This window comes from Pseudomonas sp. CCC4.1, from assembly GCF_035019225.1.
Taxonomy (GTDB): Bacteria; Pseudomonadota; Gammaproteobacteria; order Pseudomonadales; family Pseudomonadaceae; genus Aquipseudomonas; species Aquipseudomonas bubulae.
Window position 1 is genome coordinate 1 of sequence record NZ_JASJWL010000013.1, and the last position, 97,052, is coordinate 97,052.

General features: G+C 56.9%; 88 protein-coding genes. 35 read left to right on the forward strand and 53 right to left on the reverse strand.

All coding sequences use genetic code 11. The features are described from left to right. The first annotated feature begins 58 nt into the window (after positions 1-58). The 3 genes from QN377_RS07755 to QN377_RS07765 all read left to right on the forward strand — a co-directional run bounded on the left by QN377_RS07755 (position 59) and on the right by QN377_RS07765 (position 3,408). Complete coding sequence (locus QN377_RS07755; protein WP_094999535.1) at positions 59-1,063, forward strand: asparaginase; 1,005 nt, start codon at positions 59-61, stop codon at positions 1,061-1,063. A 180-nt stretch (positions 1,064-1,243) separates the two neighbouring features. After that, the gene (locus QN377_RS07760) at positions 1,244-2,236 is read left to right on the forward strand and encodes an AraC family transcriptional regulator (RefSeq protein WP_094999536.1); all 993 of its coding nucleotides are present in this window, start codon (positions 1,244-1,246) and stop codon (positions 2,234-2,236) included. Between the two features lie 140 nt (positions 2,237-2,376). Continuing rightward, positions 2,377-3,408: a histone deacetylase family protein gene (locus tag QN377_RS07765; RefSeq protein ID WP_095020581.1), complete on the forward strand. Its 1,032-nt coding sequence runs from the start codon at positions 2,377-2,379 to the stop codon at positions 3,406-3,408. A gap of 102 nt (positions 3,409-3,510) precedes the next feature. Here QN377_RS07765 and QN377_RS07770 read toward each other — a convergent pair whose 3' ends face one another. Continuing rightward, positions 3,511-5,067: a PLP-dependent aminotransferase family protein gene (locus tag QN377_RS07770; RefSeq protein WP_322213908.1), complete on the reverse strand. Its 1,557-nt coding sequence runs from the start codon at positions 5,065-5,067 to the stop codon at positions 3,511-3,513. Positions 5,068-5,156: 89 nt separating this feature from the next. On the opposite strand from QN377_RS07770, the gene QN377_RS07775 reads away from it, so the two are divergent. The 3 genes from QN377_RS07775 to QN377_RS07785 are packed head-to-tail and all read left to right on the forward strand — an operon-like array spanning position 5,157 to position 6,937. After that, positions 5,157-5,786, forward strand: a complete 630-nt coding sequence (locus QN377_RS07775; protein WP_095023132.1) for an FMN-binding negative transcriptional regulator — start codon at positions 5,157-5,159, stop codon at positions 5,784-5,786. Positions 5,787-5,792: 6 nt separating this feature from the next. Continuing rightward, on the forward strand, positions 5,793-6,242 hold the full coding sequence (locus tag QN377_RS07780) for a GNAT family N-acetyltransferase (protein WP_095020583.1): 450 nt from the start codon (positions 5,793-5,795) through the stop codon (positions 6,240-6,242). 14 nt (positions 6,243-6,256) lie between these two features. Continuing rightward, a complete protein-coding gene (locus QN377_RS07785) occupies positions 6,257-6,937 on the forward strand; it encodes a GNAT family N-acetyltransferase (RefSeq protein ID WP_095020584.1) in 681 nt (226 codons plus the stop codon). 341 nt (positions 6,938-7,278) lie between these two features. Here the strand turns inward: QN377_RS07785 and oadA are convergent, their stop codons facing one another. Next, positions 7,279-9,087: a sodium-extruding oxaloacetate decarboxylase subunit alpha gene (gene oadA, locus QN377_RS07790; RefSeq protein ID WP_322213905.1), complete on the reverse strand. Its 1,809-nt coding sequence runs from the start codon at positions 9,085-9,087 to the stop codon at positions 7,279-7,281. An 11-nt stretch (positions 9,088-9,098) separates the two neighbouring features. Continuing rightward, positions 9,099-10,514 carry an acetyl-CoA carboxylase biotin carboxylase subunit gene (locus QN377_RS07795; protein ID WP_016782925.1) on the reverse strand — a complete coding sequence of 472 codons (1,416 nt, stop codon included), beginning with the start codon at positions 10,512-10,514 and terminating at the stop codon, positions 9,099-9,101. Positions 10,515-10,704: 190 nt separating this feature from the next. Between QN377_RS07795 and QN377_RS07800 the strand changes: the two genes are divergently transcribed. Beyond that, complete coding sequence (locus QN377_RS07800; RefSeq protein WP_094999543.1) at positions 10,705-11,667, forward strand: LysR family transcriptional regulator; 963 nt, start codon at positions 10,705-10,707, stop codon at positions 11,665-11,667. Here QN377_RS07800 and QN377_RS07805 read toward each other — a convergent pair. From QN377_RS07805 to QN377_RS07815, 3 genes are all read right to left on the reverse strand, one after another. Then, positions 11,609-11,821, reverse strand: coding sequence for a PA3496 family putative envelope integrity protein (locus tag QN377_RS07805; protein WP_094999544.1), 213 nt, complete (start codon positions 11,819-11,821; stop codon positions 11,609-11,611). The two genes, QN377_RS07800 and QN377_RS07805, sit on opposite strands and share 59 nt — an antisense overlap. A 209-nt stretch (positions 11,822-12,030) precedes the next feature. Next, a complete protein-coding gene (hexR, locus tag QN377_RS07810; RefSeq protein WP_094999545.1) occupies positions 12,031-12,897 on the reverse strand; it encodes a transcriptional regulator HexR in 867 nt (288 codons plus the stop codon). Between the two features lie 157 nt (positions 12,898-13,054). Then, complete coding sequence (locus tag QN377_RS07815; RefSeq protein WP_322213903.1) at positions 13,055-14,590, reverse strand: putative bifunctional diguanylate cyclase/phosphodiesterase; 1,536 nt, start codon at positions 14,588-14,590, stop codon at positions 13,055-13,057. 193 nt (positions 14,591-14,783) lie between these two features. Between QN377_RS07815 and uvrD the strand changes: the two genes are divergently transcribed. The 3 genes from uvrD to QN377_RS07830 all read left to right on the forward strand — a co-directional run bounded on the left by uvrD (position 14,784) and on the right by QN377_RS07830 (position 18,617). Further along, a complete protein-coding gene (uvrD, locus tag QN377_RS07820) occupies positions 14,784-16,967 on the forward strand; it encodes a DNA helicase II (RefSeq protein WP_322213902.1) in 2,184 nt (727 codons plus the stop codon). 263 nt (positions 16,968-17,230) lie between these two features. Then, positions 17,231-18,076 (forward strand): Tim44 domain-containing protein, encoded by an 846-nt coding sequence (locus QN377_RS07825; RefSeq protein ID WP_322213901.1) that lies wholly within the window; start codon positions 17,231-17,233, stop codon positions 18,074-18,076. A gap of 133 nt (positions 18,077-18,209) precedes the next feature. Further along, the gene (locus QN377_RS07830; RefSeq protein ID WP_016782918.1) at positions 18,210-18,617 is read left to right on the forward strand and encodes an SMI1/KNR4 family protein; all 408 of its coding nucleotides are present in this window, start codon (positions 18,210-18,212) and stop codon (positions 18,615-18,617) included. Positions 18,618-18,712: 95 nt separating this feature from the next. Here the strand turns inward: QN377_RS07830 and QN377_RS07835 are convergent, their stop codons facing one another. After that, a complete protein-coding gene (locus QN377_RS07835) occupies positions 18,713-20,473 on the reverse strand; it encodes a cation:proton antiporter (protein WP_094999549.1) in 1,761 nt (586 codons plus the stop codon). Between the two features lie 287 nt (positions 20,474-20,760). On the opposite strand from QN377_RS07835, the gene QN377_RS07840 reads away from it, so the two are divergent. Then, entirely contained in the window at positions 20,761-21,246 is a 486-nt protein-coding gene (locus QN377_RS07840) for an acyl-CoA thioesterase (protein ID WP_094999550.1), read from the forward strand. A gap of 30 nt (positions 21,247-21,276) precedes the next feature. Here QN377_RS07840 and pdxY read toward each other — a convergent pair whose 3' ends face one another. Next, on the reverse strand, positions 21,277-22,149 hold the full coding sequence (gene pdxY, locus QN377_RS07845; protein ID WP_095020586.1) for a pyridoxal kinase PdxY: 873 nt from the start codon (positions 22,147-22,149) through the stop codon (positions 21,277-21,279). A gap of 113 nt (positions 22,150-22,262) precedes the next feature. Between pdxY and QN377_RS07850 the strand changes: the two genes are divergently transcribed. After that, entirely contained in the window at positions 22,263-22,664 is a 402-nt protein-coding gene (locus tag QN377_RS07850; RefSeq protein ID WP_094999552.1) for a DUF3301 domain-containing protein, read from the forward strand. A 199-nt stretch (positions 22,665-22,863) separates the two neighbouring features. Here QN377_RS07850 and QN377_RS07855 read toward each other — a convergent pair whose 3' ends face one another. From QN377_RS07855 to QN377_RS07870, 4 genes are all read right to left on the reverse strand, one after another. Then, positions 22,864-23,838: a CobW family GTP-binding protein gene (locus tag QN377_RS07855; protein WP_322213900.1), complete on the reverse strand. Its 975-nt coding sequence runs from the start codon at positions 23,836-23,838 to the stop codon at positions 22,864-22,866. 39 nt (positions 23,839-23,877) lie between these two features. After that, entirely contained in the window at positions 23,878-24,531 is a 654-nt protein-coding gene (locus QN377_RS07860; RefSeq protein ID WP_322213899.1) for a DUF1826 domain-containing protein, read from the reverse strand. After that, positions 24,528-25,736 (reverse strand): zinc metallochaperone GTPase ZigA, encoded by a 1,209-nt coding sequence (gene zigA / locus QN377_RS07865; RefSeq protein ID WP_153326315.1) that lies wholly within the window; start codon positions 25,734-25,736, stop codon positions 24,528-24,530. The genes QN377_RS07860 and zigA overlap by 4 nt, the downstream gene beginning before the upstream one ends. Positions 25,737-25,829: 93 nt before the next feature. After that, complete coding sequence (locus QN377_RS07870; RefSeq protein WP_271350698.1) at positions 25,830-27,041, reverse strand: N-acetylmuramoyl-L-alanine amidase; 1,212 nt, start codon at positions 27,039-27,041, stop codon at positions 25,830-25,832. Positions 27,042-27,168: 127 nt separating this feature from the next. On the opposite strand from QN377_RS07870, the gene folE2 reads away from it, so the two are divergent. Genes folE2 through QN377_RS07895 form a run of 5 tightly spaced genes read left to right on the forward strand, consistent with a single transcriptional unit; the run spans position 27,169 to position 31,046 of the window. Further along, positions 27,169-28,062 (forward strand): GTP cyclohydrolase FolE2, encoded by an 894-nt coding sequence (gene folE2 / locus QN377_RS07875; RefSeq protein WP_322213898.1) that lies wholly within the window; start codon positions 27,169-27,171, stop codon positions 28,060-28,062. Then, positions 28,062-28,721 (forward strand): metal ABC transporter ATP-binding protein, encoded by a 660-nt coding sequence (locus QN377_RS07880; RefSeq protein ID WP_153379702.1) that lies wholly within the window; start codon positions 28,062-28,064, stop codon positions 28,719-28,721. Before folE2 ends, QN377_RS07880 begins: the two co-directional genes overlap by 1 nt. Then, complete coding sequence (locus tag QN377_RS07885) at positions 28,721-29,587, forward strand: metal ABC transporter permease (protein ID WP_095026785.1); 867 nt, start codon at positions 28,721-28,723, stop codon at positions 29,585-29,587. The genes QN377_RS07880 and QN377_RS07885 overlap by 1 nt, the downstream gene beginning before the upstream one ends. 11 nt (positions 29,588-29,598) lie before the next feature. Beyond that, entirely contained in the window at positions 29,599-30,489 is an 891-nt protein-coding gene (locus tag QN377_RS07890) for a metal ABC transporter substrate-binding protein (RefSeq protein WP_133144663.1), read from the forward strand. After that, positions 30,486-31,046 (forward strand): DapH/DapD/GlmU-related protein, encoded by a 561-nt coding sequence (locus tag QN377_RS07895; RefSeq protein ID WP_095020592.1) that lies wholly within the window; start codon positions 30,486-30,488, stop codon positions 31,044-31,046. The genes QN377_RS07890 and QN377_RS07895 overlap by 4 nt, the downstream gene beginning before the upstream one ends. On the opposite strand, the gene QN377_RS07900 is transcribed toward QN377_RS07895, so the two are convergent. Beyond that, positions 31,047-31,565 (reverse strand): DUF3617 family protein, encoded by a 519-nt coding sequence (locus QN377_RS07900; protein WP_153379700.1) that lies wholly within the window; start codon positions 31,563-31,565, stop codon positions 31,047-31,049. Positions 31,566-31,699: 134 nt separating this feature from the next. Here QN377_RS07900 and cls point away from each other — a divergent pair, with 134 nt between their 5' ends. After that, a complete protein-coding gene (gene cls / locus QN377_RS07905) occupies positions 31,700-33,139 on the forward strand; it encodes a cardiolipin synthase (RefSeq protein WP_094999562.1) in 1,440 nt (479 codons plus the stop codon). 110 nt (positions 33,140-33,249) lie between these two features. Then, entirely contained in the window at positions 33,250-33,735 is a 486-nt protein-coding gene (locus QN377_RS07910; protein WP_095024799.1) for a hypothetical protein, read from the forward strand. On the opposite strand, the gene cfaB is transcribed toward QN377_RS07910, so the two are convergent. The 7 genes from cfaB to QN377_RS07945 all read right to left on the reverse strand — a co-directional run bounded on the left by cfaB (position 33,726) and on the right by QN377_RS07945 (position 43,455). Continuing rightward, positions 33,726-34,910, reverse strand: coding sequence for a C17 cyclopropane fatty acid synthase CfaB (gene cfaB / locus QN377_RS07915; RefSeq protein WP_088378578.1), 1,185 nt, complete (start codon positions 34,908-34,910; stop codon positions 33,726-33,728). The two genes, QN377_RS07910 and cfaB, sit on opposite strands and share 10 nt — an antisense overlap. 119 nt (positions 34,911-35,029) lie before the next feature. Further along, positions 35,030-36,940 (reverse strand): cation-translocating P-type ATPase, encoded by a 1,911-nt coding sequence (locus tag QN377_RS07920; protein WP_095023140.1) that lies wholly within the window; start codon positions 36,938-36,940, stop codon positions 35,030-35,032. Next, positions 36,937-37,995 carry a protease modulator HflK gene (hflK, locus tag QN377_RS07925; RefSeq protein ID WP_095031569.1) on the reverse strand — a complete coding sequence of 353 codons (1,059 nt, stop codon included), beginning with the start codon at positions 37,993-37,995 and terminating at the stop codon, positions 36,937-36,939. Before hflK ends, QN377_RS07920 begins: the two co-directional genes overlap by 4 nt. Further along, complete coding sequence (gene hflC / locus QN377_RS07930; RefSeq protein WP_094999566.1) at positions 37,992-39,005, reverse strand: protease modulator HflC; 1,014 nt, start codon at positions 39,003-39,005, stop codon at positions 37,992-37,994. The genes hflK and hflC overlap by 4 nt, the downstream gene beginning before the upstream one ends. An 11-nt stretch (positions 39,006-39,016) precedes the next feature. Next, entirely contained in the window at positions 39,017-40,951 is a 1,935-nt protein-coding gene (locus QN377_RS07935) for a protease modulator HflK (protein ID WP_322213897.1), read from the reverse strand. A gap of 150 nt (positions 40,952-41,101) precedes the next feature. After that, entirely contained in the window at positions 41,102-42,436 is a 1,335-nt protein-coding gene (locus tag QN377_RS07940) for a serine hydrolase domain-containing protein (protein WP_095031567.1), read from the reverse strand. 104 nt (positions 42,437-42,540) lie between these two features. Continuing rightward, positions 42,541-43,455: a LysR substrate-binding domain-containing protein gene (locus tag QN377_RS07945; RefSeq protein ID WP_169916988.1), complete on the reverse strand. Its 915-nt coding sequence runs from the start codon at positions 43,453-43,455 to the stop codon at positions 42,541-42,543. Positions 43,456-43,642: 187 nt separating this feature from the next. Between QN377_RS07945 and QN377_RS07950 the strand changes: the two genes are divergently transcribed. Further along, a complete protein-coding gene (locus QN377_RS07950; RefSeq protein ID WP_094999570.1) occupies positions 43,643-44,605 on the forward strand; it encodes a bifunctional GNAT family N-acetyltransferase/nucleoside diphosphate kinase regulator in 963 nt (320 codons plus the stop codon). Between the two features lie 134 nt (positions 44,606-44,739). On the opposite strand, the gene glmS is transcribed toward QN377_RS07950, so the two are convergent. The 22 genes from glmS to rpmH all read right to left on the reverse strand — a co-directional run bounded on the left by glmS (position 44,740) and on the right by rpmH (position 66,902). Further along, positions 44,740-46,575: a glutamine--fructose-6-phosphate transaminase (isomerizing) gene (gene glmS, locus QN377_RS07955; protein ID WP_094999571.1), complete on the reverse strand. Its 1,836-nt coding sequence runs from the start codon at positions 46,573-46,575 to the stop codon at positions 44,740-44,742. A 9-nt stretch (positions 46,576-46,584) separates the two neighbouring features. Next, entirely contained in the window at positions 46,585-47,352 is a 768-nt protein-coding gene (locus QN377_RS07960; protein WP_088378585.1) for a DeoR/GlpR family DNA-binding transcription regulator, read from the reverse strand. 269 nt (positions 47,353-47,621) lie between these two features. After that, complete coding sequence (gene glmU, locus QN377_RS07965) at positions 47,622-48,989, reverse strand: bifunctional UDP-N-acetylglucosamine diphosphorylase/glucosamine-1-phosphate N-acetyltransferase GlmU (RefSeq protein ID WP_094999572.1); 1,368 nt, start codon at positions 48,987-48,989, stop codon at positions 47,622-47,624. Positions 48,990-49,104: 115 nt separating this feature from the next. Next, positions 49,105-49,524 (reverse strand): F0F1 ATP synthase subunit epsilon, encoded by a 420-nt coding sequence (locus QN377_RS07970; protein ID WP_029611653.1) that lies wholly within the window; start codon positions 49,522-49,524, stop codon positions 49,105-49,107. Between the two features lie 56 nt (positions 49,525-49,580). Further along, positions 49,581-50,960, reverse strand: a complete 1,380-nt coding sequence (gene atpD, locus QN377_RS07975; RefSeq protein ID WP_016782877.1) for a F0F1 ATP synthase subunit beta — start codon at positions 50,958-50,960, stop codon at positions 49,581-49,583. Positions 50,961-50,987: 27 nt separating this feature from the next. Then, positions 50,988-51,848, reverse strand: a complete 861-nt coding sequence (atpG, locus tag QN377_RS07980) for a F0F1 ATP synthase subunit gamma (RefSeq protein ID WP_003438003.1) — start codon at positions 51,846-51,848, stop codon at positions 50,988-50,990. 50 nt (positions 51,849-51,898) lie between these two features. Further along, positions 51,899-53,443, reverse strand: a complete 1,545-nt coding sequence (atpA, locus tag QN377_RS07985) for a F0F1 ATP synthase subunit alpha (protein WP_086799496.1) — start codon at positions 53,441-53,443, stop codon at positions 51,899-51,901. 21 nt (positions 53,444-53,464) lie between these two features. Beyond that, positions 53,465-54,001: a F0F1 ATP synthase subunit delta gene (locus QN377_RS07990; protein WP_016782875.1), complete on the reverse strand. Its 537-nt coding sequence runs from the start codon at positions 53,999-54,001 to the stop codon at positions 53,465-53,467. Positions 54,002-54,013: 12 nt separating this feature from the next. Beyond that, positions 54,014-54,484 carry a F0F1 ATP synthase subunit B gene (locus QN377_RS07995; RefSeq protein WP_094999573.1) on the reverse strand — a complete coding sequence of 157 codons (471 nt, stop codon included), beginning with the start codon at positions 54,482-54,484 and terminating at the stop codon, positions 54,014-54,016. A gap of 57 nt (positions 54,485-54,541) precedes the next feature. Then, on the reverse strand, positions 54,542-54,799 hold the full coding sequence (gene atpE / locus QN377_RS08000; protein ID WP_002555987.1) for a F0F1 ATP synthase subunit C: 258 nt from the start codon (positions 54,797-54,799) through the stop codon (positions 54,542-54,544). Between the two features lie 122 nt (positions 54,800-54,921). Then, the gene (gene atpB / locus QN377_RS08005) at positions 54,922-55,791 is read right to left on the reverse strand and encodes a F0F1 ATP synthase subunit A (RefSeq protein ID WP_086799500.1); all 870 of its coding nucleotides are present in this window, start codon (positions 55,789-55,791) and stop codon (positions 54,922-54,924) included. 16 nt (positions 55,792-55,807) lie between these two features. Then, positions 55,808-56,215 carry a F0F1 ATP synthase subunit I gene (locus tag QN377_RS08010; RefSeq protein ID WP_003437994.1) on the reverse strand — a complete coding sequence of 136 codons (408 nt, stop codon included), beginning with the start codon at positions 56,213-56,215 and terminating at the stop codon, positions 55,808-55,810. 148 nt (positions 56,216-56,363) lie between these two features. Further along, positions 56,364-57,236 carry a ParB/RepB/Spo0J family partition protein gene (locus tag QN377_RS08015; RefSeq protein ID WP_094999574.1) on the reverse strand — a complete coding sequence of 291 codons (873 nt, stop codon included), beginning with the start codon at positions 57,234-57,236 and terminating at the stop codon, positions 56,364-56,366. 9 nt (positions 57,237-57,245) lie between these two features. After that, entirely contained in the window at positions 57,246-58,037 is a 792-nt protein-coding gene (locus QN377_RS08020; RefSeq protein WP_094999575.1) for a ParA family protein, read from the reverse strand. An 18-nt stretch (positions 58,038-58,055) separates the two neighbouring features. Then, positions 58,056-58,700 (reverse strand): 16S rRNA (guanine(527)-N(7))-methyltransferase RsmG, encoded by a 645-nt coding sequence (rsmG, locus tag QN377_RS08025; protein WP_094999576.1) that lies wholly within the window; start codon positions 58,698-58,700, stop codon positions 58,056-58,058. Further along, positions 58,697-60,589, reverse strand: a complete 1,893-nt coding sequence (gene mnmG, locus QN377_RS08030) for a tRNA uridine-5-carboxymethylaminomethyl(34) synthesis enzyme MnmG (RefSeq protein WP_095017926.1) — start codon at positions 60,587-60,589, stop codon at positions 58,697-58,699. The genes rsmG and mnmG overlap by 4 nt, the downstream gene beginning before the upstream one ends. A gap of 504 nt (positions 60,590-61,093) precedes the next feature. After that, complete coding sequence (locus tag QN377_RS08035) at positions 61,094-62,710, reverse strand: ABC-F family ATP-binding cassette domain-containing protein (RefSeq protein WP_095017925.1); 1,617 nt, start codon at positions 62,708-62,710, stop codon at positions 61,094-61,096. A 269-nt stretch (positions 62,711-62,979) separates the two neighbouring features. Beyond that, positions 62,980-64,347: a tRNA uridine-5-carboxymethylaminomethyl(34) synthesis GTPase MnmE gene (gene mnmE, locus QN377_RS08040; RefSeq protein ID WP_094999578.1), complete on the reverse strand. Its 1,368-nt coding sequence runs from the start codon at positions 64,345-64,347 to the stop codon at positions 62,980-62,982. An 80-nt stretch (positions 64,348-64,427) separates the two neighbouring features. Continuing rightward, positions 64,428-66,110 carry a membrane protein insertase YidC gene (gene yidC / locus QN377_RS08045; protein WP_094999579.1) on the reverse strand — a complete coding sequence of 561 codons (1,683 nt, stop codon included), beginning with the start codon at positions 66,108-66,110 and terminating at the stop codon, positions 64,428-64,430. A gap of 13 nt (positions 66,111-66,123) precedes the next feature. Continuing rightward, positions 66,124-66,357 carry a membrane protein insertion efficiency factor YidD gene (gene yidD / locus QN377_RS08050; protein ID WP_019828647.1) on the reverse strand — a complete coding sequence of 78 codons (234 nt, stop codon included), beginning with the start codon at positions 66,355-66,357 and terminating at the stop codon, positions 66,124-66,126. After that, positions 66,350-66,751 (reverse strand): ribonuclease P protein component, encoded by a 402-nt coding sequence (gene rnpA, locus QN377_RS08055; RefSeq protein WP_019828646.1) that lies wholly within the window; start codon positions 66,749-66,751, stop codon positions 66,350-66,352. Before rnpA ends, yidD begins: the two co-directional genes overlap by 8 nt. 16 nt (positions 66,752-66,767) lie before the next feature. Beyond that, entirely contained in the window at positions 66,768-66,902 is a 135-nt protein-coding gene (rpmH, locus tag QN377_RS08060; RefSeq protein ID WP_003213577.1) for a 50S ribosomal protein L34, read from the reverse strand. Between the two features lie 563 nt (positions 66,903-67,465). Between rpmH and dnaA the strand changes: the two genes are divergently transcribed. Genes dnaA through gyrB form a run of 4 tightly spaced genes read left to right on the forward strand, consistent with a single transcriptional unit; the run spans position 67,466 to position 73,655 of the window. Beyond that, a complete protein-coding gene (gene dnaA, locus QN377_RS08065) occupies positions 67,466-68,965 on the forward strand; it encodes a chromosomal replication initiator protein DnaA (RefSeq protein ID WP_094999580.1) in 1,500 nt (499 codons plus the stop codon). A 38-nt stretch (positions 68,966-69,003) separates the two neighbouring features. Beyond that, on the forward strand, positions 69,004-70,107 hold the full coding sequence (gene dnaN, locus QN377_RS08070) for a DNA polymerase III subunit beta (RefSeq protein WP_016782864.1): 1,104 nt from the start codon (positions 69,004-69,006) through the stop codon (positions 70,105-70,107). Positions 70,108-70,128: 21 nt separating this feature from the next. Beyond that, a complete protein-coding gene (gene recF / locus QN377_RS08075) occupies positions 70,129-71,232 on the forward strand; it encodes a DNA replication/repair protein RecF (RefSeq protein ID WP_094999581.1) in 1,104 nt (367 codons plus the stop codon). 5 nt (positions 71,233-71,237) lie between these two features. After that, the gene (gene gyrB / locus QN377_RS08080; protein ID WP_016782862.1) at positions 71,238-73,655 is read left to right on the forward strand and encodes a DNA topoisomerase (ATP-hydrolyzing) subunit B; all 2,418 of its coding nucleotides are present in this window, start codon (positions 71,238-71,240) and stop codon (positions 73,653-73,655) included. 71 nt (positions 73,656-73,726) lie between these two features. On the opposite strand, the gene QN377_RS08085 is transcribed toward gyrB, so the two are convergent. Continuing rightward, the gene (locus QN377_RS08085) at positions 73,727-74,614 is read right to left on the reverse strand and encodes a LysR family transcriptional regulator (protein ID WP_094999582.1); all 888 of its coding nucleotides are present in this window, start codon (positions 74,612-74,614) and stop codon (positions 73,727-73,729) included. A 151-nt stretch (positions 74,615-74,765) separates the two neighbouring features. Between QN377_RS08085 and QN377_RS08090 the strand changes: the two genes are divergently transcribed. The 3 genes from QN377_RS08090 (at position 74,766) to QN377_RS08100 (ending at position 79,586) form a co-directional block, all read left to right on the forward strand. Then, positions 74,766-76,427, forward strand: coding sequence for a GMC family oxidoreductase (locus QN377_RS08090; RefSeq protein ID WP_095017924.1), 1,662 nt, complete (start codon positions 74,766-74,768; stop codon positions 76,425-76,427). Between the two features lie 90 nt (positions 76,428-76,517). After that, complete coding sequence (locus QN377_RS08095; RefSeq protein ID WP_094999584.1) at positions 76,518-78,140, forward strand: MFS transporter; 1,623 nt, start codon at positions 76,518-76,520, stop codon at positions 78,138-78,140. A 228-nt stretch (positions 78,141-78,368) separates the two neighbouring features. Further along, positions 78,369-79,586, forward strand: a complete 1,218-nt coding sequence (locus QN377_RS08100; protein WP_322213896.1) for a class I SAM-dependent methyltransferase — start codon at positions 78,369-78,371, stop codon at positions 79,584-79,586. 254 nt (positions 79,587-79,840) lie between these two features. Here QN377_RS08100 and QN377_RS08105 read toward each other — a convergent pair whose 3' ends face one another. The 4 genes from QN377_RS08105 to glyQ form a co-directional block, all read right to left on the reverse strand. Then, complete coding sequence (locus tag QN377_RS08105) at positions 79,841-80,611, reverse strand: lysophospholipid acyltransferase family protein (protein WP_094999585.1); 771 nt, start codon at positions 80,609-80,611, stop codon at positions 79,841-79,843. Positions 80,612-80,688: 77 nt separating this feature from the next. Then, entirely contained in the window at positions 80,689-81,228 is a 540-nt protein-coding gene (gene gmhB, locus QN377_RS08110) for a D-glycero-beta-D-manno-heptose 1,7-bisphosphate 7-phosphatase (protein ID WP_165446529.1), read from the reverse strand. 4 nt (positions 81,229-81,232) lie between these two features. Beyond that, positions 81,233-83,287 (reverse strand): glycine--tRNA ligase subunit beta, encoded by a 2,055-nt coding sequence (glyS, locus tag QN377_RS08115; RefSeq protein ID WP_094999587.1) that lies wholly within the window; start codon positions 83,285-83,287, stop codon positions 81,233-81,235. Continuing rightward, the gene (glyQ, locus tag QN377_RS08120; RefSeq protein WP_003437964.1) at positions 83,284-84,237 is read right to left on the reverse strand and encodes a glycine--tRNA ligase subunit alpha; all 954 of its coding nucleotides are present in this window, start codon (positions 84,235-84,237) and stop codon (positions 83,284-83,286) included. The genes glyS and glyQ overlap by 4 nt, the downstream gene beginning before the upstream one ends. A gap of 81 nt (positions 84,238-84,318) precedes the next feature. On the opposite strand from glyQ, the gene QN377_RS08125 reads away from it, so the two are divergent. Both QN377_RS08125 and QN377_RS08130 read left to right on the forward strand, forming a co-directional pair. Further along, positions 84,319-84,876, forward strand: coding sequence for a DNA-3-methyladenine glycosylase I (locus QN377_RS08125; protein WP_095020604.1), 558 nt, complete (start codon positions 84,319-84,321; stop codon positions 84,874-84,876). Between the two features lie 183 nt (positions 84,877-85,059). Beyond that, positions 85,060-85,947 (forward strand): lysophospholipid acyltransferase, encoded by an 888-nt coding sequence (locus QN377_RS08130; RefSeq protein ID WP_094999589.1) that lies wholly within the window; start codon positions 85,060-85,062, stop codon positions 85,945-85,947. A 122-nt stretch (positions 85,948-86,069) separates the two neighbouring features. On the opposite strand, the gene QN377_RS08135 is transcribed toward QN377_RS08130, so the two are convergent. The 5 genes from QN377_RS08135 to def form a co-directional block, all read right to left on the reverse strand. Next, a complete protein-coding gene (locus tag QN377_RS08135) occupies positions 86,070-86,381 on the reverse strand; it encodes a tetratricopeptide repeat protein (RefSeq protein WP_094999590.1) in 312 nt (103 codons plus the stop codon). A gap of 10 nt (positions 86,382-86,391) precedes the next feature. Next, complete coding sequence (gene trkA, locus QN377_RS08140; RefSeq protein ID WP_094999591.1) at positions 86,392-87,768, reverse strand: Trk system potassium transporter TrkA; 1,377 nt, start codon at positions 87,766-87,768, stop codon at positions 86,392-86,394. A gap of 20 nt (positions 87,769-87,788) precedes the next feature. Beyond that, positions 87,789-89,099: a 16S rRNA (cytosine(967)-C(5))-methyltransferase RsmB gene (rsmB, locus tag QN377_RS08145; RefSeq protein WP_095017920.1), complete on the reverse strand. Its 1,311-nt coding sequence runs from the start codon at positions 89,097-89,099 to the stop codon at positions 87,789-87,791. After that, complete coding sequence (fmt, locus tag QN377_RS08150; RefSeq protein ID WP_094999593.1) at positions 89,096-90,046, reverse strand: methionyl-tRNA formyltransferase; 951 nt, start codon at positions 90,044-90,046, stop codon at positions 89,096-89,098. The genes rsmB and fmt overlap by 4 nt, the downstream gene beginning before the upstream one ends. A 207-nt stretch (positions 90,047-90,253) precedes the next feature. Then, positions 90,254-90,760, reverse strand: a complete 507-nt coding sequence (def, locus tag QN377_RS08155) for a peptide deformylase (RefSeq protein WP_016782844.1) — start codon at positions 90,758-90,760, stop codon at positions 90,254-90,256. Positions 90,761-91,141: 381 nt separating this feature from the next. Between def and dprA the strand changes: the two genes are divergently transcribed. Together dprA and QN377_RS08165 are read left to right on the forward strand one after the other, a co-directional pair. Next, positions 91,142-92,239, forward strand: coding sequence for a DNA-processing protein DprA (dprA, locus tag QN377_RS08160; RefSeq protein WP_322213893.1), 1,098 nt, complete (start codon positions 91,142-91,144; stop codon positions 92,237-92,239). A 35-nt stretch (positions 92,240-92,274) separates the two neighbouring features. Continuing rightward, a complete protein-coding gene (locus tag QN377_RS08165; RefSeq protein ID WP_094999595.1) occupies positions 92,275-92,832 on the forward strand; it encodes an L-threonylcarbamoyladenylate synthase in 558 nt (185 codons plus the stop codon). A 177-nt stretch (positions 92,833-93,009) separates the two neighbouring features. On the opposite strand, the gene QN377_RS08170 is transcribed toward QN377_RS08165, so the two are convergent. Continuing rightward, positions 93,010-93,987: a quinone oxidoreductase family protein gene (locus QN377_RS08170; RefSeq protein WP_095017919.1), complete on the reverse strand. Its 978-nt coding sequence runs from the start codon at positions 93,985-93,987 to the stop codon at positions 93,010-93,012. A gap of 152 nt (positions 93,988-94,139) precedes the next feature. Between QN377_RS08170 and hemF the strand changes: the two genes are divergently transcribed. From hemF to QN377_RS08190, 4 genes are all read left to right on the forward strand, one after another. Next, on the forward strand, positions 94,140-95,054 hold the full coding sequence (hemF, locus tag QN377_RS08175) for an oxygen-dependent coproporphyrinogen oxidase (RefSeq protein ID WP_094999596.1): 915 nt from the start codon (positions 94,140-94,142) through the stop codon (positions 95,052-95,054). A 22-nt stretch (positions 95,055-95,076) separates the two neighbouring features. Continuing rightward, positions 95,077-95,898, forward strand: coding sequence for a shikimate dehydrogenase (gene aroE / locus QN377_RS08180; protein ID WP_095017918.1), 822 nt, complete (start codon positions 95,077-95,079; stop codon positions 95,896-95,898). A 49-nt stretch (positions 95,899-95,947) separates the two neighbouring features. Then, a complete protein-coding gene (locus QN377_RS08185; RefSeq protein WP_094999598.1) occupies positions 95,948-96,274 on the forward strand; it encodes a DOPA 4,5-dioxygenase family protein in 327 nt (108 codons plus the stop codon). A 193-nt stretch (positions 96,275-96,467) separates the two neighbouring features. After that, positions 96,468-97,052, forward strand: a 585-nt coding sequence (locus QN377_RS08190; protein WP_323567618.1) for a hypothetical protein, incomplete at its 3' end; no start/stop codon positions are given.

Below are 97,052 nucleotides of genomic sequence, written 5' to 3' on the forward strand. Positions count from 1 at the left end.
AGATGTGTATAAGAGACAGCTCCAGAACCGCCGCGTTTTTGCTTATGGAGACTCAATAATGACCGCAGCCACTCATCACACCTGCCAACACGTCATGGTGCTCTACACCGGCGGCACCATCGGCATGCAGGCCAGCGCCAGCGGTCTGGCACCAGCCTCGGGTTTTGAGGCACGCATGCGCGAGCACCTGGCCAGCCAACCGCAGCTGCAAGTACCGCAATGGGCCTTTCGCGAAATGAGCCCGCTGATCGACAGCGCCAACATGACGCCTGCCTACTGGCTACGCCTGCGCAGCGCGATCATCGAAGCGGTCGAGCAGGATGGCTGCGATGCTGTACTGGTCCTACATGGCACTGACACGCTGGCCTACAGCGCTGCGGCGATGTGCTTTCAACTGCTGGGCTTGCCTGCACCGGTACTCTTCACCGGCTCCATGCTGCCAGCGGGCGTACCTGACAGCGATGCCTGGGAAAACATCAGCGGTGCCTTGCAGGCGCTGGGCCAGGGCCAGCCTAACGGCGTGCAGTTGTACTTCCACGGCAAGCTGATGGCTCCAACTCGCTGCGCCAAAGTGCGCAGCTTTGGCCGTAACCCGTTTGTGACGCTGACACGCAACGGCGGCGGGACCAGGGCCAGCACCCTCCCGGCAGAACTGGCCTACAGCTACCCCAAACACCAGGCCAGCGTAGGCGTGCTGCCACTGGTGCCAGGGATTGGCGCCGCCCAGCTCGATGCCTTGCTCAACAGCGGGATCGAAGCCCTGGTACTGGAGTGTTTCGGCAGTGGCACCGGCCCTGGCGACAACCCGGACTTTCTCGCCAGTCTGCAACGGGCACAGGAAAATGGCATTGTGATCGTGGCCATTACCCAATGCCATGAAGGCGGTGTAGAACTGGACGTGTACGAAGCTGGCAGCCGCTTGCGTGAGGCGGGTGTGCTGTCAGGTGGCGGAATGACCCGCGAGGCCGTGTTCGGCAAACTGCATGCCTTGCTTGGCGCTGACCTGCCGCTGGCCGAGGTGCGCCGCCTGATCGAACTGGATGTGTGCGGGGAGCTGGCCTAAAAGCCCATAACCCGGCCTATGTAGCCGCTCTAGCAGGCTGTGATGGACTGTGCACCAGACCCGCCTTGATTGAAGGTCCTGCGGCCCTTATCGCAGCCTGCGGCAGCGGCTACAGGTTCGGTGTACATCCCCCGGCACACAACTTGCTCGCTTCCTGCACCTCCCAGGCAGGAAACGAGCATGCTCCACTCCCATCTCACAACGCTCAACGCCGTATCCCTGGTGCTCAGCACCTTCAACGCAGAAGGCTTGCCCAGCGAGATGCTGCTGGCCGGCAGCGGCATTCGGGCGGCGGACCTGAGCCGTGCAGACACTCGCATCACCACCAATCAGGAAATGCGCGTGTGCGCCAATGCCGTGGCTCTGCGCCGCGAAATCGGCCTTGAACTAGGGCGACGCATGCATGTGTCGTCCTACGGCATACTCGGTTACGCCCTACTCACCAGTGCCACCTTAGGTGACGCATTGCGTCTAGCTTTACGCTACCCGGCGCTGCTGGGAACACTTTTTGAGCTGAGCCTGGAGGTCGAGGGCGAACAGGTCCGGTTCTGTGCCAATGGCTATGCCGAGAGCCCGCAAATGGCGGTGTTCAATACCGAGCTATGCCTGGTTTCGCTCAAGGTTATATGCGAAGACTTGCTAGGCCAATCGCTGCCGCTATTGGGTGCACGCTTTATCCACAGCGCACCCGACTACCACGCCAGCTACGGGCAAAGCTTCGATTGCCCGCGTCAGTTCGATGCCGACAGCAATGCTTTCGCCTTCGCCAAGCGATGGCTCGACCAGCCTTTGCCACTGGCCGATGCGGTGACCCATCAAGCGATGGCCGAGCGTTGCCGCAAACAGAATCTGGAGTTCACCGGGAGACAAACCTGGCTGGAACGCATCCGCCAGTTGCTGGCCGCACAACTGCATGCAGCCCCCGGCCTCGAAGGGCTGGCCGAGCACATGAACTGCTCGCCGCGCACCCTGCGCCGCCACTTGCACGATATGGGTTGCAGCTACCAGACGCTGCTCGATGACCTGCGTTTTGAGCGCGCCAAGCTGCTGCTCAACGAAACCGAATGGCCCATTTACAAGATTGCCGAGACCCTGGGTTTCAGTGAAACCGCGAGCTTCCGCCATGCCTTCGTGCGCTGGAGCGGGGTTGCACCCAGCCAGTTCCGGGCCTGATTCAGAGGGGATGGGCAGGGGCCAATTACGGTCAACCATTTTGGCCACATACATCTCCTTTTGGCCGCTCCTGCCGTTCTCTCAAACCCCCGGCGCCGCAAGACTGTAGCCAACCGCTCATGCCCTGGGAGAACAAGACAATGCTGACGATCTATTCGGACGATCACCACCTGCATCATGGCCGTTGTGAGTTGATGGACGGGCAACTGTTGCCCTGCTTTGAAATGCCATCACGGGCCGACCATATTTTGCAACGTGTACAAACCCGTGAACTCGGCCCAGTGAGCGCCCCGCAAGACTTCGGCCGCGGGCCTATCGAGCGGATTCACAGTGCGGCCTACCTGGACTTTTTCCAGGGTGCCTGGGACCGCTGGGCCCAACATGGCCGCGACGGTGACTTGCTGCCTTATACCTGGCCTGCCCGTACTTTACGTGCCGTTCTGCCCACCAGCCTGCATGGCCAGCTTGGGTATTACAGCTTCGACGGCGGAGCGCCGATTACTGCGGGCACATGGCAAGCGGCTTACAGTGCAGCGCAAGTAGCCCTGACTGCCCAAGCCGAAATTCAAAACGGCGCCCACAGTGCTTTCGCACTTTGCCGGCCACCGGGGCATCACGCCGCCAGCGACTTGATGGGCGGTTACTGCTACCTGAATAACGCCGCCATAGCAGCCCAGGCCTTTCTCGATCAAGGCCACAGCAAGGTGGCTATCCTCGACGTTGATTACCATCACGGTAATGGTACGCAGTCGATTTTCTATGAACGTAACGACGTGCTGTTTACCTCGATTCACGGCCATCCTGAGGCCGAGTTTCCGTTCTTTCTGGGCTACGAAGACGAACTGGGGGAAGGGCCCGGGGAAGGCTTCAACTTCAACTACCCGCTGGCTGCGGGTTCGGCCTGGGATCGCTGGAGCGCGGCGCTGGAATTGGCCTGCGCTGAAATCGAGCGCTATGACGCTGGCGTAATCGTGGTTTCGCTGGGTGTGGATACATTCAAGAACGACCCGATTTCCCAATTCAAACTCGACAGCCCGGACTACCTGCGCATGGGTGAGCGTATTGCGCGGCTGGGCAAACCGACACTATTTGTGATGGAAGGTGGTTACGCCGTAGAGGAAATCGGCGTGAATGCGGTGAATGTGCTGGAGGGGTTTGAAAGCGCGCAATGATCAAGCCCGTCCTGTGGGAGCGGGCTTGCTCGCAATTCAGCCGGTGCGGTCTGTCTGAATTAATGCGGTGCCCCCCTCGCGAGCAAGCCCGCTCCCACAGGTTCAACGGCTGCCATTCCACACCTTGCCCAGCCGCTCCAGCGCCGCCTTGATCTCCACTTCGGGTACCGCTGCAAACCCCAACACCAATCCCGCGCGGTTATCCACAGGCTCACTCGAATCCTGTAACCAATAACTGCTCAGCCCGTTGATCTCCACGTCCACTGCCCGGGCCTGCGCCAGCAGTTGCTGCTCACGAGCCAAACTCGCCACCGGCACCGCCACATGCAAGCCCGCCGCGATACCCGGCATGGCCCCAACCTCCGCCAACCTCTGTGGCCAGTTGGCCAGCAACACATCACGGCGACTCAAAGCCGCGCGACGCATCCGCCGTATATGCCGCTGAAAATGCCCCGCCGCCATAAACTCGGCCATCACTGCCTGAGTGCCGACCTCCGAATGGCGCATATCCAGCGAGCGCCGGCGGGCAAACGGCTCGATCAGCCCCTTGGGCAGCACCAGATACCCCAGGCGCAACGCCGGAAACGCCACCTTGCCGAAGGTACCGACATAAATCACCCGCCCGCTGCGGTCCAGTGCTGCCAGCGGGGCCAGCGGCGCGCCGCTATAGCGGTACTCGCCATCGTAGTCGTCTTCGACAATCCAGCCCTCTGTACGCTCGGCCCAGGCCAGCAGTTCCAGGCGCCGGGCCAGGCTCATGGTGACCCCGCTGGGGTATTGATGGGAGGGCGTGACATAGGCCAGCCGGCAGTTGCTCAAATGCGCCAGCGCCGAACAGTCCATACCGTCCTGATCCACCGCCACGCCCTGCACATTCGCCCCGGCAATCGCAAAGGCATAGGCAGCTGCGCGATAGCCGGGGTTTTCCACAGCCACCCCTTCGCCCGGCTCCACCAGCAGCTGTGCACAAAGGCTAATTCCTTGCTGCGCGCCACTGGTGATCAAAATTTGCTCAGCCGTACACGATAAACCTCGTGAAGTACGCAAATAAGCCCCAATCAATGCACGCAGACGCTCATCACCTGCAGGATCGCCGTAGCACAGATGCTGCAACTCCGGCTTACGCCAAAAAGCCGCCTGCAGCTTGCTCCATACCTCGAAAGGGAATAAGTCGAACGCCGGAACACCCACCCGAAATGCGCGGGGAACACCACTGGGTGGCAGGTCCAATGCATGGGTTGCAACCCTGCTCAGAGCCGTGCTGTGGATAACTTTACTGGATGTAATTACAGGTATTTCAGGCTGTTTTGTGGATAACCCTGGGGATAAGCCTGTTGAAAAGCCTGTGGATAAGTTGGTGGACAACTTTTTTAGCGGCAGGGCTTTTTCTGGCAATTTGGCCACATAAGTACCGTCCCCAACTCTCCCCTCAATAAATCCTTCGGCATACAACTGGTCATAGGCCCGCATCACACTATTGCGGGAAATCCCCAAGGCACCGGCCATGTCACGGCTGGCTGGCAAGCGCGAGCCGCCATTCAAACGACCATCCAGCACACGTTGGCGCAATGCCAGATACAGCTGGCGGCTCAGACCCTTTTTGGGATCAAGCTCGATCCCGGCGGGGTTGAAGGCGATGGAAAGAACTGAATCCTTCATGGATTGGACCTATGAAATTGACCATTAATGGCTCTTACAACCAACCAATAGCCTGCCTAGGATAAAGCCAATCGCCAAGGATAATTTCCATGTACGTACCCCGCGCCTTCGCCGTAGACGACATTAAAATCCTGCACCAGCAGATGCAGGCCTCCCCCCTGCCCGTGCTGGTCACACATGCCAGCCAGGGCCTGCTCGCCAGTCATGTGCCTATGCTGTTGAACCCCGACGAAGGCCCGTGCGGCACATTGTACGGGCACCTGGCCCGGGCCAATCCACACTGGCAGGACCTGGCCCAAGGCACGGAAGCACTGGTGATCTTTGCCGGCGAACAGGCCTATATCAGCCCTACCTTTTACCCAGGCAAGGCCGACCACGGAAAAGCCGTACCCACCTGGAATTACCTGGCCGTACACGCTTATGGCATGGCCGAGGTGTTCGATGATGCCGAACGTTTGCTGGCACTGGTCAGCCGCTTGAGCGACAGGCAGGAAGCCAATCGCCCCGCGCCCTGGGCTGTCAGCGACGCCCCCGCCGACTATGTCGACAGCATGCTCAAGGCCATTGTGGGCTTTCGCCTGCCCATCACCCGCCTGCAAGGCAAACGCAAACTCAGCCAGAACCGCGACGCCCGCGACCAGGCTGGTGTGCGCCAGGGCCTGCTGGCCAACCCCAACCCGCAAGACCACGCACTCGCTCATTTAATGGTTAAGGAATAACTGAAAATGGCTCAAATCCAGATCAAACCTGCCACCGCCACCGATCGCGAACAGTGGCTACCACTTTGGCAGGCTTACTTGCGCTTCTATAAAACCGAGCTTTCCGACGAAATCAGCCAATCCACCTGGGCGCGCTTTCTCGACCCGGCAGAACCGACCACCCTGGCCCTGGCCTGGCAAGACGACAAAGCGGTGGGCATGGTGCAGTGCGTTTATCACCGCACCAACTGGAGCATCAAAGACGCCTGCTATCTTCAAGACCTGTTTGTCAGTCCCGATGTGCGCGGCAAGGGGGTGGGTCGTCAGTTAATCGAGCATGTATACGCAGCCGCCCGCGCCAAGGACTGCTGCAAAGTGCATTGGCTCACCCAGGAAACCAACGCCACGGCTATTCAGTTGTATGAGCGCATTGGCGAGCGCCCCGGCTTTATTCAGTTTCGCAAAACCTTGTCATAAATAAGGAACGCGCAATGCCCGACTCTCTAGAACGTTGGCTGGCGGCTAAAACCCCGGATACCCGCACCCTCGAAGGGCGATTCATTCGTCTGGAAAAGCTCGACCCCGAACGTCATGGCGATGAACTATGGCTAGCCTTACAAGGGCCGCAGGCCGATCCCAAGCTGTGGGACTACCTGCCCTACGGTCCATTTAACGAGCGTCCGACCTTTGACGCTTGGCTGCAAAAGCATGCCGATAGCCGTGATCCACATTTCTATGCCGTTATCGACAAGCCCAGCGGTGAGGCACAAGGCTTGCTTAGCCTGATGTGCATCGTCCCGGAGCACGGGCGTATCGAGATCGGCCACGTCGCCTTTGGCGCACCCATGCAACGCTCACCGAAAAGCACGGAGGCGGTCTACCTGCTCGCCAAGGAAGCCTTCGCCCTGGGCAACCGGCGTCTGGAATGGAAGTGCAACAACGATAACGCAAGATCGAAGCGTACTGCAGTACGATTGGGGTACACATACGAAGGCGTTTTCCGCCAGCATATGGTGGTTAAAGGCAAAAACCGTGATACCACGTGGTACAGCATTATTAGTACGGAATGGCCCCCACTAGCGGCAGGGTTCGAAAAATGGCTGGCATTGGATAACCAACCAGAAAGCGGCCAAATAAAGACCCTGGAAGAATGCAGAGCCACAGCTGTATAAAATTTGATCAATACGCCCAGCAAGGACTGCTGGGCGTTTTTGTGCTTGGAATAAACACATTTGCGCTACGCGACCGCTTGATACCCCTGTTGCACAGGGAGAAGCGCAAACACTCGTAGCAGCGCGATGCACCTGAAACACCATGGCTCAGCGACTTATGTCTAACGCCTCGTACGGGCACACCACACCTCGCCCTACTTGCTAGGCGCTACAGGCGCTTTTCCAGCCTTGTCGTCGCCAGACTCCTTGAATCGAACCTGCGAAAAAGCCTCAATTCAAGAGCAAAAAAAAGGGGAGCACATGCCCCCCCGAGGTTTAAAGCGTTTACATCAAAGACAGTATCAGGCTTCGATTTCGATCAGAATTTCACCCGGATTAACGCGATCGCCCTTGATTACATGGATGGTGACGATTTTGCCTGCGATGCCGGCCTGGACTTCAGTTTCCATTTTCATCGCTTCGGTGATCAGTACCGACTGACCCGCCTTGACCACATCGCCTACAGCGACCAGTACATCAACGATGTTGCCTGGCATTGCCGTGCTCACATGGCCTGGCTCGCTGGCCTGCTTGCGCTTGCTTGAGGTGCCACCAACAAATTCGTTGAGGGGTTCGAACACCACCTCTTCCGGCATGCCATCGATGGACAGGTAGAAGTGACGCTTGCCTTCAGCCTTGACGCCCACACCGGTGATGTCAACGCGATAGCTCTCACCGTGCACGTCGATCACGAACTCGGTCGGCACGCCCTCACCGCTCGCCTTGGTGACACCGCCAGCCTCAGGGATAGGCAGCAGCACTTCTGGGGTCAGAGTGCCTGCAGCGCGTTCCTCAAGGAACTTGCGACCGATATCCGGGAACATGGCGAAGGTCAGTACGTCTTCTTCCGACTGGGCCAGGGCACCAATTTCAGCACGCAGCTTGACCATTTCGGGCTTTAGCAGGTCCGCAGGGCGTACGTCGATCAGCTCTTCGTTGCCAATGGCCTGACGACGCAGTTGTTCGTTGACCACGCCCGGCGCCTTGCCGTAGCCGCCTTGCAGGTAGAGCTTCACTTCGTTGGTGATGGTTTTGTAACGCTCACCCGCCAATACGTTGAAGAATGCCTGAGTACCCACAATTTGCGACGTCGGTGTTACCAGCGGCGGGTAACCGAGGTCTTCACGCACACGCGGGATTTCGGCCAGCACTTCGCTCATGCGGTTCAGCGCACCCTGCTCTTTGAGCTGGTTGGCAAGGTTGGAAATCATCCCGCCCGGCACCTGGTTAACCTGAACACGGGTATCAACAGCGGTGAATTCGCTTTCAAACTGGTGATACTTCTTACGCACTGCGTAGAAGTACATACCAATTTCCTGCAGCAGCGACAGATCGAGACCGGTGTCGTATTCACTGCCTTTGAGCGCGGCAACCATCGACTCGGTGCCCGGGTGGCTGGTGCCCCACGCAAAGCTGGAGATCGCGGTATCAATGTGGTCTGCGCCATTCTCGATAGCCTTGAGCTGGCACATGGCAGCCAGACCGGCGGTGTCATGGGAGTGAATAAAGATCGGCAGAGTGATTTCGGCTTTCAGCGCCTTGACCAGTTCGCCCGTGGCGTACGGCGTCAGCAGGCCAGCCATGTCTTTGATGGCGACCGAGTCGCAGCCCATGGCTTCCATCTGCTTGGCCTGCGCCACAAACGCCTCGGTGGTATGTACCGGACTGGTGGTATAGGCGATGGTGCCCTGGGCATGCTTGCCGGCAGCTTTGACCGCCTCGATGGCCACACGCAGGTTACGCACGTCGTTCATGGCGTCGAAGATGCGGAACACGTCGATACCGTTGACTGCTGCTTTGGCGACGAAGGCTTTGACCACGTCGTCGCTGTAATGGCGATAGCCCAGCAGGTTCTGGCCGCGCAGCAACATTTGCAGACGCGTGCTGGGCAAGGCGGCACGCAGTTGGCGCAGACGCTCCCACGGATCTTCCTTGAGGAAACGCACGCAGGCATCAAAGGTCGCGCCGCCCCAGACTTCCAGGGACCAGTAGCCGACTTTGTCGAGCTTGTCGCAGATCGGCAGCATGTCTTCAGTGCGCATGCGGGTGGCCAGCAGCGACTGGTGGGCGTCACGCAGGATGGTGTCAGTTACGAAAATCTTCTTGCTCATTATTCTTTTCCTCACAGGCCTGCGTGGGCGGCGATGGCGGCAGCGATGGCCAGGGCCAACTCTTCGGGTTTGCGCTTGATCGAGTAGTTGGTCAGCTCAGGGTGGCTTTCTACGAAGCTGGTGTTGAACTGGCCACTACGGAATTCCGGGTTACGCAGGATTTCCTGGTAATACGCGGCGGTGGTTTTGACCCCTTGCAGACGCATGTCGTCGAGGGCGCGCAAACCACGGTCCATCGCTTCTTCCCAGGTCAGGGCCCACACCACCAGTTTCAGACACATGGAGTCGTAATACGGCGGGATGGTATAGCCGGTGTAGATCGCCGTGTCGGTACGTACACCGGGGCCGCCGGGCGCGTAGTAACGGGTGATCTTGCCGAAACTGGGCAGGAAGTTGTTTTTCGGGTCTTCGGCGTTGATCCGGAACTGCAGGGCAAAGCCGCGATGCTGCACGTCTTCCTGCTTGATCGAGAGCGGCAGGCCAGAGGCGATACGAATCTGTTCACGAACAATGTCGATGCCGGTAATTTCTTCGGTGATGGTGTGCTCCACCTGCACCCGAGTGTTCATCTCCATGAAGTACACCTCGCCCTCGGCGAGCAGGAACTCCACGGTACCGGCGTTCTCGTAACCCACGGCCTTGGCTGCGCGCACAGACAGGTCGCCGATATAGGCACGCTGTTCCGGGGTCAGCTGCGGGCTCGGGGCGATTTCGATCAGCTTTTGGTTGCGACGCTGGATCGAGCAGTCGCGCTCAAACAGATGCACCACGTTGCCAAAGCTGTCGCCGAGAATTTGCGCCTCGATATGCTTGGGGTTGACGATGCATTTTTCGAGGAACACTTCGGCCGAACCAAAGGCCTTGGTCGCTTCCGAGATCACCCGCGGGAAGGCTTGCTCGAGTTCTTCACGGCTGTTGCAGCGACGAATGCCGCGACCGCCACCACCCGAGGTGGCCTTGAGCATCACCGGGTAGCCAATGCGTTCGCCTTCAATCAAGGCTTCGTGGATGTCGGCAACGTTGCCTTCAGTGCCCGGCGTGACCGGCACACCGGCCTTGATCATGCTGCGACGCGCTTCAGTCTTGTCGCCCATACGGCGAATGACTTCAGCGGCCGGACCGATGAACTTGATCCCGCGCTCGGCGCAGATATCAGCCAACTCAGCGTTTTCTGACAAAAAACCGTAACCGGGATGCAGAGCATCACAACCGGTTTCAACCGCCAGGTTCACCAGCTTGCGCGGATTCAAATAACCGGCCAGCGGGTCTTCGCCGATATTGTGTGCTTCGTCGGCGCGCTTGACGTGCAAGGCATGCCGATCAGCTTCGGAATAGACCGCTACAGAGCGAATCCCCATCTCGGCGCAGGCACGCACGATGCGGACGGCGATTTCTCCGCGGTTGGCGATCAGGATCTTTTTTATCACTTGGATTTTCCCTAAAGCCTATGGAACAAACGACCTGCTAGACCAGGTCGGCACGTGTCCAAATGTGTCTGAACCGTTGTGTCGTCACACTAGACCCACGCAGTGATAAACAAAAATCAATAATTCTTGGGTCGTGCATAAGTAACAACTTATAGTCAGATCACTTGTCGCTTCGGATAATTTTATAAAAATGCGTAAGTCATTGATGCGTATCACTTTTCGCCAATTACAGGTGTTTAACGAAGTCTGTGATTTGCGTTCTTACAGCCGCGCAGCAGAAGAAATGTCGCTGACGCAACCCGCCGTAAGTCTACAAATTCGTCAGCTTGAAGAGCTGGTTGGCCAACCATTGTTCGAGTACGTCGGCAAAAAGCTGTACATGACCGAAGCCGCTGAAGCGCTTCAGTTGGCCAGTCGGGATATTTTCGGCCGGCTGGAAAACCTCGACATGCAACTTTCCGACATGCTCGGGTCATTGCAAGGCCAGTTGAAACTGGCCGTAGAGTCGAGCGCGAAATATTTTGTGCCGCATCTGTTTGCGGCCTTCAAGCGCCAGCATCCGGAAGTCAATTTGCAACTGACGGTGGTCAACCGGGCGCAGGCCGTTCGTCGGCTGTCAGATAACCGCGATGATCTGGTGATCATGTCGATGGTGCCGCAGGACATGGGCCTGGAATTCTTGCCGTTTCTGAACAACCCGATTGTGGCCGTGGCTCCCGCTGATCATCCGTTGTGCAACCGGGGTCCGCTGCATTTGCAGGATCTGGAGCCTTATACCTTGCTGATGCGCGAGCAGGGTTCGGGCACGCGCATGGCGTGTGAGGAGTATTTCAAGGAAAAGCGCGTGCACTTCAATCAGACGCTGGAAGTGTCGTCCAACGAGTCGCAGCGCGAGTGCGCGGTAGCCGGGTTGGGCGTGGCGTTATTGACCCGCCACGCCGTCAGCCTGGAACTGGCGACCGGCCTGCTGTGCGAACTGCCGGTCGAGGAGTTGCCGCTGTATCGCAGCTGGTGCGTGGTGCAGGCCAAGGCCAAGCGCCTGTCACCGGTGGCGCATGCATTTCTGGGGTTTATTCGCAGTGAGCGCCTGCAAATCAGCGCGTTGGTTGAGCGCTTCGACGGTCACTTGCCGACGCAGACTGCCAGTAGTTGATCGACCCCAGGTCAGGGTAGTCAGAGGTTTCCAGACGCAGTTGGCGCTGGCTCGTATGGTCTTCAATCGCGCGACGGAAGGCCATGCGGCGCTGGTCTTCTTGCTGACGGCGGGTTTTGACGGCGCTATTGCGTTCTTCGTAAGGCTGAGCCATTTCGAGTCTCCCAAGGCGTGTACGGGAGCTTTACGATGCACGTTGTTTATGACGACTTGGCGAAGGTGGGATGACAGGGGGATGAACGCTGAATGTGAGCTCTGCGTGGGAGCGGGCTTGCTCGCGATTCAGGCGCTGCGGTGTGTCTGTCACACGGCGGCATTCCCTATCGCGAGCAAGCCCGCTCCCACAGAAGATGTTGTGCGCTTTTAATCTTCGTGGCTTTTCAGTGATTTAGGCGACAGACGCAAGCTGCGCAGGCTGCGCTTGACGCTCTTGAGGTGGTTGACCAGGCTCGGGCCTCGGGCCATGGCAACACCCATTGCCAACACGTCAATCACTACCAGGTGGGCAATACGCGAGGTCAGTGGGGTATAGATTTCGGTGTCTTCATGCACATCGATCGCCAGATTGACGGTTGCCAGCTCCGCCAGCGGCGTCTGGCTCGGGCACAAGGTAATCAGGGTCGCGCCGCTTTCACGCACCAGGTTGGCGGTGATCAGCAAGTCTTTGGAACGGCCCGACTGGGAAATGCAGATCGCCACGTCGGTAGGCTTCAAGGTCACGGCCGACATCGCTTGCATATGCGGGTCGGAATAGGCCGCCGCGGTCAGCAACAGACGGAAAAACTTGTGCTGGGCATCCGCCGCAACCGCGCCCGAGGCACCAAACCCATAAAACTCGACACGCTGCGCTTGCGACATGGCCGTCACGGCACGCTGCAGCGCTATCGGATCGAGCTTCTCGCGCACGTCCATCAAGGTATGCAGCGTGGTGTCGAAAATTTTCAGGCTGTAGTCCGCTACCGAATCGTCTTCATGGATCGCGAACTGACCAAAACTGGCACCGGCCGCCAGGCTTTGCGCCAGCTTGAGCTTCAGGTCCTGAAACCCGGAACAGCCTATCGCCCGGCAAAAACGCACGATGGTCGGCTCGCTGATTCCGACACTGTGGGCAAGGTCGGCCATGGAACTGTGCATTACAGCCGCAGGATCAAGCAGCACGTGATCGGCGACCTTGAGTTCCGATTTACGTAACAGGTGGCGTGACTGGGCAATATGTTGCAGCAGGTTCAAAGGGCAGGACTCGGTCTGTAAGCGGCGGGCGCCGGGGATGTAGCAATCTTGTAGTTATACTACAAGAATTCGTTTTCTGCCCAGCCAATACGCCATCAACTATCCAGTTATCTCCCTTGATTCAAGCCGCTTGAGGGCCATGTAGCCCTTTTTGGCACTACAAGACCACTACACCGTTACGCAGTAAATCGCTGAATTGCACTGCGTTTATCGGACGACTGATCAAATAGCCCTGCACTTCGTCGCACTGGCGAGTCTTGAGAAATGCCAGCTGCGCCTCGTTTTCAACGCCTTCTGCCACCACTTTAAGGCCCAGACTGTGGGCCATGGCAATAATTGCGAGGGTGATGGCCTCGTCTTCGCTGCAACGACCCACGCCGTGAATAAACGTTTTATCGATTTTTACGTAATCCACCGCAAATCGCTTGAGGTAACTGAGCGATGAATAGCCGGTGCCAAAATCATCGATTGCCAGCTTCACCCCCAGTTCATGCAATTGCTGGAAGGTAGCGATGACGTATTCAACATTGTCGAGCAACTGGCTTTCTGTCAGTTCCAGTTCCAGGCAGTCCGGCGCCAGCCCGGTTTCTTCAAGTACCTGGCGCACCAGGCTGACCAGCTTGCCCTGGCGCAACTGATGCCCCGACAAGTTCACCGATACCCGTATTGGCGCCAGCCCTGCTCGTTGCCATTCACACGCTTGCCGACAGGCTTCGCGCAGTACAAAATCACCGATGGCGCTGATCAGGCCGGTCTCTTCGGCAAGGACAATAAAGTTGCCTGGCGGCACATTACCCAGTTGCGGGTGATCCCAGCGCACCAACGCTTCGGCGGCGTGCAGACGCCCTGTGGCCAGGCACAGCTTGGGTTGATAGAACACGTTGAGCTGGCGTTCGCTAATGGCTTTGCGCAGTTGGTTTTCCAGCTGCAGCCGTTCAAGGGAGCTGCCATGCAGGCTGTCACTGTAGAACTGAAACCTGCCGCCGCCCAGGTGCTTGGCCTGCTGCATGGCCTTGTTGGCATGATGGACCAGGCTGGCAATATCGCGCGCGCTGTCGGGCAACATGCTGATGCCCATTGACACACTGATGACCAACTCATGGCCATCCACCACCAGCGGCCGACCGAGCTTGTCCAGCAGCCGGGTCGCGACCCGCGCCAGGCTGGTCAGGCTGTTATAGGCATCAAACAGCACTGCAAATTCATCACCCGACAGGCGCGCAATGGTGTCGGCCTCAGGCAAGGCCTTGGTGATGCGTTCGGCCATTTTTTGCAGCACATGGTCCGCCAGCTCATGCCCGAAATTGTCATTGAGCAATTTGAAACGATCGAGATTGATGTGCAGCAACGTCAGGTTGCACGAGCCCTGGCGTACACGCTGGCTAGCCTCCTCCAGGCGTTCCTTGAACAGAAGGCGGTTAGCCAGCCCGGTCATCTCATCAAAACGGGTCAGGTGGCGCACCCGCGCTTCGCTCAAACGGCGTTGCTCGACCTCATAGGCAAGCTGGGTATTGAGTTGCTCACTACGGACATTCGCTTGCTGCAAATCTTCGCGCAAACCTTGATGCCGCAAGCGGCGCACCATGCGCCGTTGCCTGATCCGCTTGACCTGCCATCCCAGACCGCCCGCCAGCAGGAAAAAACCGATGCCTATGCCGAAAAAAACACCCGGCGAATTTAAACTCTGAACCATCGGCGAAATTCTTATCAGTAGATGAGCCAAAAAGTCGCCAGAGCATACACAAGCAATGACCGTGACCAAACGCACAGGCGCTATTAAATGAATGAAATCAGCCAGGCACATTTATTGTCCGGCTTTTAGACCGCTCGGCCCAAGGCGGCCACGCAGCTAGCAATGAAACACCAACAGCCCCTAAAATGCCCCGATGCGCGATGATCTCTCTCTCTTGTTAAATTCTCTCAACGATGCCCAACGTCAGGCCGTCACGGCCAGTGTCGGGCGTCAGTTGGTCCTGGCCGGCGCTGGTTCCGGCAAAACCCGTGTGCTGGTGCACCGTATCGCCTGGCTGATCCAGGTCGAAAACGCGTCCCCACACTCCGTGCTGTCGGTGACGTTCACCAACAAGGCCGCTGCCGAGATGCGCCACCGCATCGAGCAGTTGATGGGTATCAACCCGGCAGGCATGTGGGTCGGCACGTTCCACGGCCTGGCTCACCGTCTGCTGCGGGCTCACTGGCAAGAAGCCGGCCTTAGCCAGACATTCCAGATCCTCGACAGTGACGACCAGCAACGCTTGGTCAAGCGTGTGATCCGTGAGCTGGGGCTGGATGAACAGCGCTGGCCCATACGTCAGGCCCAGTGGTTTATCAACGGTCAAAAAGACGAAGGCCTTCGCCCCAAACATATCCAGGCCAGCGGCGACTTGTTCCTGGCCACCATGCGCAATATTTACGAGGCCTATGAGGTCGCGTGCCAACGCGCCGGTGTGATCGATTTTTCCGAGCTGCTGCTGCGTGCCCTTGATTTGTGGCGCGACAACCCGGGCTTGCTGGCGCATTACCAGAAACGCTTCCGGCACATCCTGGTAGACGAATTCCAGGATACCAACGCCGTGCAATATGCCTGGCTGCGGTTGCTGGCCCAGGGCGGCGACAGTCTGATGGTGGTCGGTGATGACGACCAGTCGATCTACGGCTGGCGCGGCGCAAAAATCGAAAACATCTATCAGTACTCAACCGACTTCCCGGATGCGGAGACCATTCGTCTGGAGCAAAATTACCGCTCCACGGCGGGCATCCTCAAAGCGGCCAATGCCCTGATTGCCAACAACACCGGGCGCATGGGCAAAGAGCTGTGGACTGACGGCGGCGAAGGCGAAGCCATCAATCTGTATGCCGCGTTCAACGAACATGACGAAGCGCGCTACGTGGTCGAAACCATCGAAAGCGCTCTGAAAACCGGCATCGCCCATAGCGATATCGCCATCTTGTACCGTTCCAACGCCCAGTCGCGAGTGCTTGAAGAAGCCTTGCTGCGCGAGCGCATCCCTTACCGCATCTATGGCGGCCAGCGCTTCTTCGAACGCGCGGAAATCAAAAATGCCATGGCCTATATGCGCCTGCTCGAAGGTCGCGGCAATGATGCGGCGCTGGAGCGGGTGATCAACGTACCTGCCCGCGGCATTGGTGAAAAAACCGTCGAAGCCATTCGCGAACACGCACGTCACAGCGACGTGTCGATGTGGGAAGCAATGCGCCAGCTGATCGCCAATAAAGCCCTGCCGGGCCGTGCTTCGGGTGCCATTGCCGGCTTTATGGAACTGATCGAAAACCTCGCGGCAAAAGTCATGGACATGCCTCTGCATCTGATGACGCAAACCGTGATCGAGCAAAGCGGGCTGATTGCCTACCATCAGGCGGAAAAAGGCGAAAAAGGCCAGGCCCGGGTAGAAAACCTTGAGGAGCTGGTCAGCGCAGCACGCAACTTTGAGAACAATGACGAAGACGAAGAGCTGTCGCCATTGGCCGCCTTCCTCGGGCATGCCTCACTGGAGGCTGGCGATACCCAGGCCGAAGAGCATGAAGACGGTATTCAGCTGATGACGCTGCACAGCGCCAAAGGCCTGGAGTTCCCGTACGTGTTCCTGGTAGGCATGGAAGAAGGCCTGTTCCCGCACAAAATGAGCCTGGAAGAGCCCGGTCGCCTCGAAGAGGAACGACGCCTGGCCTACGTAGGCATTACCCGCGCCATGCAAAACCTGGTGATGACCTACGCAGAAACCCGACGCCTGTACGGCAGCGAAACCTACAATAAGGTTTCACGCTTCGTACGCGAAGTACCAAAGGGTCTGATCCAGGAAGTCCGACTATCCAACAGTGTCAGTCGTCCTTTCGGCGGCGGTCAAAAGCAGAGCGCCAGCACCCTGTTTGGTGGTTCGGAGATTCCCGAAACCGAATTCAAGCTCGGCCAGATGGTCAAGCATGCGGTCTTCGGCGAAGGCGTCATCCTCAATTTCGAGGGTGCAGGTGCCCAGGCACGGGTACAGGTCAACTTCAGCGAAGGCAGCAAATGGCTGATGATGGGCTACGCCAAACTTGAGGCGGTCTGACAGCAACCCGACAGCTTGGCGGGAATAAGGTAAGACAAACCGCTGTGGGAGCGAGCCTGCTCGCGAAGAGAGCACATCAGTCAATATTATTGTTGGCTGATACACCGCTTTCGCGAGCAGGCTCGCTCCCACATGTTCTCCTACGCAAAATAAATCCTAGCCCTACAAACAAATAAGCAAAAGCCCGAAACACTTCACCGCTAGCCAGTCACAACTCATCTGTGCAACATGGCGCGCGTGATATCCACAAATGGGAACCCCTTATGAAACGTTTTCTTAGCATCGCCATGGCGTTGTGCATCGGCTTGACGATGAGCATCGACGCGAACGCCAAGCGCTTCGGTGGCGGCAAAAGCGCGGGTGCAGCGCCTAGCCACCAAACGCGTCAAGCTGCTCCAGCTGCAGCCCCGGCGGCTGCCGGTGCCGCAGGCGCCGCAGCCAAGGCCGGCGGTGCTTCGCGCTGGCTCGGCCCTCTGGCCGGCCTCGCTGCCGGTGGCCTGCTGGCGTCCATGTTCATGGGCGGCGGCTTCCAGGGCATGCAGTTCTTCGACATCCTGATCATGGCGGTTATCGCCTTCCTGATCTTCCGCTTTATCGCGGCCCGTCGTCGCAAACAAGCTGACATGATGGCCCCTGCTGGCCACGCACCCATGCAACGCGAAGCGTTCGACGCCAAGCCTGCTGCTTCGATCTTCGGTGGTTCGGCTGCCCCTGCAGCACGTCCGGTGATCAACGCTCCAGCCTGGTTTAACGAGCAAAAATTCCTGGAAGCCGCGCGCAACCATTTCCAGTCCCTGCAACAGCACTGGGATGCCAACGAAATGGACAAGATCGCCGAGTTCGTGACCCCGCAGATGCTCGACTTCCTCAAGCGTGAACGCGCTGAGCTGGGTGATGGCTTCCAGTCCACCTACATCGACAACCTGACCGTGCAACTGGACGGCCTGGACGATCGCGCAGACAAAACCATTGCAACCCTGACCTTCAGCGGCGTGTCGAAAAACTCGCGCTTTGACCAGGGCGAAGCCTTCAGCGAAAGCTGGAACATGGAACGTCAGCAAGGCGACAACCAGCCTTGGCTGGTGGCAGGTATCCGCCAGAACGGCTAACCCTGCGAGTTACACATGCGTTTACCAAAGCCCCGGACTTGTCCGGGGCTTTGCATTTCACGATTGCACTTATAACGAGCTACTGTATAAAGCGCGTCATATAAACCGCGCCATAGAGCATGAGGATGAGGTCGTGGAAGAGATTATTGAAGAGCTACGCGAAAAAAACGAGCCTGTACCGGTTCCCCTGGAACTGCCTGAAGAAGACCAGTTGGTGGAAATCGAAGAGCAGCTGTTCATCGATATTCCATTTGTCTTCAGAGAATTTCTGCTGACCGTCAGTGACGTGGTGTATGGCAGCCTGGAGCCGGTCACAGTGACCGACCCACAATCGCACACCTATCTGCCGGAAGTGGCGGCAAATGCCTGGGATGCTGGCGTTGATCGCAGCCTGATCCCTATTTGCCAGGACGGCGACGACTACTACTGCGTGGAAGAAGACGGCACCGTGGTGCTGTGGTCCGGCGAAGAAGAACTCGTCACTGAAGAAACCTGGGAATCGGTCTGGCACTGGGCGCGCGACGTCTGGCTGGAAAGCTGATACCTCCAGGGTTGGTTGACGTTTCGTTGTGAGCCACAACGAAACATCAACAGCCCCCGGGCATCCCCGCTTTCCAGCCATTGGTCAGCGGGCTGTCAGTGCCCCCCCTCCTTGTGGTTATCCAGCGTTTCCAGCAGTGCAACCTGCATGCGCGTGTGAATCCGGATAAACCAGCGCCACAACAGCGCCGCAACCCCCGCCGCCACCACCGCAATCACCATCAGCAACTCGTTGGTGGGCAGGATGCTTGCCGACAAGGCCGACAGCAGCAGAAAAATCACCAGCAACGACAGAATCGGGATGACTTCCGAGATCACCCGGCGCACGCGCTGCGTATGGCGCCCTGCCATTTCCGGCTTGACCCCCATCTCGGCCAGTAGCATCGAAAGCGCCTTGAGCTTGCGATACGCCGCAATCAGGAACGGCAACGACAGCAGCAAAGCAGCCCCCCAGATCATCCCTTTTTGCCAGCTCGGCTCCAGAATCCAGCCCTGCAAATAACGGCCGATGCGCGGTGCGAAATAACCGCCGGCAAAGAAAATAGCGATGACCAGGGCCAGATTGACCCCAACTTGCAGCAAGATCTTGCGAATCATGGCCGCCAACAACGCCCCTTCGCCCTGTGGCTGAATACTGCGCAGCCATTCGCCATATAACCCCAACACCCGTGACAAGCGACCAGGCACCACCTGTGCCAGCTTGAGCGAGAGCGGGTCTGCGGCGCGAATCAGGTAAGGGGTCATCAGGGTGGTCAATACGGAGACGGCCACTGCTACGGGGTACAGGAAGCTGCTGGTGACCTGCAATGTCATACCCAGCGCCGCGATAATGAAAGAAAACTCCCCAATCTGCGAAAGCCCCATTCCGACTCGCAGCGAGGTACGTCCATCATTGCCTGCGATAAAGGCCCCCAAACCGCAGGAGAGCATCTTGCCCAGTACCACGGCGATAGTGATCACCACAATTGGCAGCGCGTACTCCAGCAGGATGGCCGGGTCGAGCATCAACCCGATGGCGACAAAGAATATTGCACTGAACAAATCACGCACCGGTTCAATCAGGCGCTCGATTTTCAGTAACTGACGCGACTCGGCCATGATTGCACCGATCAAAAACGCCCCGAGCACCATGCTGTACTCCAGCTTGACCACCAGCAGGCAAAAGCCAAAACACAGGCCCAGCACAGTGATCAGCAGCATTTCATTGCTTTCGAATCGGGCTACATACGCCAGCACACGCGGCACCAGCAAAATGCCGATAACCAACGCCACGATCATAAACAATGACAATTTACCGACGGTCGAAAAAACCTCTTCGGGGCTGACGCTGCCGCTGACCGCAATGCTCGACAGCAGCGCAATAATCCCGATACCCAAAATATCTTCAACGATCAGCACGCCAAAAATCAGCTGGGCAAAGCGCTCGTTTTTCATCTTGAGGTCGTTGAGGGCCTTGACGATGATGGTGGTAGATGAAATGGCCAGGATGGCGCCCAGAAACAGCGAATCCATGGTGTTCCAGTCGAACCAGCGGCCAATTTCATAACCAATCCAGATCATCAGCGTGATTTCCATAAACGCTGCGATAAAGGCTGTGGCCCCGACCTTGAACAACTTGCGCAGGCTGAACTCCAGCCCCAGACAGAACATCAAAAAGATCACCCCCAGCTCAGCCAGGGTCTTGATCGTTTCTTCATCGTGAATCAGGCCAAACGGCGGGGTGTGCGGGCCGATAATAAAACCTGCAACGATATAGCCCAGTACCACCGGCTGTTTGAACCTGTGGAAAAGAATCGTCACCACACCTGCGACCAGCATGATGACTGCCAGATCCTGAATAAAACTGATGGCATGCATGGCGTGGCACTCCTTGTTTGATATTCACCAGGCAACATGACGACAGACACAGCCTGTCAGGCCGCGCGTATCGACTGTTTAAAATGTAGGAAGTATCCGACTAACGGACTTTTGCAGGTTAACACCGCGACTTGCGACAGAAAGGCGGTGCAATATATGGAAACAGATAGAGATAAGCGTGACGGCAGCCAACACGGCAGCGTCCCGTTAATCACTGTTTCAAAAATCGACAAGTATCCACAGAGATACCCATTTCACTGCTGCAACACAACCACGAGCCTGCTGCTATGGAACCCGGAAACTCCCAACTGTCGATGACGGTCTTGATGACCCCGGACATGGCCAATTTTTCTGGCAATGTTCACGGCGGAACCCTGCTCAAGTACCTCGATGAAGTCGCCTATGCCTGCGCCAGCCGCTATGCGGGGCGTTATGTGGTCACCTTGTCGGTGGATCAGGTCATTTTTCGCGAGCCGATTCATGTCGGTGAACTGGTGACCTTCCTCGCCTCGGTCAACTACACCGGCAACACCTCGATGGAAGTTGGCATCAAGGTCGTTACCGAAAATATCCGCGAGCGCTCGGTGCGCCACACCAACAGCTGCTTCTTCACCATGGTAGCCGTGGACGACGACCGTAAGCCGGCCGCTGTTCCGCCGTTGCAGCCAGTGAACAGCGAAGACAAGCGCCGCTTTATCCAGGGCAAGCAACGCCGCCAGATCCGTCAGGAGCTGGAGCAGCGCTACCGCGAGCTAAAAGACGAAACACTGTAAGCCCGCTCCCACAGGTTTTGTTCAGTTTGCTTACAAACTGATCGGCACTGCCTCAAACCGCACACGCGGATGGGCAATGCGGTCCTGGGCCCGTACCAGCTGCAATTCATAGCTGGTGCAGGCCTGGGTTTCCAGCAACACCTCATGCACCGCCGCAGCGGTAAATTCAAACGCAGCCACCAGGCTGTCGCCCAGCAGCACTCTCGCCAGGAACAAACCTGAGGTCAGGTCGCCTACGCCCACTGGCTGGCGCGGGAAGGCAAGCAGCGGCCGACGCAAGTGCCAGTTGCCCTCTGCCGTGACCAGCAGCATCTCGAAACTTTCAGGCGGTTTGCCCGGATACGACAAATGCTTCACCAGCACCGCTTTCGGGCCGCGGGCCAGCAAGCTGCGGGCCATGGCCAGGCAGTCAAACAACGATTGCGGATGACGGCCGCAAAAACTGTCCAGTTCGAGCTGGTTGGGGCACAAAAAATCGGCCATAGCGGCAGCTTCTTCAAGCAGAAAGTCACTGACTTCCTGAGGCACGATACAACCTTTCTCCGGGTGCCCCATTACCGGGTCGCACAGGTACAGTGCATGGGGATTAACAGCCTTGATACGCGCCACCCCGCTTAAAATGGCCCGCCCCTGCGCCGCACTGCCCAGGTAACCGGACAAGACCGCATCACAGCTGCCCAGCTCGCCGATGGCGGCGATTCCGTCGACCAGCGAAGGAATTTGCTCGGGAGCCAACACTTCCCCCGTCCACTGGCCATACTGAGTGTGATTGGAGAATTGCACCGTGTTCAGAGGCCAGACATTCACCCCGACGCGCTGCATGGGAAAAACCGCTGCGCTGTTGCCGGCATGGCCGAAAACCACGTGGGATTGGATGGCGAGTAAATGAGGTGTACGTTTCATGCCGGATTCCAGACTACGGGTGGATTCAAGCCACGCAGTATGCGACCAAACGCGGCCTGTACGACAGGTTGAAGACGCAGTTAAGCTGAGCACAATCTGTTGGAGCACATGTAATGCTGACCCTGGGAAATATGTTCGTCCTCATGCTGCTGGCTGCAGGCGCTGCCTGGCTGTGGCACAACCACGGGCTGCGCGAGCGGGCGCTGGAGCGGGTCAAGCAACACTGCAAAAACCTCGATATCGAACTGCTCGATGAAAACGTGGCGCTTAAAAAAATCGGTCTGATCCCCGACGCCAACGGCCATAAACGCCTGGCCCGTGTGTATAACTTTGAATTCACGGTGACCGGTGATCAGCGTCATACCGGAACCATCACCCAGTTCGGCGCCCACAGCGTAAAAATCGAGCTGCCGCCCTACCCGTTCCAGACCGAAGCCGAGCCAAGTGTCATTCCCAGCGCTCAGGTGATCGAACTCAGCCAGTGGCGCCAGGAACACAGCAAGACCCGCCACTGAGCCCTGCCTTTCAGCGCCTGCATGCCGGGCGCCTGTGGATAACTTTCCGCGCAACCTCGCTAAAACCATTGAGATAGACACCTCCGTGAGGTTTTAACGGTGCAAATCTCCTGTGCACACTTCAAGTTGTAGGACAATTTTACCAGCACAGAACCCGCTAAAACCCTGGGTTTTGTGCCTCGCAACACGGGCCTGCTACCTAAAAAACCTCCTTGAGTAGACAACTTTCCAGCTCCGAGCAAAGCAAATCCAGATCCTGGGGCTGAGCAAAAATCAATTCGAGGCGTGAATCCTTGCGCCACTCACTCGATCTCCATTGCGCGATCGAGTTATCCACAGAATTGTTCGAAAACCAGCCCGCCGAACCATGAATAACCAGCTTTGCACGCTGCCAATCCAGGCTTTCGAGCCACTGTTGCAACAGATCCAGGTCAAATTGCCGAGAGGGGTGCCAGCGCCAACCTGCGCTCCATCCTTCGGGCTGATGCTGAGTCATCACCAACGGCGTACGCGGGTCGGAAAACACACTGCCAATATGATTAAAATCCTTATAAATCAATGAGTTATCCACAGCATGAGCGATATTCATATGGGCTACAGGCAGCGTATTTAAAGGGATGCGGCCATGCTCGACCCATAAAACAGGGCACTTTGGCAGGCTGCATGCAATCTGCTCACGTTGCTCATTTGGGACACTATTAGATTTATTCATGACCAGTAAACCGGCACTTTTCAGGGCCTCTTGCTGGGTTTTTGGCAAAGGTTTGCCCTGAGCCATCGCTTGCGCATCGAGCACCATGACGCACGGCTGGAGGACCAAAACCCCCAGCCAGGGCGCTTCACCGAGCTGCTTTAGAATCTGTGCGGGATGGCCTAAACCGGAAGGCTCGATAAACAGGCGATCGGGCATAGACTTGCGCAAAAGGCGACTCAAACCGATCTGAAAAGGCGCGCCATTGACGCAGCACACACAGCCACCCGCCACTTCGGTGATAGCAATGTCATCGCTTCCCTGGCTCATCAGGGCCGCATCCAGGCCGATCTGACCGAACTCATTGACCAGCACCGCCCAGCGTTCGTGTGGCGGTTTGTGCGCCATCAGGTGCTGAATCAGACTGGTTTTGCCGGCGCCAAGCGGCCCGGCAATCACGTGGGTAGGTATGTTTTGCAACATGAGGCCAGCTTCTGTACGGATTGAAGCAAGCAATATGCCTCAGGCCAGCCAATCGAGGGTCAAAATCAGCCTGCGCTCGCCCGGTGCCAGTGCCGGCGAACGATGGATCAACCCCGCTCCCTCGTTACCCTGCCACTTCTCCCCCTTGAGCAAGGCAACTTCACCGGCGTTTATTTGCTGAATCAACTCTGCACGGGCGGGTTCGGCCTGCACCTGCCCTAACTGACGACGCTCCATTACGTCTTCCTGCAGCCACTGGCTACCAATCCCTGCATAAGTGGTAATAAGACGTACAGGTACATGGTCCACATGAAACCGGGGGCACATGGCTTTATCCAGGGCCCTGAGACGCAGCCCAATGCGTTTTGCGCCCAACAGGCACGCGTAGGCACTCACCAGCCAGGAAACGTCTGCAATAAAGCCTGCATAGCCTTCCAGATCATTAAACCTGGCAGCCAGGCCTGTCAGGTTGGGCTGAGCCTTTTCGTTGGGCATATCTATCACGATGGCGTCAGCCAATGGCTCGTCCAGCGAAAGCAATAAAGCCCCGAAATCGACGATATGCACAGGTAACTGACGCTGCCAGATCGCCAGGTTGACGTCTTCATCCAGAATTCGGGTCATGATTTCAGGCGTCTGCCCACGAACCTGATCGATCAACGGCTGAGCGGTAAAGGCAAATGCATTCTTCATGCAGCCACCTCTTCATACCAGTCGCCAAAAGGATCGCTCAGCAATTTCCAGCTCGCTTCGCCCAGGGCCATTTCAGCATCGTTGAGCAAGCAGGCATCGAGTTCAGCCGTCAGCCGGGCGAAGTCGATGTGCTGACCGATAAACACCAATTCCTGGCGGCAATCTCCCGTATCCGGCAGCCATTTTTGCAATATTTCTGCCTTGGCTTGCGGCTCCTGCGGCCATTGGTCGCGGGGCACAAAGCGCCACCAGCGACCGGCAAACCCATAGCGCATCAGACCGCCAGCCTGAGACCAACTGCCCGCCTCCTGAAATTTACTGGCCAGCCAGAAAAAACCTTTGGAGCGCAGCAGTTTGCCATTAGTCCAGGGCCGCTCGATAAAATTGAAAAAACGTTCGGGATGAAAAGGCCGGCGCGCACGATAGGCACTGGAGGCGATGCCGTACTCTTCGGTTTCGGGCACATGCTCACCGCGTAACTCTTGCAACCAGCCCGGTGCCTGCGCCGCACGGTCAAAGTCAAACCGGCCGGTATCGAGAATTTTATGCAGCGCAATTTCACCCATGACCATAGGCATTATTTCGGCCTGAGCGTTGAGGCGTTGCAGAATGGCCATTAATTCTTGCCGTTCGTCGGAACTTATTAAATCAATTTTGCTGATTAAAATGACGTCCGCGAACTCAACTTGTTCGATCAATAAATCAGTAATTGACCGTTCGTCTGATTCTCCAAGGGTTTCACCCCGTGAATCCAGGCTCTCTGCGGCTTGATAATCCTGAAGAAAATTCAGCCCGTCGACCACTGTAACCATCGTATCCAGGCGGGCAATATCGGCCAGGCTTTGTCCTGATTCATCACGAAACGTAAAAGTTTCTGCCACAGGCAGCGGTTCTGAAATACCGGTCGACTCGATCAATAAATAATCAAATCGACCCTCCCTGGCCAGTGCGCTGACCTCTTCAAGCAAGTCTTCACGCAGGGTGCAACAGATGCAGCCGTTGCTCATTTCGACCAGTTTTTCTTCAGCCCGGTTCAAGGTCACATCGCGCTGTACTTCACCGCCATCAATATTTATTTCGCTCATATCGTTAACGATCACGGCCACGCGCAAGTTGTCGCGGTTGCGCAAAATATAATTGAGCAGCGTGCTTTTACCTGCACCTAAAAAGCCTGAGAGAACAGTTACAGGAAGACGATTCGACATCTGGATATTTCCTCATCAGGGCTGCAGGTCAAAACGCCCGCTTGGCAGTCAATCCGATACCGGACCAACAAATGATACATTATAACAATACATTTAAGACAACCCTGAAGTGACGAACGTACTGTTTTTCTGTTCGTTAACCCACGCCATATGGCTGCTGGCGGGCGGATTTTTCTGAAAATAAGCGATTAATCCGTTAAATAAACCCTCGGCTACCGCCTGTTGATGACGCGCGGTGATCAAGCGCTCGCTGTCGCGGGGGTTGGACATAAAGCCCGTCTCTACCAGAATCGACGGAATATCCGGCGACTTGAGCACGGCAAAACCGGCCTGTTCCACGCGTTTTTGATGCAGTGAGGTGATGCCCGAAAGGCTGCCCAGAATGGTGTTGCCCAACTGCAAACTGGCCGCGATGGTGGCATTCATGGACATATCGAGGATCACGCCTGCGAGCATCGGGTCTTTGTCTTTAAGGTTCAAAAGGCGGGTGGCACCGAGCAAATCCACACCATTTTCACGCTGTGCCATATACCGCGCTGTGGCCGATGTGGCACCACCCTCCGAGAGCGCGTACACCGATGCTCCAGACGCCGTAAGGCGCGGCGCGGCGTCTGCATGCACCGAAATAAAAAGGTCTGCATTGTGCTTGTGAGCGACTTCTACCCGCTTGCGCAGGGGGACAAAGAAATCATCATTGCGCACCAGCCGTGCATCAAAGCCTTTTTCACGCTTGAGGCGCTTGGCCAGCAGCTGGGCGATGGACAAAACAACATCCTTTTCACGATGGCCTTTGGCGCTCGTCGCACCCGGATCCTTACCCCCGTGCCCGGGGTCAATCACCACAATAATGTCGCGTTTGGGGTGTGCGTTGCTTGGCGTTGCCGCTGCCACACCCAGTTTGGCGACCGCACTTTTGGCCAGGTCTAGCACCAGCCTGTGACCTTGCCCGCCCTGGGGTGGCAGCAGAAAACTGCTGAGCTGAACCGGCTCATCCAGGTCCAGCACGATGCGCGTATCACCCTGGCCGTAATGCCCGGAGCGAATCGAACGCAGGCCCGTATTGGCCAGTACCAACTCACTGAAATCCCCCTTCAGGCTGGCACCACTCACATCAATAATCAGCCGATCGGGAGCCGTTAATGAGAAGGTTTTGTACTGCACCGGCCCACTCAGATCCAGAACCAGACGCAGGGTATTCCCGGTGCGCCATAGCCTGGCGTGCTGAATTTGGGCAGCTGAAATTCCCAGCGGCAATGTGAATACGGAACTGGCAAGCAGCCAGTTGAGCAGTTGACGTCTGTGCATGGCCTGTACCGCAGATAAGGGAGCATCCGTACTCAAGATTGCTGTGTGTATGCCCCAGCAAAAAAGCATCGTCGACTTAATAGTTATAATATAACATGTCAAAACACTCTGCGACGGATCTCACTTTATGAATGCGCTGACTTTGCCAGATATCGCCGCGCAGTCATCCCAGCAAGCAATAGCGCTTGAATGGGTCGGTATGTGCGGCATTGCTTCCCCGGTATTAATCAACGGCCAACGCCTCAGCGCGAAAATAGATGCCGGCGTCAATCTCGTAGACGCCACTGCACGGGGCATTCACATGTCTCGCCTGTATCTGGCGTTGGATCAGCTGGAAACGGAAAACCTTACGCCTGCCCTGCTCAGGCATCTATTGCAGTGCTTTCTCGACAGCCACGAAGGTTTATCGAACAAAGCCTATGTGCGAATTCACAGCGATGTACTGCTCAAACGCCCGGCCTTAGTCAGCCCATTGGCAGGCTGGAAAAGCTATCCAACAAGCATTGAAGCGAGTTTGAAAAACGGAATGTTCCACGTGGAACTAAAAATTCTCGTGAGTTACTCCTCCACATGCCCCTGCTCAGCGGCGCTCGCACGGCAATTAATACAGCGACAATTCATCGATGATTTCGCCAACACATCACTGCAACACGCAGATGTTCTTGCTTGGCTCGGTAGTTCAAAAGGTATCGTGGCCACACCACACAGCCAGCGAAGCGCTGCACATCTAACGATTCGTTTGGGACATCAGTTCCCACAACTGCCTCTGGAAACAATCATCAATAACGCCGAAGGCGTATTAGGGACTGCCGTTCAAACAGCGGTAAAACGCGCCGACGAACAAGCCTTCGCACTGGCCAACGGTCAAAACTTGATGTTCTGCGAAGACGCGGCCCGAAGGCTCAACACGGTGTTGCAGAAAACTTCTGGCGTGGAGGCGTTCAAACTTAAAGTTGTTCACGCAGAAAGTTTGCACAGCCATGACGCCGTGGCCGAAAGCTTTTGGAATTGGGAGGCGTGATGATCGCTTGTCAGCATCTGACTTGGGGCGTTCCGGGTCAGCCCCTCACTCCAGCGCTAAATATGAACCTGGTCAAAGGCAGCCTCACAGCCGTAATAGGCGCCAATGGTTGCGGCAAAAGCAGTTTGCTCAAAGTGATTGCGGGGCTGCAAAAGCCGCTCTCGGGAAAAGTTGTGCTGGATGTTCCACGCCAAGGCAACGTGGCCTTTATGCCACAACAACAATTTATGGATCGGCAATTCCCTATCAGTTTGCAAGAGTTGGTGGCTGCGGGATTTTGGGGCAAGAAGCAAACGGCCCAACAACGAAGCGACCGGTTGAACGCTGTCTTGGCAGACTGGCATTTAGACGGCCTGGAACACCGACCGCTTATGGCCCTGTCGGGCGGCGAATTGCAACGCTCGCTTCTGGCCCGCTTATGCCTTGCCGATGCCTCGGTGTTGCTACTGGATGAACCCCATGCAGCTCTCGATGAACTGGGGCAAGAACTGCTCTGGCAACATATCCAGAGATGGCAAACCGAAGGCCGAACGTTGCTGGTTGTGTGCCATGACCTTAACGCCGTTCGCAAACATATCCCCCAAACATTATTGATTAAAAGCAGCGGCAACTTACTGGCGCCGACCGAGCAACTGATCAACCCGCCGCAGGTCGCCTGATGGTTATCGCCAGCCAGTTATGGCAACCGTTCCAGGAATTTGTCTTTATGCGCCGAGCCTTATTTGGCGGTCTGGTACTGGCATGTAGCACGGCCCCCCTGGGCGTTTTTTTGATCTTGCGGCGCATGAGTTTGATTGGTGATGCAGTCGCACACGGCATTCTCCCCGGAGCTGCGCTGGGTTTTTGGTTTGCCGGGCTGAGCCTGCCTGCTTTGACATTGGGGGGGTTGGGGGCGGGTTTGAGCATGGCCGGAGTGTCAGCCTGGATCACTCGGCGCACCGGCTTGCGTGAAGATGCCAGCCTCGCGGCGATTTACCCGATCTCATTGGCCAGCGGCATATTGATCCTTGGCATCGCCGGTAAACGTCTTGATCTGCTCCATCTGTTGTTTGGTTCAGCCTTGGCCGTCGACAGCCAGACGCTCACAGGCATGCTCTGGGTAACCGGCTTCAGCATGCTGCTGATGGCAGCCATCTACCGCCCATTGTTGCTCGACACCCTGGATCCTCTATTCCTTCGCAGTGTCAGTCGGCTGGGGCCATTGGCTCACGGGCTATTCCTGACATTGGTGGTGTTGAATCTGGTGATCGGCTTTCAGGCTATCGGCGCACTGATGGTGGTTGGCCTGATGATGTTGCCGGCTATTGCCTCGCGCTTCTGGAGCCGTCGACTGCCTGTGCTGATCCTGATCTCGGCTGCGATTGGCTGCGTTTCGGTTTGGCTGGGCCTTTTGCTGTCGTTTTATTACTCACTGCCCAGCGGCCCGGCCATCGTGCTGATAGCGGGTTGCAGCTATGCGTTGTCTGTCATTTTTGGTCCGGTACACGGTTTGCTGCGCCGACCGCCTTTGCTGTCATCCCGATGAGGTGCAACACGATGCGTGCTCTAACCATGATATTCAGTATGTGCGTGGCGATGGGCTTGTCCCTTGGCGTCGCGGCTCAGACACCGAAAATACCTGTCGTTGCCAGCTTCAGCATTCTCGGCGACATGACCCGGGCAATCGGCGGCGAACATGTGCAAGTCAGCGCGCTGGTCGGCCCTGATGAGGATGCACATACCTATGAGCCCACCCCGGACGATGCCAAGGCACTGCTCAATGCCAAGATCATTATCAAAAATGGCCTGGGGTTCGAGCCCTGGCTTGATCGCCTGGTGAGCAGTACCGAAACCCCGGGGGCTATCGTGACTGCCAGCAAAGGAGTGGCTGCTCACACGATGGAGGAAGACGGCGAAACCATCCCCGACCCTCACGCCTGGCACAACCTGACAAACGCAAAACTGTATGTGAACAACATCACTCAAGCGCTGATCAAGGCCGACCCGGCCGATGAGGCGTACTACAACCGCAACCTTGCGGCTTATCTGAAAAAGCTGGATCGACTGCAAGCCGAGGCCATAACTGAGCTGGGCAACCTGCCCGCCGGCAATCGCCGTATCGTGACCTCCCATGATGCCTTCGGCTATCTGGGCCAGGCCTATGGCATCGACTTTATGGCACCTCAGGGCTTGTCCACTGAGCGCGAACCTTCGGCTGCTGAAGTCGCTTCGCTGATTCGTCAGATACGGGCCGACAAGGTGAGGGCCGTATTTATGGAGAACATTAAAGACTCGCGTCTGTTGCAGCAGATTGCCGATGAAAGTGGCGCACAAATTGGTGGCACGCTGTACTCCGATGCCCTGGCCAGTGAAGGTCCGGCCAGCACTTTTCTTGGCCTTTTCGAATACAACCTCACCACCCTGCACAACGCATTGAGCACACCATGATCCGAAAAAATCCATCAGGCGACTTGCCACAAATCGCCGAGTCCGCCTATGTCGACAGAACGGCCATCATTTGCGGCAAAGTAGTGATCGGCGAAAACGTATTTGTCGGACCGTACGCCGTGATCCGCGCCGATGAAGTCGACAAGGACGGCGGCATGCAACCGATCAGCATCGGCGCTAATTCAAATATTCAGGACGGCGTGGTCATTCACTCAAAGTCCGGCGCGGCGGTCATCATTGGTGAAAACACTTCGATAGCACATCGTTCCATCGTTCACGGGCCATGCCGTGTTGGCGATAGGGTATTTATCGGTTTCAACAGTGTGCTGTTCAATTGCGAGTTGGGTGATGGCTGTGTGGTGCGGCATAACTCGGTCGTGGATGGCCGCGACCTGCCGGATAACTTCTATGTGCCTTCCACGACCCGAATCGGACCAAACACGGACCTGAGCCAATTTGCGCCAGTGAGTGTTAGCGCATCGGAGTTTTCAGAAGATGTAGCGCGCACCAATGTGGATTTGGTGCGCGGCTATAAAGCGCTGCAAAACGAGTTCTGATCAAGTACGCGGTTTGACGGTTCCACAGTTTTGTCCCAACCAGACAGCACGGGTATCCATGCTGCCCTTCTGCTGTATCCCGGTCGCATTGAAGGTGCCATTTACTTGGGTGGTGAACTCCCGATCACTGGCAAACGTTGCCACACCTGCGCCCTGGGCTTTTGGACAACTAAAGCGAAACTTCCACTGATTTCCACTACGCTCAGTGATCTGCTGGGTACACCCAGACTTGGGGTCAGTCAGCGGAATGTTGTCTGACTTCACTTGCTCGGGCGTCAGGCACACCCGCACACCTTTGCCCGCCATGGTCAGCCCCTGGCTTTCCAGTTGGGCTTTTTGTTCCGGGGTCAGCATATTCTGTAATTGGCCTAACATTACCTGCAGTTCAGGCAGCTGTTGGCCATCTACCTGCATATTGCTGGAGCTGAGTTCCCAAAGCCCCGGTTGCAGCATCTGGGCCTGAGCCACAGGAATCGACAAACCACAGGCCATGAACAGCCCAAGCAGACGAACATTCATCAAGCAACTCCTACGCGATTGTCAGCGTTAGACGTCAAAAAAGGGCAAGTGTTGCGCCCGCAAACAAATAGGACATTCATAACAGATCATGGTCTGTTAGTACTGGCATTAGACATTTTGGAGTAAGGATACGCATGGATTATCTAGGCCCGCACGTACTTGGTTATCTGATTTTATTAATCCACAGCTTAGGCCTGATTGCCGCCGTGCATGCAGTGCTGACGGTCAGGACTGCGCAGGGCTCGATTGCCTGGGCTATGTCGCTGTTCTTTATTCCTTACTTCACGCTGATCCCGTATCTGATCTTTGGCCGTAGTACTTTTGACGATTACATTCGAGCCCGACGCGATGCCAACCAGGAAATGCGTGAAGCCATCACCCATCTGAGCTGGCGCCCATGGGTCGAAGAAGCACTGGCCGCACGCAGCTCAAAAGCCTACGCCTCGCTGCGCGCAATGCCCAGACTGGGTCGCATGCCATGCCTGGCCAACAACAGCGTGCGCCTGTTGATCAATGGCACGGCGACATTTGACGCCATTTTCGATGCCATTCGCTCAGCCAGAGAAGTGGTGCTGGTGCAGTTTTTTATCATCCACGACGATGACCTGGGCATGAAACTGCATGCACTGCTGCTCGAAAAAGCCGCGCAAGGGGTCGCGGTGCATCTGCTGTATGACAGTATCGGCAGCCATGCCTTGCCAAAAGTTTATGCCGAGACCCTGCGCGCAGGTGGCGTACAAACTTATGCGTTTGCCACCCGTGGCGGCTGGATCAGTCGTTTCCAGGTCAACTTCCGTAACCATCGCAAAGTGGTGGTCGTGGATGGCGTGCGCGGTTTTGTCGGCGGCCATAACGTTGGCGATGAGTATCTGGGTGCCAAGCCCCCGCTGTCGCCGTGGCGCGATACCCATGTGGAAGTCACCGGCCCTGTTGTGGCCTGCCTGCAGGAGTCGTTTGCCGAGGACTGGTTCTGGGCCGCACGCAAACTGCCGCCCCTGATCCTGCCACAAAGCTACCCGGACGGTGGCGTGCTCTGCCAGTTCCTGGCCAGCGGCCCGGCAGATCCATACGAAACCTGTTCGCTGTTTTTCGTTGAAGCTATCCATGCCGCCAATCAACGGGTGTGGATTACCAGCCCTTACTTTGTACCTGACGAAGCGGTGTTTTCCGCGCTCAGGCTCGCCGTGCTGCGCGGCGTGGATGTACGCATCCTGATACCTTCACGCCCGGACCACAAAATCGTGTACGCCGCATCCAGCCTGTATGCCTTCGAGGCAGTACGCGCAGGCGTACGGATCTTCCGTTACCAGCCCGGTTTTGTGCATCAAAAAGTAGTACTGGTCGATGACGAGATCAGCGCCATTGGCAGCGCCAATATGGACAACCGCTCGTTCCGTCTCAACTTTGAAGTCATGCTGCTGACCGTCGACCAAGACTTCGCCAGGCAAGTCGAGCATATGCTGCTTGATGACTTCGCACTGGCCCGTGAAATCACTGATGCCGATATCAAAGCCACACACCGTTTGCAGCAACTGGGCATGCGAATAGCCAGACTGGTTTCACCGGTTTTATAGCTGTGTAGGACGGATCTGAATTACTCAGGGCAGGCAAAAGCGTCAAGCAGGATTCCATAAACTGAATGGCCCGGAATAACCCGGGCCGTTCAGTTTAAGGAATAAAAATAATGAGATTCTCGTTAATGGGTGTGCTCTTCACTATCAGCACGCTTGCTTCAGCTCAGACCAAAGACACCCCTCACACCCCGCCGCTTATCAACGTAGAAGTGGGCCAGCCAACGTTTATCCACCGGCTGCACTACAAGAAGATGTATAGCGAAAAGCCCTTTGAAGAAGCAGTGCTGTACTACTACGACAATGGCCTCTACAAAATCATCTCCCCGGGAGAGAACCATTACGGCGTGTATGTAGTGGAGGGAGATTTTACTGACGACCAATACCGCATCAGTTATATCTCCCTCCCCTCACCGGACTGGGGCGGCAATGTTGCCCGCCACGACCTTGTTTTCAACAAAAGCTCACTGACGTTTGAGCAAAAAGCCCTGGCCAAGGTTGATCAAAATATCGGGCTCCAGAATGGGCGCTTCGTCCTGGACAGAAACCTGATACAAGACCCGCAACCCATCACCTGGGAAACCCACGCTCAGCGGTAAATATCCGCCCTGGTCGGTGGTAACTCCAACGAGCCATCGGCATGGGGTTTGGTCGCCAGAATCTGGTCGATGTTGATCCAGCCATGGGCAAAGGCGTAGGCACAACCGGCCAGATACAAACGCCAGATCCGCAGGGCCTGCTCCGGTACCTGCTTGGCGGCAGCATCCAGTTTTTGCTCCAGGCGCTGGCTCCAATGCTCCAGCGTACGCGCGTAGTGCAGGCGCAAACTTTCAACATCGACCACTTCCAACCCGGCCTCGCTGATTTCGGCAGTCATCATCGACAGATGCGGCAACTCGCCATTGGGGAACACATAACGATCGATAAAATCCCCTGCACCCCGACCAACCTGGCGGCCATCGGTGTGCTTGGAAGTGATCCCGTGGTTCATCACCAACCCGCCTTCGCGCACCGCTCTGGAGAGAATTTCGCAGTATTCGCGCAGGTTGGCGTGCCCGACGTGTTCAAACATCCCGACGCTGACGATTTTGTCGAACCGGCCATCCTGCGGCAGATCGCGATAATCGAGCAGTTGCAGATCAACCTTGTCTTGCAGACCTTCAGCGTTGACGCGCTCACGGGCAAGTTTGAGTTGTTCCTTGCTGAGGGTAATCCCGAATACCTTGACCCCATATTCGCGTGCGGCAAACCGCGCCAGCCCGCCCCAACCGCAGCCTACATCCAGCAAGTATTCGCCGGGCTTGAGTCGCAGCTTGCGGCATAACAGACGAAACTTGGCTTGCTGGGCTTCGTCCAGACTCTCTTCCCCGGTTTCAAAATAACCACAGGAATACGCCATGTCGCGATCAAGCCACAGCTGGTAGAAGTCATTGGACAGGTCGTAGTGATAAGAGATGGACTCGGCGTCAGTCGCCTTGTCGTGATAAACCCGGGGTGGCGGGGCGTAGTCATCATCATCTACCAGCGCCTGGCTCAACTCATCGCATACCCGAATCGCTTCGCTGATAGAGCCTTCCAGTTCAAGCCGACCCTCAACGAAGGCACTGCCCAGCAAGTCGAGGCTGGGGTGGGTAAATTGAGCCACCAGGGTCGGGTCCTTGACCACGATCGTGACGCTGGGCGTCGGGCCGAAATTGAACTCGTGCCCGTCCCACAGCCTCAGGCGTAATGGAAGTTGAAGTTTCTGTAAGGCCGGTGGAAGTTGCGCGAGCATCTGTAATCCTCCTTCATTTCAGATATCAAAACTATAGGTTAGACGAATAACGAAAACTGTCAGCTTCGCGGACAGGAGGTCGACGCTAGAGCGGGCGCGACCGTTTATCCGAATCACTTTCAAGCCAACTTCAACGGCTGCAGGGGTTCATGAAACCGCAGCAAACGCCCGGCATTGCCCAGCACCAGCAATGTGCTGAGGTTATGCAACACCGCGGCGATCATTGCGCCGGCGGCCCCCAGCCAGCCAAACGCCGCCGCCGCGACAATCGCCAGGGTCCAGCCCAGGCCGATGATCACATTGACCTGCAAAGTATGCCGGCACTCACGGCTCAGGCGCACGCAGGTGCCCAGCCGACGCAAATCGCTGCCGATCAACACGATATCCGATGACGCCAGCGCGATATCCGCGCCACCGGCGCCCATGGCAACCCCCACCACACCGGCCTTGAGCGCCAGCGAATCGTTGATACCATCGCCCACCACCATAGGCCGAAAGCCGTTGCCGATTTCACTCAGCACACGTTCGAGCTTGTCTTCGGGCAGTGCCTGCGCCTGAACTTCGTTGATGCCCACAGTGTGCGCCAAATGCTCGGCCACGCTCTGGCGGTCGCCGGTCAGCAGCACCTGGCGCCCAAGCCCCAGTTCACGTAATTCACTTAACGCCTGTCGGGCTTCGGGTTTTACGCTATCTGCCAGCAACATCCAGCCCAGGAAATTGCCATTGAGGGAAAGCCCGGCAATGGGGCCATCGTGGTCAGGCACGGCACTGGTGGTGATGTTCAATTGACTGAACAATTCAGGACGGCCCAACGCTGCTTCACCCTGCCCGGTGCTGGCCACAATGCCCAACCCTTGTCGCTCGCGCACATCATTGAGGGGGAGCATCTGCTCGTGGCTCACCAACCCGGCCAGCGCCCGGCTCACCGGGTGGCTGCTGGCGGCGCCCAAACTGGCGGCCAGTTGCAGCAGCGGTTGCTCGTGCAGGACATCGGTTTCGATCGCTTGCAGGCGCAAAGTGCCGTAGGTCAGGGTACCGGTTTTATCCACAACCAATGAGCTGAGGTCTGCCAGCTCTTCCAGAAACGCCGAACTACGGATCAAGATCCCGTGGCGCGCCGCCACGGCAATCCCGGCAATCGCCGTCGCCGGTGCCGACAACACCAGCGCACAAGGGCACGCAGCCACGAGCACTGCCAGCATGGCCTGGGCATCGTTGGTGATAAACCAGGTCACTGCTGCAATCATCAACACCAACACCATATAACTGCCAGCATAGCGTTCAAGCAAACGGGTGATCGGCGGCTTGGCGCGCTCGGCGCTTTGCATCAGGGCGATGACTTTACCTAATGTCGATTCTTCACCGGTGCGGGTAACCTGTACCCGCAGTAAACCATCGAGGTTGATGGCCCCACCAAAGACCGGCATGCCGCTACCGACTTCCAGCGGCACTGACTCACCGGTAATAGAGGCCGTATCCAGGCTGGCCTGCCCTGCCAGTACCAGACCATCGGCGGGCACCCGATCTCCAGCGCGCACCTCTACCTGATCGCCGCTTTTAAGGGTGGCGTTGTCGACTTCCAGCAAACTGCCGTCAGCCTGAAATAAACGCGCCTGGCTGCGGGTCAGTTTGCCCAGGGCATGGATCGCTTCCTGGGAGCCAATCACACTGCGCTCTTCCAGCACATGGCCAAAAATCATGATGATCGGCAGCAAAGCCGCCGTCAGCAAATCGCCGGTGGCCCAGGCGCCGAGCATGGCCAAGGCAATTAACTGGTCGGTGATCCCGTGCAGGCTCGGGTAGCGCAGGCTGTACCAGGCCGAACGCATGACCGGCACGGCCACCAATATTGAAGCAAAACCCAGCAGCAACTGACTGACGCCGATTTGCGCGGGCATCAGCCAGCGCCATACCAGCCCTAAACCCAACAAGCCCAGCGCCAGCATGGCCAGTGTCAGTTGGCGTGCTGCGCGACGTTGTTCGGGACCCGTCAACAGGCTCACGGCGGGTTGAGTGGCAGACGCATTCATTGTTCGGCTCCCTGAATAATCAGGCGGGAATCATCGTTGGGATCGACGCTGGTGACAGAACCGGCCTGCCCCAGAATCTTGGGCATGCGTTCGCGGTACAGGCGCAACATCAAGCCAGAGTCATTGCCGGCCTGCTGTACCTTGGCCAGGTTGATGATGGTAGACGTATCTGCCTGAGCCTTGGCCAGACGCTCGCTGGCCTGGGCCTGGGCCTGCTCGACACTGCGATCAGCCTGCTGGGTGGCCGATTGGGTGACTTTGGCCGCTTCATTGCGCGCTGCAGCCACCGCTTGCTCCGCATGCTGGCTGGCCGTCAGTACCGCATTGAAGGCATTCACCGCAGGGCCCGGCAAACTCGATTGCACATCCACCCGTACCACTTGCAAACCAATACCCTGCCCGGTGGCACTCAGGGATGCGAGTTGTTGGTTGATGCCTTGCACCAGATCACCGCGCAGGCGCTCACGGCGTTCAGCTGCCTGGCTGTCGCTGCCGATCAGTTCCGGGCGCGCCACCAGAATCGTGTCCAGATCGCGGGCGGCGCTCAGCGCAACGGCGCTACGTGTCACCAACCGGTCCAGCGCAGGCAGTACATGCTCACCTTGCAGCACAAACGCATAGGGCTCGGTGACGTTGTAAAACACCCGTACATCCAGTTGCACCACGCCAGCATCACCGGTCAGCAAATACCCGGAACCGGCCAGCGCATCGCTGACCGGCGTGGCGAATGAAGCTTTTCGATCGGCCTGCAACGCCACATCCGAGCGCAGCAGATTTTCAATCCGGCGTTCACTCACGCGGTCTGCTGCGGGGACGATCACCACTTGCTCGAAAGGCTTTGGCCACGCCCACAACAAGCCGGCATTCTGGATACGGTCCAACGCGCCCATGCGCAATACCACGGCACGATTTTGCGGATCGATCTGACGCACATTGGAAAACCCCCAGGCAACCGCCGCGAATACAGTCACCGCGTACAGGCCCAAAAATGCCAGTCGCCCCGCCTGTTGCCATGGGCTGCTGACACCTTTGATTTCATCAGGTGCCTGGCTCATGGCTGCGATCCAGCCTTGGCATCCAGCTTCGGCGGGCCATCGACCAGTACCCGGAAGGGTGCGGCATCGGTGCGCAAAATAATTTTTGTGCCGGGATTAACCATTGTTCCCAGCGTATCGAGCGCGCGCAGTTCGTTGTACAGCGCGGGCGAACTGGCATAGGCACGACCATAAATCTGCGCGGCTTCTACCCGCGACTGCGCTTCGATATCCGCGGCCTTGATGCTCGCATCGGCCTGCAGGATGCGCGCATCGCGTTCGGCAGCGGAGCGGATTTGCGCCGCTTCGCGCTTGCCTGCGGCGGTGCGCTCCGTGGCGATGGTTTCGCGCTCGGCACGCATGCGGTCAACCGTCGCCGTGAGCGTGACCGATGGCAAAGTCAGGCGCTCCACGCCCACTTGCAGCACACGCACACCATAGGTGTTGAGCAATTGCTGTTCGATCTGCTGACGCAATTGCGCTTCAAAGTCGGCAATTTTGACCTGGCTGGCATCGGTGTTCACCAGGCTTGAAAGATCAAAACTGGCAGCCGTCGTTTCCAGTGCCGACCCCACAAATGTACGGATCTGCCGCGCTGCTTCGTCAGGCTGATTTTGTACGGCGCGCATAAAGCGCTGCACATTCTCGGCATCGGGCTGCACCTGCCAGGCCACATAGGCCTGCACAATAATCCGCAGACCATCGCGAGTGCCCACGTCCTGCAGGCCGCTGGAGGTGGTGCGCAAACGCAGATCCACCGGCACGCTGACTTCAAATGGCGCCGGCCAGCGCCAGCCCAGACCGGGCTCCAGCAGCACCCGGGCCGGGTTGCCAAAGCGGGTAATTACCGTGGCTTCGCCGGAACGTACTTGCACCAGGCTCGCCGCGGCGATGGCAAACAGCACCAGCAATGCCGCCCAGCCCATGCGTCGCCACGGGAAGGGGCTTGGCTCAAGGGTATCGTCATGATGGTGATGGCCGTGGTGGGAACAGCCATGATGATGGCTGCTGTGATCGTGGGATTGAGACAAGAGAAGACTCCTTACTGAGCAGCTTTACGCGGCGCGACAGGATCGGCCGGCAGCGTGAAAGAACGCAGGTCGAGGGTCGGCGCACTGCTGCCCCCAAGGCGATGGTCGAGGATCAGCAATCGGGCATTGTTCAGCCCCTGGCTTAACTGGCTCAGGTACTGTTCCAAAAGGAACGCATGACCGGCACTGGCGTAGGCTTTTTGCTCGGCGCCAAAGCGCAGATCAGCTGTCAGTGCGGTGGCATTTATTTCACGCGCCAGCGCATGGGCTTGATCCAGGGCGACGCTGGCCTGCAATTGCGCCACATTGGCTTGTTCACTGGCCGCGCCCCGTTCGCGGGCAATCAGGGCCTGCGCGCTGATCTGTGCTGCCTGCACACCGTGATAGGCATTGGCGGCCCCGGCAGGTGGGTGGATGGCTTCAACCACGGTGGCAAGAATTTCCACCCCGCTGTCCAGGCCATCCAGATCAGCCTGCACGGCGTGGCCTATATCATCGGCCAGCGCACTGCGCTGCTCACCGAGCACACCATCAAGCGTCCGAGAGGCAAAGTCGTGTACCAGAATGCGGCTGGCGGTAGTGCGAATCAGCGTCGGTACATCAGCACTGTGATAAGTGGCGGCAATGGCGGCGTGGTCGCTCAGGCCAATGCGATAGACAAAACGCACGTCCATATTGACGATCTGAAAGCCCTGTTTGTCGCCACTGTCGCTGGCAATCACCTGGGACTTGTCATTCACATGGGTGGCATCCCACAGGCGATTGGCGGTAAGCGGTGGTAAACCATCGGCAGGCGTGAGTAGCGGATCGACAGTCGATTCTGTGCTAGTGGCCAACTCATGTACCACACCGTTTTCCACCGCCAGGACTCGCCCAAAAGGCCATGGCAGGCCCACGTGCAAACCCGGGCCCAACACTTCAACCGGCTCACCAAAGCGCTCATAAATCCCTCGACCTTGCAGCGGGATTTCACTCACACCGCTCAGCACCCAGCCGACAGCAGCAACCACCGCCAGCACCGGGAAAAACGCTTTGCGCATAAAGGTAAAAGCCCAGATTTGGCGCAGGTCGATGCCGAACCGGTTATGCAATTCGCTCTGCAGCGTCAGCAATGGCTGAGGCGGCCAACGCAACATACCAGCGACAAAGCTTTGCCCGATCATGCGCGGTTCTAGTTTGTCGCGGCGCGGGATGAACAGTGCAGTCAGCGCCCTCAGAATCAGCTCAATAGCCACGGCAGCAGGTAGCAACCCGGTCAGCACCGCGAGGCGGGCAGGCCACACCGCATCGTCGCTGCTGAAAATCAGGCACACGGCGCTCAGGAGCAAAGTGAGGATGGGCACGCGAACCAACGGTGCCAGCAAACGCGCCTCCGGCCATTGGCCAGGGTGTTGCTGCGCCAGGAAACGTTCGAACACTAACAGTGCAAACGCGCACAGCACCGCAATGCCAGCCGCGACACTGCCCCAGGTTCCCAGAGCCAAACCGGGTAAAGCCAGGTTCCAGGTGTACTGGACGCTCCACCAGGCGACACCGCTCACGCCTGCCAGCCACAAAACGGGCGCGCCGATGGTGGCCAGCACCTGTTTTGCCCCGGCATCAATCCGCTGGTTAAAACGTTCAATGCCACGCAACTGTTCGTCGGGAGCGACCTCAGCCACCTGTGGTGCGGGGTTGAGTGCGTCATTGCGCCAATCCGCCACCCAGTAAGCCGATTGAACGCCTGCGGCCAGCACCAGCATGGCTGCTGCGTTATTGCCCAGCAGCACCGGCCACAGCGATTCCGATGAAAACAGACCTATAAAAAATGCCAGCACCCACGCCAGCAACGCCAGGACTGCCAGCACTACCCCCAGTAGATAGAGCTGACGAGCCTGTGCGCTGGCGCTTTGGAAACGAGGCAAAGACTCGAGCCGGCCCTCCTCTGCCTCTAAATCGACACGCATGGAAACACTCACTTATGAAATATCTAGTTACGATATCGCAGAAATGATGAAACTTTTGTCGAGCTTACGGATTCTTCATCTTGGTTTAAAAACGGCGAAACGCCGCTATGGGAGCCGGTCAAGCACGACTCCCAGCGTTTTTTGGCGCTATCAGTCCGGGTGAGTCATCAACTGTTTGGCCAGGGCTTCAAATGCAGGAATAGTCACCGGATCGTTAGCCGAGTTGCTGGCAACCGGGTTGGAGGCATAACGCACAATAACCATTTCGGCTTTCGGGTCAATGTAGGTGCGCTGACCGTAAACACCGCGCGCCATAAAAGCACCATCCGCGTTGTGCGTCACCCACCACATGTCGCGATAGCTGGCGCCCTTGAGCAAGTCATAACCGGCTTTGGCAAAGGCCGCTTTATCGCCGCCACCACGAATGTCATCGACAACCGCCTTGGGTACGATTTGCTTGCCGAGATACTGACCATTGTTACGGATCATTTCTCCAAAGCGGGCCATGTCCCGTAGCCCTGTATTCAAACCACCCCCCGCAAACGGGGTACCGATTGAATCCACGGTGAAATAGGCCGATTGTTCAGCGCCAATGCGCTGCCAGATTTTTTCCGAGAGCAATTGCGCAACGTTACGCCCTGTCACTCGTGCAATGACCCAGCCCAGCACATCGGTGTTCACGGTTTTATAAGCGAAGGCCTCGCCGTGCTCCCCCTCCGGCTCGACCGTCTGCAAATATTCCATATAACTTTGCGGGCCGGTGTAGTCCTTGGGTTTGGGGAGCGGATTGCCCGCCTGGGCATGCTTCCAGACTTCCGCATTGGGGTCGGCATAATCTTCGCTGTATTTAAGCCCCGTGGTCATGTCCAGCACCTGGCGCAGGGTGGCGTTGCCAAAGGCCGACTTGGCCAGCTCGGGTACATACTCAGCAATTTTTTTATTGGCATCCAACGTGCCATCAGCCACCAGCATCGCGCCCATCGTGCCCACCACGGACTTGGTCATCGACATGGCGCCGTGCTGGCCTTCGGGGGTCAACACACCAAAGTAACGCTCATAAACAATTTTGCCGCGGTGCAGCACCACAATGCCGTCGGTGTAGTTCGCCGCCAGCGACTGTTCCCAGGTCATCGGCTCCTTGCTGCCCAGTGGCACGAAGGTCAAGGCGTCGATATCCGTGCGCAAGGCTTTGGCCAGCGGCACGGGCGCACCCAGGCCACGGGAGACATTGGTGGTAGGCATCAATTGACGGAAGTTGGAAACACTCCAGCGCATGGCGGGAAACTGGAAATAACTGCCGTCGGCAAAGCGCACGATGCGATCCGGCGGGGGCGGTGCACCGACCATCCAGCCCAGCTTCGCCGGGTCGCTGGCAGCGGCGTCCGGGTAACTGGTTTTATCGCTGGCACAGGCGATGGAAGCCGCCAGGCAAGTCACTAGAAAAACCGCACCGGTGCGGGCGGGTTTGATAAATTGCTTGATCATCGAAAATTCCTTTTCAGTTCATGGCCGTGCCCTACCCTGCGGGATAAGCAGTGGGAATGTATAGCGCACACCAGCACCCGCAGGCGATTTTGCGCACCTGAAATTTATTTTTTTATTTTTTCGATCAACCCTTCCAGCTCATGAAAGTCGCTGTGGATGGTTCGTTCACGGCTCCAGATCATGTCCAGAGTGAAAGTCGGAAAACCGGGCGGCGGTTGGAGAACTTTAATGTTTGGCGGCACATTCAACGTCGCCACTATTTTTTTCGGGATCACGATCAGTGCCGGCACCGCCAATAAAACATTGACCCCGGCGTGATAGGAGTTGGCCCGGGTAAAAATATTTCTACGCCGCGACTGTTTTTCCAGCCAGCCATCCACCATGTTTTTTTCCGACAGCCACGGCGTTGGAAATATGTGCGGCGTGTCACAAAATTCATCAATATCCAAAAAAGATTTAGCCTGATGTTTTGCCACGCTGGACAGGCACACAAAAGAATCTTCAGTAAGGCTGCGATAGCCCAGCAACGGATGCCGTTGGTGATAGCCCGGGCCGAAGCCAAAGCAAACGTCGGTGTCAGAAGCCAATAACTCACTGATGGGCAAATCCTGGCCCAGGCGGCTCACACTCAACGCCCAGTTGCGCCCGGTTGAACGCACCTGCTGCAACACTGCAGGCAACATGAGAATTTCAAAATATTCCGGGGCAGTGATATTCCACTGACGCAGCGCGGTGCCCTGCCCTGCTCCTTCCTTGGCGCACTGATTGATGCACTGCAGGATGTTTTGCAGATAGGGCTTGATCGCCAGCACCCGTGCCGTGGGTTGCATGGCGCCGTCGGTGTTCTCGAAGAGTTTGTCGTCGAAACAGTGGCGGAGTTTTTTCAGGCTGTAACTGATGCTTGATTGGCTGAGATTCAACATTTCTGCCACACGCTTGGCGCTGCGATTTTCGATCAACAGCAAGACGATCGAAATATCCTGCATATCCAATTGTTTCAGCGCATTGGTGTAAAGCATGCCAGCTCCTTGCTGAAGTTATCCACAACCCAGAAGCCACAAGACATCAACGTACATTTGCTGGCGCTGCTTGCGGCGAGGCTCTGGGTCGGATCAAAGGGTAAAACGAAGATATCCCCGAACTCTCCCGACCATTCGGCATTACTTGCGTTATGTCTTAAAATAGCCGGTTGCCGAAAGAACCGTCATGGCCGTAGCCATGAAGGGCTTTCATCCCTTGAAAATAAGTGTGGTGAAGATGAACAAGCCTTTCATTTCGCTGTGCCCGGAAGTTACTCGGGCGCATGCGTTGACGTTGATGGATTGGTTGGAAGATGAGCGCGTCACCTGTTATCTGAGCGATTCACGTCATGTCTCCCGCTCCATCGAGCAAGCCATTGATAGAACCCAATTGCCAATCCTGACCCATCTGTTCAACCAGGGTGGCCGATTCTTCATGGCTTATGACCGGCATGACGCCCCGGTAGGCTTTGTCCGTCTGATCAAGACCGGCTCAAATTGCGAGATAGTCCTGGTCATTGGAGACAGCGACAAATGGGGCCGAAACCTTGGCGCCCGCACGATCCGCGAAGGCATGAAACTGGCCTTCCTCGACATGCGGGCCAAGAAGCTCATCGCCAAGATCCACCCGGACAACACGCGCTCGGTAAAAGCCTTTCTGCGCAGCGGCTTTGTGCTTGAAAGCGAAACGCCCACATTGAAGTCATTTTCCATGGCAGCGGGGCGCTATCTCCAGCTCTTGCGCGAAGGTACCGTTGGCGACTCCACCAGGATCTACATCACTGAAATCGACAAGGCCAGGCTCGAGAGTCTAATCGCTCTGGAGCAAGGTCCGACGGTTGTTGAGCTCGAACATGAGCTTGAACGAGCCATTGTCGTCAAGCCGCAGCAGGTGGCGGGCAATGTCGTCACGATGAACTCCAGGGCTTTAGTGCAACTGGACGACGAAGAGATCGAAGTGGCCTTGGTCTACCCGGAAGACGCGGACAGTAACGCCGGGAAGCACTCTGTGTATTCCGACATTGGTGCTGCCATCCTGGGCTATCAGGAGGGGGACGCCATAGACTGGCGAATTTCTGATCGGACCCGCCGAATTGAGATCAGGAAAGTGCTTTACCAGCCAGAGGCTGCGGGCCATTTCCACCTGTAATTGATTCTTTCCCTCAGTGTTGGTCAAGCAACCTGGAAGAAGGGGATCTGTCGAAGAAGGGAGCCAGTAAGTGGCTCCCTTCATTCGCGACAGTTTTAACTCTCTAAACCACTGAGTAGAGTCCCGGCTGTGATTTATTCCACAGTCACGGATTTAGCCAGGTTACGCGGCTGGTCCACGTCAGTGCCTTTAAGCACGGCCACGTAGTACGACAGCAATTGCAGCGGGATGGTGTAGAGGATCGGCGCCAGCACATCGTGGATATGCGGCATGTTGATCACATGGGTGCCTTCGCCGTTGCTCATACCGGCTTGTTCATCAGCAAACACAATCAGCTCGCCACCGCGGGCACGCACTTCTTGCAGGTTGGATTTAAGTTTCTCCAACAGCTCATTGTTCGGAGCAACGGTCACTACCGGCATATCGTTATCCACAAGTGCCAGAGGGCCGTGCTTCAACTCGCCCGCCGGGTACGCTTCAGCGTGGATGTACGAAATTTCCTTGAGCTTGAGTGCGCCTTCCATTGCCACCGGGAACTGAGCGCCACGGCCCAGGAACAGGGTGTGATGTTTATCGGCAAACAATTCAGCCACTTTTTCAACCACCGAATCCATCGCCAGGGCTTCGCCCAGACGCGCTGGCAAACGACGCAGTTCTTCTACCAGCTGTGCTTCAACGCCCTCTTCCAGGGTGCCGCGCACCTGGCCCAGAGACAGGGTCAGCAGCAACAGGCCTACAAGCTGGGTGGTAAATGCCTTGGTGGAAGCCACACCGATTTCGCGACCGGCTTGGGTTAGCAGCGTCAGATCCGACTCACGAACCAGCGAGCTGATACCTACGTTGCAAATCGCCAGGCTACCGAGGAAGCCCAATTCTTTTGCATTGCGCAGTGCTGCCAGGGTGTCAGCGGTTTCGCCCGATTGCGAGATCGAAACAAACAGGGTGTCCGGTTGCACCACAACTTTGCGGTAGCGGAACTCGCTGGCCACTTCAACCTGGCACGGAATGCCTGCCAGGCTTTCGAGCCAGTAACGGGCAACCATGCCGGCGTGGTAGCTGGTACCACAGGCGACGATCTGAACATTGCGAACCTTGGCGAACAATTCCTTCGCTTGTGGACCGAAAGCTTGAACCAGTACATGGTCAGCACCCAGGCGATTTTCCAGGGTGCGTTGAACTACTGCTGGTTGCTCGTGGATTTCCTTGAGCATGTAGTGGCGATACTCGCCCTTGTCGGCCGCTTCGGCGCCATCGCTGTATTGCACGGCTTCGCGTTGAACGCTCTGACCGTTTACGTCCCAGATCTGCACGCTGTCACGACGGATTTCAGCGATATCGCCTTCTTCCAGGTACATGAAACGGTCAGTGACCTGACGCAGTGCCAATTGGTCGGAGGCCAGGAAGTTTTCACCCAGGCCCAGGCCAATCACCAGCGGGCTGCCGCTGCGGGCTGCAACCAGACGATCCGGTTGCTTGGCGCTGATCACAGCCAGGCCGTAGGCACCGTGCAACTCTTTAACGGTGGCCTTGAGGGCCTCGGTCAGGTCGCTGTGATCTTTGAGTTTGTGGTTTAGCAGGTGGGCAATGACTTCGGTGTCAGTGTCCGAGGTAAACACATAGCCCAAGCCTTTGAGCTGCTCACGCAGGGCTTCATGGTTTTCGATGATGCCGTTGTGCACAACAGCCAGATCGGAACCGGAGAAATGCGGGTGAGCGTTACGCTCGCACGGCGCACCGTGGGTGGCCCAACGGGTATGGGCAATGCCCAGACGACCGGCCAATGGCTCACCGGCCAGAGCTTGTTCCAGCTCGGCCACTTTGCCGTTGCGGCGCATGCGTTCCAGGGTGCCGTTGTTGGTGAAAACAGCCACACCTGCGCTGTCGTAACCACGGTATTCAAGACGTTTCAGGCCTTCCAGCAGAATGGCCGTGATATTACGTTCAGCGACTGCGCCAACGATTCCACACATAAAGTTCTCCTAGCTTAGGGCCGCGCATAACAATGTTATGCCCCGGGCCTGAATCTGTTCGCGTGCCTCAAGGGGCAGGCGATCATCGGTAATAAGGGTATGGACGCTGCTCCAGGGCAGTTCCAGGTTGGGTATTTTTCGACCAATCTTGTCCGACTCGACCATCACGATCACTTCACGCGCGACGTCAGCCATGACCCGGCTCAGACCCAACAACTCGTTAAAAGTTGTCGTGCCGCGCTGCAGGTCTATGCCGTCAGCACCGATGAACAGTTGATCGAAGTCGTATGAGCGCAACACCTGTTCGGCAACCTGTCCCTGAAAGGACTCGGAGTGCGGATCCCAGGTGCCCCCGGTCATCAGCAATACAGGCTCATGTTCCAGTTCACTGAGTGCATTGGCGACGTGCAGGGAGTTGGTCATCACTACCAAGCCAGGTTGCAGGCCCAGTTGTGGAATCATCGAGGCCGTGGTGCTGCCGCTGTCGATGATGATGCGCGCATGCTCTTTAATCAGACCAACCGCTGCACGGGCAATGGCTTGCTTATAAAGAGAAACTGGCTGAGGGACATCACTGACCAGTTCTTGCGGCATGGTGATCGCGCCGCCATAACGACGCAATAAAAGCCCGTTACTTTCGAGTGCAGCCAGATCCTTGCGAATCGTAACCTCAGAGGTTTCGAAGCGCTTGGCCAGTTCATCCACACTGACTTCGCCCTGCTCGGCAAGCATGGCCAGGATGTTGTGTCTGCGTTGTGGCGTATTACGTTTGGACATAACGGCTTAAGTTTCGTTTCGAAAGATAACGAAAGCAATGAAACCGTATCTCGAAATCTTCGTCAAGAAAATGTTGTGGGCTATTTTCTGTGAATAACTCGATATGGGCCTGTGTTCATTGGCCAAAACGCTTATTTAAGCCCGCAAAAAACAAAGCCTTATCCACAGGGCGTGAATAAGGCTTCAGGTAACTTATTGATTTAAAACAGTTATAGGATGACTTGTTAATAACCTTAAATCATCATCGCCTATCTGTGGATAACTTTAAATCAAGGCTTTGGCTGTTTAACCGGACGCTTCCAGCCATCAATGTTGCGCTGGCGCGCACGACCAACGGCCAGTTGCTCCGCGGCAACATCCTGATTGATGGTCGAGCCTGCAGCAGTGGTAGCACCGTTGGAGATATCCACAGGTGCAACCAACGAGTTGTTCGAACCAATAAATACATCAGCGCCCAACACGGTCTTCCACTTGTTGGCGCCATCGTAGTTGCAGGTGATGGTGCCAGCACCGATATTGGTGCGCGGTCCGACCTCGGCATCGCCCAGATAAGTCAGGTGACCGCATTTGGCGTCTTCACCCAAGTGGGCGTTTTTCAATTCGACAAAGTTACCCACATGGGCACGGGCATCCAGCACACTGCCCGGGCGCAGACGAGCGAACGGACCGGCATCACTGTTCTCGCCCATCACGGCACCGTCGAGATGGCTATTGGCCTTGACCACAACACCTTTGCGCAAGGTGCTGTCCTTGATTACGCAATTCGGGCCGATGACCACGTCGTCCTCAATAACCACGCGACCTTCAAGAATCACGTTGATATCGATCAGCACATCACGACCCACGGTGACTTCACCGCGCACATCGAAACGCGCCGGGTCACGCAAGGTCACACCCAAGGCCATCAGGCGACGGGCTTCGCGCAACTGGTAATGACGTTCCAGCTCACTGAGTTGTTTACGATCGTTGGCGCCCTGCACTTCCATCGGGTCAAGGGCATGCTCGGTGGCCACGACCAAACCATCGCTGACCGCCATGGCGATTACGTCGGTCAGGTAGTACTCGCCCTGTGCGTTGTTGTTCGACAGACGGCTCATCCAGTCAGCCAGGCGACGGGTCGGCAAGGCGAGGATCCCGGTGTTGCCTTCGGTAATTGTACGTTCGGCTTCGGTTGCGTCCTTGTGCTCAACAATCGCACACACCTTGCCATCCGCATCACGCACGATACGACCATAACCAGTCGGGTCGGCCAGGTTGACGGTCAGCAGGCCCAGTTGCTCGGGGCCAACTTGCTTGAGCAGACGTTGCAGGGTCTCGACCTCGATCAGCGGTACATCGCCGTACAGGATCAACACGTTTTCTGCGGTCAGAAATGGTAGTGCCTGAGCCACGGCATGGCCGGTACCCAGTTGCTTGTCTTGCAGCACAAAGTTCAGGTCATCAGCAGCCAGGCGTTCACGCACCAGTTCGGCTCCGTGACCAATGACGACGTGGATGCGGGTCGGTTCAAGCTGACGAGCGCTGTGGATAACATGGCCAAGCATGGAGTTGCCTGCCACGGGGTGCAGAACCTTGGGCAGGGCAGAACGCATGCGGGTGCCCTGACCTGCGGCGAGAATAACGATATCGAGAGACATGACTGGCTACCAATCCTGGGTGGTCAGCGGTTGCGACCAAAAAGTATTTCGCGGAAAAAGAAAAAGGGTAGCCGAGGCTACCCTTTTTAATCAATCACACAATAAGACAGGAGGCTTAGCCGCCAAACTTCTTGCGGATTTGCTGGACGGTGCGCAGCTGAGCTGCGGCTTCGGCCAGACGTGCAGCAGCAGATCCGTAATCGAAATCTGCGCCTTTTTCGTTCAGTGCCTTCTCGGCAGCCTTTACGGCTTCCTGAGCGGAGGCTTCATCCAGGTCGGCAGCACGTTGCACGGTGTCGGCAAGAACCTTGACCATGTTCGGCTGAACCTCGAGGTAACCACCGGAGATGTAAAACACCTCCGATTCCCCGCCCAGCTTGATCAGGCGGATCGGACCCGGCTTGAGTTCAGTGATCAGCGGAGCGTGACCCAGAGCGATACCAAGATCACCCAGGCTGCCGTGCGCAATCACCATCTCGACCTGACCGGAAAAGATTTCTCCTTCCGCACTGACGATATCGCAATGGACTGTCATCATATTAGCCATCTGATTGCCTCAACCTGATTAGCGCCCGTTGCCGGGCGCTGGAATTACAGTTTCTTGGCTTTCTCGATCGCTTCTTCGATGCCGCCGACCATGTAGAACGCTTGTTCTGGCAGGTGGTCGTAGTCACCGTTGAGGATGCCTTTGAAGCCAGCAATGGTGTCTTTCAGGGAAACGTATTTACCCGAAGCGCCAGTGAAGACTTCAGCCACGAAGAACGGCTGAGACAAGAAACGCTGGATCTTACGAGCGCGGGATACCAACTGCTTGTCGGTTTCCGACAGCTCGTCCATACCCAGGATCGCAATGATGTCCTTCAGTTCTTTGTAACGCTGCAACACGTACTGAACGCCGCGAGCGGTGTCGTAGTGTTCCTGGCCGATTACGTTCGGGTCCAGCTGGCGCGAAGTCGAATCCAGTGGATCTACTGCTGGGTAGATACCCAGGGAAGCGATGTCACGGGACAGAACGACGGTAGCGTCCAAGTGGGCAAACGTGGTCGCAGGCGACGGGTCAGTCAAGTCATCCGCAGGTACGTATACCGCTTGGATCGAAGTGATCGAACCGTTTTTGGTCGAAGTGATGCGCTCTTGCAGAGTACCCATCTCTTCAGCCAGAGTCGGCTGGTAACCTACTGCCGAAGGCATACGGCCCAGCAGTGCGGATACTTCAGTACCGGCCAAGGTGTAACGGTAGATGTTGTCAACGAACAACAGTACGTCGTTACCTTCGTCACGGAACTTCTCGGCCATGGTCAGGCCGGTCAGTGCTACGCGCAGACGGTTACCCGGCGGCTCGTTCATCTGACCGTAAACCAGTGCCACTTTGTCCAGTACGCTGGAATCCTTCATCTCGTGGTAGAAGTCGTTACCCTCACGGGTACGCTCGCCCACACCAGCAAACACAGAGTAACCGCTGTGTTCCATGGCGATGTTACGGATCAGTTCCATCATGTTTACGGTTTTGCCTACACCGGCACCACCGAACAGACCAACCTTACCGCCTTTTGCAAACGGGCAGATCAGGTCGATAACCTTGATACCGGTTTCCAGCAGGTCGTTGCCGCCAGCTTGCTCAGCGAAGGACGGTGCTGGGCGGTGAATGCCCCAACGCTCTTCGGTGTCAATCGGGCCAGCTTCGTCGATCGGGTTGCCCAGAACGTCCATGATCCGGCCCAGGGTAGCTTTACCTACTGGAACGGAGATGGCTGCGCCAGAGTCGGTGACTTCCAGACCGCGCTTCAAGCCCTCGGTGGAACCCATCGCAATGGTACGAACCACGCCGTCGCCCAGCTGTTGCTGAACTTCCAGAGTGGTTCCGGCCGCGCTTTGTACTTTCAGCGCGTTGTAGATGCTCGGTACGTTTTCGCGTGGAAATTCCACGTCGATCACGGCGCCGATGATTTGAACGATACGTCCGCTACTCATAGCTGGATCCTCTGAATATTTGAACCGTTAAACCGCGGCAGCGCCGCCGACGATTTCCGAGATCTCTTGGGTGATCGCAGCCTGACGCGCCTTGTTGTAGATCAGCTGCAAATCGCTGATCAAGTCACCGGCGTTATCAGTGGCGTTCTTCATTGCGATCATCCGCGCAGCTTGTTCAGCTGCACTGTTCTCGACCACCGCCTGGTACACCTGCGACTCCACGTAACGCACCATCAAGCCGTCTAGCAGCTCTTTGGCATCCGGTTCGTAGAGATAGTCCCAGTGGTGCTTGAGTTCTTGATCCGGGGTCGCCACCAGTGGAATCAATTGCTCCACAGTAGGCTGTTGCGTCATGGTGTTGATGAACTTGTTGGATACCACGGACAGGCGGTCAATACGGCCTTCCAGGTAAGCATCCAGCATCACCTTAACGCTGCCGATCAAATCATTGATCGACGGTTCTTCACCCAGATGGCTGATAGCAGCGACGACGTTACCGCCGAAGTTACGGAAAAATGCCGCACCTTTGCTGCCGACCACGCACAGATCAATCTCGACGCCGTTTTCACGGTTTACCGCCATGTCCTTGACCAAAGCCTTGAACAGGTTGGTATTCAAACCACCGCACAAACCACGGTCACTGCTCACAACCACATAACCCACACGCTTAACTTCGCGGTCGATCATGAACGGGTGGCGGTATTCCGGGTTGGCGTTGGCCAAATGCCCAATAACCTGGCGGATACGCTCCGCATAAGGACGGCTAGCAGCCATGCGCATTTGTGCCTTGCGCATTTTGCTGACCGCCACTTTTTCCATGGCGCTGGTAATCTTTTGCGTGCTTTTGATGCTCGCAATCTTACTGCGAATCTCTTTTGCGCCTGCCATGTAACACCTATCAGGTTAGCAAGCGGGAGCCTTGCGGCTCCCGCTGCGGCTTACCAGGTTTGGGTGGCCTTGAACTTCTCGATACCGGCTTTGATGCCAGCGTCGATTTCGTCATTGAAGTCACCTTTAACGTTGATCTTCGCCATAAGCTCGGCGTGATCGCGGTTGAAGTAAGCAATCAGCGCTTGTTCAAAGCTACCGACCTTGGTGATTTCGACGTCAGTCAGGAACCCACGCTCAGCGGCATACAGCGACAGCGCCATGTCAGCGATCGACATTGGTGCGTATTGCTTCTGCTTCATCAGCTCGGTAACGCGCTGACCATGCTCAAGTTGCTTACGGGTCGCTTCGTCCAGGTCAGAAGCGAACTGGGCAAATGCTGCCAGTTCACGGTACTGAGCCAGAGCGGTACGGATACCACCGGACAGCTTCTTGATGATCTTGGTCTGAGCGGCACCACCCACACGGGATACCGAAACACCGGCGTTCACTGCAGGACGGATCCCGGAGTTGAACATGGCCGATTCCAGGAAGATCTGACCGTCGGTGATGGAAATCACGTTGGTCGGAACGAACGCGGAAACGTCGCCAGCCTGGGTTTCGATGATCGGCAGTGCGGTCAGGGAACCGGTTTTGCCGGTCACTGCGCCGTTGGTGAACTTCTCTACGTATTCTTCGGATACGCGGGATGCGCGCTCCAGAAGACGGGAGTGGAGATAGAACACGTCGCCTGGGTAAGCTTCACGGCCTGGTGGACGGCGCAGCAGCAGGGAAATCTGGCGGTAAGCCACTGCTTGCTTGGACAGATCGTCATAAACGATCAGCGCGTCTTCACCGCGGTCGCGGAAGTATTCGCCCATGGTGCAACCGGAGTACGGTGCCAGGAACTGCAGCGCTGCGGATTCGGAAGCACTGGCAGCAACGACGATGGTGTTAGCCAGCGCGCCGTTTTCTTCCAGCTTGCGAACCACGTTGGCGATGGTCGATTGCTTCTGACCGATCGCTACGTATACACAGAAAATGCCGCTGTTCTTCTGGTTGATGATCGCGTCGATCGCCAGAGCGGTTTTACCGATCTGACGGTCACCGATGATCAGCTCACGCTGGCCACGGCCGACAGGGATCATGGCATCGACAGCCTTGTAGCCAGTCTGTACAGGCTGGTCTACCGACTTACGCCAGATCACGCCTGGAGCAACTTTCTCGACTGCATCAGTCTCGGTGTTGCCCAGTGGACCTTTGCCATCAACTGGGTTACCCAGTGCGTCGACAACGCGACCCAGCAGTTCCTTACCAACCGGAACTTCCAGGATACGGCCAGTGCACTTGGCGCTCATGCCTTCAGCCAGAGTCGTGTATGCGCCCAGTACTACGGCACCTACAGAGTCTTGCTCGAGGTTGAGAGCCATACCGAAGACGCTGCCCGGAAACTCGATCATCTCGCCGTACATTACGTCGGCCAGACCGTGAATCCGCACAATACCGTCAGATACGCTGACGACAGTGCCTTCGTTACGGGCTTGGGAGGTCACATCGAGTTTTTCGATGCGGCCCTTGATAATTTCACTTATTTCGGAAGGATTGAGTTGCTGCATTGCTCTGCTGCCCCTTCAAACTCAAGATTTCAATGCTTCGGCAAGGCTTGCGAGTTTCCCGCGAACCGAGCCATCGATAACCAGGTCGCCGGCGCGGATGATGACACCACCTATAAGGCTGGCATCCTCCGCAACTTGCAGGCGCACTTCCCGGTCGAGTCGTGCACTGAGAACCTTGGCGAGTTTGTCTTGCTGTTCTTGGTTCAATGCAAAAGCACTGGTGACTTCAACGTCTACCGACTTCTCTTGTTCGGCCTTGTACAGGTCAAACAGAGCGGCGATCTCCGGCAACAGCGGGAGACGGTCGTTTTCGGCAACGACGTTGATGAAGTTCTGTGCTTCTACAGTGAACTTGTCGCCGCACACGTCAATAAACGTGGCGGCCTTTTCTGCGCTCGTCAGTCGCGGGGCCTTGAGCACGCGCTGCATAGTGTCGTCTTGCGACACTGCTGCAGCCAGGCCGAGCATGGCTGACCAAGAGGCCAGTTGCTGGTGGGCCTGGGCGTGCTCGAAGGCTGCCTTAGCGTAAGGTCGGGCCAACGTGGTCAATTCTGCCATGATCGCCCTCGCTTAAATTTCAGCAGCCAGTTTAGTAACCAGCTCCGCGTGCGCGTTTTGATCGATTGTGGCACCCAGGATCTTCTCTGCGCCTTCAACAGCCAGGGTACCCAGTTGGGCACGCAGGGCGTCTTTGACGCTGTTCAGTTCCTGTTCGATCTCGGCCTGAGCCTGAGCCTTCACACGGTCAGCTTCAACGCGAGCCTGTTCACGGGCTTCGTCTACGATCTGAGTACCGCGTTTCTTGGCTTGCTCAATGATTTCAGCTGCTTGAGCCTTAGCTTCGCGCAGTTGTTGACCCGCTTTATCTTGGGCCAACTCCAGGTCGCGAGCTGCTCGGTTAGCAGCGTCCAGTCCAGCCGCAATCTTCTTCTGACGTTCTTGCAATGCCGCGATGACCGGAGGCCACACGAACTTCATGCAAAACAGTACAAAAATGAAGAACGCAACGGACTGGCCAATCAGGGTTGCATTAATGTTCACGCCAACACCTCGCTCGTTCGTTGTCCATCACTCTAATCAACTCGAAAATTCGAGTGATTAGCCAGCGAGTTGACCAACGAAAGGATTAGCGAAGGTGAAGAACAGTGCGATACCAACACCGATCATGGTTACGGCGTCGAGCAGACCGGCAACGATGAACATTTTAACTTGCAGCATTGGAACCATTTCTGGTTGACGCGCTGCGCCTTCCAGGAACTTGCCACCCAACAGGCCGAAACCAATTGCGGTACCCAGTGCGCCCAGGCCGATCAACAGTGCAACAGCGATAGCGGTTAGACCAACTACAGTTTCCATCTTTCCTCCCGACTTTTACGTCGTATGGTTTAGGTTTTTAGATTAAAGCGGTAAAACAAAATCATTTTGCGACGCCCTCTCACCCGAAGGTGAGAGGAGCACCAGATTCGCCGAAGCGGATCTTAGTGATTATCTTCGTGTGCCATCGACAGGTAGACGATGGTCAACATCATGAAGATGAACGCTTGCAAGGTGATGATCAGGATGTGGAATACAGCCCACGCCCATTGCAGCACCACGCCCAGACCGCTAAGCCAAAGCAGGCCGCTGCCGAACATCACGGCGATCAGGATAAACACCAGCTCGCCAGCGTACATGTTGCCGAACAGACGCAGAGCCAACGAAATAGGCTTGGCAATCAACGTCACGAATTCGAGCAGGAAGTTCACCGGAATCAGCAGCGCTTGAACAAAAATGTTCTTGCTGCCGAATGGGTGCAGGGTCAGTTCACCGATAAAGCCACCGATGCCCTTGATCTTGATGCTGTAGAAGATGATCAGTGCAAACACCGACAGGGCCATGCCCATGGTCGCGTTTGGATCAGTCGTCGGTACGGCACGGAACGGGAAGTGTTCATCGCCAGTGATCAAGATGGCCAACTGAGGAATCCAGTCAACCGGGATCAAGTCGATGGCGTTCATCAGGAACACCCACACGAAAATGGTCAGCGCCAGCGGTGCGATTACTGCACTGCGACCGTGGAAACTGTCTTTTACGCTGCCATCAACGAATTCCACCAGTACTTCAACGAAGTTCTGCAGTGCGCCTGGCTGACCGGAAGTTGCCTTCTTGGCCGCCATGCGGAATACGAGGATGAAAATCAGACCAACAAACAGCGACCAGCCGAGGGTATCGACGTGGAACGCCCAAAAGCCCATTGCTTTAGCTTCTGCAACGGTGTGGGCAAAGCCCCAGCCGCCATCAGGTAGCTGCCCAAAGGTCAGGTTCTGTAAGTGGTGCTGGATATAGCCCGAAGCGGTTGTTTCTGCCATGGTTGCCTCAAACGCCCTAAGGTCTCGAAAGTGTTGTTCTCATTAGCAGGGGAGCGAACCAACTGACCAGTTGGGTCAGCACGAAGACACCGAATACTGCTAACGGCGCCAATGGCTTCACACCTGCAAACGTCAGCGCGAACAGCACTGCCGTCAAAATTAACTTGCCTGCCTCACCGGCGTAAAACGACCGGACGATGGCTTGCGCTGCTCGGGCGCCGGAAAACCGAAAAGCCCTGTGAGCAAAATACACATTGGGTAGCAAAGCTATCAGGCCTCCGCAGAGTCCTGAATATCCGGCGACGACTCCATGCCATTGCCAGAGCCCCAGAGCAGCCAGCAATAAAACGACAAATTGAGCCAGCAAAACCGGAAAAACCGCCAAGCGATGGAACGGCAAGCGGTTTGGCGTGCGGGTTTCCATCACAACTGCTCCTCAAAGGTCGGCTACCAAAAACAGAAAACTTGGCATAATTTGTGCCGACAAAATGCGCGCAGAGTATAGGGGCGACGAAGCCCCTATTCAACTGTCAGGTAGTGATTTCCGACTGCGCGCTACATGAGGAATTGTTTCAGCGGATGTGAGCAAGCACTCCTTGCAGCTCATCCAGGGAATTGTAACCAATCACTAACTGGCCTTTTCCCTTCTTTCCGTGGCGGATCTGCACCGCAGAGCCCAGCCGCTCAGCCAGACGCTGTTCGAGTCTGGCAATGTCCGGATCGGTTTTAACCGGTTCCGCGGGTTCCTGTTTGCCACTCAACCACTGGCGAACCAGGGCTTCAGTCTGACGTACCGTCAGGCCTCGTGCGACAACGTGTCGCGCCCCTTCAACCTGCTGAGCATCAGGCAAACCGAGCAATGCCCGCGCATGACCCATTTCCAGGTCACCGTGGGACAGCATGGTCTTGATCACTTCCGGTAACGAAATCAATCGCAACAAGTTAGCCACAGACACCCGGGACTTACCCACAGCGTCGGCGACTTGCTGTTGAGTCAGCTGGAACTCTTGCTGCAAACGCTGCAAGGCGACAGCTTCCTCGATCGGATTGAGGTCTTCACGCTGAATGTTCTCGATCAACGCCATCGCAATGGCGGTTTCGTCCGGCACGTCTTTGACCATCGCCGGGATTGTGTCCTTGCCGGCCTGTTGGCTGGCGCGCCAGCGACGTTCACCGGCGATGATCTCAAAGCGGTTACCTTCGATCGGGCGCACCACGATCGGTTGCATCACGCCCTGGGTGCGGATCGAGCTGGCCAGTTCTTCAAGCGCCTGCGGATCCATGTCGCGACGAGGCTGGTACTTGCCGCGCTGGATCAGGTCCAGGGGCAGGTGCTGCAGTTCGCTTTGATCAACCTTGACCGCTTGCTCTTCCAGCGAGCTGACCGTAGGACCACTCAGGAGTGCATCCAGTCCGCGTCCGAGACCTCGTTTCTTGACGGCCATGGAAATTCCTTAAGTTGGCTGAGGCGTGCGGGTAGAACGACGTTGACGACGAACCAGCTCGCCCGCCAGGGCAAGGTAAGCAATCGCGCCACGGGAATTTTTGTCATACGCCAGCGCTGGCATGCCATAGCTTGGCGCTTCGGCCAGGCGGATGTTGCGCGGAATCACGGTGTCGTAGAGCTGCTCGCCGAAGTGTTCCTTGAGCTGCGCCGAAACATCGTTCATCAGGCTCAGGCGCGGGTCGTACATGGTGCGCAGCAGGCCTTCGATCTTCAGGTTCGGATTGAGCAGCTCGGCGATGCGCTTGATGTTATCCACAAGGTCGCTCAGGCCTTCGAGTGCAAAGTACTCGCACTGCATGGGGATAATCACCCCATCGGCCGCCACCAGGGCATTCAAGGTCAGCATCGACAACGACGGCGGGCAATCGATCAGGATGTAATCGTAGCTTTCGCGAACCGGGGCCAGCGCTGTACGCAGACGGCTTTCCTTCATCTGCATTTCGAGCAGCACGACTTCAGCCGCGGTCAAATCGCGGTTGGCGGGAAGCAACTGGTAACCACCGTGCTCGGAGATGTGCATGGCCTGGGCCAGGTCGCATTCACCGATCAACAGGTCGTAGACCGAATTCTCAAGACCGTGTTTATCCACACCGCTACCCATGGTGGCGTTGCCCTGTGGATCAAGGTCAATGAGCAGCACGCGGCGCTTGGTCGCGACCAGCGATGCTGCGAGGTTGATACAGGTGGTGGTTTTACCCACACCACCTTTTTGGTTCGCTATTGCGAATACCTTAGCCATTCTTGCTTGCGTTCCCAATCATGCCGTGCGGCGCAGTATCAGCAGATGGCGTTGGCCTTGGCAACCCGGAACGGTCAAGGCGTGTTCGCCATCGAGACGAAAATCAGACGGCAATGCTACCAGCTCATCGGCCGGATGAACGCCCTTCATTGCCAACCAGCGGGTTTCGCTGTTGCCAAGGTGGCGCGTCCAGTTGCTGAAGTTCTCCATGCTGCTGAAAGCCCTGGAAACAATTCCGTTGAAAGGCTGCTCAGGCTGGAATTCTTCGACGCGACTGTGGATAACTTGCAGGTTATCCAGCTTCAGCTCGAGTTTTACCTGGGTCAGGAAACGGGTTTTCTTGCCGTTGCTGTCCAGGCAGGTCACTTGCGACTCGGGAAACAGGATCGCCAGGGGAATACCCGGCATGCCGCCGCCACTGCCCACATCCAGCCAACGGCCATTTTCGATGAAGGGCATCACGCTCAGACTGTCGAGCAAATGACGCGACACCATCTCGTCCGGGTTACGCACAGCCGTGAGGTTGTAGGCCTTGTTCCATTTGATCAATAGGGCCAGATAACCCAGCAATTGCTGATGCTGATGCTCGGTCAGTGCGACGCCCAGCTGGCGTGCACCTGTGGATAACTCTTCGGCGTGTTGTGCGGTTACCAGCGAACTCAAGCGTTTTGCTCCAACGTGCGGCCAGCGCCGCGCTTTTTCAGGTGAATCATCAACAGGGAAATTGCCGCAGGGGTCACACCCGGGATACGCGAAGCCTGGCCCAGGGTCTCGGGACGTGTTGCGCCCAACTTGCTCTGAATCTCTTTCGACAGACCGGAGATGGTCGTGTAATCGATATCCACAGGCAGCTTGGTATTTTCACTGGCACGCAGACGGGCAATTTCGTCTTGTTGACGATCGATATAACCGGCGTACTTGGTTTTGATCTCAACCTGCTCGGCAACCAGCGGGTCTTCTGCCCCCTGCCCGGTCACTTCAACCAGGCCGGCGTAATCAATTTCGGGGCGGGTCAGCAGGTTGAGCAAATTGTATTCATGGGTCAGCGGTGTGCCGAACTTGGCAGCAATGGCATCACCCTGCTCGGTACCCGGACGAACCCAGGTACTTTTGAGGCGTTGTTCTTCCTGCGCGATGCTTTCGCGCTTGGTGCAGAAAGCCGCCCAACGAGCGTCGTCGACCAGGCCCAGTTCGCGGCCTTTTTCAGTCAAGCGCATGTCGGCGTTGTCTTCGCGCAGGATCAGGCGGTATTCGGCGCGGGAAGTGAACATCCGGTACGGTTCTTGAGTACCCAGGGTAATCAGGTCGTCGACCAATACTCCGATGTACGCCTCATCCCGGCGCGGGCACCAGCTTTCCTTGCCCTGTGCGAGCAATGCCGCGTTGGCGCCAGCCAGCAAACCCTGGGCGCCGGCTTCTTCGTAACCGGTGGTGCCGTTGATTTGCCCGGCAAAGAACAAGCCGCCAATCACTTTGGTTTCGAGGCTGTACTTCAGGTCGCGTGGATCGAAGTAGTCGTACTCGATGGCATAGCCCGGGCGCACGATATGGGCGTTTTCCATACCGCGAATCGATTGCACGATCTGGATTTGCACGTCGAACGGCAAGGAGGTGGAAATCCCGTTCGGGTACAGCTCGTGCGTGGTCAAACCTTCCGGCTCGATAAAGACCTGATGGCTTTCCTTGTCGGCAAAGCGATGGATCTTGTCTTCAATCGACGGGCAGTAACGCGGGCCAATACCTTCGATCACGCCTGAATACATCGGCGAACGATCAAGGTTGGAGGCAATGATTTCGTGAGTGCGGGCGTTGGTATGGGTAATCCAGCAGCTGACCTGGGCCGGGTGCTGTTCCTTGTTGCCCATGAACGACATGACAGGAATCGGTGTATCACCCGGTTGCTCGGTCATTACCGAGAAATCCACAGAACGGCCATCGATACGCGGTGGCGTCCCGGTTTTCAGGCGACCGACTCGCAGGGGCAGTTCACGCAGACGGTGTGCCAGGGCAATCGAAGGTGGATCACCGGCCCGACCGCCCGAGTAATTCTGCATGCCGATGTGGATAAGTCCACCGAGGAAAGTGCCTGTGGTCAGAACCACGGCATCAGCCATAAAACGCAGGCCCATCTGGGTCTCTACGCCACGGACTTGATCCTGTTCAACGATCAGGTCATCAGCGGCCTGTTGAAATATCCACAGGTTGGGCTGGTTTTCCAGGATTTCGCGTACGGCGGCCTTGTACAGGATGCGGTCGGCCTGTGCACGGGTCGCCCGTACTGCCGGGCCTTTGCGTCCGTTGAGTACGCGGAACTGAATACCGCCTTTATCGGTGGCTATCGCCATCGCGCCGCCAAGGGCATCGATTTCTTTAACCAGATGGCTTTTACCAATCCCGCCAATTGCAGGATTGCAGCTCATTTGCCCGAGGGTTTCCACGTTGTGGGTCAACAGCAGGGTTTTCACACCCATACGTGCTGAAGCAAGTGCAGCCTCGGTTCCGGCGTGACCGCCGCCGATGACGATCACTGCAAAACGGGAAGGGAAATTCACCACGCACCTCGTGCCTGTTACTAGGGGTTTTTTGGATAGACCGCGAAGTATAGGGACTTCGCCCTTCTTAAAGAACCCTTTGCACAAAATTTAACCAGCTGTGGATAAGGGCAAGATAGATAAATAAATAGAGAAGAAATTTATAAAGCTTTGTTTTTATGTTTATTTCTACTGAGGCTACTTTCTGTGGATAGATTACTACAGGCTATATTTTACGTACTGTACAGAGGATCAAAAGTCTGTGGTTATGCACTGATGAGGGGTTGGGATAAGTGCTTTAAGCCTGTGGGTAAAATAGGTGCTTATCCACAGGTGTGGTTATCTTCAGTTTTCAGACCTACTTACCCACTGACCTGAGGGCCAGTTATGCACAGGGCTTATTCCCGTGTTTGGGTGCTTTCGAGCCAATAAACAGGCAGCCGAAAAACGCTTGAAGGCGCAATCCGGCAAGCGGTCGGACGTTCGGTCAATGATTAATGTGATAAACGGTAGCCAACAGCCCCGTTAGACGGGGCAAAGCAGCCAGCCTGTGGGTGAGGCCTTGAGCCTGTGGGTAATTCCGATTGCGGCCAGAAACACATCATCGTGTGAGGTAACGATCAGAGTGCCCGGGTAATGCTTGAGCATGCTTTCCAGGGCTTGAACGGAAGGCAGATCCAGGTGATTGGCCGGTTCATCGAGCAGTAACAGCTGTGGTGGGGATTGTGTATAAAACACGCAGGCCATCGCCGCTTTCAAGCGTTCACCGCCACTGAGCCGATGGGATGGCAGGTTGATACGATCGGCATTGAGGCCCAATTGCGCCAGCCGGGTACGTAATTCTCCTTCACTCAGTTGCCGGTTAAGTGACTGCAACTGCTCAAGAACTGACCGAGCCGGTTCCAAAACGCCCAGGTGCTGGTCGAGGTAAGTGCTGGTGACCAGGGTCCTGGCCTGACCGGAAACAACCGTTAGTTGCCCGGCCAATACCTTGAGCAAGGTCGACTTGCCGCAGCCGTTCGGGCCGGTCAAGGCAATGCGCTGGCCTCGCGTAACGGCAAGATTGATCCTGCGCAGTTGTTGCGCCCCATAAGGCAGGCGGGCCTCTATCAACTCGGCAATTTGAGCCGGCGAGCCAGAGCAAGGCTGCGGCGCAGAGATAAAGATGGCCTGCTGCTCTTCTACCTGATTCGCAGCCTGACGGACCTGCACAGATAATTGCTCGCGAGCCGCATCCTGCTGTACCCGCAACTTACCGCTGCTGGCCTGGCTGCGCTCCTTTTGCCGGCCCAGCAAAATCTTCGCCTGATTGGCGTCAGCAGCCTGTTTCCGGCCACGGGATTGTTTGCGCTCAAGACTTTCCCTTTGCTCACGCAGGGTCTGTTCCTGACGCTTGCGCTCCAGCCGGTATGCCGCCAGCTGTTGTTGTGCCGCTTGCAGTTGCCCGGTTTTGGCCTGTGCATAAAACGAGTAACCGCCGCCGTAACTGGTGAGGCCCTGTGGTGACAGCTCAACGATGCGCTCCATATTTTCCAGCAAGGCGCGATCATGGCTGATAACAAGTAATCCTTCTGGCCACTGCTGCAACTGTTCATGCAGGGCAAGTCGATGCTGGTGATCCAGATGATTGGTGGGCTCATCCAGGATCAACAGGTCGGCTTTCGACAAAAAGGCGCCCAGCAGAGCCACGCGCATGGCTTCACCACCGCTGAGTGCTGATGCAGGAGTCGAAAGGGTCAGGTGTGCAAGCTTGTTGCGGCTTAGCTGATCGAGCAGTTGCTGGCGGATATTCCAGCGTTCGCCCACACAGTCAAAGTCCGCTTGGGCGCTGCTGCCCCGCTCTATTCGCTCAAGGGCGCTAATGACTGGTTGCACGCCAGCAAGCTCGGCAAGGGTGTGATTGGGGTCATGGCTGACTTGCTGCGTCAGGTAATACACCGTGCCATTACGGATGCAGTGGCCGGTTGAGGGCAAGAGATCCCCTGCCATGATGCGCGCCAATATGCTCTTGCCCACACCATTGCGCCCTACCAGGCCGGTGCGGCGCTGGTCGAGATGCAGATCAATATCTGAAAACAGGGAACTGCCATCGGGCAGATGATAAGAAACGCCTTGCAGCGTTACAGAGGTAACGTGAGCCATACGCACTCCAGAGATGCACAGATCTACCCCCTGTTGCAGGGGAATCAAGAACTGGCCGCAAGCATCGCGGCGGCATCAATGGCGCATCGGACTAATACCTCGTGTGAATGTGGATAACTGTAGCAGCTGCCGTAGGAACGATGCTGCGTTCGGCGACGTAGTCGTCGTAAATCCTGAGCTCCGGTTTTAACTGGCACACCACAGTGTCTGATTTTACGACGGCTGTGCCGCCGGACGCAGCCTCGTTCCTACGGCAGCTGCTACGAGGGTCATTTACCGATACAGAAGCTGGAGAAGATCCGCCCCAGCAGGTCATCCGAACTGAATGCCCCGGTAATTTCGCCAAGGGAATGCTGTGCCTGGCGCAAATCTTCGGCCAATAGCTCCCCGGCGCCCGCCAGGGTCAGTTGTGCCCTGCCATGCTCAAGTGCCTTGCTGGCGTGCTGCAATGCCTCCAGATGGCGGCGGCGTGCGCTGAAGCTGCTCTCCGAGGTCTGCTCATAGCCCATGCAGGCCTTGAGGTGTTCCCGCAGCAGGTCCAGGCCTTCTGTAGATCTGGCACTCAGGCTGATGGTGACATGGCCATCTTCACTGACTTCAAGGGCTACATTCTCACCGCTTAGATCCGCCTTGTTGCGGATCAAGGTCACCTTCGCCGGATCCGGGCGTTGTTCAAGAAACTCTGGCCACAGGGCAAACGGGTCATCAGCTTCCGGTGCCGTGGCATCAACCACCAGCAATACCCTATCAGCTTCACCAATGGCCTTGAGTGCGCGCTGCACGCCAATTTTCTCAACCTGGTCATCGGTGTCGCGCAGACCTGCGGTGTCGACAACGTGCAATGGCATGCCATCAATGTGGATATGTTCGCGTAACACATCACGGGTAGTACCCGCGATTTCGGTCACGATCGCCGCTTCACGCCCGGCCAGGGCATTGAGCAGGCTCGATTTTCCAGCATTGGGCCGCCCGGCAATCACCACGGTCATGCCGTCGCGCAGCAAAGCACCCTGGCCGGCTTCGCGCTGTACGGTGGATAACTCTTCACGAACCTTGTCGAGCATACCGAGCACATGGCCATCGGCGAGGAAGTCGATTTCTTCTTCCGGGAAATCAATCGCTGCTTCGACATAGATACGCAAACCGATCAATTGCTCGGTCAAGTTATGCACACGTTGAGAGAAAGCACCCTGCAAGGAACGTAATGCGTTACGCGCAGCCTGTGCAGAACTTGCCTCGATCAGGTCGGCAATCGCCTCGGCCTGGGCCAGGTCGAGCTTGTCATTCAAAAAGGCCCGCTCGCTGAACTCCCCCGGACGGGCCAAACGGCAGCCCAACTGGATGCAGCGCTGCAGCAGCATATCCAGAACAATCGGACCGCCGTGGCCCTGCAGTTCAAGGACGTCTTCGCCGGTAAAGGAGTTGGGCCCGGGGAAGTAGAGTGCTATGCCTTCATCCAGCACTTCGCGGTTGTCGCCGTAAAAAGGGCCGTAATGGGCATAGCGCGGTTTTAGTTCGCGTTCGCTGAACGCTTTGGCCGCAACACGGGCGAGTGGGCCGGAAATACGTACGATCCCCACACCACCTCGGCCTTGGGCGGTCGCTACTGCAGCAATAGTCTCTGCCGGAACACTCATAAAACAGGCCTCAAAACAAAAGTGACGGATAGCAAAACGCCCCACTAGGGGGCGTTTTGAGTGGTGCGTATCAGAGTAAGTTACTCAGCGACTTTTTTGGTAGCCGCTTCGACTTTACGCGTGATGTACCACTGTTGAGCGATGGACAGGCAGTTGTTCACAACCCAGTACAGCACCAGACCAGCCGGGAACCACAGGAAGAAGAAGGTGAAGATGATTGGCATCAGCTTCATCACCTTGGCCTGCATCGGATCCGGCGGAGTCGGGTTCAGACGCTGCTGGATGAACATGGTTGCGCCCATGATGATCGGCAGAATGAAGAACGGGTCTTTGATCGACAGGTCGGTAATCCAGAGCATGAACGGCGCCTGGCGCATTTCAACACTTTCCAGAAGTACCCAGTACAAGGACAGGAAGACCGGCATCTGCACCAGAATCGGCAAGCAGCCGCCCAGTGGATTGATCTTCTCTTTCTTGTACAGCTCCATCATCGCTTGCGACATTTTCTGGCGGTCATCACCGAACTGCTCTTTCAGAGCGGCCAGTTTTGGTGCCACAGCGCGCATGCGGGCCATCGACTTGTAGCTGGCGGCCGACAGAGGGAAGAAGATCCCTTTGATCAGCATGGTCAGGAAGATGATCGACCAGCCCCAGTTACCGACCAGGCTGTGGATATGTTGCAGCAGCCAGAAGATAGGCTGGGCAATGAACCACAGGATGCCGTAGTCAACCGTCAGTTCCAGGCCTGGGGACAACTCTTTGAGTACACCCTGGCTTTTCGGACCGGCATACAACGTAGCGCTGGTTTCAGCGGTTTTGCCCGGCTCAACAGTCAATGTTGGGCCAGTGAAACCGATGATGTAGTTGCCTTGGTTGTCTTTGCGGGTCTGAACGACGTTGTTATCGCCTTTCTGAGGGATCCACGCGGTCACAAAGTAGTGCTGCAACCAGGCAACCCAGCCGCCTTGTACGGTTTCTTTCAGCTGAGCCTTGTCGATATCTTTCATCGACACTTTTTTGTACGGCTCTGCACTTGTCCACAGGGCAGCGCCCAGGTAAGTCGCAGTACCGGTGGCGGTGCTGGAAGAAGGATCGGAGCTGGCATCACGCTTCAATTGCGCGAACAGGTTGCCGTTCCACGGCTTGCCGCTCTCGTTATCAATCAGATAGCTGACTTGTACATCGTACAAACCACGCTTGAGCGTGAAGCGTTTGATGTAGTTGATGCCGTTTTCGCTGAATTTCAGATCAACAACCAGTTGATCCTGACCTGGGGCCAGTTCGTAGGTCTTTTTCTCGGTGCTGAAAACAGGACGACCTGACGGACGGGCGTCCGGGCCATCAACGCCTGTCAGGCCACTTTGGGCCAGATAGGTGCGTTCGTTGCCGTTATCGAACAACTGGAAAGGAACATCCGGGTGATCCTGGCGACGTGGATAAAGCGGCAGACGCAGCTGGGCAATATCACCACCCTGTGGATCAATCGCGATATCCAGAACATCCGTTTTTACGTGGATGAGGTCTTTGCTTGCAGCCACCGGGGTTTCAGTCGGTGTGCTGGTATCGGTATTGGCGCTGGGTACATCGGCACTGTTTGCAACGTTGTTACCTGAAACCGTATCGGGCAAAGCCGGTGCGGTGGTGCTGGCGGCAACATTCTGAGTCGGCAGGGCAGCTTGGCCGTAGTCCTGGTTCCATTTCAGAACCATAACGTAGGACACGACTGCGAGAGCGACGATCAGGATCGTGCGTTTAATATCCATGATTACTCGGCCATCAAGAAGAACGGGAGGTAGGGATAGGTGGAACCGGGTCGTAACCACCGGGATTCCACGGGTGACAGCGACCTAAACGACGAAAGGTCAGCCAGCCGCCGCGCAGAAGGCCATGATTTTCGATGGCTTCCAACGCGTAGCAGGAACAACTGGGGTAGAAACGGCAGTGGCTGGCCATCAAAGGACTAATGGCATAACGATAAAACTGGATCGGAACGAGTGCCAGTTTACGCATCAGGACTGCCTACCCCTACAGTTTCGGTTTTAACCGCTGGAACTGGCGTGTTACGGGCCAGACGCTTCCAGAGTTTGCCGAAATGCTGAATCAATTCGGGGTTCTCTACGTCACCCAAACCTTTGCGCGCGACGATAACGATATCCCAACCAACCAGTAAATCCTGGTGGAGACGAAACGATTCACGCATCAAACGCTTAAGGCGATTGCGCTCAACGGAGAGCTTTACGCTCTTTTTCCCGATCACTAACCCCAGGCGGGGGTGATCAAGATCGTTGCTACGCGCAAGGAGCAGGAGATTTTTCCCCGGAACCTTGCCGGTGGGGGAGTCAAAGACTGCCTTGAAATGTCGGGGAGTGAGTAACCGCTTTTCCCGACTGAAGTCCTGACTCACCACCATTGTCTGATTATCAAACTGCCAGACGTGCACGGCCTTTGGCGCGGCGACGCGACAGGACTGCACGGCCGTTTTTAGTAGCCATGCGAGCACGGAAACCGTGAGTGCGGGCGCGTTTGATAGTGCTTGGTTGGAAAGTACGTTTCATGTCGTGCTACCTGGTTCGTCCACAACGGGCCGGAATGGCCCCCGTTTTAAGAGACCGGCGATTCTAGAGAATGCAAGCCGATAGGTCAATTTCCAACCAACGTTTACTGCTAAATAGATGTTTGCCGTTTTGCACCAGTCTTGTGCCTGCCAACTATAGAAATAAAAAAACGAAGTATTTAAAGCTCTTTTAAAGAACTTACTACTCTTATAGAGCCGTTCTGCTGTGGATAACTCTATGCAGCCCTTGTAGAGCAAGGTTTTCAGAGAACAGAAAGGTTGTCCACAAGCGGTGCTTTGCCTGTGCTGCACCCTCGGAAAAGCTGTGCATGAAAGGGCTACTTATCCACAGCCGTGTTATGCACAGAGTTTTACCCCCACTTGTGCAACGAGCTCAGGCCCGCTTATCCACAGACCTTATGCACATACCATTTGTCGCTTTGTTCACAGTAAAAAGCCTGTCAACGCCTTATATGCAGGTCAGCTACATGTGGATAAGTGGGGCGGCGGTCGCTACAATGGCGCCTGTTTTTGCCTCACCGGCTTTCAACTTAGGGGATATCCGTGTCAGTGGAACTTTGGCAGCAGTGCGTGGAGCTTTTGCGCGATGAGCTGCCTGCCCAGCAATTCAACACCTGGATCCGTCCACTACAGGTCGAAGCCGAAGGCGACGAGTTGCGTGTGTATGCACCCAACCGATTCGTTCTCGACTGGGTTAACGAAAAATACCTGAGCCGTTTGCTTGAACTGTTGAATGAGCACAGCAATGGCATGGCGCCAGCGTTGTCCTTGTTAATAGGCAGCAAACGCAGCTCGGCGCCTCGTGCTGCCCCCAATGCGCCCTTGGCTGCATCGGCTTCTCAGCAAGCCCCGGCGCCGAGCGCGCCTGCGCCTGCAGTCTCTGCACCCGCGCCCAAGCAGTCCGAGCCCGCCAGCGAAGAGCCTTCGCGTGCCAGCTTCGACCCGATGGCCGGCGCCAGCTCGCAGCAAGCACCCGTGCGCGCCGAACAGCGCACCGTTCAGGTTGAAGGTGCCCTGAAGCACACCAGCTACCTGAACCGCACCTTTACCTTTGAAAACTTCGTCGAGGGCAAGTCCAACCAACTGGCCCGCGCTGCGGCGTGGCAAGTGGCGGATAACCCCAAGCATGGTTACAACCCGCTCTTCCTTTATGGCGGCGTAGGTCTGGGTAAAACTCACTTGATGCACGCGGTGGGTAACCACCTGTTAAAGAAGAACCCGAATGCCAAGGTCGTATACCTGCATTCCGAGCGTTTTGTAGCTGATATGGTTAAAGCCCTGCAGCTCAATGCCATCAACGAGTTCAAGCGCTTCTACCGTTCGGTCGATGCTTTGCTTATCGATGACATTCAATTCTTTGCGCGTAAGGAACGGTCCCAGGAAGAGTTCTTCCACACCTTCAACGCCCTGCTTGAAGGCGGTCAGCAAGTGATTCTGACCAGTGACCGTTACCCGAAAGAAATCGAAGGCCTCGAAGAGCGTCTGAAGTCGCGCTTTGGCTGGGGACTGACGGTTGCCGTCGAGCCGCCGGAGCTAGAGACCCGCGTAGCGATCCTGATGAAGAAGGCCGATCAGGCCAAGGTTGATCTGCCCCATGATGCAGCCTTCTTTATTGCCCAGCGCATTCGCTCCAACGTGCGTGAGCTCGAAGGCGCGCTCAAGCGCGTTATCGCTCACTCGCACTTTATGGGCCGCGACATCACCATCGAGCTGATTCGCGAATCCCTAAAAGACTTGCTGGCGCTGCAAGACAAACTCGTCTCTGTGGATAACATCCAGCGCACCGTGGCCGAGTACTACAAGATCAAGATCTCGGACTTGTTGTCCAAGCGCCGTTCGCGCTCGGTAGCGCGACCACGCCAGGTCGCCATGGCACTGTCCAAGGAACTGACCAACCACAGCCTGCCGGAAATCGGCGATGTGTTTGGCGGTCGCGATCACACCACGGTTTTGCACGCATGCCGCAAGATCAACGAACTCAAGGAATCCGACGCGGACATCCGCGAGGACTACAAGAACCTGCTGCGAACTCTGACAACCTGATGACACCAGCGCAGCTTATTAAGGCAAGGGACTAGACCATGCATTTCACCATTCAACGCGAAGCCCTGTTGAAACCCCTGCAACTGGTCGCCGGCGTAGTAGAACGCCGCCAGACCTTGCCGGTATTGTCCAACGTGCTGTTGGTTGTCGAAGGCCAGCAACTGTCGCTGACCGGTACTGACCTTGAAGTCGAGCTGGTCGGTCGGGTGCAACTTGAAGAGCCGGCCGAGCCAGGCGAAATCACCGTGCCTGCGCGCAAGCTGATGGATATCTGCAAAAGCCTGCCCAACGATGCACTGATCGACATCAAACTTGATGACAACAAACTGGTGGTCAAGGCAGGCCGTAGCCGCTTTACCCTGTCGACGTTGCCGGCCAACGATTTCCCGACGGTTGAAGAAGGTCCGGGTTCGCTGACCTGCAGCCTGCAGCAGAGCAAGTTGCGTCGTCTGATCGAGCGCACCAGCTTTGCCATGGCCCAGCAGGACGTTCGTTACTACCTCAACGGTATGCTGCTGGAAGTGTCGGCCGGGATCATCCGTGCCGTAGCTACCGACGGTCACCGTTTGGCCATGTGCTCGATGAAAGCCGATATCGGCCAACCAGACCGTCACCAGGTGATCGTACCGCGCAAGGGTATCCTCGAGCTGGCGCGCCTGCTGACCGAGCCAGACGGCGAAGTGAGCATCGTTCTGGGTGCACACCATATCCGAGCGACCACCGGCGAGTTCACCTTTACCTCCAAGCTGGTAGACGGCAAGTTCCCGGACTACGAGCGCGTTCTGCCTAAAGGCGGTGACAAGGTGGTGATCGGTGACCGTCAGGCACTGCGTGAAGCGTTCAGCCGTACCGCGATCCTGTCCAACGAAAAGTACCGCGGTATTCGCCTTCAACTGGCCAATGGCCAGCTGAAAATCCAGGCCAATAACCCGGAGCAGGAAGAAGCGGAAGAAGAAGTTGGCGTTGATTACAACGGCGGCTCCCTGGAGATCGGCTTCAACGTGAGCTACCTGCTGGACGTACTGGGCGTCATGACCACTGAACAAGTGCGTCTGATCCTGTCGGACTCCAACAGCAGCGCCCTGGTCCAGGAGTCGGACAACGACGACTCGGCCTACGTTGTCATGCCGATGCGCCTGTAACTTATGCACAGCCCACGCTAGATGTCCCTCAGTCGTGTCACAGTCACCGCGGTGCGTAACCTGCACCCGGTGACCTTCTCCCCCTCCCCCCGCATCAATATTCTGTACGGCGCCAACGGCAGCGGCAAAACCAGCGTGCTGGAAGCTATCCACCTGCTAGGGTTGGCGCGGTCGTTTCGCAGTGTGCGGCTGAACCCCGTTATCCAGCATGAGCAGCAGAGCTGTACAGTTTTTGGTCAGGTAGAACTGGCAGAAGGCGGACACAGTGCACTGGGTGTCTCGCGGGATCGTCAGGGGGAGTTCCAGATTCGTATCGACGGCCAGAATGCGCGCAGTGCTGCGCAATTGGCCGAGATACTTCCGCTGCAATTGATCAACCCGGACAGCTTCCGACTTCTTGAAGGGGCCCCAAAGATCCGCAGGCAATTTCTCGACTGGGGCGTGTTCCATGTTGAACCGCGGTTCATGTCGACCTGGCAGCGGCTACAGAAGGCCCTGCGGCAGCGGAACTCATGGCTGCGGCATGGTACACTCGACGCCGTTTCACAAGCGGCCTGGGACCGGGAACTGTGCCTGGCCAGTGCTGAAATTGATGAATACCGCCGCGCCTACATCAAAGCCTTGAAACCAGTCTTTGAGCAGACCCTGAGCGAGCTGCTGGATCTCCAGGGGTTAACGCTGAGCTATTACCGTGGTTGGGATAAAGACCGTGAGCTGAGTGCTGTACTCGCCGCGTCTGTCCACCGGGACCAGCAAATGGGGCATACCCAGGCGGGGCCACAACGTGCTGATTTGCGCCTTAAGCTGGGTGCAAATAACGCCGCAGATATTTTGTCGCGGGGGCAGCAGAAGTTGGTGGTCTGCGCGCTGCGCATCGCTCAGGGGCACTTGGTCAGCCAGGCCCGGCGAGGCCAATGTATTTATCTGGTGGATGACTTGCCGTCCGAACTGGACGAGCAGCATCGCAACGCACTGTGTCGCTTGTTGGAAGACTTACGCTGCCAGGTATTCATTACCTGTGTAGACCACGAATTATTGAGGGAAGGCTGGCAGACGGAAACGCCAGTTGCCCTGTTCCACGTGGAACAGGGCTGTATCACCCAGACCCACGACCATCGGGAGTGAAGGCATTGAGCGAAGAAAACACGTACGACTCAACGAGCATTAAAGTGCTGAAAGGCCTTGATGCCGTACGCAAACGTCCCGGTATGTACATTGGTGATACTGACGATGGCAGCGGTCTGCACCACATGGTGTTCGAAGTAGTCGACAACTCCATCGACGAAGCGCTGGCTGGCCATTGCGACGACATCACCATCACGATCCACCCGGACGAGTCCATCACCGTGCGCGATAACGGCCGCGGTATTCCGGTTGACGTGCATAAAGAAGAAGGCGTATCTGCAGCCGAGGTCATCATGACCGTGCTGCACGCCGGCGGTAAGTTCGATGACAACTCCTACAAAGTATCCGGCGGCTTGCACGGTGTAGGTGTTTCGGTGGTAAACGCCCTGTCCGAACTGCTGGTCCTGACTGTACGCCGCAGTGGCAAGATCTGGGAACAGACCTACGTCCACGGTGTTCCTCAGGCGCCTATGGCTATTGTGGGTGAAAGCGAAACCACGGGTACGCAGATCCACTTCAAGCCTTCGGCTGAAACCTTCAAGAATATCCACTTTAGCTGGGACATCCTGGCCAAGCGGATTCGTGAACTGTCCTTCCTGAACTCCGGTGTGGGTATCGTCCTCAAGGACGAGCGCAGCGGCAAGGAGGAGCTGTTCAAGTACGAAGGTGGCCTGCGTGCATTCGTTGATTACCTGAACACCAACAAGAACCCTGTGAACCAGGTGTTCCACTTCAATGTTCAGCGTGAAGACGGCATCGGCGTAGAAATCGCCCTGCAGTGGAACGACAGCTTCAACGAGAACCTGTTGTGCTTCACCAACAACATTCCACAGCGCGATGGTGGCACGCACTTGGTGGGCTTCCGCTCTGCCCTGACGCGTAACCTCAACACGTACATCGAAGCTGAAGGCCTGGCCAAGAAGCACAAGGTCGCCACCACCGGTGATGACGCCCGTGAAGGCTTGACCGCGATCATCTCGGTGAAAGTGCCGGATCCAAAGTTCAGCTCGCAGACTAAAGACAAGCTGGTGTCTTCCGAAGTGAAGACCGCTGTTGAACAGGAAATGGGCAAGTTCTTCTCCGACTTCCTGCTGGAACACCCGAACGAAGCCAAGTTGATTGTCGGCAAGATGATCGACGCAGCCCGTGCTCGTGAAGCTGCACGTAAAGCCCGTGAGATGACCCGTCGTAAAGGCGCGTTGGACATCGCGGGCCTGCCGGGCAAGCTGGCTGACTGCCAGGAAAAAGACCCTGCTCTGTCCGAACTGTACCTGGTGGAAGGTGACTCTGCTGGCGGCTCCGCCAAGCAGGGTCGCAACCGTCGTACCCAAGCCATCCTGCCGTTGAAAGGTAAAATCCTCAACGTCGAGAAAGCCCGTTTTGACAAGATGATCTCTTCGCAAGAAGTCGGCACCTTGATCACTGCGCTGGGCTGTGGCATCGGCCGCGAAGAGTACAACATCGACAAACTGCGCTATCACAACATCATCATCATGACCGATGCTGACGTTGACGGTTCGCACATCCGTACCCTGCTGCTGACCTTCTTCTTCCGTCAGTTGCCGGAGCTGATCGAGCGTGGCTACATCTACATCGCCCAGCCACCGTTGTACAAAGTGAAAAAGGGCAAGCAAGAGCAGTACATTAAAGACGACGAGGCCATGGAAGAGTACATGACCCAGTCGGCTCTTGAAGATGCCAGCCTGCACTTGAACGAAGATGCCCCTGGCATCTCCGGTGAGGCACTGGAGCGTCTGGTGTACGACTTCCGCATGGTGATGAAGACCCTCAAGCGTTTGTCGCGCCTGTACCCTCAGGAGCTGACCGAGCACTTCATCTACCTGCCGGCTGTAAGCCTTGAGCAGTTGGGTGACCACGCTGCCATGCAGGACTGGATGGCCAAGTTTGAAGAGCGTCTGCGTCTGGTCGAGAAATCGGGCCTGGTCTACAAAGCCAGCCTGCGTGAAGACCGTGAGCGTAATGTCTGGTTGCCAGAGGTCGAACTGATCTCCCACGGCCACTCGACGTTCATCACCTTCAACCGCGACTTCTTCGGCAGCAACGATTACAAAACCGTTGTGACCCTGGGCGCTCAACTGAGCACCCTGCTGGATGAAGGCGCCTATATCCAGCGTGGCGAACGTCGCAAGCAAGTGACCGAGTTCAAGGAAGCACTGGACTGGTTGATGGCTGAAAGTACCAAACGTCACACCATCCAGCGCTACAAAGGTCTGGGTGAAATGAACCCGGATCAGCTCTGGGAAACCACGATGGACCCAAGCGTACGTCGCATGCTGAAAGTCACCATCGAAGACGCGATCGGCGCCGATCAGATCTTCAACACCTTGATGGGCGATGCTGTAGAACCACGTCGTGAATTCATCGAGAGCAACGCACTGGCAGTGTCCAACCTGGATTTCTGATCCTGTTTTGACCCGCAGTACCCAAAAAGGCCAACGCTCAGCGTTGGCCTTTTTTAATGGCTAAAAAATGACTATGGCGCCAGCAGCACCGCCCTCTCCTCGCGGCACAACTCCAGTAAAAAATCCCACACCACCCTCAACCTTACGGATTTGTGCAGTTCCCGGCGGGTGCTGATCCAGTAACTGCGTTGCACAGACTCGCCCGGCAATACACGCACCAGGTCGGGGTCGTCAGCGGCCATGTAGTTGGGCAATACGGCGATACCCAGGCCGGCGCGAGCGGCTTGTTGCTGGGCAATGACGCTGGTGCTGCGAAAGGTCACGGTCGGGGTGCGGCAGAAGGTATTGAGGAACAGCAGCTCCTGACTGAACAACAGGTCGTCGACGTAGCCGATCCAGTAGTGGTTGGCCAGATCGTCGCGGCTGTTCAGAGGCGGCGCCTTGTCCAGATAAAGGCGGCTGGCATAGAGCGCGAGCCGGTAGTCAGTGAGTTTGCGAGTTATCAACAGGTCGGCGTTGGGACGGTCCAGATGAATACTGATTTCTGCTTCGCGGTTGAGGATGCTGACGAAGCGCGGTACTGCGACCAGTTCCACCTCCAGACCTGGATAACGCTCAAACAAACCCCGCAGTCGCGAGGTGATAAACATGATGCCAATGCCCTCGGTGACACCCAGACGGATTTTGCCCAAGGGGGTGAGGGACTGGTTGATTTCTTCCTGGGCCAGCAGTGCGACGTTTTCCATCGCTTCGGCATGTTTGAGCAAGGCTTGCCCGGCCGGGGTCAGTTCGTACCCCTGGGCATATTGCACAAATAAAGCCGCGCCCAAGTGTTGCTCGATGCTCTCAATATGCCGTGCAACGGTGCTATGGGTGGTGTTCAGGCGCTTGGCGGCGGTGAGTAAACGTCCGCTGCGCTGCAACTCCAGGAAGTACCGCATGTCATTCCAGTCGAACATGATCAACCCCCAGAGCGCTACATCAGATGTGGCTTACGGATGACTGTGCAAAAACGCACAAGCCATGGGTGAAATCTCGCGTTTGCAACACGAAAATAATCAATAGGATGGTGTAGGACAAGAACAATAAATAAAAGGCGCGAGGTGATACATGCCATCAGCCAACAAGGTGTACGACTACATCATCGTGGGTGCCGGGCCTGCAGGTTCAGTGCTGGCCAATCGGCTGTCTGCCGATCCTCGCCACAACGTGTTGCTGCTCGAAGCGGGCGGGCAAGATAACTACCCCTGGATCCATATTCCTGTGGGTTACCTGTATTGCATCGGTAACCCGCGCACCGACTGGTGTTTCAAGACCGAAACCCAGGCCGGTTTGCAAGGTCGCAGCCTGAGCTACCCACGGGGTAAGGTCTTGGGCGGCAGCTCGTCCATCAACGGCATGATTTATATGCGCGGCCAGGCGGGTGATTACAACCGCTGGGCCGAGTTGGGCAATTCGGGCTGGGGCTGGGATGACGTATTGCCATTGTTCAAACGCAGCGAAAAGCACTTTGCCGGCAATTCTGAGCTGCATGGCAGTGAAGGTGAGTGGCGGGTTGAGCAGCAGCGCTATTCATGGCCGATTCTCGACGCGTTTCGTGACGCCGCCGCGCAAAGCGGAATTGCCAGCGTCAGCGATTTCAACGGTGGCGATAACCAGGGCTGTGGATACTTTCAAGTCAACCAGCGCTCCGGTGTGCGCTGGAATGCCTCAAAGGCTTTTCTGCGGCCAATACTCAAGCGCCCCAACCTGACGGTTTTGACCGACGTGCAAGTCGACAAAGTGCTGCTTGAAAACGGCCGGGCCACCCAGGTCAGTGCGCGCTGGCAAGGCGCACAGCATACCTTCACGGCCGGTTGCGAGATTATCCTTTGCGCCGGTTCGATTGGCTCTCCTGGCATCTTGCAGCGCTCGGGTATTGGCCCGCGGCCTTTGCTCGAAAGCCTGGGGATAACTGTGCTGCATGAGCTGCCCGGGGTGGGGGGGAATTTGCAGGACCACTTGCAGTTACGCTTGATCTTCAAACTGACCAAGGCCCGAACCCTCAACCAGGTCGCCAATAGCGTGTGGGGTAAAGTCGGCATGGGCCTGCGATATGCCTACGACCGCAGTGGTCCTTTGGCGATGGCCCCCAGTCAGCTGGGGGCGTTCGTCAAATCCGACCCTGATCAGTTATCTGCCAACTTGCAATACCACGTCCAGCCGCTGTCCCTTGAGCGTTTTGGCGAGCCGCTGCACACCTTCCCGGCCTTTACCGCCTCGGTGTGCAACTTGCGACCAAAAAGCCGGGGGCGCGTGGATATCCGTTCGGCAAACCCGGATGACGCACCGCTGATCGACCCCAATTACCTGAGCCACCCTGATGATCTCAAGGTAGCAGCCGATGCCATACGCCTGACTCGGCGTATCGTGGCCAGCGCAGCTCTGCAGGCCTTTACCCCTGAGGAATATCTGCCAGGCAAGGACTTGCAGACCGAACAAGAGCTGTACGACGCAGCTGCCCGTATTGGTACGACGATTTTTCACCCCGTGGGCACTTGCCGCATGGGCCAGGACGCCGAGGCAGTGGTCGATGCCCAATTGCGCGTTCATGGGGTACCGGGTTTGAGGGTGGCAGACGCTTCGATCATGCCCAGCATCGTGTCGGGTAATACCTGTTCTCCGACCCTGATGATTGGCGAAAAAGCCGCGCAGCTGATTTTGCAGGCTTCGCTTGAAACACCGCAGTACACAGCAGGCGTTAACCGCACGGCAGCTATACCGGTCGCCTGAAGGCGATCGTGGTTTCGGGCGCAGTCATCCGGAACCGGCAGTGGACAACAACAATAATCACTGTGGCCCATAGGGCCGAGGACTTTGCACATGTCAGACGCACTTGCACAACAGGCGGCTACCGTCAAAGGAACGACCGGGCGCGAAGAGCGCAAAATCATTTTTGCGTCATCCCTCGGGACCGTTTTCGAGTGGTATGACTTTTTCTTGTATGGCGCTTTGGCCACCGTGCTCAGCAAGCAGTTCTTTGCTGGGGTCAACGACACCACGGCGTTTATTTTTGCCTTGATGGCCTTCGCCGCAGGCTTTTTGGTGAGACCCTTCGGGGCACTGGTGTTCGGTCGATTGGGTGACATGATCGGGCGTAAATACACCTTCCTCATGACCATCATCTTGATGGGTTTATCGACCTTCGCTGTCGGCCTGTTGCCGACCTACGCCAGCATCGGTATCGCTGCCCCGATCATGCTCGTGGTATTGCGCATGCTCCAGGGGCTGGCGCTGGGCGGTGAATACGGCGGTGCAGCCACTTACGTGGCTGAACACGCCGCACCGGGCAAGCGTGGCTTCAACACCAGCTGGATTCAATCGACTGCCACCTTGGGTTTGTTGTTGTCGCTGCTGGTGGTGCTGAGTTGCCGGTACCTGACCGGTGACCAGTTTGAAGTCTGGGGCTGGCGCCTGCCGTTTCTGCTGTCCATCGTGCTGCTGGGCATCTCGACCTGGATTCGCATGAGCATGCACGAGTCGCCAGCGTTCGTGAAAATGAAAGCCGAAGGTAAAACCAGCAAGTCGCCGATCCGCGAATCGTTCGGTAAATGGGAAAACCTCAAGATCGTGCTGATTGCCCTGTTCGGTATCAACGCTGGCCAGGCGGTAACCTTCTATACCGCGCAGTTCTATGTGCTGTTTTTCCTGACACAGATGCTCAAGATGGACCCGGCCCAGGCCAATCTCTTACTGATTATCAGCGTAGTAATCGGGGCACCGTTCTTTATATTCTTCGGCTGGCTGTCTGACCGTGTGGGGCGCAAGCCGATCCTGATGCTTGGCCTGTTATTGGCCACAGTCCTGTACTTTCCGCTGTTCAAAGCATTGAGCCATTACGCCAACCCGCAGATTGATACCGCCAGCCGTCAATCACCGATTGTGGTCATGGCCGACCCGGGCACCTGCACCTTCCAGTTTGACCCGGTAGGCAAGGCACGTTTTGACAGCCCGTGCGACAAGGTTAAAACCTTCCTGGTGAAGCAGGGCTTGCCGTATACCTCACAGTCGGCTGCACCGGGCGCTGAAGTTCAAGTGTCGGTAGGTGAACAGAAAATCAGCGGTTTTGACGAAGCGGCCATGCGCGCAGCGATAACCGAAGCGGGTTACCCGGCCAAGGCTGATCCAGGCGCGGTCAACCAGCCAATGGTTGTACTGGTGATGGTACTACTGACACTCATTGCCACCATGACCTACGGCCCACTGGCAGCCGTGATGGTAGAGCTGTTCCCGACTCGCATCCGCTACACCTCAATGTCCCTGCCCTACCATATCGGCAACGGCTGGTTCGGTGGTTTTCTGCCCACCGTGTCGTTTGCACTGGTGGTCTACACCGGGGATATCTTCTATGGCCTGTGGTACCCGGTGGTGATCACCGGGGTCAGCCTGGTGGTGGGCATGCTGTGCCTCAAGGAAACGAGGAATGTGAATATCGACAAGGTCTAAGTAACCCGCCTTCCCTTTGAGCGAGCGGTGGAGCGAAGAGCCCCACCGCCTTCCACATTCCCGAACTTGAACGTGGCAATAAAGCCCCATTCAATAACCTGCCCCTCTGTTGTTGTGGTCGGGTCGTCCAAAGCTTTGGACAAGGGCTCATACAAAGTCTCTGGAACCCGCTTTGCTGATAATCCTACTTATAGCCTAGAACGATCATCAGCGAATAAGGAACTCTGTATGTTGCAACTTATCTCACTCTCTCCTAGGGCATTCGACGGTCCATTGGAAAGCTTCGAACCTGTCCAACATCGACTGGACTCAAAGAGTAATTACTTTATCCATGACTATTTAAAGTTGCACGGCGAGAATATTGGCCGACATGCTGATCTTTCCAAAGTACTGACCTATCACTGCGACTCGGATTCTTTTTCAATCAGCAATGAGTACAAGGAACGCTTGATTGCCGATATGGTGGGCCTCGCCAAGGACGTTTCACGAAAGCTTCCCAACGCCGTTTTTATAGAAAAACTGTGCGATTGGTATAGAAACGCGACAACGATCAATAAACAATCCGTTGCGACTGATGTCACTGCTCACCTCAGCAGAAAGGGTAATGACATCGCCACTATGATCATGGAGGTGAATCCAGATTTGGGCCGCGGTTCGAACAAGCTCAAGGTTTTGGATATCGGCGGAAATGACGGCAAGCTGACGTCCTATGTATCCGCCAGTCTGGCCGAGGCCAGCGGCATATATGTCGAGCCCTATGTCCTGGAAGTCGATACTGAAACAGGATGGGACGAAAACAGCAAAACGGTGCAACTCGAGAGTCGCAAGAATTGTGCATCCGTTAAAAAGATCATTTATGACGGCACTAGCATGAGCAGCGGCAAAGTGGCAGGGAGCGATTGTGCAAACCCATTAGTGGAAGGTGGAAAGTTTGATTGCGTCATGTATCAGCATTCACTGCATCACTTCCCCTCCGACGGGGTGCAACAATACAGTATCAAACAAGCCGCCGATCTGCTCAAGGAGGGGGGCGTACTGAGCATCACCGAGCACTCCAGTCGCCTGAGCGGAGATGATATCGACCTGATGCATGTGGTCATTGAGTTGTATAAGAAGCTCCATGAAAACCCGGATATATCGCCCGCACAACTGGAGCGAACCTACAATCAATATATGGAAGCTGAAACACCTGCCAATTATATGTCCCAAGAAAGACTGATCGCCATGGCCACCAATGCTGGATTTACCCCGGTGACGGTCACCCCTACGAGTCCGGGCCCAGACAATGCGTATTTGATAAACTTCGTCAAAGGTGATCAAAAGATGATCGAAAAAACCAGACAGCTGGAAAATCTGGTGTATCCGGCGTCAACCCTCAAGGCCGATCAGTTGAAGTACCAGACCACGTTCATCCCGCATCTGACACGCAGCAATAGCTTTTCCTGACAGCAATGTTGGTTAGGTTGCGATGAATCCAGATATCTTGAATTTACCAAGGTGCAGGATGGCCGCGCGGTAGAAGCAATGAATCGACAGGCACAAAAAACCGGCTGATATAAGCCGGTTTTTTTTGCGCTTAGAAAAACTTATGCACGTATTTAGGTGAAAACTTACAGTCTGAAATAAGCATGAAAATCATAGGCTTACGTCTGTTTTTTCACAAAAAAAGAAAACTTGTGCACAAGTTATCCACAATTTGCTTAGTTCACAATCGTTTCAGAAGGTTTAGCTATAGGAGGCAACGAACCCATGTCGCGCTGAGCCTGCTCGTTCCAGGCCTGTACCCGGTCGTTCAGCTCGGCAATGGCCCGTGGACCGCTGCCGTTGGCGTACATCGGTTCACCGATGACCAGCTCGATGGTGCCAGCCTTTTTCGCCCAGCCCGTCTTGGGCCAGAACTTGCCCGCGTTGTGGGCAATCGGTAGTACCGGTAGTTCGGCGTTGACCGCCAGGGCCGTGCCTCCCCGGGAAAATTTTCCCACCTGGCCAAACGGCACGCGGGTGCCTTCCGGGAAGATCAGCACCCAAATGTTGTCCTTGAGCAGCTCATCACCCTTTTTTGCAATGTGCTTGAGCGCAGCCTTGGGGTTGTCACGGTCGATGGCAATCGGGCGCAGCATCGCCATCGCCCAGCCAAAAAACGGCACATACAGCAATTCGCGTTTGAGTACCTGGCTCAACGGCTGAAAGTAGGCCGAGAGAAAAAACGTCTCCCAGGTACTTTGGTGGTTGGCCAGAATCACGCACGGTCGTTGCGGGATGTTTTCTGCGCCCGTAACCCGAACGTCAATTTTCAAGAACACCCGTGTCAGCCACAGCGCGCAGCGGCACCAGTAAACATTGATAAACCGATAGCGCGCACGGAATGGCAAAAACGGAGCGACAAAAAAGCTCAGCGAGCACCACAGCAGAGAGCTGGTGCCCAGCAGCAGGTAAAAGAAGAAGGTTCTGATGGCCTGCAGTATCGACATAGCGGCTTTTACCGTTGCGGATAAAGCATAAGGGAACAGGCCAGCGCATAACGTGCAGGCCAGTGTTCGAACATGCTTTATTTGTGGATAAGTTCTGCGGCGACTGCCGCCAGATCGTCAAATACTAGAGTATTAACCGGTAACTCTTTGGCCAATGTCTGTAGGCCCTTTCCGGTTTTTACCAAAACTGGCTGAGAATCGACGGCTTGCGCAGCCTGCAAGTCACCCAAACTGTCACCGACGAACCAACATTGGGCCAAATCAACGCCGTAATGGTTGGCAATCGTTTGCAACATGCCAGGTTTGGGCTTACGGCAAGCGCAACCCGCGTCAGGTCCGTGTGGGCAATAGACAATCAATCCGACCTCGCCACCCTGCTCTGCCACCAGCGCCCGCAAGCGGGCGTGCATGGCGTCCAGCGTGGCAACATCATAGTAGCCGCGGGCAATGCCGGACTGGTTGGTCGCGATGGCGACTGTCCAGCCGGCCTTGCTCAACTGCGCAATGGCCTCGATCGCGCCGGGCAGTGGTTGCCACTCCTCGACTGACTTGATGTAAGCGTCGGAGTCGTAATTGATTACTCCGTCCCGATCGAGAATCAGCAGTTTCAACGGCAACCCCTCAGCCCAGCAGTGAAATATCGGCAACACCCAGGAACAGGCCACGCAGACGGGCCAGCAAGGCGTAGCGGTTAGCCCGCACGCTCGGGTCTTCTGCGTTGATCATCACCGCTTCGAAGAACGCATCCACCGGCTCGCGCAACGAGGCCAGACGGGTCAGGGCTTCGTTGTACTGACGGGCAGCAGCCATTGGCTGTACGGCCTCGTCGGCCTTCTGGATGGCCGAGAACAGCGAGAACTCACAGGCATTGTCGAAATAGCGGGCTTCAACGTGGGTCGAAACCGTGCCTTCAACCTTGCTCAGCAGGTTCGAAACGCGTTTGTTCACGGCGGCCAGTGCAGCGGCTTCCGGCAACTGGCGGAACGCTTGTACGGCTTGCACGCGCTGATCGAAGTCCAGCGCCGACGTTGGGTTGAGGGCACGTACCGACAGGTAAGTGGCCACGTCCACGCCTTCGTCTTCGTAACGCGCCCGCAGACGGTCGAAGATGAATTCCAGAACCTGATCCGCCAGACCGGCCGACTTGATCTTGGCCCCAAAAGCGCTGACAGCGAATTTCACTGCTTCAGTCAGGTCGAGGTCGAGTTTCTTGTCGATCAGGATGCGCAGGATACCCAGCGCTGCACGACGCAGTGCGTACGGGTCTTTGCTGCCTGTAGGCAACATGCCAATGCCGAAAATACCCACCAGGGTGTCGAGCTTGTCGGCGATGGCCACTGCAGCACCGGTCAGGGTGCTCGGCAACTCCGCGCCCGCGCCACGCGGCATGTACTGCTCGTTCAACGCCAGGGCGACGTCTTCAGGCTCGCCGTCATTCAGCGCGTAGTAGTAACCGGCAATGCCTTGCATCTCCGGGAACTCACCGACCATTTCCGTGGCCAGGTCGCACTTGGACAGCAAACCGGCACGGGCGGCACGCGGTGCGTCACCGCCAATGCGCGGGGCAATGAATGCCGCCAGTTTCGAAACACGCTCAGCCTTGTCGTAAACACTGCCCAGTTGGGCCTGGAATACCACGTTTTGCAGACGCAGGTTGAAGCTCTCGAGTTTTTGCTTCTTGTCTTGCTTGAAGAAGAACTCGGCATCGGTCAGGCGCGGGCGAACCACTTTCTCGTTACCCGAGATGATCTGCTGCGGGTCTTTGCTCTCGATGTTGGCCACGGTAATAAAGCGCGGGAGCAATTTGCCATCGACGTCCAGCAGGCAGAAGTACTTCTGGTTGTCCTGCATGGTGGTGATCAGGGCTTCTTGCGGGACGTCCAGGAAGCGCTCTTCAAACGAGCACACCAGCGGCACCGGCCATTCAACCAGCGCGGTCACTTCGTCGAGCAGGGCCGGCGGCACGATAGCGCTGCCTTCCTGCATCGTCGCCAGCTCGGCCACACGCTTGGAAATCAGCTCGCGACGCTCAAAGAAATCGGCCAGCACGTAGGCTTTGCGCAGGTCTTCGGCGTAGTTGGCCGGGGCGCTGATGCGCACGTTTTCCGGGTGATGGAAGCGGTGGCCACGGGACTCACGACCGGCTTTTTGCGCAAGGATCGTGCAATCGATGACCTCGTCGCCCAGCAGCATGACCAGCCACTGGGTTGGACGTACGAACTCGACCTTGCGCGCGCCCCAGCGCATACGCTTGGGGATCGGCAGGTCATTGAGCGAGTCTTCAACGATGGTCGGCAGCAGGCTGGCGGTCGGCTTGCCGACGATCACCTGGCTGAAACGCAGTTTCGGGCCGCTCTGGTCGATTTCGCTCAGCTCAACACCGCATTTTTTGGCAAAGCCAAGGGCTGCCTGGGTCGGGTTGCCTTCGGCATCGAAAGCAGCTTGACGTGGCGGGCCGTCGATATTGATGCTGCGGTCAGGCTGCTGGGTTTCCAGCTGGGTCAGCAGAACGGCCAGGCGGCGCGGTGCGGCGTAGACTTTTTTCGCGCTGAATTTCAGACCGGCTGTTTGCAGGCCTTTTTCAATCCCGGCGAGAAATGCATCAGCCAGGGTATTGAGGGCTTTTGGTGGCAGTTCTTCAGTGCCCAGTTCAACCAGAAAATCTTGAGCACTCATTGTGCTGCCTCCAACTTAGCCAACACTTCATCACGTAAATCCGGCGGAGCCATCGGGAAGCCCAGCTTGGCGCGAGCTTCAAGGTAGGCCTGAGCCACCGAACGCGCCAGGGTACGCACACGCAGGATGTATTGCTGACGCGCGGTCACGGAAATGGCGCGGCGGGCATCCAGCAGGTTGAACGTGTGGGATGCCTTGAGCACCATTTCGTAGCTTGGCAACGGCAGCGGCTGGTCGAGTTCGATCAGGCGCTTGGCTTCGCTTTCATAGAAATCGAACAGTTCGAACAGTTTGTCGACGTTGGCGTGTTCGAAGTTGTAAGTCGACTGCTCGACTTCGTTCTGATGGAACACGTCGCCGTAGGTCACTTTGCCGAACGGGCCGTCAGTCCATACCAGGTCGTAGACAGAATCCACGCCCTGCAGGTACATAGCCAAACGCTCAAGGCCGTAGGTGATTTCGCCGGTAACCGGGTAGCACTCAATGCCGCCTACTTGCTGGAAGTAGGTGAACTGGGTGACTTCCATACCGTTGAGCCAGATTTCCCAGCCCAGACCCCAGGCGCCCAGTGTTGGCGATTCCCAGTTGTCTTCTACGAAACGGATATCGTGGACCAGTGGGTCCAGGCCGATATGTTTCAGCGAACCCAGGTACAGCTCCTGGAAGTTTGGCGGGTTTGGCTTCAAAACCACCTGGAACTGGTAGTAGTGCTGCAAACGGTTCGGGTTTTCGCCGTAGCGGCCGTCAGTCGGACGACGACTGGGCTGCACATAAGCGGCGTTCCAGGTTTCCGGGCCCAGAGAGCGCAAAAACGTGGCGGTATGGAATGTGCCGGCGCCCACTTCCATATCGTAGGGCTGAAGCACCACACAACCTTGCTCGGCCCAGTATTGCTGGAGGGCGAGGATCAAGTCTTGGAAGGTACGCACTGCTGGCGTAGGCTGGCTCACAAATTCACCTGTTTCTTGGGCTGCGATTTAAAGAGCGGGAGTATACCCGATTCGGTCGCCCCTCCACCCCCTGGAGCCTATATGCCACGTTGCTTCTGGTGTTCAGAAGATCCGCTGTATGCCGCTTATCACGATCAAGAGTGGGGCGTGCCGTTGCGCGATGCGCATGGGCTGTTCGAGTTGTTATTGCTCGAAGGGTTCCAGGCAGGTTTGTCATGGATCACGGTTTTGAAGAAGCGCGAGCACTATCGCAAGGTCATGTTTGGCTTTGATGTGCAGCGTTTGGCAGTTATGACGGACACTGAAATCGAGGTTTTGTTGCAGGATCCGGGGATTATCCGCAACCGTCTCAAGGTGGCCGGAGCACGACGCAATGCCCGGGCCTGGCTGGCTCTGGACAACCCGGTGGAGTTTTTATGGTCGTTTGTGGGTGGTAAACCGAAGATCAACCACTTTACTGAACGCCATGAATTCCCTGCGGTGACGCCAGAGGCCGAAGCCATGAGCAAAGGCCTGAAAAAAGCCGGTTTTACGTTCGTCGGCCCGACCATTTGCTACGCCTTTATGCAGGCCAGCGGCATGGTTATGGACCATGCCACGTATTGCGACCGTTACGCGGAACTGGCCAACGGCGGTTAGAATGTCTTTTTTCGCCACACGCATAACCCGTAGCAGCTGCCGAAGGCTGCGTCCGGCGGCGCAGCCGTCGTGAAGTCAGGCCCTGCGATGTGTCAGTAAAATCAAGCACTCAGCATTTACGATTGCTTCGCAATCGGACGCAGCCTTCGGCAGCTGCTACGAGTGCTTTCGAGAGATTATTCTGTGGAAAAGTTTAAAGGCGCCTTGCTGGTCGGGGCTTTGCGATTGTTTGCCATGCTCCCGTGGAGCGCGGTGCAACGCGTGGGCTCGGCCATTGGCTGGTTGATGTGGAAACTGCCTAATCGTTCGCGCGATGTGGTGCGGATCAACCTGGCCAAATGCTTCCCCGAAATGGACCCGGTCGCCCGTGAGCAACTCGTGGGCCAGAGCCTCAAGGACATCGGTAAAAGCCTGACCGAGAGCGCGTGCGCCTGGATCTGGCCGGCCCAGCGTTCGATTGACCTGGTGCGTGAAGTCGAAGGTCTGGACGTGCTCAAGGACGCCCTGGCCTCAGGCAAGGGCGTGGTAGGCATCACCAGCCATCTGGGCAACTGGGAAGTGCTCAACCACTTCTATTGCAGCCAGTGCAAGCCGATCATTTTTTACCGCCCGCCCAAGCTCAAGGCTGTGGATGAATTGCTGCAAAAGCAACGCGTTCAGCTGGGCAACCGCGTGGCGGCATCGACCAAAGAAGGCATCCTGAGCGTGATCAAGGAGGTGCGCAAAGGTGGTCAGGTGGGCATTCCGGCAGATCCGGAGCCCGCTGAGTCAGCCGGAATTTTTGTGCCGTTCCTCGGCACGATGGCCCTGACCAGCAAGTTTGTGCCCAATATGCTGGCGGGCGGCAAAGCGGTGGGCGTGTTCCTCCACGCATTGCGCTTGCCCGACGGTTCGGGTTTCAAAGTGATTCTGGAAGCGGCGCCCGAAGAGATGTACAGCACCGATACGGCGACCTCGTGCGCGGCCATGAGCAAGGTGGTCGAGAAGTATGTGCGGGCGTACCCGAGCCAGTACATGTGGAGCATGAAGCGCTTCAAGAAGCGTCCGCCGGGTGAGGCGCGCTGGTACTGACCAGACATGCATCCCGTGGGAGCGAGCCTGCTCGCGAAGGTTTCACAAGCGCCGCGATTATCTAACGATCTTCGCGAGCAGGCTCGCTCCCACATCAAGTTCCCAATATGAAGCTGGATGAATTACTGCGACTTATCCAGCTTCTTCAAAAACACCGTCATTTCTTTCTCGGCCTGCTTGTCGCCATGGGCCTGAGCCGCTGCAATCCCCTGCTCCCATGCCGCCCGCGCTGCCGCACGATCCCCCGCCGCCAGCTGCGCCTTGCCCAGCAGCTTCCAGGCCGCCGAATACTTGGGGTCAAAGCCGACGCAACGCTGCAGATGCTCCGCCGCTTTCAAGTTATCCCCAAGGTCCAGATAGCCCTTGCCCAGGCCAAAGCGCAGCAATGAGTTATCCACACCCTTGGCGAGCATCTTTTCCAGTGATTCCAGCATCCCTGACTCCTTAGAAAAAACTCAAGCCCACATGAAACAGCTTCTCTACGTCGCGAATATGCTTTTTATCCACAAGGAACAGGATGACATGGTCGCCGGCATTGATGACGGTAGAGTCGTGGGCGATCAGCACTTCTTCGTCGCGAATGATCGCGCCAATCGTGGTCCCCGGTGGCAAGTTGATTTCACCGATGCTGCGGCCAATCACCTTGCTCGACTTGGAGTCACCGTGGGCGATGGCTTCGATGGCCTCCGCCGCACCGCGGCGCAGTGAGTGCACACTGACGATATCGCCACGGCGTACGTGGGCCAGCAAGGTGCCGATGGTGGCCAGCTGCGGACTGATGGCGATATCGATTTCGCCACCCTGGATCAGGTCCACATAGGCCGGGTTGTTGATGATGGTCATCACCTTCTTCGCGCCCAGGCGCTTGGCCAGCAGCGAGGACATGATATTGGCCTCGTCATCGTTGGTCAGGGCCAGGAACACGTCGGCATCGGCGATGTTCTCTTCGAGCATCAAGTCGCGGTCCGAGGCGCTACCTTGCAGCACAACTGTACTGTCGAGCGTGTCGGACAAATAGCGGCAACGTGCAGGATTCATCTCTATGATTTTGACCTGGTAACGGCTTTCAATGGCCTCGGCCAGGCGCTCGCCGATCTGTCCGCCGCCAGCAATGACAATACGCTTGTAGCTTTCGTCAAGGCGGCGCATTTCGCTCATTACTGCGCGAATATTGGCTCTGGCGGCGATGAAAAATACTTCGTCGTCAGCCTCGATGATGGTATCGCCACGGGGTGTAATTGGCCGATCGCGTCGGAAAATCGCCGCGACTCGTGTATCCACATTCGGCATGTGCTCGCGTAGCTGGCGCAATTGCTGGCCAATCAGCGGGCCACCGTAATACGCCTTGACCGCGACCAACTGCGCCTTGCCCTCGGCAAAGTCGATCACCTGCAAAGCACCGGGGTGTTCGATCAGGCGCTTGATGTAGTTGGTGACCACCTGCTCGGGGCTGATCAGCACGTCGACCGGGATGGCGTCGTTATCAAACAACTCCTCGCCGCGTGTCAGATAAGCCGCTTCTCGTACACGGGCGATTTTGGTCGGGGTGTGAAACAGCGTGTAGGCCACCTGGCACGCGACCATATTGGTCTCGTCGCTGTTGGTCACGGCCACCAGCATGTCGGCGTCATCTGCACCCGCCTGGCGCAGCACATTGGGCAGCGAGGCGCGGCCCTGCACGGTGCGGATGTCGAGGCGGTCACCCAGGTCGCGCAGGCGTTCGCCATCGGTGTCGACCACGGTGATGTCGTTGGCTTCGCTGGCCAGATGTTCTGCCAGCGTACCGCCGACCTGGCCTGCGCCGAGGATGATGATTTTCATGCCGTCATTTCCTGGAACCGTTAGCTGCGTGCGGCAGCGATCTTGATCAGTTTGGCGTAATAGAAACCGTCATGCCCACCTTCTTGCGCCAGCAACTGGCGGCCGTGGGGTTGTTTGATACCGAACTGACCGGCGATATCCAGCTCGCGGGCACCCGGTGTCCGGGCCAGAAACGCTTCGATCACCTCGGTGTTTTCGGTCGGCAGCGTCGAACAGGTGGCGTAAAGCAAGATGCCACCGACTTCCAGGGTTGGCCACATCGCGTCCAGCAGTTCGCCTTGCAGGGTGGCGAGTGCGGCGATGTCGTCCGGTTGGCGGGTCAGCTTGATGTCTGGATGACGGCGGATAACACCCGTTGCTGAGCAAGGCGCATCCAGCAAAATGCGCTGGAATGGTTTGCCGTCCCACCAGGTTGCGGTATCGCGGCCGTCAGCCGCAATCAACTCGGCACTCAGGCCCAGACGTTCAAGGTTCTCGCGAACGCGCACCAGGCGCTTGGCTTCCAGGTCCACGGCTACCACGCCGGCGAGCTTGGGCTCGACTTCCAGGATGTGGCAGGTCTTGCCGCCGGGGGCGCAGCAGGCGTCGAGTACACGCTGGCCCGGGGCCAGATCGAGCAAATCGGCAGCCAGCTGGGCGGCTTCGTCCTGCACACTGATCCAGCCTTCGGCAAAGCCTGGCAGATTGCGTACATCGCAGGCCGCAGCCAGCACGATGCCGTCCTGGCTAAAGGTGCAAGGTTGAGCTTCGATCCCTGCCTCGACCAGCAACTGCAGATACGCATCACGACTGTGATGGCGACGGTTGACCCGCAAGATCATCGGCGGGTGCGCATTGTTGGCTGCACAGATGGCTTCCCATTGCTCAGGCCAAAAAGCCTTCAGGGATTTTTGCAGCCAGCGTGGGTGCGCAGTACGCACCACCGGGTCACGCTCCAGCTCAGCCAGTAAGGCTTCGCTTTCTCGCTGTGCATTGCGCAATACGGCGTTAAGCAGGGCTTTGGCCCACGGCTTTTTCAGTTTGTCGGCGCAACCTACGGTTTCGCCGATGGCGGCGTGGGCCGGAATGCGGGTGTAGAGCAGTTGATACAAACCGACCAGCAGCAATGCCTCGACGTCAGCGTCGGCGGCCTTGAACGGTTTTTGCAGCAGCTTGTTGGCCAGCGCCGACAGGCGTGGCTGCCAGCGCGCGGTGCCGAAGGCCAGATCCTGGGTCAGACCGCGGTCACGTACCTCAACCTTGTCCAGTTGCAGCGGCAACGAACTGTTGAGCGATGCCTTGCCGTTGAGCACGGCAGTCAGGGCTTTGGCGGCGGCCAGACGAGGATTCATTGTGCGGCACCCAAAACTGTACCGACGGCGAATTTCTCACGGCGGCTGTTGAAAAAATCACTGAAGTTCAGCGCTTTGCCACCAGGCAATTGCAGGCGTGTGAGGCACAAGGCGCCTTCACCGCAACCCACGATCAGGCCGTCCTTGCTGGCGGCGAGAATCTGTCCCGGTGCACCTTGAGCGTCAGCCAGGTTTGCGGCCAGTACTTTGAGGGCTTCGCCATTGAGCGTGCTGTGGCAGATCGGCCACGGGTTGAAGGCGCGGATCAGGCGCTCCAGCTCAACGGCCGGGCGGCTCCAGTCGATGCGCGCTTCGTCCTTGTTCAACTTGTGGGCGTAGGTCGCCAGGCTGTCATCCTGGACTTCACCTTGCAGCGTCCCCGCCGCCAGACCGGCAATGGCCTGGATCACGGCCGGTGGGCCCAGTTCGGCCAGGCGGTCGTGCAGGCTGCCGCCGGTGTCATCGGCGGTGATTGCGGTCACGGACTTGAGCAGCATGGGGCCGGTGTCCAGACCCGCCTCCATACGCATTACGGTCACTCCGCTTTCACTGTCGCCGGCTTCGATGGCGCGCTGGATCGGCGCTGCTCCGCGCCAGCGTGGCAGCAAGGAGGCGTGGCTGTTGATGCAGCCCAGGCGCGGAATATCCAGCACCACTTGCGGCAGGATCAGGCCGTAGGCCACCACCACCAGCAGGTCCGGCTTGAGTGCAGCCAGTTCGGCCTGGGCCTCAGGGGCACGCAGGGTGGGTGGCTGCATCACTGTGATGTTGTGCTCCAGCGCCAGCTGTTTGACCGGGCTTGGCATCAGCTTTTGCCCGCGCCCTGCCGGACGGTCCGGCTGGGTGTAGACCGCGACGATCTCGTAAGGCGTGTCTAGCAGTGCCTTGAGGTGTTCGGCGGCGAATTCTGGGGTGCCGGCAAAGACGATGCGCAGTGGCTCAGTCATGGAATACTCACTTGGAATAGGGGGGCGCGGGAACTGACGGCAATGAGCCAGCGAACGGACCGGCTGGCTCATTTTCATGTGGGAGCGGGCTTGCTCGCGATGAGGGCTACCCGGTGTATCAGCAGAACCGTGTTGGCCCGATCGCGAGCAAGCCCGCTCCCACATCGGGTCCCTGCCAGTTCGGGAGTGTTGTGCGTTTTATGCCGATCAAGCGTTCTGGCGGTGCAGTTTTTCCAGTTTCTTCTTGATCCGGTCGCGCTTGAGCGTAGACAGGTAATCGACGAAGAGCTTGCCGTTGAGGTGGTCGCACTCATGCTGAATGCACACCGCCAACAGGCCTTCGGCGATCATTTCGAAAGGTTTGCCGTCACGGTCCAGCGCCTTGATCTTGACGCGCTGCGGGCGATCAACGTTCTCGTAGTAACCCGGTACCGACAGGCAGCCTTCCTGGTATTGGCCCATCTCGTCGGACAGGATCTCGAACTCGGGGTTGATAAACACCATCGGTTCGCTGCGATCTTCGCTCAGATCCATGACCACGATGCGTTTGTGCACGTTGACCTGGGTCGCGGCCAGGCCGATACCTGGCGCCTCGTACATGGTTTCAAACATGTCATCGATCAACTGACGGACTTCGTCGTCCACAACCGCCACGGGTTTGGCGATGGTACGCAGACGCGAGTCTGGGAATTCGAGGATGTTCAAAATAGCCATAAGTTTGTTTGGTGCACTGTGTGAAAGATTCAAAAACGGTTGTCAGGTGGGTCCTGGGGACTCGAGCAACCTGTGCAAAACGTCTCCTTCAGAGAGAGCCCGCTCGGGCTCAGGCGTTTCACGCGAGAGCACATAATAAAGGGATTCACCCACGGATGAAACGACTAGCTGCCGGGCTGCACCTGTGCATGTCTCAATTTGAAACCAACCTGCCCGGCCTCCAGGCGACGTTCAACTAATGTTGGGTTTCCCATTGGCGTTTCAAGTTCTGCCAAGGGGCTCAACCCGGTACTTTTCATCGTTAGCCAAACAACTTGTCAACAGAGTTATCCACAGCTTGTTCCTTACAGCCAGATGGAATAACCGATCAAGGATGATCCTATGCCACCCTCAGAAATATCCCCAGCAGAGTTGGAGGCCCGCTTGCGTTTGCACCGTTTGCCCGACGTTGGGCCACGGCGTTATTACAGCCTGTTCAGAGCCTTTGGTTCGGCCAGTTCGGCGCTCAGCGCACCTGCCAGCGCCTGGCGTGCCCTGGGGCTGCCCGAGGGGTGTGCCCAGGCGCGGCGCAGCCCTGAAGTCCGTGAGGGTGCCAGCGCTGCATGGCGCTGGCTTGAGCGCTCCAGACACCATGTGCTGCTGCATGATCAGGCCGATTACCCGGCGCTGTTAAGCGAATTGAGCGATGCCCCGCCGCTGTTATTCGTGGCGGGAGAGCCGTCAACTCTGGAAAAACCGCAGTTGGCGATGGTCGGTAGCCGACGCGCTTCGCGGCCAGGGCTGGACACCGCGACCGCCTTTTCCCGCAGCCTGGCTGGCGCCGGTTTTGTGATTACCAGCGGGCTGGCGCTGGGGATTGATGGCGCAGCGCATCAGGCTGCTCTGGACGTTGGCGGGCAGACAGTGGGGGTTTTGGGGACGGGCCTGGAAAAACTTTATCCACAGCGCCATCGGGCATTGGCAGACGCAATGATTTGCAACGGTAGCGCCGTGGTATCGGAGTTTCCTCTGGACGCCGGGCCCCAAGCCGCCAACTTCCCGCGGCGTAACCGCATTATCAGCGGTTTGTCCCTTGGCGTGCTGGTGGTCGAGGCCAGCGTGTCCAGCGGCTCGCTGATTACTGCCCGTCTCGCCGCAGAGCAGGGGCGCGAGGTGTACGCCATGCCCGGTTCCATCCACCACCCTGGGGCGCGTGGCTGCCATCAGTTGATCCGTGATGGCGCTACGCTTGTCGAGACCGTTGAGCACATTCTCGAAGGCCTGCGTGGCTGGCGCTCGATGCCGTTGCCCACAACAGAAATGTTTACTCCAAGCTGTCATCCATTAGTGCAATTGTTGCAGGCAGCGCCCTATACCAGCGAAGCATTGGCCAATATCAGCGGTTGGGATTTGCCCCGATTGCTGGCTACTCTGACCGAGCTTGAACTGGCGGGGCATGTTGTACTCGAGGGTGGGCGTTGGTTTGCTCGCGCCAGCTAAGTACACTGCGCGCAGCACATATCTGGAGACATTCAATGATCAGCACCTGGCGCGTCCAACAAGCTGCAAGAGCCATTCGCGCAGGCGCGGTGATTGCCTATCCGACCGAGGCGGTCTGGGGCCTGGGCTGCGACCCATGGGATGAAGACGCGGTCGAGCGGCTGCTGGCGATCAAATCGCGGCCTGTGGATAAAGGTCTGATTGTGGTGGCAGACAACATTCACCAGTTCGACTTCCTGTTTGAAGACTTCCCCCAGGAGTGGATCGACCGCATGGCCAGTACCTGGCCAGGGCCGAACACCTGGCTGGTGCCGCATCAGGGCTTGCTGCCCGAGTGGATCACCGGGGTACACGATACGGTGGCGCTGCGCGTGAGCGATCACCCGCTGGTGCGCGAACTGTGCGCGCTGGTGGGGCCGATTGTCTCGACCTCAGCCAACCCGGCAGGTTTGCCGGCAGCGCGTACTCGCTTGAAAGTGGAGCAGTATTTCCGTGGGCAAATCGACCATGTGTTGGGTGGCAACTTGGGTGGACGTAAAAACCCGAGCCTGATCCGCGACCTGGCGAGCGGCAAAATCGTACGCCCGGCGTAATGAGTTGCAGCCCAACCGATCTTGTAGCAGCTGCCGAAGGAACGAGGCTGCGTCCGGTTGCGAAGCAATCGTAAAACCTGAGTCCGAGATTTTTCTGAACGACCACAGTGTCTGGTTTTACGACGGCTGCGCCGCCGAACGCAGCCTCGTTCCTACGGCAGCTGCTACGAATTTGTTTTAAGGCAACAAAATCGTCGATCCCGTGGTTCGGCGCGCCGACAGTTCCGTCTGCGCCTTGGCCGCATCAGCCAACGCAAAACGCTGGCTGATATCAACCTTGATTGCACCGCTGCGGATCATCGCAAACAGCTCATCGGCCATCGCTTGCAGGTTTTCGGCGCTATTGGCGTAGGACGCCAACGTCGGTCGAGTGACATACAGCGAGCCCTTCTGCGACAAGATCCCCAGGTTGACTCCAGTTACCGCGCCTGAAGCATTACCAAAGCTGACCATCAGCCCACGTGGTGCTACGCAGTCCAGTGACGTTAGCCAGGTGTCCTTGCCTACACCGTCGTAAACCACCGGGCACTTCTTGCCGTCGGTCAATTCCAGTACACGCTTGGCAACATCCTCGTGGCTGTAGTCGATGGTTTCCCACGCGCCCAGAGCTTTGGCGTGGGCGGCTTTTTCGGCCGAACTGACCGTGCCGATCAATTTCACGCCCAAGGCTTTCGCCCATTGGCAGGCAATCGAACCTACCCCGCCTGCAGCTGCGTGGAACAGGATGGTTTCACCCCCTTTGAGTTCGTAGGTCTGACGCAGCAGGTACTGGGTTGTCAGGCCCTTGAGCATCACGGCGGCGGCTTGTTCAAAGGAAATATCCTCGGGCAGTTTCACCACATTGGCTGCAGGCAAAACGTGCAGTTCACTGTATGCCCCCAGCGGCCCGGTGCCGTAAGCGACGCGATCGCCGACGTTCACGTTGCGCACGTCACTGCCCACCGCATCAACGATCCCCGCCCCTTCATTGCCCAGCCCGGACGGCAGTTCTGCCAGCGGGTACAAGCCACCCCGGTAATAGGTATCGATGAAATTCAGACCGATGGCCTGATTGCGCACCCGAACTTGCTGCGGGCCCGGCTCGGCGGGTTGGTAATCGACATACTCAAGCACTTCAGGGCCGCCGTGGGCCCGAAACTGGATACGCTTTGCCATCTGCACTGTCCTCGCTCATTTCACGAAGCCACCATCCAACGCTGAAGCGTGATCTTCGTCAACTGCGGTGAGCCGGAGTGCGGTGTTATGCTAGCCCCCCTTTGCCGCCGGCCCCGCACGCCGCGTCGCTTTGCCCGATTTAAGGTGATGTCATGACTACTCGCACCGAGGCTGTAAAAGCCTACCTGCTCGACCTTCAAGACCGCATTTGCAACGCATTGCAAACGGAAGACGGCGGCACCCAGTTCGTTGAAGACGCCTGGGAGCGCCCGGCGGGTGGTGGCGGTCGTACCCGTGTAATCGAAAACGGCCACGTCATCGAGAAAGGCGGGGTCAACTTTTCCCATGTCTTTGGCAGCGGCCTGCCACCGTCGGCCAGTGCTCATCGCCCTGAACTTGCGGGCCGTGGCTTTGAAGCCCTCGGTGTGTCGCTGGTGATCCACCCGCACAACCCGCATGTGCCAACTTCCCACGCCAACGTACGTTTTTTCATCGCTGAGAAAGAAGGCGAAGAACCGGTCTGGTGGTTCGGTGGTGGCTTTGACCTCACCCCTTACTATGGCGTTGAAGAAGACTGCGTGCACTGGCACCGCGTGGCCGAGCAGGCCTGTGCGCCATTTGGTGCCGATGTGTACCCGCGCTACAAGGCGTGGTGTGACACCTACTTCCATATCAAGCATCGCAATGAGCCCCGTGGTATTGGCGGCCTGTTTTTTGATGACCTGAACGAGTGGGATTTCGACACCTGTTTCGCTTTTATTCGCGCCATTGGTGATGCCTATATCGACGCCTACCTGCCCATCGTTCAGCGCCGCAAAAACGACGAATACACTGCCCAGCAGCGTGAATTCCAGGAATTCCGCCGTGGACGCTATGTGGAATTCAACCTGGTCTATGACCGTGGCACCCTGTTTGGCCTGCAATCGGGCGGTCGCACCGAGTCGATCCTGATGTCCCTGCCACCGCAAGTGCGCTGGGCTTATGACTGGAAAGCGGAACCGGAAAGCCCGGAAGCGCGCCTGACGGATTACTTCCTGCAAGACCGCGACTGGTTGGCCAACGCCTGACACTGCCCGAGGAGCTTGCCTGATGGACCGTTACGTTGTTTTTGGTAACCCGATTGCCCACAGCAAATCCCCGGTGCTGCATCGCCTGTTTGCCGAGCAAACTGGCCAGGCCATGCAGTACGACACCTTGCTGGCACCACTGGATGATTTTGCTGGCTGCGCAACGGAGTTTTTCCTGCAGGGGCGTGGCGCCAATGTGACAGTGCCCTTCAAAGAAGACGCCTACCGCCTGGCGGATCAACTGACAGCTCGGGCCCAGCGAGCAGGAGCGGTCAACACCCTGAGCAAATTGGCCGATGGCGTTTTGCTGGGGGACAACACCGATGGTGCAGGGCTAGTGCGCGACCTGACGGTCAATGCCGGTTTCAGCCTCAAGGGTAAGCGCATCCTGATCCTGGGCGCGGGCGGTGCGGTGCGGGGTGCGCTGGAGCCGCTGCTGGCTGAAGGGCCGGCCTCGGTCACCATCGCCAACCGCACCGTTGAAAAAGCCGAGTTGCTGGCCGAGTTGTTCAGCGACCTGGGCCCGGTGGCTGCAAGCGGTTTTGACTGGCTGCACGAGCCGGTCGACCTGATCATCAATGCCACCTCGGCCAGCCTGAGCGGCGAACTGCCCCCCATTGCCAGCAGCCTGATCGAGCCGGGTAAAACCCTGTGCTACGACATGATGTATGGCAAGGAGCCGACGCCGTTTTGCGTGTGGGCCAGCGGGCATGGCGCGGGTCAGGTGATGGATGGTTTGGGCATGCTGGCCGAACAGGCCGCCGAGGCGTTTTATCTGTGGCGCGGGGTGCGTCCGGATACTGCACCGGCGCTGGCTGAATTGCGCCGGTTGCTGGCGCTTTAAAGCAGCCCTCTCCCTCCGGGAGAGGGCGGGGTGAGGGCAAGAGGTACTTATGCAGCGAATCAAGGGCTACCACGCCCATGTCTACTTCGACGCTTCGACCATCGATCAGGCGCGCGCCTTGTGCGAAGAGGCCAGGCGACTGTTTGGCGTCACCATGGGCCGCGTCCACGAGCGCCCGGTGGGCCCGCACCCGGACTGGAGCTGCCAACTGGCTTTCGGCCCTGAACTGATCGGAGTCGTCCTGCCGTGGCTGGCGCTCTACCGGCACGGTTTGGTGGTGTTTATGCATCCCGATACCGGCAATGACCTGCTGGACCACACCGACCATGCAATCTGGATGGGCGCGATTCGGCCGCTGGATTTGTCTGTTTTTTAAACGGGGGCGCGCAGTTCAGCGCCCGGTTTAACCCTCTCCTACATAAAATTATTAGTTACGGAAATATCCGACATTAAGTACGGCGGCTTCGCTGTGGTTATATTTTGATACCGGGTCTAACGTTTGAATATGCACGATATATAAGATTTTTAATATCGCATGTTCGGGGCTGACGGTGCGAGAAGATTAAGCCATGTTTGTTGTTATGCCGTTTTTAGCACTTATTTATCTCTATGTATGGTCGGCACTGGTTAAGTCGTCGCTGGTAGTTATTGCTTCCAGTTTTCACTGGTTCTGGATTATAGACGGCAAGCAACCTCATGAACGAACCTATGCCCTGGCGTGTGGAAAATTATCGGGAACAGTATTTGAAATTTCCAGAGCTTATATGTTTTTTTGGCCAGAATATGAAGGGAAAAGCTCTTGGGAAAAGGGGTTTATAAATAATAAAAAGGGGTGTGATGCAAATTTAGTTAGTTTGGGGTTCGAGTTGTTATGGCCTAGCATGGAGCCTGCTTACAGTATGGAGATCCGCCCTGGATTTATCAGTGTGTCTCTGTACCCAGGTCCAACTCGCGAGGTCAATGCAGCCTCTATGATCGATTTCATAATTAGGCAGCGTAAAGTTTCCGATGATCAGCGAGACAACTTTGATGAAGCGTTAGGGTTGTTTTATGAATTAAATGCAACCGACTCAGGCTATATAGGCCAAGGCAGAGTCTCGCTCTATTGGACTGATGCCAAGGCTGCGGAGCAGGTCATTATAGAGTGCAAGTTC

Coding starts and splice junctions, on each gene's coding strand:
- QN377_RS07755 (WP_094999535.1), top strand. CDS start 59: ATGACCGCAGCCACTCATCACACCTGCCAACACGTCATGGTGCTCTAC.
- QN377_RS07760 (WP_094999536.1), top strand. CDS start 1,244: ATGCTCCACTCCCATCTCACAACGCTCAACGCCGTATCCCTGGTGCTC.
- QN377_RS07765 (WP_095020581.1), top strand. CDS start 2,377: ATGCTGACGATCTATTCGGACGATCACCACCTGCATCATGGCCGTTGT.
- QN377_RS07770 (WP_322213908.1), bottom strand. CDS start 5,067: ATGAAGGATTCAGTTCTTTCCATCGCCTTCAACCCCGCCGGGATCGAG.
- QN377_RS07775 (WP_095023132.1), top strand. CDS start 5,157: ATGTACGTACCCCGCGCCTTCGCCGTAGACGACATTAAAATCCTGCAC.
- QN377_RS07780 (WP_095020583.1), top strand. CDS start 5,793: ATGGCTCAAATCCAGATCAAACCTGCCACCGCCACCGATCGCGAACAG.
- QN377_RS07785 (WP_095020584.1), top strand. CDS start 6,257: ATGCCCGACTCTCTAGAACGTTGGCTGGCGGCTAAAACCCCGGATACC.
- oadA (WP_322213905.1), bottom strand. CDS start 9,087: ATGAGCAAGAAGATTTTCGTAACTGACACCATCCTGCGTGACGCCCAC.
- QN377_RS07800 (WP_094999543.1), top strand. CDS start 10,705: ATGCGTAAGTCATTGATGCGTATCACTTTTCGCCAATTACAGGTGTTT.
- QN377_RS07805 (WP_094999544.1), bottom strand. CDS start 11,821: ATGGCTCAGCCTTACGAAGAACGCAATAGCGCCGTCAAAACCCGCCGT.
- QN377_RS07815 (WP_322213903.1), bottom strand. CDS start 14,590: ATGGTTCAGAGTTTAAATTCGCCGGGTGTTTTTTTCGGCATAGGCATC.
- uvrD (WP_322213902.1), top strand. CDS start 14,784: ATGCGCGATGATCTCTCTCTCTTGTTAAATTCTCTCAACGATGCCCAA.
- QN377_RS07825 (WP_322213901.1), top strand. CDS start 17,231: ATGAAACGTTTTCTTAGCATCGCCATGGCGTTGTGCATCGGCTTGACG.
- QN377_RS07835 (WP_094999549.1), bottom strand. CDS start 20,473: ATGCATGCCATCAGTTTTATTCAGGATCTGGCAGTCATCATGCTGGTC.
- QN377_RS07840 (WP_094999550.1), top strand. CDS start 20,761: ATGGAACCCGGAAACTCCCAACTGTCGATGACGGTCTTGATGACCCCG.
- pdxY (WP_095020586.1), bottom strand. CDS start 22,149: ATGAAACGTACACCTCATTTACTCGCCATCCAATCCCACGTGGTTTTC.
- QN377_RS07850 (WP_094999552.1), top strand. CDS start 22,263: ATGCTGACCCTGGGAAATATGTTCGTCCTCATGCTGCTGGCTGCAGGC.
- QN377_RS07855 (WP_322213900.1), bottom strand. CDS start 23,838: ATGTTGCAAAACATACCTACCCACGTGATTGCCGGGCCGCTTGGCGCC.
- QN377_RS07860 (WP_322213899.1), bottom strand. CDS start 24,531: ATGAAGAATGCATTTGCCTTTACCGCTCAGCCGTTGATCGATCAGGTT.
- zigA (WP_153326315.1), bottom strand. CDS start 25,736: ATGTCGAATCGTCTTCCTGTAACTGTTCTCTCAGGCTTTTTAGGTGCA.
- QN377_RS07870 (WP_271350698.1), bottom strand. CDS start 27,041: ATGCACAGACGTCAACTGCTCAACTGGCTGCTTGCCAGTTCCGTATTC.
- folE2 (WP_322213898.1), top strand. CDS start 27,169: ATGAATGCGCTGACTTTGCCAGATATCGCCGCGCAGTCATCCCAGCAA.
- QN377_RS07880 (WP_153379702.1), top strand. CDS start 28,062: ATGATCGCTTGTCAGCATCTGACTTGGGGCGTTCCGGGTCAGCCCCTC.
- QN377_RS07885 (WP_095026785.1), top strand. CDS start 28,721: ATGGTTATCGCCAGCCAGTTATGGCAACCGTTCCAGGAATTTGTCTTT.
- QN377_RS07890 (WP_133144663.1), top strand. CDS start 29,599: ATGCGTGCTCTAACCATGATATTCAGTATGTGCGTGGCGATGGGCTTG.
- QN377_RS07895 (WP_095020592.1), top strand. CDS start 30,486: ATGATCCGAAAAAATCCATCAGGCGACTTGCCACAAATCGCCGAGTCC.
- QN377_RS07900 (WP_153379700.1), bottom strand. CDS start 31,565: ATGAATGTTCGTCTGCTTGGGCTGTTCATGGCCTGTGGTTTGTCGATT.
- cls (WP_094999562.1), top strand. CDS start 31,700: ATGGATTATCTAGGCCCGCACGTACTTGGTTATCTGATTTTATTAATC.
- QN377_RS07910 (WP_095024799.1), top strand. CDS start 33,250: ATGAGATTCTCGTTAATGGGTGTGCTCTTCACTATCAGCACGCTTGCT.
- cfaB (WP_088378578.1), bottom strand. CDS start 34,910: ATGCTCGCGCAACTTCCACCGGCCTTACAGAAACTTCAACTTCCATTA.
- QN377_RS07920 (WP_095023140.1), bottom strand. CDS start 36,940: ATGAATGCGTCTGCCACTCAACCCGCCGTGAGCCTGTTGACGGGTCCC.
- hflK (WP_095031569.1), bottom strand. CDS start 37,995: ATGAGCCAGGCACCTGATGAAATCAAAGGTGTCAGCAGCCCATGGCAA.
- QN377_RS07935 (WP_322213897.1), bottom strand. CDS start 40,951: ATGCGTGTCGATTTAGAGGCAGAGGAGGGCCGGCTCGAGTCTTTGCCT.
- QN377_RS07940 (WP_095031567.1), bottom strand. CDS start 42,436: ATGATCAAGCAATTTATCAAACCCGCCCGCACCGGTGCGGTTTTTCTA.
- QN377_RS07945 (WP_169916988.1), bottom strand. CDS start 43,455: ATGCTTTACACCAATGCGCTGAAACAATTGGATATGCAGGATATTTCG.
- QN377_RS07950 (WP_094999570.1), top strand. CDS start 43,643: ATGGCCGTAGCCATGAAGGGCTTTCATCCCTTGAAAATAAGTGTGGTG.
- glmS (WP_094999571.1), bottom strand. CDS start 46,575: ATGTGTGGAATCGTTGGCGCAGTCGCTGAACGTAATATCACGGCCATT.
- QN377_RS07960 (WP_088378585.1), bottom strand. CDS start 47,352: ATGTCCAAACGTAATACGCCACAACGCAGACACAACATCCTGGCCATG.
- glmU (WP_094999572.1), bottom strand. CDS start 48,989: ATGTCTCTCGATATCGTTATTCTCGCCGCAGGTCAGGGCACCCGCATG.
- QN377_RS07970 (WP_029611653.1), bottom strand. CDS start 49,524: ATGACAGTCCATTGCGATATCGTCAGTGCGGAAGGAGAAATCTTTTCC.
- atpD (WP_016782877.1), bottom strand. CDS start 50,960: ATGAGTAGCGGACGTATCGTTCAAATCATCGGCGCCGTGATCGACGTG.
- atpG (WP_003438003.1), bottom strand. CDS start 51,848: ATGGCAGGCGCAAAAGAGATTCGCAGTAAGATTGCGAGCATCAAAAGC.
- atpA (WP_086799496.1), bottom strand. CDS start 53,443: ATGCAGCAACTCAATCCTTCCGAAATAAGTGAAATTATCAAGGGCCGC.
- QN377_RS07990 (WP_016782875.1), bottom strand. CDS start 54,001: ATGGCAGAATTGACCACGTTGGCCCGACCTTACGCTAAGGCAGCCTTC.
- atpE (WP_002555987.1), bottom strand. CDS start 54,799: ATGGAAACTGTAGTTGGTCTAACCGCTATCGCTGTTGCACTGTTGATC.
- atpB (WP_086799500.1), bottom strand. CDS start 55,791: ATGGCAGAAACAACCGCTTCGGGCTATATCCAGCACCACTTACAGAAC.
- QN377_RS08010 (WP_003437994.1), bottom strand. CDS start 56,215: ATGGAAACCCGCACGCCAAACCGCTTGCCGTTCCATCGCTTGGCGGTT.
- QN377_RS08015 (WP_094999574.1), bottom strand. CDS start 57,236: ATGGCCGTCAAGAAACGAGGTCTCGGACGCGGACTGGATGCACTCCTG.
- QN377_RS08020 (WP_094999575.1), bottom strand. CDS start 58,037: ATGGCTAAGGTATTCGCAATAGCGAACCAAAAAGGTGGTGTGGGTAAA.
- QN377_RS08035 (WP_095017925.1), bottom strand. CDS start 62,710: ATGGCTCACGTTACCTCTGTAACGCTGCAAGGCGTTTCTTATCATCTG.
- mnmE (WP_094999578.1), bottom strand. CDS start 64,347: ATGAGTGTTCCGGCAGAGACTATTGCTGCAGTAGCGACCGCCCAAGGC.
- yidC (WP_094999579.1), bottom strand. CDS start 66,110: ATGGATATTAAACGCACGATCCTGATCGTCGCTCTCGCAGTCGTGTCC.
- yidD (WP_019828647.1), bottom strand. CDS start 66,357: ATGCGTAAACTGGCACTCGTTCCGATCCAGTTTTATCGTTATGCCATT.
- rpmH (WP_003213577.1), bottom strand. CDS start 66,902: ATGAAACGTACTTTCCAACCAAGCACTATCAAACGCGCCCGCACTCAC.
- dnaN (WP_016782864.1), top strand. CDS start 69,004: ATGCATTTCACCATTCAACGCGAAGCCCTGTTGAAACCCCTGCAACTG.
- recF (WP_094999581.1), top strand. CDS start 70,129: ATGTCCCTCAGTCGTGTCACAGTCACCGCGGTGCGTAACCTGCACCCG.
- QN377_RS08085 (WP_094999582.1), bottom strand. CDS start 74,614: ATGTTCGACTGGAATGACATGCGGTACTTCCTGGAGTTGCAGCGCAGC.
- QN377_RS08090 (WP_095017924.1), top strand. CDS start 74,766: ATGCCATCAGCCAACAAGGTGTACGACTACATCATCGTGGGTGCCGGG.
- QN377_RS08095 (WP_094999584.1), top strand. CDS start 76,518: ATGTCAGACGCACTTGCACAACAGGCGGCTACCGTCAAAGGAACGACC.
- QN377_RS08100 (WP_322213896.1), top strand. CDS start 78,369: ATGTTGCAACTTATCTCACTCTCTCCTAGGGCATTCGACGGTCCATTG.
- QN377_RS08105 (WP_094999585.1), bottom strand. CDS start 80,611: ATGTCGATACTGCAGGCCATCAGAACCTTCTTCTTTTACCTGCTGCTG.
- glyS (WP_094999587.1), bottom strand. CDS start 83,287: ATGAGTGCTCAAGATTTTCTGGTTGAACTGGGCACTGAAGAACTGCCA.
- QN377_RS08125 (WP_095020604.1), top strand. CDS start 84,319: ATGCCACGTTGCTTCTGGTGTTCAGAAGATCCGCTGTATGCCGCTTAT.
- QN377_RS08135 (WP_094999590.1), bottom strand. CDS start 86,381: ATGCTGGAATCACTGGAAAAGATGCTCGCCAAGGGTGTGGATAACTCA.
- trkA (WP_094999591.1), bottom strand. CDS start 87,768: ATGAAAATCATCATCCTCGGCGCAGGCCAGGTCGGCGGTACGCTGGCA.
- rsmB (WP_095017920.1), bottom strand. CDS start 89,099: ATGAATCCTCGTCTGGCCGCCGCCAAAGCCCTGACTGCCGTGCTCAAC.
- fmt (WP_094999593.1), bottom strand. CDS start 90,046: ATGACTGAGCCACTGCGCATCGTCTTTGCCGGCACCCCAGAATTCGCC.
- def (WP_016782844.1), bottom strand. CDS start 90,760: ATGGCTATTTTGAACATCCTCGAATTCCCAGACTCGCGTCTGCGTACC.
- dprA (WP_322213893.1), top strand. CDS start 91,142: ATGCCACCCTCAGAAATATCCCCAGCAGAGTTGGAGGCCCGCTTGCGT.
- QN377_RS08165 (WP_094999595.1), top strand. CDS start 92,275: ATGATCAGCACCTGGCGCGTCCAACAAGCTGCAAGAGCCATTCGCGCA.
- QN377_RS08170 (WP_095017919.1), bottom strand. CDS start 93,987: ATGGCAAAGCGTATCCAGTTTCGGGCCCACGGCGGCCCTGAAGTGCTT.
- hemF (WP_094999596.1), top strand. CDS start 94,140: ATGACTACTCGCACCGAGGCTGTAAAAGCCTACCTGCTCGACCTTCAA.
- aroE (WP_095017918.1), top strand. CDS start 95,077: ATGGACCGTTACGTTGTTTTTGGTAACCCGATTGCCCACAGCAAATCC.
- QN377_RS08185 (WP_094999598.1), top strand. CDS start 95,948: ATGCAGCGAATCAAGGGCTACCACGCCCATGTCTACTTCGACGCTTCG.